At 63.1% G+C, this 91560-nt stretch carries 81 protein-coding genes and 2 pseudogenes (1 of these 83 running past the window's edge); 34 read left to right on the top strand and 49 right to left on the bottom strand.

Going from position 1 to position 91560, the window contains the following annotated elements; genetic code table 11:
* From JQ574_RS08120 to JQ574_RS08180, 13 genes are all read right to left on the bottom strand, one after another.
* Positions 1-730 carry the 5' portion of an ABC transporter substrate-binding protein gene (locus tag JQ574_RS08120; RefSeq protein ID WP_212207961.1) on the bottom strand. The gene continues 497 nt to the left of window position 1, outside the view, so 730 of the gene's 1227 nt are visible here — the first part of the coding sequence; the start codon lies at positions 728-730; its stop codon lies off the left edge, out of view.
* Positions 731-832: 102 nt separating this feature from the next.
* Positions 833-1909, bottom strand: coding sequence for a hypothetical protein (locus JQ574_RS08125; RefSeq protein WP_409363386.1), 1077 nt, complete (start codon positions 1907-1909; stop codon positions 833-835).
* A gap of 260 nt (positions 1910-2169) precedes the next feature.
* A complete protein-coding gene (locus tag JQ574_RS08130) occupies positions 2170-2910 on the bottom strand; it encodes an SDR family NAD(P)-dependent oxidoreductase (protein ID WP_212207963.1) in 741 nt (246 codons plus the stop codon).
* Between the two features lie 171 nt (positions 2911-3081).
* Positions 3082-4590 carry an amidophosphoribosyltransferase gene (gene purF, locus JQ574_RS08135; protein ID WP_212208037.1) on the bottom strand — a complete coding sequence of 503 codons (1509 nt, stop codon included), beginning with the start codon at positions 4588-4590 and terminating at the stop codon, positions 3082-3084.
* A gap of 30 nt (positions 4591-4620) precedes the next feature.
* Entirely contained in the window at positions 4621-5250 is a 630-nt protein-coding gene (locus JQ574_RS08140; RefSeq protein WP_192740670.1) for a CvpA family protein, read from the bottom strand.
* Between the two features lie 167 nt (positions 5251-5417).
* Positions 5418-6893 (bottom strand): DNA repair protein RadA, encoded by a 1476-nt coding sequence (radA, locus tag JQ574_RS08145; RefSeq protein ID WP_212207964.1) that lies wholly within the window; start codon positions 6891-6893, stop codon positions 5418-5420.
* Positions 6894-6977: 84 nt separating this feature from the next.
* Positions 6978-8123, bottom strand: coding sequence for a threonine synthase (locus JQ574_RS08150; protein WP_212207965.1), 1146 nt, complete (start codon positions 8121-8123; stop codon positions 6978-6980).
* Between the two features lie 61 nt (positions 8124-8184).
* Entirely contained in the window at positions 8185-9609 is a 1425-nt protein-coding gene (locus JQ574_RS08155; RefSeq protein WP_212207966.1) for an adenylate/guanylate cyclase domain-containing protein, read from the bottom strand.
* A 118-nt stretch (positions 9610-9727) separates the two neighbouring features.
* Complete coding sequence (locus tag JQ574_RS08160; protein ID WP_212207967.1) at positions 9728-10132, bottom strand: hypothetical protein; 405 nt, start codon at positions 10130-10132, stop codon at positions 9728-9730.
* A 71-nt stretch (positions 10133-10203) separates the two neighbouring features.
* Entirely contained in the window at positions 10204-11088 is an 885-nt protein-coding gene (locus JQ574_RS08165; RefSeq protein WP_212207968.1) for a prohibitin family protein, read from the bottom strand.
* Between the two features lie 132 nt (positions 11089-11220).
* Positions 11221-11946, bottom strand: coding sequence for a sulfite exporter TauE/SafE family protein (locus tag JQ574_RS08170; protein ID WP_212207969.1), 726 nt, complete (start codon positions 11944-11946; stop codon positions 11221-11223).
* Between the two features lie 90 nt (positions 11947-12036).
* On the bottom strand, positions 12037-12888 hold the full coding sequence (locus tag JQ574_RS08175) for an alpha/beta fold hydrolase (protein ID WP_212207970.1): 852 nt from the start codon (positions 12886-12888) through the stop codon (positions 12037-12039).
* 79 nt (positions 12889-12967) lie between these two features.
* Positions 12968-13189, bottom strand: a complete 222-nt coding sequence (locus JQ574_RS08180; RefSeq protein ID WP_212207971.1) for a hypothetical protein — start codon at positions 13187-13189, stop codon at positions 12968-12970.
* Positions 13190-13433: 244 nt separating this feature from the next.
* Between JQ574_RS08180 and JQ574_RS08185 the strand changes: the two are divergent.
* A pseudogene (locus JQ574_RS08185) lies at positions 13434-13800 on the top strand (GFA family protein).
* Positions 13801-13830: 30 nt separating this feature from the next.
* Here JQ574_RS08185 and JQ574_RS08190 read toward each other — a convergent pair.
* The gene (locus tag JQ574_RS08190; RefSeq protein ID WP_212208038.1) at positions 13831-14559 is read right to left on the bottom strand and encodes an adenylate/guanylate cyclase domain-containing protein; all 729 of its coding nucleotides are present in this window, start codon (positions 14557-14559) and stop codon (positions 13831-13833) included.
* Between the two features lie 270 nt (positions 14560-14829).
* Between JQ574_RS08190 and JQ574_RS08195 the strand changes: the two genes are divergently transcribed.
* Positions 14830-15279: a cupin domain-containing protein gene (locus JQ574_RS08195; RefSeq protein ID WP_212207972.1), complete on the top strand. Its 450-nt coding sequence runs from the start codon at positions 14830-14832 to the stop codon at positions 15277-15279.
* Between the two features lie 655 nt (positions 15280-15934).
* Complete coding sequence (locus JQ574_RS08200; protein ID WP_212207973.1) at positions 15935-18199, top strand: fused MFS/spermidine synthase; 2265 nt, start codon at positions 15935-15937, stop codon at positions 18197-18199.
* A gap of 441 nt (positions 18200-18640) precedes the next feature.
* Here the strand turns inward: JQ574_RS08200 and JQ574_RS08205 are convergent, their stop codons facing one another.
* On the bottom strand, positions 18641-20281 hold the full coding sequence (locus JQ574_RS08205; protein WP_212383442.1) for a serine hydrolase: 1641 nt from the start codon (positions 20279-20281) through the stop codon (positions 18641-18643).
* A gap of 261 nt (positions 20282-20542) precedes the next feature.
* Between JQ574_RS08205 and JQ574_RS08210 the strand changes: the two genes are divergently transcribed.
* Positions 20543-21517 carry an ABC transporter substrate-binding protein gene (locus JQ574_RS08210; RefSeq protein WP_212207975.1) on the top strand — a complete coding sequence of 325 codons (975 nt, stop codon included), beginning with the start codon at positions 20543-20545 and terminating at the stop codon, positions 21515-21517.
* A 585-nt stretch (positions 21518-22102) separates the two neighbouring features.
* Here the strand turns inward: JQ574_RS08210 and JQ574_RS08215 are convergent.
* The 7 genes from JQ574_RS08215 to JQ574_RS35840 all read right to left on the bottom strand — a co-directional run bounded on the left by JQ574_RS08215 (position 22103) and on the right by JQ574_RS35840 (position 30549).
* Positions 22103-23464, bottom strand: a complete 1362-nt coding sequence (locus tag JQ574_RS08215; RefSeq protein WP_212383443.1) for an IS1182 family transposase — start codon at positions 23462-23464, stop codon at positions 22103-22105.
* Positions 23465-23876: 412 nt separating this feature from the next.
* A complete protein-coding gene (locus JQ574_RS08220; protein WP_212207976.1) occupies positions 23877-24647 on the bottom strand; it encodes an exodeoxyribonuclease III in 771 nt (256 codons plus the stop codon).
* A 15-nt stretch (positions 24648-24662) separates the two neighbouring features.
* The gene (alr, locus tag JQ574_RS08225; protein WP_212207977.1) at positions 24663-25958 is read right to left on the bottom strand and encodes an alanine racemase; all 1296 of its coding nucleotides are present in this window, start codon (positions 25956-25958) and stop codon (positions 24663-24665) included.
* 175 nt (positions 25959-26133) lie between these two features.
* On the bottom strand, positions 26134-27636 hold the full coding sequence (locus JQ574_RS08230; RefSeq protein WP_212207978.1) for a replicative DNA helicase: 1503 nt from the start codon (positions 27634-27636) through the stop codon (positions 26134-26136).
* Positions 27637-27949: 313 nt separating this feature from the next.
* On the bottom strand, positions 27950-28072 hold the full coding sequence (locus tag JQ574_RS35465) for a hypothetical protein (protein ID WP_283813416.1): 123 nt from the start codon (positions 28070-28072) through the stop codon (positions 27950-27952).
* 372 nt (positions 28073-28444) lie between these two features.
* Positions 28445-29695 carry a cyclopropane-fatty-acyl-phospholipid synthase family protein gene (locus tag JQ574_RS08235; RefSeq protein WP_212207979.1) on the bottom strand — a complete coding sequence of 417 codons (1251 nt, stop codon included), beginning with the start codon at positions 29693-29695 and terminating at the stop codon, positions 28445-28447.
* A gap of 359 nt (positions 29696-30054) precedes the next feature.
* Positions 30055-30549: a hypothetical protein gene (locus tag JQ574_RS35840; protein ID WP_212207980.1), complete on the bottom strand. Its 495-nt coding sequence runs from the start codon at positions 30547-30549 to the stop codon at positions 30055-30057.
* A 16-nt stretch (positions 30550-30565) separates the two neighbouring features.
* Here JQ574_RS35840 and JQ574_RS35845 point away from each other — a divergent pair, with 16 nt between their 5' ends.
* The 3 genes from JQ574_RS35845 to JQ574_RS08255 all read left to right on the top strand — a co-directional run bounded on the left by JQ574_RS35845 (position 30566) and on the right by JQ574_RS08255 (position 32159).
* Positions 30566-30928 (top strand): pentapeptide repeat-containing protein, encoded by a 363-nt coding sequence (locus JQ574_RS35845; RefSeq protein WP_212207981.1) that lies wholly within the window; start codon positions 30566-30568, stop codon positions 30926-30928.
* Between the two features lie 164 nt (positions 30929-31092).
* Positions 31093-31698 (top strand): TetR/AcrR family transcriptional regulator, encoded by a 606-nt coding sequence (locus JQ574_RS08250; RefSeq protein WP_212207982.1) that lies wholly within the window; start codon positions 31093-31095, stop codon positions 31696-31698.
* Positions 31695-32159 (top strand): PaaI family thioesterase, encoded by a 465-nt coding sequence (locus JQ574_RS08255; RefSeq protein ID WP_212207983.1) that lies wholly within the window; start codon positions 31695-31697, stop codon positions 32157-32159. The genes JQ574_RS08250 and JQ574_RS08255 overlap by 4 nt, the downstream gene beginning before the upstream one ends.
* A gap of 53 nt (positions 32160-32212) precedes the next feature.
* On the opposite strand, the gene rplI is transcribed toward JQ574_RS08255, so the two are convergent.
* The 4 genes from rplI to rpsF all read right to left on the bottom strand — a co-directional run bounded on the left by rplI (position 32213) and on the right by rpsF (position 34672).
* On the bottom strand, positions 32213-32812 hold the full coding sequence (rplI, locus tag JQ574_RS08260; protein WP_212207984.1) for a 50S ribosomal protein L9: 600 nt from the start codon (positions 32810-32812) through the stop codon (positions 32213-32215).
* A gap of 55 nt (positions 32813-32867) precedes the next feature.
* The gene (locus tag JQ574_RS08265; RefSeq protein WP_212207985.1) at positions 32868-33839 is read right to left on the bottom strand and encodes a hypothetical protein; all 972 of its coding nucleotides are present in this window, start codon (positions 33837-33839) and stop codon (positions 32868-32870) included.
* A 123-nt stretch (positions 33840-33962) separates the two neighbouring features.
* Entirely contained in the window at positions 33963-34202 is a 240-nt protein-coding gene (rpsR, locus tag JQ574_RS08270; protein WP_002711478.1) for a 30S ribosomal protein S18, read from the bottom strand.
* A gap of 5 nt (positions 34203-34207) precedes the next feature.
* Positions 34208-34672: a 30S ribosomal protein S6 gene (rpsF, locus tag JQ574_RS08275; protein WP_212207986.1), complete on the bottom strand. Its 465-nt coding sequence runs from the start codon at positions 34670-34672 to the stop codon at positions 34208-34210.
* A 329-nt stretch (positions 34673-35001) separates the two neighbouring features.
* On the opposite strand from rpsF, the gene JQ574_RS08280 reads away from it, so the two are divergent.
* The 9 genes from JQ574_RS08280 (at position 35002) to gmk (ending at position 43528) form a co-directional block, all read left to right on the top strand.
* Positions 35002-35733, top strand: a complete 732-nt coding sequence (locus tag JQ574_RS08280; protein WP_212207987.1) for a TetR/AcrR family transcriptional regulator C-terminal domain-containing protein — start codon at positions 35002-35004, stop codon at positions 35731-35733.
* Positions 35730-36755: a fatty acid desaturase family protein gene (locus JQ574_RS08285; RefSeq protein ID WP_212207988.1), complete on the top strand. Its 1026-nt coding sequence runs from the start codon at positions 35730-35732 to the stop codon at positions 36753-36755. Before JQ574_RS08280 ends, JQ574_RS08285 begins: the two co-directional genes overlap by 4 nt.
* Before the next feature lie 107 nt (positions 36756-36862).
* Positions 36863-37816, top strand: a complete 954-nt coding sequence (gene fabD, locus JQ574_RS08290) for an ACP S-malonyltransferase (protein WP_212207989.1) — start codon at positions 36863-36865, stop codon at positions 37814-37816.
* Positions 37817-37840: 24 nt separating this feature from the next.
* Positions 37841-38578 carry a 3-oxoacyl-[acyl-carrier-protein] reductase gene (gene fabG / locus JQ574_RS08295; protein WP_212207990.1) on the top strand — a complete coding sequence of 246 codons (738 nt, stop codon included), beginning with the start codon at positions 37841-37843 and terminating at the stop codon, positions 38576-38578.
* Positions 38579-38883: 305 nt separating this feature from the next.
* The gene (locus tag JQ574_RS08300) at positions 38884-39123 is read left to right on the top strand and encodes an acyl carrier protein (protein WP_006020277.1); all 240 of its coding nucleotides are present in this window, start codon (positions 38884-38886) and stop codon (positions 39121-39123) included.
* Between the two features lie 97 nt (positions 39124-39220).
* Complete coding sequence (gene fabF, locus JQ574_RS08305) at positions 39221-40486, top strand: beta-ketoacyl-ACP synthase II (RefSeq protein ID WP_212207991.1); 1266 nt, start codon at positions 39221-39223, stop codon at positions 40484-40486.
* A gap of 126 nt (positions 40487-40612) precedes the next feature.
* The gene (mltG, locus tag JQ574_RS08310; protein WP_212207992.1) at positions 40613-41899 is read left to right on the top strand and encodes an endolytic transglycosylase MltG; all 1287 of its coding nucleotides are present in this window, start codon (positions 40613-40615) and stop codon (positions 41897-41899) included.
* A gap of 84 nt (positions 41900-41983) precedes the next feature.
* Positions 41984-42871, top strand: a complete 888-nt coding sequence (locus tag JQ574_RS08315) for a YicC/YloC family endoribonuclease (RefSeq protein WP_212207993.1) — start codon at positions 41984-41986, stop codon at positions 42869-42871.
* A gap of 3 nt (positions 42872-42874) precedes the next feature.
* Positions 42875-43528 carry a guanylate kinase gene (gene gmk, locus JQ574_RS08320; RefSeq protein ID WP_192740726.1) on the top strand — a complete coding sequence of 218 codons (654 nt, stop codon included), beginning with the start codon at positions 42875-42877 and terminating at the stop codon, positions 43526-43528.
* Between the two features lie 38 nt (positions 43529-43566).
* Here the strand turns inward: gmk and JQ574_RS08325 are convergent, their stop codons facing one another.
* On the bottom strand, positions 43567-44631 hold the full coding sequence (locus tag JQ574_RS08325) for a hypothetical protein (RefSeq protein WP_212207994.1): 1065 nt from the start codon (positions 44629-44631) through the stop codon (positions 43567-43569).
* A 264-nt stretch (positions 44632-44895) separates the two neighbouring features.
* Between JQ574_RS08325 and JQ574_RS35655 the strand changes: the two genes are divergently transcribed.
* Entirely contained in the window at positions 44896-45288 is a 393-nt protein-coding gene (locus tag JQ574_RS35655; protein WP_212207995.1) for a hypothetical protein, read from the top strand.
* Between the two features lie 627 nt (positions 45289-45915).
* On the opposite strand, the gene JQ574_RS08335 is transcribed toward JQ574_RS35655, so the two are convergent.
* Positions 45916-47211, bottom strand: coding sequence for a caspase family protein (locus tag JQ574_RS08335; RefSeq protein ID WP_249119203.1), 1296 nt, complete (start codon positions 47209-47211; stop codon positions 45916-45918).
* Between the two features lie 273 nt (positions 47212-47484).
* On the opposite strand from JQ574_RS08335, the gene JQ574_RS08340 reads away from it, so the two are divergent.
* The gene (locus tag JQ574_RS08340; RefSeq protein ID WP_212207998.1) at positions 47485-49161 is read left to right on the top strand and encodes a tannase/feruloyl esterase family alpha/beta hydrolase; all 1677 of its coding nucleotides are present in this window, start codon (positions 47485-47487) and stop codon (positions 49159-49161) included.
* 36 nt (positions 49162-49197) lie between these two features.
* On the opposite strand, the gene JQ574_RS08345 is transcribed toward JQ574_RS08340, so the two are convergent.
* Positions 49198-49752 (bottom strand): alpha/beta hydrolase, encoded by a 555-nt coding sequence (locus JQ574_RS08345; RefSeq protein WP_212207999.1) that lies wholly within the window; start codon positions 49750-49752, stop codon positions 49198-49200.
* Positions 49753-49863: 111 nt separating this feature from the next.
* On the opposite strand from JQ574_RS08345, the gene JQ574_RS08350 reads away from it, so the two are divergent.
* Positions 49864-50346: an Lrp/AsnC family transcriptional regulator gene (locus JQ574_RS08350; protein ID WP_212208000.1), complete on the top strand. Its 483-nt coding sequence runs from the start codon at positions 49864-49866 to the stop codon at positions 50344-50346.
* Positions 50347-50445: 99 nt separating this feature from the next.
* Here the strand turns inward: JQ574_RS08350 and JQ574_RS08355 are convergent, their stop codons facing one another.
* The 8 genes and pseudogenes from JQ574_RS08355 to lptF form a co-directional block, all read right to left on the bottom strand.
* Positions 50446-50670 (bottom strand): hypothetical protein, encoded by a 225-nt coding sequence (locus JQ574_RS08355; RefSeq protein WP_192740718.1) that lies wholly within the window; start codon positions 50668-50670, stop codon positions 50446-50448.
* 456 nt (positions 50671-51126) lie between these two features.
* Positions 51127-52185 carry an alcohol dehydrogenase gene (locus JQ574_RS08360; RefSeq protein ID WP_212208001.1) on the bottom strand — a complete coding sequence of 353 codons (1059 nt, stop codon included), beginning with the start codon at positions 52183-52185 and terminating at the stop codon, positions 51127-51129.
* A gap of 12 nt (positions 52186-52197) precedes the next feature.
* Positions 52198-53064 (bottom strand): 16S rRNA (adenine(1518)-N(6)/adenine(1519)-N(6))-dimethyltransferase RsmA, encoded by an 867-nt coding sequence (rsmA, locus tag JQ574_RS08365; protein WP_212208002.1) that lies wholly within the window; start codon positions 53062-53064, stop codon positions 52198-52200.
* A 71-nt stretch (positions 53065-53135) separates the two neighbouring features.
* Positions 53136-54131 (bottom strand): annotated as a pseudogene (gene pdxA / locus JQ574_RS08370) (4-hydroxythreonine-4-phosphate dehydrogenase PdxA); the annotation flags it as partial.
* A 3-nt stretch (positions 54132-54134) separates the two neighbouring features.
* Positions 54135-55082 (bottom strand): SurA N-terminal domain-containing protein, encoded by a 948-nt coding sequence (locus JQ574_RS08375; protein ID WP_409363385.1) that lies wholly within the window; start codon positions 55080-55082, stop codon positions 54135-54137.
* A gap of 65 nt (positions 55083-55147) precedes the next feature.
* Positions 55148-57547 (bottom strand): LPS-assembly protein LptD, encoded by a 2400-nt coding sequence (locus tag JQ574_RS08380; protein ID WP_212208040.1) that lies wholly within the window; start codon positions 57545-57547, stop codon positions 55148-55150.
* 98 nt (positions 57548-57645) lie between these two features.
* Entirely contained in the window at positions 57646-58743 is a 1098-nt protein-coding gene (lptG, locus tag JQ574_RS08385) for an LPS export ABC transporter permease LptG (protein ID WP_212208004.1), read from the bottom strand.
* Positions 58740-59906, bottom strand: coding sequence for an LPS export ABC transporter permease LptF (lptF, locus tag JQ574_RS08390; protein ID WP_212208005.1), 1167 nt, complete (start codon positions 59904-59906; stop codon positions 58740-58742). The genes lptG and lptF overlap by 4 nt, the downstream gene beginning before the upstream one ends.
* A 364-nt stretch (positions 59907-60270) precedes the next feature.
* Between lptF and JQ574_RS08395 the strand changes: the two genes are divergently transcribed.
* The 3 genes from JQ574_RS08395 to JQ574_RS08405 all read left to right on the top strand — a co-directional run bounded on the left by JQ574_RS08395 (position 60271) and on the right by JQ574_RS08405 (position 62913).
* Positions 60271-61770, top strand: coding sequence for a leucyl aminopeptidase (locus JQ574_RS08395; RefSeq protein ID WP_212208006.1), 1500 nt, complete (start codon positions 60271-60273; stop codon positions 61768-61770).
* Positions 61771-61803: 33 nt separating this feature from the next.
* A complete protein-coding gene (locus tag JQ574_RS08400; protein ID WP_212208007.1) occupies positions 61804-62256 on the top strand; it encodes a DNA polymerase III subunit chi in 453 nt (150 codons plus the stop codon).
* Between the two features lie 165 nt (positions 62257-62421).
* Positions 62422-62913, top strand: coding sequence for a hypothetical protein (locus JQ574_RS08405; RefSeq protein WP_409363387.1), 492 nt, complete (start codon positions 62422-62424; stop codon positions 62911-62913).
* Positions 62914-62966: 53 nt separating this feature from the next.
* Here the strand turns inward: JQ574_RS08405 and JQ574_RS08410 are convergent, their stop codons facing one another.
* The 3 genes from JQ574_RS08410 to JQ574_RS08420 form a co-directional block, all read right to left on the bottom strand.
* Positions 62967-63695 (bottom strand): class I SAM-dependent methyltransferase, encoded by a 729-nt coding sequence (locus JQ574_RS08410; protein ID WP_212208008.1) that lies wholly within the window; start codon positions 63693-63695, stop codon positions 62967-62969.
* Between the two features lie 43 nt (positions 63696-63738).
* Positions 63739-65613 (bottom strand): ABC-F family ATP-binding cassette domain-containing protein, encoded by a 1875-nt coding sequence (locus JQ574_RS08415; protein WP_212208009.1) that lies wholly within the window; start codon positions 65611-65613, stop codon positions 63739-63741.
* Positions 65614-65709: 96 nt separating this feature from the next.
* Entirely contained in the window at positions 65710-66195 is a 486-nt protein-coding gene (locus tag JQ574_RS08420; RefSeq protein WP_212208044.1) for a hypothetical protein, read from the bottom strand.
* 231 nt (positions 66196-66426) lie between these two features.
* Here JQ574_RS08420 and ndk point away from each other — a divergent pair, with 231 nt between their 5' ends.
* Positions 66427-66849 carry a nucleoside-diphosphate kinase gene (ndk, locus tag JQ574_RS08425; RefSeq protein WP_211994617.1) on the top strand — a complete coding sequence of 141 codons (423 nt, stop codon included), beginning with the start codon at positions 66427-66429 and terminating at the stop codon, positions 66847-66849.
* A gap of 60 nt (positions 66850-66909) precedes the next feature.
* Positions 66910-67749: a TerC family protein gene (locus JQ574_RS08430; RefSeq protein ID WP_212208010.1), complete on the top strand. Its 840-nt coding sequence runs from the start codon at positions 66910-66912 to the stop codon at positions 67747-67749.
* A gap of 160 nt (positions 67750-67909) precedes the next feature.
* Here the strand turns inward: JQ574_RS08430 and ppx are convergent, their stop codons facing one another.
* The 4 genes from ppx to JQ574_RS08450 form a co-directional block, all read right to left on the bottom strand.
* Positions 67910-69412 carry an exopolyphosphatase gene (gene ppx / locus JQ574_RS08435; RefSeq protein ID WP_212208011.1) on the bottom strand — a complete coding sequence of 501 codons (1503 nt, stop codon included), beginning with the start codon at positions 69410-69412 and terminating at the stop codon, positions 67910-67912.
* A gap of 27 nt (positions 69413-69439) precedes the next feature.
* Positions 69440-71638, bottom strand: a complete 2199-nt coding sequence (locus tag JQ574_RS08440; RefSeq protein WP_212208012.1) for an RNA degradosome polyphosphate kinase — start codon at positions 71636-71638, stop codon at positions 69440-69442.
* A gap of 161 nt (positions 71639-71799) precedes the next feature.
* The gene (locus tag JQ574_RS08445) at positions 71800-72477 is read right to left on the bottom strand and encodes a chromosomal replication initiator DnaA (RefSeq protein WP_212208013.1); all 678 of its coding nucleotides are present in this window, start codon (positions 72475-72477) and stop codon (positions 71800-71802) included.
* Between the two features lie 77 nt (positions 72478-72554).
* Entirely contained in the window at positions 72555-73097 is a 543-nt protein-coding gene (locus JQ574_RS08450; RefSeq protein ID WP_192740702.1) for a CDP-alcohol phosphatidyltransferase family protein, read from the bottom strand.
* Positions 73098-73265: 168 nt separating this feature from the next.
* Here JQ574_RS08450 and purM point away from each other — a divergent pair, with 168 nt between their 5' ends.
* Both purM and purN read left to right on the top strand, forming a co-directional pair.
* On the top strand, positions 73266-74339 hold the full coding sequence (purM, locus tag JQ574_RS08455) for a phosphoribosylformylglycinamidine cyclo-ligase (protein ID WP_212208014.1): 1074 nt from the start codon (positions 73266-73268) through the stop codon (positions 74337-74339).
* Between the two features lie 4 nt (positions 74340-74343).
* Positions 74344-74997: a phosphoribosylglycinamide formyltransferase gene (purN, locus tag JQ574_RS08460; protein WP_212208015.1), complete on the top strand. Its 654-nt coding sequence runs from the start codon at positions 74344-74346 to the stop codon at positions 74995-74997.
* Between the two features lie 65 nt (positions 74998-75062).
* Here purN and JQ574_RS35660 read toward each other — a convergent pair whose 3' ends face one another.
* Complete coding sequence (locus JQ574_RS35660; protein WP_312014579.1) at positions 75063-75398, bottom strand: hypothetical protein; 336 nt, start codon at positions 75396-75398, stop codon at positions 75063-75065.
* On the opposite strand from JQ574_RS35660, the gene JQ574_RS08465 reads away from it, so the two are divergent.
* A complete protein-coding gene (locus tag JQ574_RS08465; protein ID WP_312014578.1) occupies positions 75379-76317 on the top strand; it encodes an autotransporter outer membrane beta-barrel domain-containing protein in 939 nt (312 codons plus the stop codon). The two genes, JQ574_RS35660 and JQ574_RS08465, sit on opposite strands and share 20 nt — an antisense overlap.
* Before the next feature lie 192 nt (positions 76318-76509).
* On the opposite strand, the gene rnd is transcribed toward JQ574_RS08465, so the two are convergent.
* Together rnd and JQ574_RS35470 are read right to left on the bottom strand one after the other, a co-directional pair.
* Positions 76510-77667 carry a ribonuclease D gene (gene rnd / locus JQ574_RS08470; RefSeq protein ID WP_212208017.1) on the bottom strand — a complete coding sequence of 386 codons (1158 nt, stop codon included), beginning with the start codon at positions 77665-77667 and terminating at the stop codon, positions 76510-76512.
* A 210-nt stretch (positions 77668-77877) separates the two neighbouring features.
* Positions 77878-78003: a hypothetical protein gene (locus tag JQ574_RS35470; protein WP_283813701.1), complete on the bottom strand. Its 126-nt coding sequence runs from the start codon at positions 78001-78003 to the stop codon at positions 77878-77880.
* A 234-nt stretch (positions 78004-78237) separates the two neighbouring features.
* Between JQ574_RS35470 and JQ574_RS08475 the strand changes: the two genes are divergently transcribed.
* On the top strand, positions 78238-78963 hold the full coding sequence (locus tag JQ574_RS08475; protein ID WP_212208018.1) for a hypothetical protein: 726 nt from the start codon (positions 78238-78240) through the stop codon (positions 78961-78963).
* 167 nt (positions 78964-79130) lie between these two features.
* Here the strand turns inward: JQ574_RS08475 and JQ574_RS08480 are convergent, their stop codons facing one another.
* Entirely contained in the window at positions 79131-81326 is a 2196-nt protein-coding gene (locus tag JQ574_RS08480; RefSeq protein WP_212208019.1) for a PAS domain S-box protein, read from the bottom strand.
* Positions 81327-81534: 208 nt separating this feature from the next.
* On the opposite strand from JQ574_RS08480, the gene JQ574_RS08485 reads away from it, so the two are divergent.
* Together JQ574_RS08485 and JQ574_RS08490 are read left to right on the top strand one after the other, a co-directional pair.
* Complete coding sequence (locus JQ574_RS08485) at positions 81535-82926, top strand: ABC transporter substrate-binding protein (protein ID WP_249119186.1); 1392 nt, start codon at positions 81535-81537, stop codon at positions 82924-82926.
* A gap of 132 nt (positions 82927-83058) precedes the next feature.
* On the top strand, positions 83059-83343 hold the full coding sequence (locus JQ574_RS08490) for a hypothetical protein (protein WP_212208020.1): 285 nt from the start codon (positions 83059-83061) through the stop codon (positions 83341-83343).
* A 73-nt stretch (positions 83344-83416) separates the two neighbouring features.
* Here JQ574_RS08490 and JQ574_RS08495 read toward each other — a convergent pair whose 3' ends face one another.
* Positions 83417-86359, bottom strand: a complete 2943-nt coding sequence (locus tag JQ574_RS08495) for a VCBS domain-containing protein (protein ID WP_212208021.1) — start codon at positions 86357-86359, stop codon at positions 83417-83419.
* Positions 86360-86609: 250 nt separating this feature from the next.
* Between JQ574_RS08495 and JQ574_RS08500 the strand changes: the two genes are divergently transcribed.
* The 4 genes from JQ574_RS08500 (at position 86610) to JQ574_RS08515 (ending at position 91194) form a co-directional block, all read left to right on the top strand.
* A complete protein-coding gene (locus JQ574_RS08500) occupies positions 86610-87305 on the top strand; it encodes a FecR domain-containing protein (RefSeq protein WP_312014577.1) in 696 nt (231 codons plus the stop codon).
* 99 nt (positions 87306-87404) lie between these two features.
* Positions 87405-88211 (top strand): tetratricopeptide repeat protein, encoded by an 807-nt coding sequence (locus tag JQ574_RS08505; protein ID WP_249119187.1) that lies wholly within the window; start codon positions 87405-87407, stop codon positions 88209-88211.
* 141 nt (positions 88212-88352) lie between these two features.
* The gene (locus JQ574_RS08510) at positions 88353-89324 is read left to right on the top strand and encodes an ABC transporter substrate-binding protein (RefSeq protein ID WP_212208023.1); all 972 of its coding nucleotides are present in this window, start codon (positions 88353-88355) and stop codon (positions 89322-89324) included.
* A gap of 52 nt (positions 89325-89376) precedes the next feature.
* A complete protein-coding gene (locus tag JQ574_RS08515) occupies positions 89377-91194 on the top strand; it encodes an adenylate/guanylate cyclase domain-containing protein (protein ID WP_212208024.1) in 1818 nt (605 codons plus the stop codon).
* Positions 91195-91560 lie beyond the last annotated feature (366 nt).

The following is a 91560-nucleotide window of genomic DNA, read 5'->3' on the forward strand; positions in this document are numbered from 1 at the left end:
ATTCGGAAGCCTGCTTGATCGCGTTGGTGGTATCGCCGCCGGCATTGGCGAGGCCCACGACCTTGGCCTTGGAAGCCTGCGCCTGCAGCAGGAACGAGGAGAAATCCGAGGTGTTGATCGGATGCTTGACGCCGCCGAGCACCTTGCCGCCATTGGCGGTGACAACAGCGGACGTATCGCGCTCCAGCGCGTGGCCAAACGCATAGTCGGCGGTCAGGAAGTACCAGGTGTCGCCGCCGGATTTGGTGAGCGCCTTGCCGGTGCCGTTGGCCAGCATGTAGGTGTCATAGGTGAAGGAGATCGTGTTCGGTGTGCAGGCCTTGCCGGTGAGATCGGCCGTCGCGGCGCCCGAATTGAGCAGCGCGATGTTCTTCTCCTTGACGAGGTTGCTGACGGCGAGAGCCACGCCGGAGTTCGGCGTATCGGCGATCGCATCGACTTTGTCGTTGTCGATCCACTGCCTGGCGATGTTGACGCCGACGTCGGGCTTGTTCTGGTGATCGCCACTGACGACGTCGATCTTCCATCCTTTCTTGAGCAGCCCGGAATCCTCGATCGCCATCTTGACCGCGACCACCGAATTGGGGCCGCCGATATCGGCGTAAAGGCTCGACATGTCGTTCAACACGCCGATCTTGACGGTCTTGTCCTGGGCGTAGGCGGGCGCGGCAAGGCTGACGCCGGCAACGGTGATCAACGCGGCAAGGCGCCGCGCGCGAAGTGCAGTCATGTATTTCCTCCATCTATGTCGCCGGGCGGCCTTCTTTGGGAGGTCCAACCCCGCATATGACTGAGATGGTGGTAGTGGTTCCGGAAGCTCCCGGCAATCCACCTATCGTAGCGCGTCCGATGTCAGCTTGAATTTCTGGATGCGCTTTCCGGTGTCGACTTCGGCGGTATAGACGTTGCCCTTGGAATCGACCGCCATGGCGTGAATCCAGTGGAACTGCCCGGCATTGCGGCCGCTGCGTCCAAAACTCCCGACCACGGTACCGTCGTCGCGCTTCAGCACCCGAATTTCGTTGTTTTCGCCATCAGCGCTCAACAAATAGGTCTGTTTCGGATCGGGCCAAACGGCGATGTCCCACACCGCGCCATTGCCGAGCGTGTTCTTCTCGAAGAACCACTCCTTCACGAAAGTTCCGTCCTTCTTGAACACCTGGATGCGGTTGTTGATGCGGTCGCAGACATAAACCATCCCGTCGGTGGTGAGCTTCACGCAATGCACGGGATTTGCGAATTGCTGGGCAGGCGGCGCCTTGGGATCGTAGGGCGGCTGCTTGTCGTCGTTCGGCGGCTTGCCATAGGCGCCCCAGTGCCGCTTGTAGGCGCCTGATGTGGCGTCGAACACGATGACGCGGCGGTTGCCGTAGCCGTCGGCGATGTAGATCTCGTTGGCATCCTTGTCGACCGCGGTCTCGGCGGGCTTGCCGAGTTGCGTGGTGTCATTAGAACCCTTGCTCGGCGCGATCTTGCCGATCTGCATCACGAACTTGCCGTCGAGGGTGAATTTCAGAACCGCGTTGTCATTGTCGGCGTTGCCGCCGACCCAGACAAAACCCTTTTCGTCGACTTCGATGCCGTGTTCGCGGCCGACCCATTCATAGCCTTCGCCCGCACCGCCCCAGGAGCGCAGCAGATTGCCCTCGGCATCGAACTCCAGCACCGGCGGCGCCGAGACGCAGCACTTCGATCGGGGCGGGGTCAGCGTTGCGCCCTTTTCGTCGTCGGTCAGCGAGCGCGGACGGTGAATGACCCAGATGTGGTCCTTCGAGTCGACGGCGATGCCGCCGACCTGGCCGAGGATCCAGTTGTTCGGCAGCGGCTTTGGCCAGGACGCATCGACGGCGAAGGTCGGAACATCGCCGGCGAGCGCGGGAAGTGGCATCGCGGTGACTGACATCAGCATGGCGGCGGTGACACCGGCGAGGATGGATTTGCTGAGATGTTGGATGGCCGGTATCGAGCGCGCGCGATGCATCGCCATGATGCTTCCTTCCCTGATATTCTTGGCGGGTTGCTCCCGCTTGCGCGGGCAGTCAATCGTGGGGGAAGGGAGGAGTCAACGGTATGACACCCACCGTCATTGCGAGCGCAGCGAAGCAATCCATGGCCCCCGCAAAGGAAGAATGGATTGCTTCGCTTCGCTCGCAATGACGTGGAGAGAACTCAAGCAGGCGCGCGAAAGTCCATCAGCGTGCGGGTCTTGTAATCATAGAGCTTGCCGGTCTCGGACCAATCCGGCGAACACATCGGCACGATGAATTCCGCGACCTGTTCCGGCGTATCCAGCGTCTCCGGGTCTTCGCCGGGAAATACTATGGCGCGCATCTTGGTGCGGACCGGGCCGGGGCTGAAAAGATTGACGCGCAGGTTCGTGCTTGCGGTCTCCTGCGCCCAGGCGCGCGCCAGCGCTTCGAGGGCGGCTTTCGAGGCGGCATACGGGCCGACATAGGCGCTGGCCTTGTTGGCGGCGCCTGATGTGACGAACACGGCGCGGCCGGCGTCGGACTGCCTCAGCAGTGGTTCCATGCAGCGGATCAATTGAAAGTTCGCGGTGACGTTGACCGCCATCACGTCGTTCCAAGGCTTCAGTTCTATATGGCCGAGCGGCGAGGAGGGGCCGGCGACGCCGGCATTGCCGACGAGAATGTCAATCTTGCCGTGACGCTCGTGCAGTGCCGCGCCGAGGCGGGCGATGCCGTCGGAGTCGGTGAGGTTGAGCGGCACCAGCGTGGCGCTGCCGCCGTCCTTGCGGATCTCGTCGTCGAGCTCTTCCAGCCCGCCTTGCGTGCGCGCCACCGCCACGACATGCGCGCCGGCCTTGGCAAGCGCGCGCGCGGTGGCATAGCCGATGCCGCGCGAGGCGCCGGTGACGAGAGCGATACGGGAGGCGAGGGGAGATGTCATGGAAGTGGCTCTATCATCGTCGTCCCTGCGAACGCAGGGACCCATACGCCGTGACGGTTATGATGCGAAAGGTGGTTGTGTCTAGAGGCGTCCGTAAAACGACGGCCGGTGGCTATGGGGCCCGGCCTTCGCCGGGACGACAAACCAATGGGGTCTACTAACTCGGGTCTACTAACTCGCCTCCGCCAGCAACGACAATTGCCGGGGCGACGGCTCGGTTTCGGTCTGGTCGGTGAGGTGGGTCGGGTAGGCGCCCGTAAAGCAGTGGTCCGAGAATTTTGGGTTGGCGGGATCGCGGCCGGGTTCACCCATCGCGCGGTACATGCCGTCGATCGACAGGAACGCCAGTGAATCGGCGCCGATGATCTCGCGCATCTCCTCAAGGGAATGCGTGGCGGCAAGGAGCCCGCCGCGGTCCGGCAGGTCGATGCCGTAATAGTCGGGGTAGAGGATCGGCGGCGAGGCGAGGCGGAAATGCACTTCGCGGGCGCCGGCGTCGCGCATCATGCGCACGATCTTCTTCGAGGTGGTGCCGCGCACCAGCGAGTCGTCGATCAGGATGATGCGCTTGCCCTCGATCGCGGCGCGGTTGGCCGAATGCTTCATGCGCACGCCGAGTTCGCGCACGCTCTGGGTCGGCTGAATGAAGGTGCGGCCGACATAGTGGTTGCGGATGATGCCGAGCTCGAACGGCACGCCGGAATGCTGGGCGTAACCGATCGCGGCGGGCACGCCGGAATCCGGCACCGGCACCACGACATCGACCTCGACTTGGCTTTCGCGCGCGAGCTGTGCGCCGAAGGCTTTTCGAACTTCATAGACCGAACGGCCGCCGACGATGGAATCCGGCCGAGAGAAATAGATGTATTCGAAGATGCAGGGCCGCGGCGGTTTTGGCGGAAACGGCTTGTGGCTGTGCGCGCCCTTGTCGTCGAACACGACGATTTCGCCGGGTTCGATGTCGCGGACATATTTGGCGCCGATCATGTCGAGCGCGCAGGTCTCCGAGGTCAGGATCGGGTGACCGTCGAGGTCGCCGAGTACCAGGGGACGGATGCCGAGCGGATCACGCGCGCCGATCAGTTTCTTGTTGGTCAAGGCCGTCAGCGAATAGGCACCCTCGATCGTGCGCAGCGCCTCGATAAACCGGTCGATGAAGCGGGTGCGCTTCGACTGTGCGACGAGATGCAGGATCACTTCGGTGTCGGTGGTCGACTGCATCATGGCGCCGTGGAGCACGAGTTCGCGGCGCAGCGTCAGACCGTTGGTGAGGTTGCCGTTATGGCCGACCGCGAAACCGCCGGCATTGAGCTCGGCGAACAGCGGCTGCACGTTGCGCAGGATGGTGGCGCCGGTGGTGGCATAGCGGACATGGCCGACGGCGGCATTGCCGGGCAGGCGCTCGATCACCTCGCGGCGGGAGAAGGTATCACCGACAAGACCGAGCCGGCGTTCGCTGTGAAAGCGGCTGCCGTCGAAGGAGACGATGCCGGCGGCTTCCTGGCCGCGGTGTTGAAGGGCGTGTAGTCCGAGCGCGGTGATGGCGGCGGCCTCGGGGTGGCCGAAGATGCCGAACACGCCGCATTCCTCGCGTAGCGTGTCGCCTTCGAGATCGTCCTGCAAATCGATCGGACCGGAGTTTCGGTCAAGTTGCTCGGCGGGATCGGAAGGGTTTTGCATCGCGTCCATCGCCTCTCTTTTGGCCAAGAGTTACTTGCTCGCAGGTTTCTCGATCAGCTTTTTAAGGCCGTCGCGGGCAGGTTTGCTGTAGCCATCACCGGACGCCGGGGCTGCCGGCTCGGCGTCAGTTGAATCGTCGTCGGGTTTATTCTTCTTGAATCTCTTTAAGATGGTGTTCTCAGGGTCGTCCGGCAAGAGCGCCATTAACCAATCTCCGGTTCCCTGCAGCACCATCCGGGACTTCGCCCCGGTGATCCAGTCGGGCCGCTGCTTGTCCGGAACCAGCCAGCTGAAGAACAGGAAGGCGACGACCACGATCAGCAGGCCGCGGGCGAGACCGAACAGGAACCCGAGCGTGCGATCCAGCGCGCCGATTCGGGAATCCAGGATCATGTCCGAAATTCGCACTGTAATGATCGACACCACGACCAGCGTCGCGATGAAGGTGCCGGCCACCACCACGACGGCCGCCACCGTGTCGTTATTGAAATAAGTTTTGGCGGTCGGCAGCAGTTTCGAGAAAGCATACAGCGTGACCAGGGCCGCCGCGCCCCAGGCCGCGATCGACAGAATCTCGCGCATGAAGCCGCGCACCATGGCGAGCAGCCCCGAAATCAGCATCACACCAAGCAGGACGAGATCGAGTATCGTTATCGGCATCGGCTGGTCAGGTCCGCTCGTAAATTCCTAAAGTTCTGCGAATCGGCGTGTCGTGAAAGTTCTAGGTGACGGTCATATGGCGTGTCCCGCAAGGCCGGATATCACGCCATCCCACGCGCCTTTCGCGCGCGTTGTATAGCGGCGAGGGCGGGTGACGTCACGCCGCTTTAGCCGTTCTCGCGACGGAATCGCGCCGGTGTGGCATTTTTCTCCGCTGGGCCCTCGCGATTGGCCTCCCGGTTACCCTCTCGATTGGCTCTGGGCGTGCCTCGCGCGGCAATTTCAGCGACCAGGCTGGTCAATCCGCCAACGCTGTTCAGCACCAGACCCGCGTCGCCGCCGGCCTCGCCACGCGCCGATTCGGGCAGTATTGCGCGGCCAAAGCCGAGTTTTGCCGCCTCCTTCAGCCGCGCCGAGGTTTGCGCCACCGGCCGGACGGCGCCAGACAGCGAAATCTCGCCGAAATAGACCGCATCCGTCGGCAGCGGCGCGTTGACCAGCGACGAGACCAGGGCGGCGGCGGCCGCGACGTCGGCCGCGGGCTCCTGGATCCGCAGCCCGCCGGCCACGTTCAGATAGACGTCGTAGCCGGACAGTTTGACCCCGCAATGGGCCTCCAGCACCGCCAGCACCATCGAGAGCCGGCTCGGGTCCCAGCCGACCACAGCGCGCCGGGGCGTGCCGAGGGTGGTCGGCGCCACCAGCGCCTGCAATTCCACCAGCACCGGGCGGGTGCCCTCGATGCCGGCGAACACAGCGGTGCCGGGACTGCCGAGGTCGCGCTCCGACAGGAACAATTCCGAAGGGTTGGAAACCTCGCGCAGGCCGAGGCCGGTCATCTCGAACACGCCGATTTCATCGGTCGGGCCGAAGCGGTTCTTCGCCGCGCGCAAGATGCGGAATTGCTGCGAGCCTTCGCCCTCGAACGACAGCACCGCATCGACCATGTGCTCGACCACGCGGGGGCCGGCGATCTGGCCGTCCTTGGTCACGTGCCCGACCAGGATTATCGTGGCCCCGGATTTCTTCGCAAACCTGATCAGCGCCTGCGCCGAGGCGCGGACCTGGGTCACCGTTCCCGGTGCTGATTCCACTGTATCGGTCCACATGGTCTGGATCGAATCGATCACGATCAGGCGTGGCACCGCGCCCTCGGACAGCGTCGAGACGATGTCTTCGACGGAAGTCTCGGCCGCAAGCTGCACCGGCGCGTCGGCAAGGCCGAGCCGTTCGGCACGCAGCCGCACCTGAGCGACGGCTTCTTCGCCTGAAATGTAGACCGCGCGATGCCCCGCACGCGCCATCATGCTGGTGGCCTGCGTCAGCAGCGTCGATTTGCCGATGCCGGGATCGCCGCCAACCAGCAACACCGAGCCGCGGACGAAGCCGCCGCCGGTGACGCGATCGAGTTCGACCATGCCGGAGGAGAGTCGGGGCGCGTCCTGGCTCTTGCCGGTGAGCGATTCCAGCGCAAAAGTTCTCCCCCTGCGTTTGGAGCGGATCGAGACCGGCATCGAGGTCGCGCCCGTCGTGTCTTCCTCGGACAGCGTGTTCCACTCGCCGCAGGCCTCGCACTTGCCCTGCCAGCGATTAAACGCCGCGCCGCAGTTCTGGCAGACAAAGGAGAGGGTGGATTTGGCCATGAAGTTCCGGTGAGGCGCTCGTTCTTATTTTGTTCTATAGCGGTTCCAGAGCCAAGTCAAAGGCTAGGAGGGCCCAAGTCGGAATCAAAACAGCTCGGCAATCGTGGACGCCGTCTTGATGCCGGTGCCTGAAATCAACAGCACCGTGTTTTCGCGCTCCTTGATGACGCCTCGCGCCGTAAGCTTTGCGAACGCCGCTGCGACGCTGGCCGATGTCGGCTCCACGAACAGGCCGAGCCGCGCGAGCCTCTTCAAGGCCGTGACGATCTCGTCCTCGGAAACGGCCACCGATTCCCCGCCGCTGTCTTTCAAGGCGTGGATCATTTCCTTGAGCCGCAGCGGATGTGCGATCGCGGTGCCTTCCGCGATCGTCTTGTGGACGGCGCGATCGATCGGCGTGTCGACGCCGGCCTGGAAGCTGGCGTCCACCGGCGAGCAATTGAGCGGTTGCGCGGCAAACAGTCTTGGCAGCTTGCGGATCTGGCCGGCGGCGAGCAGTTCGGAGAAGCCGATGTGGCAGCCGAGCAGATTGCTGCCCGCGCCGACCGGGATGATGATGTTGTCGGGCGCCGTGAAGTTGAAATCTTCCCAGATCTCATAGGCGACCGATTTGGTCCCCTGCAGGAAGAACGGCTGCCAGTTGTGGCTGGAGTAGAAGATCTCGCTGGACTGGCGGATCGCCTCGGCTTGCGACTCTTCGCGCGGACCTTCGACTAGTTGCACCTCGGCGCCATAGGCGCGAACCTGCGCGACCTTGGCGGGCGACGTATAGGCCGGAGCGAGGATTTTCACGCGCATGCCGCCGGCCGCGCCATAGGCCGCAACCGACGCGCCGCCATTGCCGGAGGAGTCTTCCAGCACTGCATCGACGCCGAGCTGGCGCACATAGGACAGCATGACCGTGGTGCCGCGGTCCTTGAAGCTGCAGGTCGGGTTGAACCATTCCAGCTTGAAGAACGGCCGGAAGCAGTCCCATTCCTTTTGCACCAGCGGGGTGCAGCCTTCGCCGAGCGAAATCGGTTTTGCAATCTCGACCGGCAGCGAGGCCCGATAGCGCCACAGCGATCGCGTGCCGCGATCGATCTCGTCTCTGGTGATGCCGGGCTGCGGGCTGATCAGCAGCGGCTTTTGCCCGTCGCCGCACCAGCGCGGCACATCCAGCGGATAACGCTCGCCGCTGCGCGGTTCGACGTAGAAGGAGTCATTTGGATATTGTTTGGATCGGGGCATTGGGTCAGCCATACGCGGGTTCAATTCTGCCGTGGCCTATGCGCCCTGACACCGTGCAAGGTCAACCTCGAACCGTGCCCTCAGCTTCGACTTCGTAACGCCGCGTCCAGATCCCGACTGGTTGCTCGAGACCGCGAATGGTCCGGGGTGGCTTTCTGACAAGGTGCAAGAAGTCGGCATCCGAGCTGCCGGTCTCTGCCCGCGCGCGCTGCACCAGTTCGTCGCTGGCCACCAGGGCGCAGCCGTAATCGCGGGTCAGCGCTTCAAGGCGGCTGGCGGCGTTCACTGCCGTGCCGATGACGGCAAATTCGAGCCGGTTCAATCCGATATCGCCCAGCACGACCTGACCGTAATGCAATCCGATGCTCACCCGAATCGGAGGTTCGTTGCGGGTTTTTCGTTCGCGGTTGAGCTCAGCGATCGATCCGATCATGGCCTGCGCGCAGCGCAGCGCGTTGCCGGCGTCGGACTCGCTGGTGAAGGGCGTGCCGAACGTCGCCATCAGTCCGTCGCCGAGATATTTGTCCAGCGTGCCGGCGTGCCGGAATACGTCCCGTTCCATCCGCTCGTGGAACTGGCGCAGCGTCCCGATCACTTCCATCGGGCTGCGGCCGTCCGCATAGGCGGTGAAATCAACGATGTCGGCGAACAGCACCGCGACATTTTGCGTTCGCACCTGTTTGAGCGGATCGTCGTTCTTGGACAGCTGTTCGACGACATTGGGCGAAAAATAGCGCGCCAAATTGGTGCGTTCGCGTTCGATGCCGGCGTGGCTGATCAAGAGGGCATTCGAGCGGCGTGCCGCCAGCGCCAGCGTCATGGCGACGATCAGGAAGACGGTGATCTGCTGGAACCTTGCGCCAAAGCCGATTGAGGAGGGGTCGATGATATCGAACAGCCTGACGTCGGTGCCGACGGCGGCCCGCACCCGTTCCGACAATGCTGCGTGGGTTTGCGGCTGCAGGTAGACCCAGCCGACGCCGATCGCCCACAGCGCCGAAGTCCAGAACCCCATCGCCACAACGGTGCGCCATGAATAGGCCAGCGTCGCGGTCGCTAGGAAAACAAAGAAGTAAATGAAGCTGTCGAACCGGTACTGCATCGCAAGTGGCCAATCGACCGTGCTCCAGGGATTGGGTACGACGGTCAGGAAGGTCATCAGCAGCAGGTCGCAAAATATCAGAATAAGCTCCTGCCACGACCGCTCAGCCTTGCCGACCTTGAGCTGCGCCCATCCGATCAGGGCAAACAGGCCGAGCATCAGGACGTAATAGAGAACTTCCCATTCCGGATTGATGATCGGCAGGGTGGCGGCCGTCACCGCCAGCGCGACCCAGCGGGCGCGAACGGCGAGCAGCAAGCCCTCGCGCTTGCTGTCGGTAAGCGCGGCCTCCGCGAATTTCAGGGTGTCTTGCTGAACGTCGGTTTTCCCCGCCACCCGCTTGCCGGGATCGGTGATAGCAGCCACATCAGCTATTGCGCTCAAGACATCGTCCCCAAGGCCGATTGATCGGATCATGCATTATGCCACGGTAACGGGCATACTTGGCGTCAGCATGATGTCATCGGCCGCATTTTTCAGATGCGGGTCGCGATGCCCGGGTTCAGCGGCCGCTCCCGGCCTTGCAGCGCAGATACGGCTTGCCGTCGATCTTGATGGTGCCGTTCGGGCCGGGCGCGAGCTTGACGGTCGCTTTCCGTGGCTCGACGCCCTTGTTGAAATAATCCCAGAATTCAAAACAGGTGACCGAGAGATTGATGCCGTCTCCGACCACGGTCTTGCGGTCGATCCGGCAGTGATTTTCATATTGGTCGACCATCGGCGCGGGCTTGCCGCCGATCGGCTTGCTCATGTCGATGAGCGTCTTGCTGTCCGGGCCTTCCTTGTTGCGGCAATCCTTTGCCGTCTTGGCCCAGAGCCCGTCAAAATTACTTTCTGCGGCGTGCGAGGCCGGCGCGGCGAGGGCGGCAGCGAGCGCGACGCCCGCCATGGTGATGACATTTCGCATGGGACCTTCCTGAGACGATGATCCCTGAGATCGCGATCCCAGGCATCACCGCTTCCGGATGTTTTCGAAGATTATTTGACCGAGACGAACGGCACCGCGGAGCCGGGTACCATGGTGGTCGGCAGCACGCCGTTCCAGCGCTCGGCCTGCACCAGGGTCACGAGGTTCGGGTTGGTGCCGAGCGCCTTGGCGCGGGCTTCGATCGCGGCGGCTTCGGCTTCGCCGGTCAGCTTGATGTTGGTGGCGCGGGCTTCGCCGTTCAGCCGCAGCGCGTCGGCGGAGGCCTGCGCTTCGGCGCGGACGGCGTTGGCCTTGGCGTTGGCTTGCGTGACTGTGATCTGAGCCTGAACCTTCTCGCGCTCGGCGTTCTGCTGCAGCTTCTGCACCTCGACCTCGGCCAGCATGCGCTGTTCGATCGAATGCAGATAGGTCGAGCTGAACTCGATGTTCTCGAGCTGCACGCTCTCGACGATGATCATCGGATCATCCTTGAGCGAAGCGGTAATGGCGTCCCGGATCGCGTTGTTGAGGGCGCCGCGCTCCTGAATGGCTTTCACCGCGGTATAGCGGCCGAACACGATCTTGACCTGCTGGTTGACGGCAGGGCTGACCACCTGATTGACCGCTGCCTGCAGCCGGCCGAATTTGGCGTAGAGATCCGTTACTTTTTCCGGCGATGCCCGCAACGTGACACTGATCTTGAGATCGGCGGGCTGCTGGTCGTAGGAATAGGAATTCATCTTGTCCCAGGAGAAGGTCGTGGTCTTGACGCTCACCTTCTCGACGCTGTCGATCAGCGGGATCTTGAAGCCGAGGCCCGGCTGTGCGGTACCGATAACAGCGCCATAGCGCAGCAGCACGCCGCGCTCGGTCTGATCGACGGTGTACCAGCTTCCGGCTGCAATGAGGCCGATGACAATGACGGCCGCGACGGCGCCGATAATGCCCCTGTTCATTTCAAAATCTCCTGTGGCTGAAAATCACTGTTCAAGCCACGCAACGTCTAAGGCCTCACCCGGAATTGGATGTGATGCACGTCACTTCGTCTCCTGGACCGCGAGGTTGGTTCAGGTCGGAAGGAACGGATTTCAGGCTGATAGAGCCGACCAAAGCAGGGAAAGCCCGGCCACCAGCATGATGCCGTCCATCAGCAGGCGAAACATCTGGGGTTGAAGGTGCAGCACGAAGCGCTTGGCGATGAAGGCCCCGAACATCAGGGAGGAGCCCGCGATCAGGCCCTTCAGCGCAACATCCGGCGTCAGTGCGCCGAAGCGTTCGAAGGTGACTGATTTGCTCAAGTAAAGCCCGAGCGAGCTTGCGGCCTCGGTGGCGAGGAACGCGCCCTTGTTCAGCCCGTAAAACAGAAACAGCGGTACGCTGAGCGGCCCGGTCGACACCACGATGCCGGTGAGATAGCCGATAACAGCGCCACCGACGGCGAGATGCCAGAGGCGCGCTTTAAGCTGGTGGCGGTCAAGCCAATGCCGCACCGGCACCATCGCGATCAGAAACAGCCCGATCGCGATATCGACGGCGTGCGACGGCAAGGCCAGCAGCGTCCGTGCGCCGAGTGCCGCAGCCGGAATTCCGGTGACCGAGTAGGCGAGGCAGGCGCGCCAGTCGACCTCACGCCACCAGGCCAGGATACGCGACAGGTTCGCCATCACGGCGGCGACCGCCATGATCGGCACGGCCTCCTTTGGCCCGTATTGATAGACCAGCACCGGCATCAGCATGATCGAGGAACCGGTGCCCACGATGCCGCTGATGGTGCCGGCGAGAAGCCCGACGGTGAGGACGAAGAGGAAACCCAAGCTCTGCTGTCTCCGCGATTCGTGGCGGCGGGAACAGCAAGCCTAGCAATTTTTGGATCACACCGGCAGCGGATCCGGACGGAAGCGGTTTCAGCGCGGCACGGACGCCGTCACCATCGCAAACGGATCGTTCGGGGAATCCTCGGGCTTGATCAGTCCCGGTTTCAACGAGCCGTCGTCATCGAGGAATTTGTGGACCAGCGCCTGAATCGTTGACTTGACGCGGTCGGAACCGCGATCGCTCAGTTCGTTGTGCTGAAACGCCGTGTTCACCACGGTGATACCGGCCTTCCGGCACATCTCGTCATCCGGGATGACGCCCGGGTCGGGTTTGAAATGCGGATCGGTGGATCGGAATGACAGGATCTTGATGTTGCCGTCGGTAATGAACGGCACCCGCAGATTGTCCAACGTCACCACTTTCTTGACCAGTTCGGGACGCCGGCTGGCGAAGTACATCGAGATATCGCCGCCATTGGAATGACCGACCAGGGTCAGGCGTCGGTAATCCGCATTCGGATACGCCTTCTTCATTTCCTCGATCGCGAACATGATGTTGAAAATGCCGCGATTATATTGCGGCCGGCGGCCGACATACTCCTCGCCGATCCTGGTCACCATCGGCTCGTCGGTTTCGATGTCGTGCTGGATGCTGCCGACCAGGTAGCCGCGGGCGGCAAAGGTGTTGGCGAGGAACGAATATTCCGTGTGCTTGACCGTGTTGCCGTGGCTGATGATCACGACCGGCAGTTCGATCATTTCGGCGGCTGCCTGCATGGCCCGGTCGCGCCGCACCGCGACGTCGACGGCAACCCGCCGGCTGTCGCGCAGGATGTCGTGCGACATCAGCGTCTCGTGGCGAATGAGCCATTTGCTGGCGGTGAAGTAGGCGACGATCGCCAGCGTGCAAAGTGAGAGAACGATCGCAACGCGGCGTTTCATTTTCTTCCCCCTCGATCGCCTGGCCGGTGAGGCCGACCGTCGCTTGCAATGCAATCACCGGACCCAGGCGTCGTCCGACTCAAGCGGCCTTGTTCGGAAGCCGCTCGGCGGTTGAAATCAGTTTCTGAAAGGCGGACGCCTTCAATCGTTCCAGGTCGCGCTCGCCGACAGCCGCCAGGGCCAAAAGATGTTCGGCAACCTCGAGGGCCGAGTGCGACTTCCGCTGACGGAAGCGGTTGTCCTTGATGACCTCGTCGAGCGCGCGCCGAAGCGTTGCGATGGTGGCGGGTTCGTAGCTCATGCCGGAGCTTTAGGCGGCCTCCTTGACAGCCACATGACCGCGGCTTGAAGGCCTGCGGATAACCAAGCCGCGCCAACGCCGTCGCGCGTTGCCAAACGATTGAAATACGCAGCATTGGTTCGTCCGAAGGTTGCGGCGAGGTCCCGGCGCGGCCAATGACATTCGCGTGAAGGGGGTGGGGTTGCCGGATGCTGACAGCATGCTGGCAGCAGGTACCGGTTATGAACGCTGCCGCCGTGTCGGAATGCCGATCAAGGGAAGCTGCCATTGCGGCCAGACGCAATTCGAGGTGGACGAGATGCCGGCCGACGTGACCCGCTTGCACCTGTTCGCTATGTTCGAAGCGCGGCGCACTATGGGCCTATTACACGCCGGCGCAATTTCGCCTGACTTCGCCGCCGGAAAACGTCGCCACTTACGAGTGGGGCAGCCGAACCATCAAACATCATTTCTGCGCCAATTGCGGCTGCGGGAGCTATGGGGAATCGCCTGATTGGTCGACCGGCAAGCCGGACTTTGAAAATCCCAAGGTTGGCGTCAATGCCCGGCTGTTCGACGACGTCGATCTCGACGCCGTGCCGGTGACGGTTATCGACGGCAAGAACCTCTGATGAGCAAGGAGCTCTGGAAGAGAGGCAGGGCTATGCCGCGTAAAGCTCGATCGGGGCATCGAATCCCTTGAGCTGGAAGGTCTTCGAATGACTGTCCTTCAAATCCGGCCGGGCGCGCTGATAGACCTCCTGCGTCACGAGAATCTGGTCGGCTTCGGCGACCGACTGCGCGCGGGAGGCGGTGTTGACGACGGTGCCGATGGCGGTGAGGTCGCGATGCGACCGGCCGAACTCGCCAAAACTGAGTTCGCCGGCGTGAATGCCGATACCAATCCCAAGGTCGCCGGCGTTCAGGCCGAGCGCGGCCGCAAGACCGTCGCGCCGTTCGCGCCAGTTGTTCTGAATATCGCGCGCCGCAAGCAGGGCATTGCGGACATGGTCGTCGCGCCGCAACGGAAAATTGAACACGGCCATGACGGCGTCGCCGATCGTCTTGTTGAGGAGGCCCTCATGCGCCCAGATCGCGCCCGCACATTCATCGTAGAACGCGTCGAGCAGGCCCGAGACGGCCTCCGGTGATTTCGACTCGGACAGGCTGGTATAGCCGCGCAGATCGGCAAACATCACGGTCGCGTCGATGGTGATCTTGCGCGCTCGCATCACCTTCGTGAACATCAGCTCGCAGATCGTGCAGGTGTTGGGGTTCATTCGGCTCGGGCGAACGCCAAATGCCCGGAACGGCACCGAGATGATCCCGCGGAGCGGCACGGGCATGTGCATCTGCTCCCAGCAGCCCTTGCAGAAACGCGAATGTTGCAGCGCCGCCATCGTTCACCATGCGTCGCAGGAGTGGCAGGTCTGTTGATCCTACAATTGGGGGCGGACGCCAGCAAGGCAGGATGCGGGTTTCCTGCGTGCCGCACCCGGCTGGCGGTTGCGGGCAAAGCTGGCAGAGCGTTTTCCAGCGAAGTGGGCAACCGGTTCGCGTCAAGAAAACGCGTCAAATCGAGAATCTAGAGCCCCGTTCCGATTTCATCGGAACGGAAAAGGCTCTAGGATCATCTCAAATCAACAAGACGGAGGATCGCCATGGACGCCGTTGCGCCGAAAGGCCCAGAGACCGCAGACACGCATTCGCATCTCGTTCGGCCGGCCGACATGGAGTGGCAGAAGACCCGTTTCCCCGGTTGCGAAGCCAAGACGCTGCTGTTCGATCGCAAGACCGGCCTCATGACCGCGCTGATGCGGTTTCAACCCGGCGCGGTGCTGCCCGACCACGAGCATGTCAACATCGAGCAGACCTACGTGCTCGAAGGCAGCCTGGTCGACAAGGAGGGGCCGGCAAAGGGCATCGAATGCAAGGCCGGCGAATACATCTGGCGCGAGCAGGGCAGCCGTCACGTCGCCTGGTGCCCAGAGGGCGGGCTGATGCTCGCGATCTTCCAGATTCCGAACAAGTTCTTCGAGGCCGACGGCCGAGTCGTCGACGCCGCGGGCGAGGACTGGGACCAGATCTGGGGTCACACGAAAAAGGGCTGACGCAGAACTTAGAACCTGATCGAAAGAGCAGCCCGCATTTTCGGACCCTTCTTCCTACCTGTCTGAAAGAGATTCTTTATTTCGTCATGGCCAGGCATAGCCGTCTGTAGGACGGCGTCGCTTCCGCTCGCCTATGCCCGGCCACCCACGTCTTTCTTGCTTGATGGAAGGCAAGACGTGGATGCCCGGCACCCGTCTCCGCCAAGGCTCCGACGAGGCCACGAATGGTCGGCTCGCCGAAGCTTTAGCGGAGGCGGCAAGGCCGGGCACGACGATGTTCCGTACATGGCGTTGTTTTATTGATCGCATTTTGAGTCAGACACTCAGGGTCCGGCGGCACGAAATCATTTCAGCTCTTGCAGCATCTTGCGTGCAGCGGCCAAAGGGCCTCAATCCGCTTGCGCTCGGCAGTTGCGACTTTTGTGAAGAGGCCGTGCTTGCGCGCGTTCTCGGAGCCCCCACCCCGACGATCACCGGCTACTTTGCATGGGGTTGTTTTCGATATTTTAGTTGGGAGCGAGGGTTCCGCCGCGGCGTCCGTCAAGGCGGCCTTTACCATGGCGCAGGTTAGCGATTCCCGGCTGCCGGGTTAAGACTTTGCTCAGGACTGATTGGCTACCGTGCAACCACAAATTGCCGGTGTGCCAGGGGGACTATGTCGCTTTTCAATGCTTCCGATCGGATTGCGCCCGACTGCGATCGGCAGGCGATGGTGGTCCGGCTGACGCCGCTGCTGTATGTCGCGACGCTGTTCGTCTCGGCGCTGCTGTTGTTCTCGATCCAGCCGATGTTCGCCAAGATGGTGTTGCCGAAACTCGGCGGCGCTCCCGCGGTGTGGTCGGTGGCGATGGTGTTTTTCCAGACCGTGCTGCTCAGCGGCTATGCCTACGCGCATCTGCTGAACCACGTGCTTGCGCCGCGTTGGGCTGCAATGTTCCACCTTGCGCTGCTCGGCGCAACCGCGACGATGCTGCCGATCGCGATCGCCCCTGGATGGGGTGTTCCGCCATCGGATGGGACGGCGCTCTGGCTGTTCGGCCTGTTCGCGGTCTCGATCGGCCTGCCATTCTTCACGCTGTCGGCCAGCGCGCCGCTGCTGCAAAGCTGGTTCGCAGGCAGCGGGCACAGCCGGGCCGGCAATCCCTACGTTCTCTACGCCGCGTCCAACCTCGGTTCGTTCGCGGCACTGTTCGCCTATCCCGTTGTCATCGAACCGTTTCTCACGTTGAAGACGCAGGCGGCGGCGTGGTCGATCGGATTTGCGCTGCTCGCCATGCTCCTGAGCCTGGTCGCGGTATTGACGTCGCGCGCGAAGCCTGTCGCCGCAAAGGTCGAGGTTTCCGACGATATCGGCGCCAGTACCGGCGAACGGATGCGGTGGATCGCTCTCGCCGCCGTGCCATCGGGGCTCGTCATCGCGGTCACTGCCTATCTGACGACCGATATCGCCGCCGCACCATTCCTGTGGGTGGTGCCGCTTGCGATCTACCTGCTGACTTTCGTCGCCGTGTTCCGCGAGCGGCCATGGATCGCCCACGCCAATGTGGTGCGCTTCGTTCCGTTCGCGGTGGCGCCGCTCGCGGTCAGCCTGATCGGCGGTGAGAAGGTGTTCTGGCTGACGACCATCGCCCTCAACCTCGTCGTCTTCGCGCTGCTGACGCTGTTGTGCCACGGCGAACTTTACGCGCGGCGGCCGAGCCCGCGGCGGTTGACGGAGTTCTATCTCTGCACGTCCCTTGGCGGGGTGATCGGTGGCGTCTTTGCGGGGCTCGTCGCGCCGCAGATCTTCAATGGCAATTACGAATATCCGATCCTGATCGCGCTCGCGCTGTTGTGCACGCCTGGCATTTTTACCGGCGGCGTCCGCAAGGTGCTGACCGGAGCGTTGCCATGGCTTGCGATCAGCGGAGCGCTGGCGCTGGTCTGGTACGTCACGCGCTATCAGCCGCCGGCAACATTTGAACTGGCCTTCCAGGTCCTGCTGGCGCTGCTGGCAGCGGCGATGCTGTTTCAGCGGCAATGGCCGATGCGCTTCGTCGGGCTCGTGGTCCTGAGTTTTGCGGTGACCGCCCTGTGGCGGCCCGGCATTGCGCCGATCGAAACCGCGCGCAGTTTCTTCGGCGTCCACAAGGTCGCGGAGATCAACGGCGGCAGTGCCCGCTTGCTCTACCACGGCACCACCATTCACGGCGCGCAGCGGTTGCGCAACGATGATGGCACGCCGGTCACCGGCCCGCTCTTGCCGCAGACCTATTACTATCCGGGCGGTCCGTACGCACAAGCCATTGACGCTGCGCGTGCCGCGCGGGGCAGCCTCGACCATGTAGCCGTCGTGGGCCTCGGTACCGGCACGCTGGCCTGTCATCGCAAGGGCAGGGAGCGCTGGACCTTCTTCGAGATCGATCCCGAAGTGATCCGGATCGCGCGCGATCCGCGTCGCTTCGAGTTCCTGTCGAAATGCGCCCCCGATGCGCCGATTGTCGCCGGCGACGCGCGCCTGACGCTGGAGGCATCAACCGACCGCTATGATCTGATCGTGCTCGATGCATTCTCGTCGGATGCGATTCCGGTGCATCTGCTGACGCGCGAAGCGGTTGCGGGTTATCTTTCAAAGCTCACGCCGCATGGTGTGATCGTGGTGCATATCTCGAACCGGTACTTCGATCTCGCGCCCGTTGTGGGTAACGTCGCGCACTCCCTTGGGCTTGTCGCCTATCTGCGGGAAGATACCAGCGCCGGCGATCTGCTGACCACGATGAAAGCCAATGCACGCCTCGTCGTCCTGGCGCGCGATGCGGCCGCCACCGGCAGCATTGCCGAAAGCTGGACGCCGTTGCAGCCGGACCGGTCGAGCGCGCTGTGGACCGACGATTACTCCAATATTCTCGGCGTCATGCTGCACAAGAAATTCGGCGGCTAGATGGCTCTCCTATCCAACCAGCGCGGCTGATCAGACAATTTCCGTTCACGATGTTAGACCGGACATCTCCATTGCGAGTGCCGAGTTCTGAAAGTGACCCGGAGCGGACTTGGCGAATACATCCTACTGGCACAAACGCTATGACTAGCGCTTACCCACAAGTGTGCCTTTTTGCTCCCAAGGACCAGGATTGAGCGTTGCGGTTGCCGTTTTTCCGGTAGAGTCTTTAGCGAAGGCAATCCGAGTGTGATCAGGCCCATCAACGAAGAATTCGCTACCCGATACCGGCTTCAAGGCCACGGCCTTACCTTTCGTGAAATCTAGAATGGGCCAGGGGCCGGTCGCCTCAGCGACAAGGCCTCCACCGTCCATCCGGATCTCTAGCTCGACATTGGGGACATAGATCGGCGCTCGCGTGACGGCGACTTCCGACGGTCCGCTCTAAGCACGAGTGAGCTTGAGCTTGACTTGGACATTCACCGGACCGCGCAGTCTGGCGATGACCTGGTTCACCGTCAGGCCGGTTACGGGGGCACCGTCAATCTCTGTAATGACATCACCTGACTTCAGCCCCGCGTTTGCCGACGGCGAATTGTCGAGCGCGCGGCGAATCCGCACCCCGCCGCCAGTCAATTCGATCTCAGCGCCAATGCCGGGTGCGCTGCTGCTCGAATTCATTTTGTCGCGCGCGCTGGACGACTGTCCGAAATCATACTTTCCGACATAGTCGTCGAGCGCGGCAGCGCCGAGCGCAATCGGCCTAGCCGGCGGCGCAAAGCCGGCGGGTTCGGGCACGCGCAACGCGCCGTAGGTCAGATTGCGAAGGGCTGCCCGGTAGAGGTTGGCTTTGCTCGGGACGACCTGAATCATCAATACCGCGGCCAGATGTTCGGCTGGATCTGCCCAGAAGAAATTGCCCCACAAACCGTTCCAGCTATAGCTGCCGCTTGATCCGGGCACATTGCTGAAGTCCGGGTTGGTGCGAACCGCGAGGCCAAGCCCCCAGGTGGATCCGACCGATGGGCCCACGAAGTTCATCGCAAACCGGACATCCGACGGCAGGGAGTTCGTCGTCATCGACCGGACCGTTTCCGCTTTCAGGATCCGCGTTCCCTCCAGTTCGCCGCCATTGAGGAGCATCTGGCTGAACCGCAGATAGTCAGCGGCCGTAGAGACCAGTCCTCCGCCGCCAGAAAGCAGTTTGCGCGGCCTCGTTACGTCGAATTGCGGATTGCGTGGCTCCGGGGCGTCGACAAGGCGATCGATCTTGTCTGGCGGCACGTAGAAGCCGGTATCGAGCATGCGCAACGGTTTGAAGATCCTGTTCTCGAGAAAGGCGTCAAACGGCTGTCCCGAGATCACTTCGATGACTCGGGCCAGTACGTCGGTGCTCCAGCTGTACTCCCCCCACACTTTGCCGGGCTGATGCGCGAGAGGGAGATTGCGAAGGCTTTTCACGAAATCATCGAGGGTTTTGTCGCGTGCGAAGACTGCGTTGGCGTAGAGCTGGTTGATCGGCGAGCCCAAAAATTGCGGCGGGTAGACCAGACCGGACGTATGTCGCAACAAATCACGCACAGTCATCGGGTGATGCTGGGCCTCAAGCGCGACGCTGGTCTTGCCGGTCGCCGCGTCAGATGTGGCGATGCCGACCTGCATGTTCGCCAATTCGGGCAAGTATGTCGTGACGGGCGCATCGAGCTCGAGCTTGCCTTCATCAACTAGAATTAGGACGGCAGCGCTGGTGACCGGCTTGGTCATGGACGCGATCCAGAAGATCGAATCTGATTTCATCGGCACGGACTTGGTGCGATCCTGAAAGCCGACGGCTTTCAGATAAGCGAGCTTGCCGCCTTTGGCGATTCCGACGACGGCGCCCGATAGATCGCCGGTATCCTTGCTGAGGAGGTCTGTCGCATCGACCCGGGCCTGATACCAGGCGCCAATGCGCTCAAGCCGCTCGGACGCGAAACCAACACTTTCGGGGTCATTTTCAGTCGTTAGCTCGGCAGCAAACGACGCAGTGGAAAGGACGGATCCTGTTGCAACGGCAATCGCGATGGCGAAGGTTTTGGACCTCATCAGGATCGGACCTCATCTCGTCTCCAAGGCGCCTATGCTCGCACGGTCCTTCGACAGAGTCATGTCTCCTTGTGGCACTTTTGAGACATACGGACCGACCGTGACGATGTCCGCTCACCGGGGAAGACCGGAAGTAAGAGAGGCGGTCAGAACGACGCGCATGACCCATCTCGGACTGACGGTTATTTCGCCACTCACCCATTCAAAATTCCGAGTTACGGGTTCATAATGTGGCGGTAGCGCGCGCCGCGAGGTAACGAAATGAATCGCCGCGATTTTGCCACGCTTCTCGGCGGCTCGGTGGTAGCGTGGCCACTCGCAACCCGCGCGCAGCAACTAGCGGTGCCACGCGTCGGCTACGTCTGGAGCGGCGCCCGCGGGACGGACGTGTACAACCAGACCGGATTCCGTCAGGGACTTGCGGACCGGGGGTACGTCGTCGGGCGCAACCTCGTTTTAGACGAACGCTACGCCGACGGAAAGCCGGAGCACGTGCCTGCGCTGATCGCCGAACTTCTCACGCTCAATGTCGATGTTCTCGTGACTCCAGGCACCCCCACTTCGCTGGCTGCGCAACGTGCAACATCCACGGTACCGATCGTCTGCATGAGTGGAGATCCCGTGAGAACGGGTCTTGTGGCAAGTCTTGCTCGACCGGGCGGCAACATCACCGGGCTGTCGCCGCTCTCCGGCGAATATGGCGTCAAGTGGCTGGAACTGCTGAAGGAGGCGGCACCGAAGGTGCATCGTGTCGCCGTGTTGTGGAATCCTGACAATCCGACGAATGCTAACCAAGTCGAACTCGTGCAGAAAGCGGCACCCGCGCTCGGTCTCGAGCTGATAGCGCTCCCGGTGCGGCCGGCGGACATCGAGAGCAGCTTCGCCGCTCTGGCAGACCCGGGCCTCGACGGCCTCATCGTCACCGACGATCCGTCTCTGATACCCCTCATCCCCCGGCTGATCGCGCTCACCGCAGAGCGGCGCTTGCCGGCGATCTATCCATTCAGCGACTCGGTCCGGCGAGGGGGGCTAATGTCATACTCGACCAACCTTTTCAAGCTATGGCAACGCGCCGCGGGCTATGTTGATCGCATACTCAAAGGGGCGCGCCCGGCGGAGCTTCCCGTCGAGCAAGCGACGGACATTACCCTGAATATCAACCTCAAGACCGCTAAGGCGCTCGGCCTCGACATTCCAAATACGCTGCTCGGCCGCGCCGACGAGGTGATCGAATAGCGATGACAATGCTGAGGTGCCTGAGTCCGTTCCTGGCACGAAACGGACCTGCCGAACCTCCCGATCCATGTCGGCTTTCGGGAGTCAAGCGGACGTAACGCTGACATCGCCAAACCGACGCGAATGACCCGCAACGGACATCATTCTACTTGCTTGTTTGCTGGGCAATCCGGATTGGATTAGAAAGGCACGGCGTAAGTGATTTTTGAGGCTGGCCAAAAAAAAATGGAAAAGCAAACTATCTGGAGAACTGCCGCCGAGTTCGCGAGATACGCGTTGGCGATCTTGTTCTTCGCGGCCGGAATTTATTTTTTGCTCGCTATGCTCCAGAGTGCCTCGTATTCGGTGCCTGCTCCGCCTCTGATGTCTGAGATTTATAAGACGCGCGCCATACTTGCTTGGCCGATCGCTCTATTGTTCTTTTCTGTTGGGGTGCTGTTCTTCATCTGTCTTAAGCCAAGGCAGAAGTAGCCAAACCTGCTGCGGTGCATGCGTCCGCTGTTGGCCGATTGTGTTGAAGAAGTCGGCGACCCAAACGATTTGGGATGTTGCAAGGAATCAGAGCGCGCGTGAGTTTGTTTGCTGTCAGGTCGGCATTGGGGCAGGCAGCGGGATCAACTTTGCCAGCTTTCGGAGGTTCTGGGCGGTGGCAGCGAGGAGGAACTCGTCTTGAGCGCCAAATGGACCTCTCAGCCTGAGTCGGTCGAGGCGCAGGATGCGCTTGAGATGTGCAAACAGCATCTCGATCTTCTTACGTTGACGCCGCGACGTCACGTAGGCCTCAGTCTTGGCGATATCGCGCGCGACGTCTCGGGCGTTCTCGTAGATTGAACGTGGGACCTTGCGGGCGGGCATCTTCGGACAGCAACGAGACTTAAGCTCGCAGGCGTCGCAGTCATATTTGCTGGCGCGATAGAGCAGTGTTGCCCCATCGTTCACCAGAGTTCCGGTTGAGGTCAGCGCGTTGCCGCCTGGACAGACGTAGATATCGGCTTCCTGATTGTAGGCGAAGTCTCCACGCGAGAACGTCCCATCGTCGCGGGCCGACTTGTCGAACACCGGAATGTGCGGCTCGATCGCGCGCTCGTTGACCAGCCACCCCAGCATCTCGGCTGAGCCGTAAGCACTGTCGGCGGCCAGGCGCTCGGGACACAGCCCGAGGCAATTTTCGGTGCGCTCAATCATTGTGCGGGCCGCACCGACCTCCGCCTGCCGGATAGCTCGCGTCGCCTCGACATCGACAATAATCGCCGCCTTTAGGTCGATCAGGTAGTTGTCGGCGTAGGCAAAGAAGGCATGCCCTTTGTGAGCGCCGGTCCATTGGGCAGCCGGATCCGACCTAGAGATGAACTTCGGTACCGTCTCGCTGGCTGCGCCCCAGGCAGCCTCATCCAGGGTATCGAGATATTCCCGGACGGATCGGCGCGTCCTGGCGACGGCCTCCCAGTCGACATCATCAGACCCGGCAGAAGAGCGCTGCTTGTTGGCATCGGCAGCAATCAGGCTGGCGTCGACAGCAAAGGCCGTCCCATCAACCAGCCCTTCTGCCATGCAGCGTCGGACCACGGTCTCGAACAGCTTGCGCAGCAGATCGCAATCGCGGAAGCGGCCATGCCTATTCTTGGAGAAGGTCGAGTGGTCCGGCACCTCGCCATCGAGGCCGAGCCGGCAGAACCAGCGGTAGGCGAGGTTCAGGTGCACCTCCTCGCACAACCGCCGTTCGGAGCGAACGCCATAACAGTAGCCGACCAGCAGCATCCGGACGAGCAGTTCGGGATCAATCGAAGGCCGGCCGGTCGAGCTATAAAATGGCGCAAGATGGCCCCGAACCTCTGACAAATCGACGAACCGGTCGATTGCCCTCAGCAAGTGAGCGGCCGGAACATGTCGCTCAAGCGAGAACTCGTAAAACAGTGCCGCCTGATCGACCAGCCGAGGACCCATCATCGATTCAAGTCTCCACCCACCAAGGGGAAATGAATCAGCGATCTCCTTCGGCTTCAACAGTCGAGTTTTTCAACACAATCGGCCCAAAGCTGACATGACGGCAGCGTCGCGAAAGGTCCGCTGTTGAGGGAATAGCGGACATTGCGAGCGATCCGCGGGCGATCGTCTGCCGCGCGCAAGCTAGCGCAATCGCGCCGGACAAGGCTGGCCGGATAAGCCAAAGGGCGTTTTGCAGAATGGGGGATGATGGATCTGTGCCGGTGATTTGCCCGACGTGTCAAAAGGTTTTCGCGGCCATGCCGGCGACCGCGGGCTGCTTTCGGGCGGCCTCGGCGTCATGCTGCGCAGAAAATTCAGCAGCGACTGCAAGAGGTTCCTTTCTTTGCATGGGGTTATTTTCGCGGTTCGCCGTCTACTTCAACACGATCCACGCTGGCGCATGATCGCTGGCGCCGTCTTCGCCGCGGATCTTGCGGTCGACGCCGGCTTTCATCAAGCGCGGCGCCAGCACCGGGCTCAGCAGCAGATGATCTAGCCGCAGCCCGGCGTCGCGCGGCCAGCGGTTGCGCTTGTAGTCCCAGAACGTGAACATCTGACTTGACGGGTGCAGGGTGCGGATTGCGTCGGTCCAGCCTTGCGCCGTCAGCGCCTTGAACGCGGCGCGGCTTTTCGGCTGGATCAGCGCGTCCTTGTCCCACGATTTGGTCGGATAGATATCCAGTTCGGTCGGCGCGACATTGTAGTCGCCGGCCAGCACCACGGGGATATCCTGCCTGATGAATTTCGCGGCGTGCGAGCGCAACCGTTTGAACCAGTCGAGCTTGTAGTCGAATTTCGGCCCGGGCTGCGGATTGCCGTTCGGCAGATAGAGACTGGTGACGATGATGCCGCTCACGGCCGCTTCGATGTAGCGCGCCTCGTCATCCCTGGGGTCGCCGGGCAGGGCGGTCCGCGTCAGCACCGGCTCGGCGTTGTGCGCCAGGATGGCGACGCCGTTCCAGGTCTTCTGGCCGCGCCACACCGCGCCATAGCCGGCCTTCTCGATTGCAGCAGCCGGAAAATCGGCGTCGGTCGATTTCAACTCCTGCAACGCCACGACATCGGGTTTTGCCGAACGCAGCCAACGCAGCAAGTTGGGCAGGCGGCGATTGACGTTGTTGATGTTGAAGGTCGCGATCTTCATGCCTGACAGGAATTGTCAGGTCGGCAGAGGAGGCGGGGCCTGGGCTGGCGCGGCGGCGGTTTCAGCGGTCGCGGGCACTGGTTCGATTGCCGGTGGTGTTGGCGCCGTTACCGACAGCGGCTCGGCCTTTGCGTCGCCGCCCTTGTAAATCCGCGCGTAACGCTTGCCGAGGCTGGTCAGCACTTCATAGCCGATGGTGCCGAAATGATGGGCGAGTTCATCGACCGTGATGCTTTCGCCAATCAGAGTCACCATGTGGCCACGGCGTACGGCGTTCTTTTCCAGATCGGTGACATCGACCGCCATCAGGTCCATCGACACGCGACCTGCGATCGGGCAGCGCTTGCCGGCGACCACCACCTCGGCGCCGCGGCTGCCGTCATTCGAGCTGGCGGCGCGGAAATAGCCGTCGGCATAGCCTGCGGAGACGATCGCGACCCGCGTCGGCCGTCGCGCGGTCCAGGTGCCGCCATAACCGACGGTCTCGCCCTTTTCCAGATTGCGGATCTGCACGATGCGCGCTTTCAATTCGACGACCGGCTGCATCGGATTGTCGGCTTCCGGTGTCGGGTTGATGCCGTAGACGGCGGCACCCGGCCGCACCAGTTCGAACTGGAACTGGGGACCTAGGAACACGCCGGAAGAATTCGCCAGCGACGCCGGCACACCGGCAAAAAGGCTCGCGATTTCGCGGAAGGTCGTGAGCTGCTTGGCGTTGAGCGGGTTGTTGAGGAGTTCGGCGGAGGCGAGGTGGCTCATCACAAGCGTGATGCCGTGATCGCCGGCATTGATGCGCGGAATGATACCTTGCGCCTCGGTCACGGTCAGGCCGAGGCGGTTCATGCCGGTGTCGATGTGAATGGCCGCTCCACCCGACCAGCCGGAGCGGCGGCAGAACACGTCCCATTCGGCGAGCTCGTTGAGATCGCCGATCACGGGCTTGCAATCGAGCTTGGCGTAGGCGTCGCCGGTGTTCTGGAAGAAGCCGTCGAGCGTATAGATCGTTGCCGTCGGCAGCGCCGCACGGAGCGCGCGCGCTTCATCGAGGGTTGCGACGAAGAAGGTCTTGCAGCCGGCGTTGGCCAGCGCTCGGCCGACCTGTTCGGCGCCGCAGCCATAGGCGTCCGCTTTCACCACGCCGGCGCATTCGGCCGGCACCGCGGTCTTTTCGAGCTTGCGCCAGTTGGCGACGATGGCGTCGAGATCGACGGTCAGCACGCCTGTGGCGCTCGCCAGCGCGGCGGCCTGGTTTGCCTCGGGCGAGAGCAGGGTGCTCGTAGGGATGGATTTGGGGTCGGATGCGATGTTCATGCCGCATTTTACGCGGGCGAACGCCATGGTTCAACCGCGCAGAAGGCGGGACTGGGGCACTGGTCGGTCCTGATTGATCAGAACCGATCGCTCCAGATTCTTGTTTTGACGTGTTTTCTTCACGCGACCCCAGCAGCACCCCGGATCAGGTCCGATGCTTCGCTGGAAACCGCGCTTAGGGCCCGCGGTAGGGTAGATTATCCCCTTCGGCGAAATCGCTAAACCGCGTGAACTGCCCTTCGAATTGCAGTTGGACCGTACCCGTCGGGCCGTGGCGCTGCTTGGCGATGATGACCTCGGCCTTGCCGTGCGCAAGCTCCATGTCGAGCTTCCATTTCTCGTGCTCGGGTGTGCCGATTTTGGGTTCTTTGTTCTGCAAATAGTATTCTTCGCGGTACACGAAAATCACGACGTCGGCGTCCTGTTCGATCGAACCGGATTCGCGCAAGTCGGCCAGTTGCGGGTGCTTGTCGTCGCGGCTTTCGACCTGGCGCGAGAGCTGCGACAGCGCGATCACGGGGATATTGAGCTCCTTGGCGAGCGCCTTCAGGCTGGTGGTGATTTCCGTGACTTCCTGGACGCGGTTGTCATTGCCTTTCTTGCCGGAGCCCTGCAGCAGCTGGATGTAGTCGACCACGATGATGTCGAGGCCCTTCTGCCGCTTCAGCCGCCGCGCGCGCGCCGTCAATTGCGAGATCGAAAGGCCGCCCGTTTCGTCGACGAACAGCGGCAAGTGCTCGAGCTTGATGGTGTAGTCGCGGATCCTGTCGAATTCGTCCTGTTTGATCCCGCCGCGGCGGATCATGCTGGACGCAATGCCGGTTTGTTCGGCCAGAATACGGGTGGCGAGCTGTTCGGCGGACATTTCGCAGGAGAAGAAGCCGACAACTCCGCCATTGACCGCCTTCATGGTGCCGTCGGCCTGGACTTCCGGCTGGTACGCCTCGGCAATGTTATAGGCGATGTTGGTCGCAAGCGCGGTCTTGCCCATGCCGGGACGTCCGGCGACGATGATCAAGTCCGACCGCTGCAGGCCGCCCATCTTGGAGTCGAGATCGCGGAGGCCAGTTGAAATGCCGGACAATTTTCCGTCGCGCTGATAGGCGTTGGCCGCCATATCGAGCGCGGTCTTCATCGCCTGCGCGAAACGCTGGAAGCCGCCGTCGTAACGGCCGGACTCCGCCAGCTCGTAGAGCTGGCGTTCGGCGTCCTCGATCTGCGCGCGCGGGGCAAAATCCACCGGCGCGTCGAACGCGACGTTGACCATGTCCTCGCCGATCCGAATCAGATCGCGGCGCAGAGACATGTCATAGATCGTTCGGCCGTAGTCCTGCGCGTTGATGATGGTGGTGGCCTCGGCCGCGACACGGGCGAGGTATTGCCCAACCGTCATGCCGCCAATGTCGGTCTCGGCAGGCAGGAAGGTTTTCAAGGTTACGGGCGTCGCAACCTTTCCCATCCGGATCAGGCTGCTGGCGGTCTCGTAAATCGCCTGATGGATCGGTTCGAAGAAATGCTTCGGCTCAAGGAAGTCCGAAACCCGGTAGAACGCGTCGTTGTTCACCAGGATCGCGCCCAGCAGACTCTGTTCGGCTTCGATATTGTGCGGCGCACTCCGATAGGCCGGAGTTCCCGCGTCGGGGGCGAGTTTCAGAATGTTCGAATCAGTCAGCGCCATGCTCGGAATTGTTCTTCGGATTTGGGTCGGTATTTGGGATGCCGGATTGGGGTGGCGATAAAGCGCTCCCCTCGTGCCGAGCGGAAGTACCTACATGCCTTATGCCCGATTCACACAAGCGAGATGTGAATCCCCGTCGGTCGTAGCGGCATTGCACTTGACGGATTTTGGCCAAAGCCGTGCGACGGCCGCTCGGTACCGCCGCATTCACGAAAATGTTTGGAAAGCTGTTAGGGTCGCCTGAACCTTGTCGCCAGTTGGACAGACCTAACCAGGCTGCGGAGGTCATCCGGGCCGCGATTTTAGCGATTGATCAAGCCAGGATGAGAAAGATCAACGCGATCAGCGCCGAGCCTATGCCAGTCGCGATCAAGGCGTAATCGACGATGAGATCGGCGCGAGGGACGAGCGAGGTTGAGTAGGTTTTCTGGGCCATTCAGTAGTTTTACGGCAACCGGCCGGCGAACTCTGTGAACCAGATCACATCCGCGGGACTTTCTGGCCGGCATCCTGGTCGAGGAATTCGGGAACGGGTTTTAGGCTTTCGGGTTGGTTAAGACACGGGATCAAGGACAAGACGATGGGTCAACAGCTCGGTACATGGCGATCAGGAGGCGACCAGCGCGCTTGGTTGTCGATGCTGATCGACACCATGGAACTTGTCTCGCGCCCGGAATCGCGTGCTGTGCCCTGCGATATCGACGTATTGGACGCTTTGCGTGCGCAACTCGCGCGCCCGGCAACTGCCGGAATAGCCTACGGCTCGGGCTACAGCCTCCGAAACTAAGACATTCAGCTCAAAATCGGCCTACTCGCCTGCGATTTGCAGCCGCGGCTGCTTTCCCGTTTCGATCCCGCGCAGCCGCGCCTCTTCACGCGCGATGTAGTCGCGCGTCATCGGGACGATGCCCTGGCGCTTGGTGAGCTGGATCTGGAAATTCATCAGGTTCTGCTTGCGGAACGACATCTCCGACGCGGCCAGGTAGAATTCCCACATTCGGGCGAAGCGTTCGTCGTAAAGCCGTACAGCCTCTTCGCGCCGCGCCATGAAGCGCTCGCGCCAGGCTTTCAGCGTCTCCGCATAGTGCAGCCGAAGGATTTCGATATCACAGACCAGAAGCCCGGCGCTCTCGATCGCCGGCATCACTTCGGACATCGCGGGGATGTAGCCACCCGGGAAAATATACTTGGTGATCCAGGGGCTGGTCACGTCGGGGCCGGTCGAGCGGCCGATCGAGTGCAGCACGATGATCCCGTCGTCGCTGAGCAACTCGGCGCATCGCTTGAAGAAGGTTTCATAAAACCCGACGCCGACATGCTCGAACATCCCGACCGACACGATCCGGTCGAACGGACCGGGAATGTCGCGGTAGTCGCTGAGCAGGAATTTCGCCTGATGGCCCAGCTTTTTCTCCCCGGCGCGGGCGTTCGCGACCTGCAATTGCTCGGTCGAGAGCGTGATGCCGGTAACATCGGCGCCGGTCATCTCGGCCAGATAGAGCCCAAGGCCGCCCCAGCCCGAGCCGATGTCGAGCACGCGGTCGCCGCGCCCGATTCGGAGCTTGGCGGCGAGGTGGCGCTTCTTGGCCAACTGGGCATCATCCAGCATGGCATCCGGCGTCTCGAAGTAGGCGCAGCTATATTGTTTGTCGGCGTCCAGGAAGAGCGAGTAGAGCCGCCCGTCGAGATCATAATGATGCGCGACATTGTTTCGTGACCTGCCGCGCCAGTTGAACTGACTGATGTGCCGGGCGAGATAGCGCATCCACCATTGCAGCCGTGCCCATTGCGGCACCATGGCCGGCTGATCGAGCAGGATCGCCAGCGCGTCTGCGATCGAGCCATTTTCGACCACGAACGTGCCGTCCATATAGGCTTCGCCCAGCGCCAGTTCGGGATTGAGGAGGATCCGCCGTTCGGTGCGCCGGCTCAGAAACCGGGCCGATACCGGCCACCCGGTGCCGTCGCCGCAGGTAAATGTGGTCCCGCTCGCGGCCGTGAATGTCATCGTGCCGCGGCGGATGAACTGTCCCAGGAAATAACGCAACAAACGATCCATCAAAGCACCAATGGAACGACCGGCCCGTTACAACCGACGCACGGCGGGAACAAAGGTTCCAATGTGCGTCATCAGATCATAGTTGTGATCAGCCCGACGCGCTAGGGCCTTGGAGTCAAAGCGGATATTCCCAAATGTGGAGATCACGCAGTTGCGTCACAAGTGAGCTTCCATTCGTAGGATAATCGGCTAAAAGGTGGACCGCCGCCGGCGGTGTGCGACGCTGGAAGCGATTCCAATTGGAGAAGCAGGGAATGTTGAGCCGAGCGCTCAGTCTGGCGACGGTGACGCTTCTGGTCGGCTGTCTCACGGCGGGGGCTGAAAACCTGGACTCCGGCAAGACCCCTTCCCAGCTCTTCTCAGGCACCTGCGCCGCCTGCCACAAGAGCCCTCGCGGCCTGTTGAAGAACGTGTCGCCGTCGTCGCTGCCCGGCTTCCTGCGCCAGCACTACACCACCAGCGGCGAGATGGCCGGGGTGCTCGCTTCGTTCCTGATATCGAATGGCGCGGCCGACGCGCGCTTTCAGAGCAAGGATCAGCCGAAGACCGATGCGGCAAAGGGCGCCAAGCAAGAGGCTGCCAGGCCGGATCAGCCCGGCCGTCGGCAACATCCCGCCGCGACGCAAGAGGCATCCCGGCCCGACGCCGATGGCCTCACGCCGCAAGGCCCCGGACGCGACGGCAAGCGACGGCCGGGCCAGCAGCCGCCCGATGCCGCAAGGCCTGCCGATGGCCAGACGCCGCAGGCCGCGACCGACAGCAAAACGGGCGCCAAGCAGAAGCTCGGCAAGCGTGGCAAACCTGCCGAAGAGCAGCCGAAACCGGACGAGGCGGCCAAGGAAGAAGCCAAGCACGAAACCGCCAAGGTGGATGCCGGCGAAAAGCCTGAAGCCGCCAAGCCGGTGGGCGAGGGCATCTCTGACCCGAGCAAGTCTGAAACGGGCAAACCTGAAACAGGCAAATCTGAAGCAGAAGCAAGCAAGTCTGAAGCGAGCAAGCCTGAATCAGCCAAGTCCGAGACCGCCAAGGTCGATGCGCCCAGGGAAACCGGCGGCAGCGAATCAACGCCGCTGCGGCCTGATCCAGTCCCGCCGGTCACGCCCGCGCCAGCGGCCGCCGCACCGACCCCGAGCGGTACATCAGAACCAGCCGCGATCCCGAAAGAGCCAGCCGCGATCCCAAGCCCATCGGCGCCTGCCGCAGCAACTGCGCCGGCCACTCCGTCCGAAGTGACGGCATCTGCGCCGCCGCCTCCACCGCCGATTGCGCCGGCCGGGCCGCCCGCACCACCCATTTCTCAATAGTCTACCGACCCAACTTTCCTCGCTGATCTTGCTCGATCAATTCTAGAGTAATACTCTAGAGTATTGGTCTACTCGGAATGCGGGGTTGGCGTAGTGACCACGGCGCGCGAGGATCTGCTGGCGGCGGGATTGGCGGTGTTCGACCGCGACGGCTTTGAGGGCGCAACCGTGGCCGCCATTCGAACCCGTGCGCGCGCGTCCAACGGCAGCTTCTTCCATTTCTTCGGATCGAAGAAGGAACTGGCCGGCACGCTGTTCCTGGAAATCCTCGGCCGCTATCACGCCGCGGTACTCGCTGGGATCGACGAATCTTGCGGTGCCAGGCAAGGCGTGGCGCGGCTGATTCATGCGCATCTTGACTGGGTCGTGAACAACCGGCGCGAGGCGCGTTATCTGTTCGAGATTTCGCGCAGCGAATGGACCGAAGAAATCCGTGGTGCGCAGCGCGCGCAGAATTCGCGTCTCGCCGAGGCCGTCGAGCGCTGGCGCGCGCCGCTGATCGCGCGCGGCGAATTGCTGCCGATGACGGCGACCTTGTTCTTCAGTCAGATCATCGGTCCTGCGCAGATCTTCTGTCGCGCCTGGTTGTCGGGCCGCGACCGCGCCGATCCCAGGGACCACGCCGACACTCTGATCGCCTGCGCCACCCGTGCGGTGGTCGCCATTGATGCCGGCCACAGGACAGGAGAGACCCCATGATCGCCAATACCGATCCGGAGTTCGCGCCGATCGCCACACGCATCCGCGATAATGTCGGCCGCCAGGGTTTTATGACCCATGTCGGCGCCGAACTGTCCGAACTGACGCGCGGTTCCTGCACGCTCGAGGTCGACCGGCGGCCCGAGCTGTTGCAGCAGCACGGCCTGTTTCATGGCGGCGTCACCGCCTTTCTGGTCGACAATGCGACCACCATCGCGGCTGCAACCTCACGCGGCCAGGCGGCGCTCACAGCGGAGTATAAATTGAATCTGTTGTCGCCGGCGGTGGGCGAGCGGCTGATCTGCCGGGCGCGGGTGATCAAGCCCGGACGTCAGGTCGCGGTGGTCGCGGCCGATGTCTATTGCCTCACCCACGGCGTCGAAAAGCACACCGCAACGGCGCTGGCCTCGATCGCGATGCTCGACGAGAAAGCGGCGGCACGAATCCAAAGCCCGGCCTGATCGGCCGGGCTTGGTTCTCACATAAACAGACGCGCGATAAAGAAAGCCGCGCGTTACTTCTCGGTCGCAGCCGGGGCCGGCGCTTCGTCGTCGTGCTGGGCTTCCGGATCGAAGAACTCGCCGGCGGCGGCCAGCGCCTCGGCGGCGGCGTCCTGATCTTCCTGACGGCTCGAGATGTCCTCGCCGCGGTTGATGCGCTCGGCTTCATCGGCGCTGCGTGCAACCGTGACGCTGACGCTGACTTCGACTTCGGGGTGCACGGCAATGGCGATCGAGTGCTTGCCGATGGTCTTGATCGGCGCGTCCAGCATGACCTGGCTGCGGCTGATGATGACGCCGTCGGCCTCGAAGGAGGCGATGATGTCGCGCACGCTGACCGAACCGAACAACTGGCCGGTTTCGGAGGCCTGGCGCAGCACGACCACGTTGCGGTCGTTGATCTTCTCCGCGACCTTGGTGGCTTCGCCCTTGGCCTTGAGGTTGTTGGCCTCGAGCTCGGCCTTCATGCCGTCGAACTTGGCGCGATTGTCCGACGTGGCGCGCAGCGCCTTGCCGCGCTTGAGCAGAAAGTTGCGGGCAAATCCGTCCCTGACTTTGACGACTTCGCCCATCTGACCAAGCTTGGCGACGCGTTCCAGCAAAATGACTTCCATATTCGTTCTCCTTTTGAAGTGGTGATGATCCGGTTTGAGTGGATGGGTGGAATGGTTAGGCTGCAGGCACCGGCGGCGGTCTGCCGCGCATGAAGCGTTGGCGAAATCCGAATACCGCGTCGGCGAGGCCAAGCACGACCAACGCCAGTACCGGCCAGCCGAACACCACGACGACGGCATAGGCGCAGGACAGCCAGAACGCGCGGCCATTCAGCGCCAGTGTCAGCGTGTGCAGCACGGCAAAGCCGATGATGGCGTAAGCCATCAACAAGGCGGTGGCCGTGATCTGCGCGAACAACGCTAGGAGTCCGCCGACGAAACAGAACGCCAGTGCGACCGACAGCGCGACCAGCGTCATTGGCGGCAACTCCGCGCTCTTCAGGTCCGGCCACGGCCGGTGCAGGCGGCCGGAGGTCGCGGTGATCTTGCCGGCGAGCCAGAGATTGAGCGTCAGCGTCATCATGGCAACGATGGCGGCTGCCGGCGGCGCGATGATTGCGAGCGCACTAACCCACCGCTCGGTGTCACCTGATGGCGCGGCATTGCGGGGCGTCAGAATTCGCATCAGGCCGCGTTTCAGTGACGCCGTGATCGCCTCGGCGTCGCTGCCGAGCGTCAGCATGGCGGTGATCGTGGTCAGCATCGCAAAGCCTGCAATCCACAGCAGGATGCGGCCGACCGGATACCATTCCATCGCAGGCGCGGCAGGCGGGGCGTCATTGCCGGCTTCCTCGGCGGGCAGCGGCCGTCCGAGCAGCGCGAGATGGCCGAGCCACCAGGCGGGCAGGGCGACGGTGATGACAAAGGCGATGCAATAGGGCAGGCCGAACATCAGACCGAGGCCCGAGGCCGCGGCGATGCCGCCGATCGTGGCCGCAAGCGGTCCCCATCCAAGCGCTGCTACCATCAGCGGCAGCGGGGCCAGATAGAACAACAGCAATGAGATCAGCGCGCCCGAGATGATCGAAGCGAACATCAGCGCCGACGCAGAGCCGGCCGCAAGCGCAATGAGTATGATCACGATCATCAGCTGTCCCGCTCCTTTCGAGCGGTTAGAGGTCTTTGGACCCCAACCATCGGCGACCGGACGACCCGGAAGCCTTATGAAAAGTCGCGATCGGCGGCACAGATGCCGCCGATCGAAATCGTCTTAGCGAATAACGTAAGGCAGCAAGCCGAGGAACCGCGAGCGCTTGATGGCGCGGGCGAGTTCACGCTGCTTCTTGGCGGAGACGGCCGTGATGCGGCTCGGCACGATCTTGCCGCGCTCGGAAACGTAACGCATCAGCAGCTTGGAATCCTTGTAGTCGATCTTCGGCGCATTCGGACCCGTGAACGGGCAGGTCTTGCGGCGGCGGAAAAACGGACGGCGTGCACCAGCTTCAGCCATGATTCTTACTCCTCTACCGCTGCGTCTTCATCGCGCGGACGGCGCGGCCCGCGGTCGCCCCGGAAGCCACCGCCTTCGCGATCGCCACGGAAGCCTTCGCGGTCACCACGGAAACCACCGCCACGATCGTCGCGCTCGCGGTCACGATCGGCCTTGCGCATCATGGCTGACGGACCTTCCTCGTGCTCTTCGACGCGGACGGTGAGATAGCGGATGACGTCTTCGCTGATCCGCTCCTGCCGCTCGATCTCGGTGACCGCAGCGGAGGGCGCATCGATGTTCATCAGCACGAAATGTGCCTTGCGATTCTTGTTCATGCGATAGGTGAGGGAGCGCACGCCCCAGTTCTCGGTCTTGGTGATCTTGCCGCCGAGCCCTTCGACGATGCCCGTCATCTGGGTAGTCAGCTCTTCGACCTGCTGGGTGCTCGCATCCTGACGCGCGAGAAAAACATGCTCATAAAGAGGCATGGGTGTCCTTTCCTGTGTTGGCGCGGTTCCCGGCGGCAAGCCCTTCGAGACCTTCGGAAAGGACTCGATAATGCTCAGAAGGCGGAAGCACGGGACGACGGGCCAACTGGCCCTGCCACATCAACATCGCCGAAAGGTGAGATTGCTGAGACCGTCCGTTCAGCTCCCGGCCGGGATCCACGGATGCGCGGTTTATAGAGATTTTGAGCCCGCTGGCAAGCGTTGATGCGGGGATTTGGCCGGGTTGACGCCCTGGCCGACCGCCGCCTCCAAGGGCCTCATTGACATATTTGTTTGTATATCATACAAATAACGGACAAGAGGGCAAAATGGCTCCCAAAATGGTTTCCGATCCCGTCGAAACCGCTCAGGCACTGGCCGGCGATCCCAAGCACGCCGTCCGCGCTACGCGTTCGGCCGGACGCCAGATGCGTTCCCGCCTGCTGGACGGCGCCAGCCGCTTGTTCAAGGAACGGGGCCTGTCAGGCACCTCGATCTCGGACATTGCCGCCGCTGCCGACGCGTTTCCAAGCCAGATCACCTACTACTTCCGCACCAAGGAAGCGCTGTTCGTCGAGGCCGCCTGCCGCGACATGCTCTATGTCGCCCGTGCGGCCGAGCAGGCGGCGCTGTCGGCGCACACGCCGCGCGACTACACGCGCGCGCTGGTCGAGAGCGTGACGTCAACGGATTCGGTCGCCTTCTTTGCCGAGGCGCTGACGCTGACGCGCCGCCGCCAGGATCTCGCGCCGCTGGTCGAGCGCACCATCGAACGGCTGCACGGAGAGGGGCTCCGGGCCTATTCGAACCAGATCGAACGGCACGGCTGGAGCACGCTGCGCGATCCCGACGCGACCTCGCGGCGATTCTGGGCGGTCGCGATCGGCGTGATGGTCGAGGGCTATGCCATGGGCCGTTCGGCCGACGAATTATCCGCCGAGATGCTGCGCGTGCTGGGCGAGCAGGCGACCACGAAATCGGCCGGCGACGGCGGCCGCCTGCGCCTCGTCGGCAATCCCACATCAGCTTCAGATTCACCCGAAGGGGAGACACCGTCATGACAGCGCTTCGCATGCGTGCCCGTGATTTCCTAAGCGAAGATGAATTGATCGCCGTGCGCCGGCGCTCGACATGGAAAGGTGTCGCCCTGATCGCGCATGCCTGGGCATTGATCATCGGCTCGATCGCGCTGGTGGCCTGGTGGCCCAATCCGCTGACCTTTCTGCTGGCGGTCGGCATCATCGGCTCGCGCCAGCTCGGGCTTGCGATCCTGATGCATGACGGCGCGCATGGCTGTCTGTCGGCCGACGAGAAAGCCAATCTGACCCTGAGCCAGTGGTTCTGCGCCTATCCGGTCTTTGCCGAGACCCGCGCCTATCGCCGCTATCATCTGCAGCATCATGCGCGCACCCAGCAGGAGGACGATCCCGATCTCATTCTGTCGGCGCCGTTTCCGATCACGAAGATGAGTTATCGCCGCAAATTCCTGCGCGATATCACCGGCCAGACCGGTTATCAGCAGCGCAAGGCGCAATTGCTCAACGCGCTCGGCCCGGCGGAATGGCCGCTGTCGCAGCGCGCGGCGCATTTCTGGGAAAAGCTCGGCCCGCAATGCGCGGTCAATGCGGCGATGTTCGCAGGGCTCGCCGTCGCCGGCGTGTGGTGGGCCTATCCGCTGTTATGGCTCCTGCCGCTCTTGACCTGGCAGATGGTGATCACCCGCATCCGCAATATCGCCGAGCATGCCGTGGTGCCCGACAGCAGCGATCCCTTGCGCAACACCCGCACCACCCATGCAGGTTTCCTCGAGCGGCTGTTCATCGCGCCCTATTACGTGAACTATCACCTTGAGCATCATCTGCTGTTCTACGTGCCCTGCTACAACCTGCCGCGCGTCCACCGCATTCTCAGCCAAAGCCGGCATGCCGATCGCATGGAGGTGCAGCCGAACTATGCTGCGGTGCTGCGCCTTGCGACCGCGAAGCCGAACCAGCAGGATCGCCCGGGCCAGCTGGTGAGCAGCGCACGCCGCGCGCGGGCCGGAGCCGAGGTCGGCGGCGATCAGAAGGCCGGCGGCTTCTAGCCCAAAGCGTCTGAAAGGCCGTTGAAGGGCCTTGCGATTCCGCAACGCGGCTTGACATCCCGGGCTCGGTCAGTGTCTTACGGCCCCATCTTGATGAGGGAGTGCCGATGACGGCTGCATTTACATTTCCGGGGCAGGGTTCCCAAGCGGTCGGCATGGGCAAGGCCCTGGCGGAAGCCTTTCCGGCCGCGCGGGCGGTATTCGACGAGGTCGATGCGGCGCTTGGCGAAAAGCTGACCGCGATCATCTGGGAGGGGCCTGCCGAAACCCTTCAGCTCACCGAAAATGCCCAGCCGGCGCTGATGGCGGTCTCGATCGCGACCTTGCGGGTGCTGGAGAGCGAGGCCGGATTCTCGGTCGGGCGGGACGCTGCCTTCGTGGCCGGTCACTCGCTCGGCGAATATTCGGCGCTGGCCGCGGCCGGCAGCCTCAGTATCAGCGATACCGCGCGTCTGCTCCGCACCCGCGGCCTTGCGATGCAAAAGGCCGTGCCGGTCGGCGTCGGCGCCATGGCGGCATTGCTCGGCCTCGATTATGAGGCGGCGGTGGCTGTAGCGGCTGAAGCTGGGCAAGGTCAGGTCTGCCAGGCCGCCAATGACAATGGCGGCGGGCAGGTGGTGGTCTCCGGCGACAAGGCCGCGGTCGAACGCGCGCTTGAAATCGCAAAGACAAAGGGCGCCAAGCGCGCGATGCTGCTGCCGGTGTCCGCGCCGTTCCATTGCAAGCTGATGCAGCCCGCGGCCGACGCCATGGCGAAGGCGCTGGTCGATGTGACGATCAAGGCGCCGGCTTCGCCGCTGGTGTCGAACGTGCTGGCCGCGCCGATCACCGATCCCGACGAGATCAGGCGCCGCCTGATCGAGCAGGTCACCGGCACCGTGCGGTGGCGCGAGTCGGTCGCCTACATGGCGGGTCACGGTGTCACGCGGTTTTTCGAGATCGGCGCCGGCAAGGTGCTGAGCGGGCTGGTCAAGCGCATCGCCGACGGTGCCGTTGGCGTATCCGTCGGTGGGCCCGGCGACATTGCCGCCGCCAAGGATGCATTGGCGGCTTCGAAGTAAGCTTGCCGAACCAAGGAGATTTCGATGTTCGATTTGACGGGCAGAACGGCGCTGGTGACCGGCGCGACCGGCGGTATTGGCAACGCCATCGCGCAGGCACTGCATGCGCAGGGCGCGACGGTGGCGATCTCGGGCACGCGCCGCGAAGTGCTGGATGCCTTCGCCGCCAAGCTCGGCGAGCGCGTCCACGTGCTGCCGTGCAATCTTTCCGACAGCGCGGAAGTCGAGGCCCTGGTGCCCGCGGGGGAAGCGGCGATGGGGCAGGTCGATATCCTGATCGCCAATGCCGGCATCACCCGCGACAATCTGTTCGTGCAATTGCGCGACGAGGATTGGGACGACGTCATCAACGTCAACCTGACGGCGACCTTCCGCCTGGCGCGCGCCGCGACCAAATTGATGATGCGCAAGCGCTTCGGCCGCATCATTGCCATCACCTCGATCGTCGGTGTGACCGGTAATCCCGGACAGGCCAATTACACCGCGTCGAAGGCGGGAATCATCGGCCTGATCAAGACGCTGGGCGGCGAATACGCCAAGCGCAACGTGACCGCTAATTGCATCGCGCCCGGATTCATCAAGACGCCGATGACGGATGCGCTCAACGACAAGCAGCGCGAGACCATCCTGTCGAAGGTTCCTGCAGCACGGCTGGGAACGCCCGAGGACATCGCCGCGGCGGCGGTTTATCTCAGTTCGAACGAGGCGGCTTACGTCACCGGGCAAACCATCCACGTCAACGGCGGAATGGCCATGATTTGAGCCGCTTAACGGCCCGATCGATGCGGCCAAGGGCCGTTTCGGGCGGCCGGCCGAGGGCTTGTAGTCAACGGTAGGGAAGTATGATAACCGAACCACCGACGGATGGGCAAACAAGGCCATTGCAGGATTTTGAAACCCTGTATATTGGCGTGGCGACGCCTGCCGTTCGCCGGGCCTTTATCGGCTACCACCGTGCCGAATCAAGACTATGCGCGATTGCGAAGGAAGTTTAACGACCACGATGGCTCGTATCGTCTTGCGGTATCTTGGGGTCGGGTCCAATGGAACAAGCACGAGGTTGAACGATGAGTGAGATTGGCGAGCGGGTTAAGAAGATTGTGGTCGAGCACCTCGGTGTTGAACCCGAGAAGGTGGTCGATGCGGCAAGTTTCATCGATGACCTTGGCGCTGACAGCCTCGACACCGTCGAGCTTGTGATGGCATTTGAAGAAGAGTTCGGTTGCGAGATTCCTGATGACGCCGCGGAGACGATCTTGACCGTCGGCGACGCGACAAAATTTCTCGAAAAGAACGCGAAAAGCTGACGCCCCCGCGCGGTGCGCATAGAGCCGGACGGGCCGTTGTCGAACGGTCCCCCGGTTTCTTGTTATGGACCGCCAGTTTCGGGCCGGAGTTTTTGATATGAGGCGGGTTGTCGTCACGGGGCTGGGCATGGTTACGCCACTCGGCTGCGGCGTTGACGCAACGTGGACGCGTATCCTCGCCGGCCGGAGCGGCGCCAGGCGAATCGAGACCTTCGAGGTTGCCGATCTCTCCAGCCAGATCGCCTGCGTGATTCCACGCGGCGACGGCAGCGGCGGCACCTTCAATCCGGACCAGTGGATGGAGCCAAAGGACCAGCGCAAGGTCGATGATTTCATCATCTTTGCGATGGCCGCCGCGCGCCAGGCGCTCGACGACGCCGATTGGCATCCCGAGAGCGAAGCAGACAAATGCGCGACCGGCACCCTGATCGGGTCCGGAATCGGCGGCCTGTCCGGCATCGCCGATACCGCGCTGCTGCTTAAGGAGCGCGGCCCGCGCAAGGTCTCGCCGTTCTTCATTCCAGGGCGGCTGATCAATCTCGCTTCCGGCTACGTCTCGATCGAGCACGGCCTCAAGGGACCCAACCATTCCGTCGTCACCGCGTGTTCGACCGGTGCGCACGCGATCGGCGACGCCAGCCGCCTGATCGCGCTCGGCGATGCCGAGGTGATGGTGGCGGGCGGAACCGAATCGCCGATCTGCCGGCTGGCGATGGCGGGCTTCTGCGCGGCGCGTGCGCTGTCGACCGCCTTCAACGACACGCCGGAACGGGCTTCGCGTCCCTACGACAAGGATCGCGACGGCTTCGTGATGGGCGAGGGCGCCGGCATCGTGGTGCTCGAGGAATATGAGCACGCCAAAAAGCGCGGCGCGAAAATCTACGCCGAGGTGATCGGCTACGGCCTGTCCGGTGACGCCTATCACATCACCTCGCCGGCGCCGGACGGCGATGGTGCCTTCCGCAGCATGAGTGCGGCGTTGAAGCGCGCTGGGATCAGCGCTTCCGATATCGACTACATCAACGCGCACGGCACCTCGACGCAGATCGGCGACGAGATCGAACTCGGTGCGGTGGAGCGGTTGCTCGGCAATGCAACGTCCAAGGTGTCGATGTCGTCGACCAAGTCGTCGACCGGGCATCTGCTCGGCGCGGCCGGCGCGATCGAGGCGATTTTCAGCATCCTTGCGATTCGCGACAACGTCGCCCCGCCCACCATCAATCTGGAAAATCCGTCGGTGGAGACGGCGATCGATCTCGTGCCTCAAGCGGCGCGCCAACGCGAGATCAACGTCGCGCTGTCGAATTCTTTCGGTTTCGGAGGTACCAACGCCTCCGTCATCGTTCGGCGCGTAGTTAGTTAGCAAGTGTTTAGAGCGACTCCACCGTTTTGCCGTATTCGGCGATGACTCCTAGACGTGGGCGTATGCTATTGGCCGGGCAGGGGTTTGTCAGGCCACGATTGAACCGGCAGGATTCAGGTTGCATCGATGAGTGAAAGGCCGCCCATTTCCCCCCGGAGCCCGCGCGCTGCGCTGGAGCCCGAGCAGGTACCGCCGCCGCCGAAGCGGTCCGAGCGTGCCCGCAATCCGTTTGTCGTGATCGGCAATGCCATCATCACCATTCTGATCATTTTGATGATCGGCGCGGGGACCGCGTATTATTACGGCCGCCAGCTTTTGGAGACGCCGGGTCCGCTGCTGGAAGACAAGATCGTCAACATTCCGGCGCGCGCCGGCAAAAGGGACATCGCCGACGCGCTCCAGCGCGAGGGCGTGATCAACGTCAATCCGTGGCTGTTCATCGGCAGCGTGTTTGCGCTGAAGGCGAGTTCCGATCTCAAGCCCGGCGAATATTCGTTCCAGAAGCGCGCCAGCCTGCGCGATGTCATCGCCACCATCGTCGAAGGCAAGGTGGTGCAGCACAGCGTCACCATTCCCGAAGGCCTGACTTCCGAGCAGATCGTGGCGCGCCTCACCGACAACGATCTGTTCTCGGGCTCGCTGAAGGAAATGCCGCGCGAGGGCACACTGCTGCCGGAAACCTATAAATTCCCGCGCGGCACCAGCCGCGACCAGGTGGTCCAGCGCATGCAGCAGACGCAGAAGCGGATGCTTGCGGAAATCTGGGAACGCCGCAATCCGGACATTCCGGTCAAGTCGCCGGAGGCATTGATCACGCTTGCCTCGATCGTCGAGAAGGAAACCGGCCGCGCCGACGAGCGCAGCCGGGTCGCCGCCGTCTTCACCAACCGGCTGCGACAGAAGATGAAGCTGCAGTCCGATCCGACCATCATCTACGGGCTGGTGGGCGGCAAGGGTACGCTCGGCCGGCCGATCAAACGCTCCGAGATCACCCAGCCGTCGCCCTACAACACCTATGTGATCGAGGGCTTGCCGCCGGGCCCGATCGCCAATCCCGGCCGCGCCTCGCTCGAGGCGGTCGCCAACCCGGCGCGGACCCGCGACCTGTTCTTCGTCGCCGATGGCAGCGGCGGACACACCTTTACCGAGACCTACGACCAGCACCAGAAGAACGTCGCCAAGCTGCGGGTGCTGGAAAAGCAGATCCAGAACGACACCGTCGAACCGGCCGAAGAGGCCGCACCGCCTGCGGCGGCTGGTGCGCCGGCGGCCGACACCAACCCGACGGCGACGACACCGAAGCCCACGGGAACGAAGCGGCAGCCCGCACGTCCGGCGGCGCCTGCGGCCGCCCCCGGCGCCCGCCAGGGCGCGGCGCAATCGCCCACCACGGCGCCGGTGGTTCAGCGCTAACGCAATTCCATCAGGCGTGAATTCGTTTTAAGCTCGCGCCGCACCCCGAGTCTCGCATCTCCCTGTTTCGGAAAGTTTTACGCGATGGCGCTATCGAGCATGACCGGTTTTGCCCGGAGCAACGGCGCCAGCGGGCCGTACACGTTCGAGTGGGAACTGAAGTCGGTCAATGCCAAGGGCTTTGACCTGCGGTTGCGGCTGCCGCCCGGATGGGACGAACTCGAGGCTTTCGCCAAGAAGCGCGCCGGCGAGGTGCTGTCGCGGGGCACGGTCTACGCCAATCTCAACGTCAAGCGGGCCAATGCGGTCTCGACCATCCGCATCAATGAGGACGTGCTCAACTCGATCGTAAAGGTGGCCGGTGTGCTCGCCGGCAAGATCGACGCGGTGGCGCCCAGCATCGATGGTCTGCTCGGCATCAAGGGCGTCATCGAGGTGGTTGAACCCGAAAGCGATGAGGCCGAAGACAAGGCGGCGAAAGACGCCGCGGCTTTAGCCTTCGAGCAGGCACTGGCCAATCTGGTCGAGATGCGCCGCCGCGAGGGCGTCACGCTCGGGCACATTCTCAACCAGCGCATGGATGAGATCGAGAAGCTCGCGAAGAGGGCCGAGGCCGCGCCCGGCCGCAAGCCCGAGGCGATCAGGGCGCGGTTGGCCGAACAGGTCGCAGCGCTGCTGGAGACGTCAGATCGTTTCGATCCTGACCGGCTCAATCAGGAGGCGATCATGATCGCGGCCAGGGCCGACATCCGCGAGGAGCTCGACCGCATCGCCTCCCACGTTGCCCAGGCCCGCGAGATGATCGGTAAGGGCGGCCCGGTGGGGCGCCGGCTGGATTTTCTCGCCCAGGAGTTCAACCGCGAGGTCAACACCTGCTGCTCGAAATCCAACGATCTGGAGTTGACCAATACCGGGCTCGAGATGAAAAACGTGGTGGAGCAGTTCCGCGAGCAAGTCCAGAATCTGGAGTGAGTGATGACGGCTGGTGGTTTCGACGGGGTTGAGCGGCGCGGACTGATGTTCGTGCTGTCCTCGCCATCCGGCGCGGGCAAGACCACGCTGTCGCGGATGCTGATCGACAAGATGCCTGGTCTAAAGATGTCGGTGTCGGCGACCACGCGGCCGATGCGGCCGGGAGAGGTCGACGGGCGCGACTATTTCTTCGTCGACAAACCGAAATTCGAAGCAATGGCCAAGAAGGGCGAGTTGCTCGAATGGGCCACCGTGTTCGACAATCGCTATGGAACGCCGCGCGCGCCGGTCGAGGCCGCGCTGTCGGCCGGGCAGGACGTACTGTTCGATATCGACTGGCAGGGCACGCAACAATTGCGCGAGAAAGCCCGCGCCGACGTGGTCAGCGTGTTCATCCTGCCGCCGTCGGCTGCCGACCTCGAAAAGCGCCTGCACACCCGCGCCCAGGATTCAGACGAGGTCATTCGCGGAAGGATGGACCGTGCCACCCACGAACTGAGCCATTGGGCGGAATACGACTACATCGTCATCAACCAGGACGTCGACCATGCCTTCGCCGAGGTGCAGTCGATCCTCAAGGCCGAGCGGCTCAAGCGCGAGCGCCGCACCGGACTGACGGAATTCGTTCGCGGCCTGCAGCGCCAGCTCGAAAAATAGCAGGCCGAGTCCGTATCCGGATGACGCTGCGCCCGGCGTTACGTGTGCGCGCTGCGCGCCAATCGCGCCAGCATCTCGGTCACCCGCCGCTCCGGATCGTCCGGTGCGCGCGGATCGCGGGGAAGGTCTTGGGGGGCAACGTTGCGGGTAGTATTGCTGCGCCAGACCGGCGTCTCGTCCGGGAACATCGATGGCGAGGTCCGTTCGGTCGGGACCGAATCCCAGATCGCTCGGCGATCACTGCGCGCTTCCAGCGGGATCGCCTGCGCGCGGCCGAACCGGTAAACCAGACTTGCTGTAATTCCTGCCAGCGCGAGTGCACCAGCCATTACCAGCAGCAGCATCTGCATCGATGCCGACCGTCTTTCCTGCGATGCGTCAGCGACAGCGAGCGCAACCGGGGCGACGGCGGGCGGCGGCGCCGTTGCGGGATTGGTTTGAAGGCTTTGGGTTTGAACGTCCTGGGTTTGCAGGCTCTGGGTTTGGAGGCTCTGGGTCTGCGGGGGTTGAGCCTGCTGGCTTTGCGCTGGCTCGGCCGCGGCAAGGCGCGGACCGCTCGAAGAGGTGACGCCCGAGGATTCCGGCCAGCGCGATGCGATGGATGATGGCGGCGCGTCCGGTGCGGTTGGTGTGGCCGCAAGTTGGCTATTTGCGATGCTGGCAACGGGCACGGCGCCCGTGCTCTTTGGTTCGATCAGATCCTCGACGCGTGCTTGCGGCGCGGTCAGTTCGGCGCGCGCGTTGGCGATCGATTTGCGCGCATTGATGCTCTGCTGCGGCGAAACGGCATCGGCCGTTTCCGCCGGTGCGGAGTCCGATGCTGCAGGCGCGGATGAAGATTCCTTCGGCGCGGCGCGCGCAGTCTTGTTCTTCGCTTCGCCGATGTACCAGCAATTGCGTTTGGTGGCGTGATCGGTCCGGTAATACCAATGACCGCCTGCCGGCAAAGCCCCTTTTGGACGCGTCAGGCAGGTGTCCGCCGTTTTCGCGCTGTTCTCCTTGCTGTTATCTTTGGCGGCGTCCTGAGCAACGGCAGCGAAACTGGTTCCCGCCAGAATACTGGCGAAGAACGCCGAGATGAATTTCGCTGAACGCTTTGACATGGCCATCCCCGATAATGATACGCGACGCTTACGCGACACTTACGTCTCAAGTTTTCGTTAAAGACTTGGGTCGTAATGGGCCGCAATTTCGGAGCGGGTAGGGCATAATTGGGGCTCGCCAGCCCAATATGCGAAGCGGGCGGAAGCCTAGAAAACAGGCGCGAACGCTACTGTTTGCTGGCCGTCCACGTTCCACCGCAACCGGTCGATTGCCGGAACGTTCCGGAACCACTGCGGCCGGAGAGACGGCCGGAACTGGTGACCGTGAGGCCGTTGAAATTGCCGACCGTGCGGGCGGAACCGTTGCCGCTGACGCTGCCACTGACGCCTTGGGCGATGATCCTGCCGCTGGTCACGACCACCGCGCTAGTCGTAGTGCCGCCGCAGCCGACCGATGTAACCATCCACGCGCCGTCGAAATTGCCGCCGCTACCGCCACCACTGCGCGAGGCGCGGCGTGGGCTCTCGGCTTCGGGCTTGCTGCGCCGTGCGGGCTTCTCCGTCTCAATCGCGCGCGGCGTGGCGCGAGATCCGGACAGTGATTTCTCGTCATTGCCGATGCTGCCGCCGGCGCTGCCGGATTGCGCCAGGCTGACGCTTGCTCCGAATGCGGCTGACATCAACAGGGAGAACAAAGCAATCCTGACCGAGCGTTGACCGGCGGCGTTTTGCATAAGCAGGTGCCTTCAATTCTTCGAATGTAATGCCGACCTTAACTGAGACGAGCGCGAGCCAAGTGCGATGTTACTGTTTCGACGCTGTCCACGTTCCGGAACAGCCGTCCGATCGCCTGAACGTTCCGGAGCCGCTGCGGCCCGAGAAACGGCCGGAGCTGCGCCAACTCAAACCCGAGACGGATCCGCCTGACGTCGTCGAGCCACTTGAACTGACCTGACCGGAACTCAATTCACCCGAGATCCTGCCGCCGCTGATCACGAACCGCTCGGTGCTGTTGCCGCAGCCTTGGGATTGGGCAACCCATGTGCCGTCGAAATTGCCACCACCACCGCCACCGCTCTTCCGCGAAGCGCGACGCGATTCCTCGGGTTCGGGCCTCGGTTTGCTGCGTCGTGCAGGTTTTTCGGTCTCAACCGCCCGCGGCGTCGTGCGCGATCCCGACAGCGATTTCTCGTCATTGCCGATGCTGCCGCCGGCACTGCCGGATTGCGCGAAGCTGGTCGTTCCGAACCCAACCGACATCAAAAGGCAGAGCACACCAACCTTGATCGAACGTTGAACAGCGTTTTGCATGAACCGGTGCTTTCAATGTCTCGAATGTAAAATCTAGCGGCCGGATCCATCGGCGCAGACCGCACCGATGACGCGGCAAGACTTGCCAGCCTTGTTGCACTCGCCAAGCGCGGCCTCCTTGGCGCGCTGGACCGTGTCGCGCTGAACCAGCGAGTAAGAATTCCCCGAAATCGCAAACGCGCCGCAGCGCGATCCATAGAAGCTGAGCTCGAGCGGACATTTGCTCGATCCGCAATTCTTGAGTGCATCGTCGACCGCCGCGCGCCGCGACGCGTGATTCCAGGAGATGCCCCATTTGTTGCTGTCAGGGCCGTAGACGATCGAGCCCCAGGGCTTGAGATCGTCCATCTTGCGCAGCCGCGTCAGCACGCCCTCGGTGGCCTCACCGGTCGGCGTCATGCTGCTCTTGGCCTGAAACTGGCTGATCGCCAGCCGCATGCCGTTCTTGCTGTCGAGCGGCTCCGGATCGAAATTGAGCTCGTAGAGCCGGTCGCTCAATTCCCTGAGCAGCGCCACGTCCTTGATCGGGATCCGGTCGGGATCGGGGCGTAGCGTGCTGGAGAGCTGCGGCGCCGGTTGCGGTGCGACTGCGACTTGCGGCGAGGCGGGCGAACTCGGCGCGACAAAGTAAAACGTGCCGTCGATCGGCGAAGACGACACCCAGGGCTGCTGCGCGCCGCCGGTCTCGCGCTTCACCGCGAGGCCGACCTGGTTGAAGGTCTGGAAAATATCGAGGCCCGATTGCTTGATCGTCGCCGCCAGCGCCTTGGTGTAGGGGCTGTTGCCGCCGGTGCCGTCCTGCGCGACGTTGCCGGGCTGCGTCGCGTAGGAAATCAGCGTGCCTTCCGGCGCGCGCATCTGGGCGAGCCCGCCGTCGGAGGCGCGCAGGCCGCGCGCGCCGAACGGATTGTTACGGCAGGCATCGAGGATCACCATGTTGAGCCGCGTGCCCGAGCCCTGCATCTGGCGCAGCACGAGGTTGACGTCCACCATCTGGAAATCGACATCGGCCTCGCGCGTCGGATTGGCGCCGACTGGAACCAGATAGTTCGAACCCGCCACCTGAACGCCGTGGCCGGCGTAGTAGAACAGCGCGACATCGGCGCCCTGGACCTGGCGGCCGAAATTCTGCACGGCAGTGTCCATGGCCGATTTGTCGAGATCGAGCTGGGCGCGGCCGCCGACCAGGGTAAAACCGAGACCGGCGAGCGTGTTTGCCATCAGCGCCGCGTCGTTGCGGGGATTGTCGAGCCGGGGAACGTTTTGATAGGCGGAGTTGCCCACGACCAGCGCGATACGTTTCTCGGCAGCGGCGGGCGCGGTTGACATCAGCGACAGCAGAATCGCCAACGCTGCAAACGCCCAGACTTTGCCGTCGAAAGCCCCGCGCATTTCCAATAATTCCCCGCAATATGCCGGCAGGATACCAGCCTGCGTGGCCCGGGAAAAGCGGGCCGGATGTCCGATCGGTGCGGCGTAATGTTTCGACAGCGTCGCTGCGCGGTGCGGTGCGTCGCTGCAGGGCCGAGGCGTGACGCCGGTCAGGCTTTGTGGCAGTTTCGCCTGACAGGACCCAAAAAGTGAAGTCCGCGGGGGGGTCGCATGATCACGAAGTTCGCCGCATCGCGCGCAATCACGACGACGGTATTTCTATCCGGCCTCATCGCACTGCCAGCCTTGGCCGCTGCGGCCGAGCGGCCTCTCGGCGCCGACCCGGTCGCGGCATGCGCCGCATTGTCGGGTGCGGGCAGCGGTGCGATCAAGGTCGACGCGGCCGCGCTGACCGAGCCGAAGCCGCTGACCGTCGCGCCGGGCGGACCAACCCCCGCCGCCCGCATCAGTCCCGCGACCCCGCAATTCTGCCGCGTGCTGGGTCATATCGATCCGACCGATCCGAAGGCGCCGCCGATCCGCTTTCAGCTCAATCTGCCGCTGCAATGGAACGGCCGCTCGGTGCAGTATGGCGGCGGCGGATTCAACGGCGTGTTGATCACCGCCCTCAGCCTGCCGCCGGCCGCCCCGTTCGACAGCGCCTCGCCGCTGGCGCGGGGGTTTGCGACCTACGGCACTGACTCCGGTCACGAGACCAAGCCGGGCGAACCGCCTCAGCTGTTTGCTGCGAACGACGAGGCCTTCGTCAATTTTGCACATGCCTCCTACAAGAAAGTGCGCGACGCTGCCGCCATGCTGATGGAGCGGGCCTACGGCGCGAAGCCCGAGCGGATGTATTTCGTCGGCAGTTCGGAAGGCGGACGCGAGGGCCTCACGATGGCGCAGCGTTATCCCGCAGATTTCGACGGCATCTTCGCCCGCGTTCCCGTAATTAACTGGGTCGGGCTGCAGCATGCCGGCACCCGCGCCGGCCTTGCGACGATGGGCGAGGGCTGGATTCGCCCGGCGCAGGTCAAGCTTGTGCACGACGCGGTGCTCGCGGCCTGCGATGCGCAGGACGGCGTCGCCGACGCCCTGGTGGGAGATGCGGTCGGCTGCAAGGCGCGCTTCGACCCGGCGAAACTGCTCTGCGCCAGCGGGGCTGGCGGCGACACGTGCCTCAGCGAAGCGCAGGTCAACGCCATTCGCACGCTGCTTGCACCCTATAAATTCCCGTTCGCGCTCGCCAACGGCATCACCGAATATCCGGGCTGGGGCGTTTCCGGCGAAGCGACGAAATCCTACGGCCCGACCGGCGGATGGAGTGCGTGGTGGCTGGGCTCCGCGCCTCCGGCGTTGCCACCGGTGCCCGCCAACGGCATCGCCTGGGTCTACGGTGCAGGCGGCATCGCGCACATCTTCGCGCGCGATCCGAATTTCGATGTCCGCAAATACCGGGTGGAGGATTTCGCCGAGCGGGTGCGCGAGGTTTCCGCGCTGATGGATTCGACCAATCCTGACCTCAGCGCGTTCAAGACCCGTGGCGGCAAGCTCATCATGCTCGAATACATGGCCGACTACGCGCAGAGCCCCTACGCGGGGATCGGCTATTTCGAACAGGTGCAGAAGCGGATGGGTGAGGCGGCGACCGCCGAATTCGTCCGCCTCTATGCCGCGCCCGGTGTCGATCACGTCGGCAGCGGCGCACCGTCGAGCGTCGACATGCTGTCGGTTCTCGTCGATTGGGTGGAGCAGGGCCGCGCGCCTGGCGATCTCGTCGTCGTCGAACAGCAGCCCGCGCTGCCGATCACCGTCGATCGCTCACTGCCGCTGTGCCAATGGCCGGCCTGGCCGCAATACAAGGCGGGCGATTCCAAGAGCGCAGCCAGCTTCGTCTGCGCGCGGTGATGCGGGCGGTCTCGATCCGATCTGGAGGCGGGTGCTCTAACTGTCTCGCCGTCGGTTCGCGGTGCCGGCGGCGAAAGCTGCGAGCAACGCCTTTCCCTGCGGCCAGTTCTCAAGCTTGCTGGTCTCGTTGATGTGTCCGAGTTGTCCGACCTCAACGATACCGCATCCCCACTGGTTCGCTCTCTCTCGGGCATATTCGACCGGGCCATACGGGTCGTCCGCGCTCGCGACGATGAGTGAGGGAAACCTGAATTCCGTCCGCGGCGGATTGGCAAAACTGGCGGCCTCGACGGGGAAGGCCTGCGCTTCCGGGTTCGGAACCGCCACGAGGAAAGCGCCAGCTACAGGCGTCGTTGAAACTTGCTGCCAATGCGCCACCAAGAGGCACCCCAGGCTGTGAGCGATGAGAAGCGGCGCCTGCCGGGCTGCACCCACCGCGCGATCAAGCGCCGCGATCCAGTCATCGAGTTCAGGCTGATTCCAGTCCGAGGGTTGAAGGCGGTGCCATCGCGGGTTTGCGTCTTCCCAGCGGGTTTGCCAGTGCAACTCACCCGATCCTCCGATTCCCGGCACCATAATGATCTCAACCATGTCCGCTCCGTTATCCCTTGTGACGGGACAAAGTTGACGTCTTCCGTTGCGATCGGGAATGGGAAATGATCGGAAAAGAAGCGTGCGCACCGATGGATTTAAGGTTCACCCATGTCATCCCGAGAAAACAACGTCGTAGCCCTCGATCCCACAGACATCGCGATCATCGAAGCCATGCAGGAGGATGGACGTATCGCGATGTCAGAGCTTGGCCGGAGGGTCGGACTTTCTCAGCCCGCGACGTCCGAACGGGTCAAGCGACTGGAGGAGCGCGGCGTCATTACCGGCTATGGCGCTCGAATTAACCCTGCCGCGCTGGGCCTCCGAATGATGGCCGTAATCCGCGTGCGCACGACCCACGAACATATTCAATCCTGCCTGAAGCAGTTCTCCGAAATGCCTCACGTCCTGGAGGTGCTGCGACTGACCGGAGAGGATTGTTTCATCCTCAAGGTTTTCGTGCCGTCCCCGCAACAACTGGAAACGATCGTGGACGCTGTGGCCAGGCACGGCGCTGTGACGACGTCGCTGGTGTTGCGCAGCGAGCAGCCCAAGCCGATCGGTCGCAAGTTGATTCAGCTCGCCGGTGCGTGACGACTTGTCTTTCAGTCGTCATGTCTACGGTGACAGTGCACTCGGACGCATCGCAGCAATTCGCAAGATCATGCGCTCATGGTGCACGACCGGACGATTTCATCCGCGGCCGATAGTCTCGAGCGGAGTGCGGTAGAGCTCGTTGCTGTCCCCGTCAGTAACGCGCACGGCACATCCTGTCGAACACAGCTCGGGACGAACGATGCAAAGCTCGTTCGCGAGGCTATCTGCTTTATCGATCGCGTAATCTGTGTTCTCGAGGATCATGCCGCCCTGGTTTTTAAACTCAGCACCGACGACGAGATCAAAATTGAAGTATGGCATTAGAGCCCCCTGCCAAATTCCAACTGCATGGAATCTAACCTGAGTCCGCTTGGTTCCATCATTACAATTCCGCGCGCGACATCTGATTGCGGTCGTCTGTTGCGTTTCGGTATCGCGACCGCATCATCGCGTGCACATCGACGAGGCACCTGCGGGTCGCTCGGCTGCAGCATGCTGCCCATGAAGATCGATCTCGATTCGAAAACGCGCAGCACCTTCAAGCGATGGCAAGCGCAAGCGGCCTAGGATACCTTGCTTGACCTCAAGCCTGTTATTCAACGACCGGACAAGATTCGCTTTGGCTGGTTGAATAGAGGAAGAAAGATCAGGAGTAACACCGCCAACGATTCCGTGGAACTACGGTGACGGTGCAACTAACTTACCGGTAATGCCTCGGAAGACGCGACAGCGTCGCTGTTGCCGCAATTCATGGCAACGCTGCGCGCCTGCATCGCCTCAGTTCTTCAGAACGATACGCCCGACCACCTTGCCGGCGCGCAACTCGTCGATCCATTTCTGGACGTCGGTCATCGGTTCTTCCTTCATCGGCGTCGGCTTGATCTTGCCGGCGCGCGCCAGCGCCATCAATTCCTTGCCCTCGGCCAGGGTGCCCACCATGAATCCTTCGATGGTCATGCGCTTGTAGACCCATTGCACCATCGGCAGGCTGAAATTTCCGCCCATCAGGCCGGAGACCACGATCTTGCCGCCGCGCGCCACGACCGAGACCGCAAAGGCCATCGATTTTTCATTGCCGGCAAAGTCGACGATCTCGTCGAAGCCGCCCTCGGTCTCCTTGATCATGCGCTTGACCACGTCGGGCTCTGCCGGGTCGTAAGCGACAGCGGCGCCATTTTTCAAGGCGCTCTCGCGCGCAGCCGAGCTTAAATCCGCTACCGCGATCTTCTGCGTGAACATCGCCTGCGCGAATGACAGTCCCATCATGCCGACGCCGCCGAGCCCGATCAGCAGCAGATTGCGCTGCCGCGGACGATCGACCAGGCGCTTGAGCGCGCCATAGGCGGTGACGCCGGAGCACATCAGCGTCGCGGCCTGGTTGACCGGCAGCGGATCGTAATCCAGCAAATATTTCGCGTCGGGCACCAGCACGTGGCTGGCAAAGCCGCCGTCGATGGAGACGCCGAGGAAACGCTGCTTGACGCAGAGGTTCTCGTCGCCGTTCGCGCAGTCGCGGCACTGGCCGCAACCGATCCAGGGAAATACCGCCTGCTTCTTTCCGATCAGGGCCTTCGGCGCATCGGGGCCGACTTCCTCGACGACGCCGGCAATCTCATGGCCGAGCGTGAACGGCAGCGTCATGCCGCGCGTGGTATCGAGCCTCTTGCCGCCGCCGAGATCGGCGTAGCCGTCCTGGATATGCAGGTCCGAGTGGCACAGCCCGCAACGTTCGATGCGGACCAGGACTTCGTTGCCTTGAGGCTTGGGCGTGTCGACGATGGTTTCGCACAGGGGCGCATCGAATTTGACCAGCGATTGGCGACGCATCAGCGCCATGGCATTTTCTCCTCAGGGAACGTTTGATTTGGTGGTTCGTATATTGGTCAATTCACGGGCCATGGCAACAAAGCCGGATACCGGGATCGTCTCGGCGCGCCGGGTCGCATCGACGCCGGCGGCGGCGGCCAGCCGGGCCGGATCGACCGAGAGCGATTTGAGGCTCTGGCGCAGCATTTTCCGGCGCTGGCCGAAGGCTGCAGCTGCCACCTGCTCGAGCGCGCGGCGGTCGCACGGCTCCGGCGCGCCGCGCGGCACCAGCCGCACCACCGACGACGTAACCTTGGGCTGCGGCACGAAGGCGGCCGGCGATATGTCGAACAGGATCTTGGTCTCGGCGCGCCAGTTGGCCAGCACGGCGAGCCGTCCATAGGCCTCGTCGTCTTCTTTCGCGACGATCCGCTCGGCGACCTCGCGCTGAAACATCAGCACCATCATGTCATACCAGGGCGGCCACGGTTCAATCGAGAGCCAGTCCACCAATAATTGCGTGGCGATGTTGTAGGGCAGGTTGGCGACGATCTTGGCTGGCTCGCCGCCGAGCAGGGGGCGGGGATCGAAATGCTGCGCGTCGGCATGCACGATCTCCAGCCGTCCCGGGTAGCGCCTGGCGATATAGTCGAGCGGAGCAAGCGCGCGTTCGTCGCGCTCGACCGCGATGACGCGCCGCGCGCCCAGTGCCAGCAACGCGCGCGTCAGCCCGCCGGGGCCGGGGCCTACCTCGATGATGGTGGCGCCCTCGAGCGGACCCGCGGCGCGCGCGATCCGTGCTGTGAGGTTGAGGTCGAGCAGAAAATTCTGGCCGAGCGATTTGCGGGCCGACAGGGAGTGTTCGCGGATGACGTCGCGCAGCGGCGGCAGATCGTCGATCGCGCTCATTCAGGGGTGGAGCCTTTTTGATTTGACGCGTTTTCTTGACGCGAACCGGTATCCACTTCGCTGGAAAACGCTCTGGCCGCCGCCATGCGTGCGGCGAGCCGCAACGCCGCGACGAGGCTCGACGGATTGGCGCGGCCGGTGCCGGCGATGTCGAACGCGGTGCCGTGATCGGGCGAGGTGCGGATAAACGGCAATCCCAGCGTGACGTTGACGGCGTCCTCGAACGCGATGGTCTTGATCGGGATCAGCGCCTGATCGTGATACATGCAGATCGCGCAGTCGTAGGTTTTCCGCGCGGCTTCGTGAAACATGGTGTCGGCGGGCAACGGCCCCCGGACCTCGATGCCGTCGCGCCGCAGGATGTCGATGGCCGGCGCCACCACCTCGATGTCTTCCATGCCGAGCGAGCCGTCTTCGCCGGCATGCGGATTGAGGCCTGATACGGCCAGACGCGGGCTGGCGAGGCCAAAGCGGGCTTTCAGGTCGGCCACCGCGATGCGGGCCGTCGTCACGATCAGATCGGTCGAAAGCTGCGCGAGCGCGTCGCGCACCGATAGATGGATCGTCACCGGCACCACCGCGAGCGCCGGCGACCACAGCATCATTACCGGCTGCGGTGCCGCCCCGCCATTGGCGGCAAGCTCGGCGAGAAATTCGGTATGGCCGGGATGACGGAAGCCGGCGCGGTACAGCACGCTCTTGGCGATCGGGTTGGTGACAACGGCGCTGGCCCGTCCGGCCCGGACATGGTCGACGGCCTGACGGATGGAAGCGAGTGCGGCGCTTGCGCTGGTGCTGTCCGGCCGGCCCGGCGCCGCGGTTGCGACTTCGCCCGTCGCCACGACAGGCAATGCGCTGCCAAAAGCTGTGGCCGCATCCTCCGGACTGGTGTCCGCAAGTTCGATTTTCAATCCGAGAATCTTCGCCCGCTCGGCGAAGCAGTTGCGATCGCCGAGCAGATAGAACGGCGGCAGGCCGAGTTCGTTACGCCGGAGCCACGCTGCAATGGCGATGTCGGGACCGATGCCCGCAGGCTCGCCGGATGTCAGCGCGAGGGGCTTTGCCATGCATCAACGACATTCGATCATTGCGGCTTTGCGGATCTCGGCCAGATAGGCTTTCTGCTTCGCCTCGAACTTCTCGGTATACATCTTTTCGCGGATTTCCCGCTTCTTCGGCGAATCGACGGTGGTGGGCTTCCTGCTGCACAGGGCAACCATTTCCACGCCCTGCTTGGTGATCTCGGGCGGGGTCAGATGGCCGATCGGAGTCTTGTCGAGCAGCTCACGCAACGGGGGAGCAAGCTCGGTCGATGTTTTCGTGACGGAATCGCGGATCGTGCCGTTCTGCATCGCCTTGAAATAGGAGTTGGCCGCCTCGCAGCTCTGGACGCGCTCGCGCAGGACTTCGGCTTCCTTCTTCCGCGCTTCGATCGCGCTCGGCGGGGAGCCCCGCGGCACCAGCAGCACGATCGGCTGCATCTTGTATTCGAAGGCTTCGACCTTCGTCGCTTCGCCGCCTTCCTGGGCGGCGGCGTTGACTTCCTTTTCGCCGACCTGGAGGCTCTCCTTGTAGCGGCCGCGCACCAGGCTGGTCCAAACCATCTCGGCCTTCAGGCGCGCCTTCAGGGTCTCCGGCCGGATGCCCTGACTTTCCAGTGATTTTGTCAGCTGCTCAGTCGAGATTCGCATCCGCGAACCCATCTGGGCGTAGGACTGATCGACATCGCTCGCCGTGGGGTCGACGCCGAATTTCTTGGCTTCCCGGATCTTCACCTTTTCGTCGATCAGCTGGTCGATCACTTCCTGGCGGGGCATCTGCTTGCGGGTCGTCAGGAAGTTCAGCTTGGTGCGCTGCTCGATATCGAGATTGGTGATGGGCTCGCCAGTGACCATACAGGCGATCGATTGCGCGTGCAGGTGAGTGCCGCTGCTGGTGAGCATGGCGAGCGCAACCGAGCAGCCTGCGATCCGGGACCGGAGGCGATGATGTCGAGGCTTGATAGTCGTCATGCTCATGTCAGGCGCATCAACCAATTCGATCCGCAATACGCCGGGAACTGTTCGACAAGGCTTCGCCCACGCTACTGAAGGCCGCCGGCGCCGGTGGCCGACGTGGACGAATTCGCGATGGTCCGCAGTCCGATCTGAAGCATGAACCCGTGACTGAGGACCGGCGGCGTGGTGCCGGCGGAATAGGTGTAGGACGTCACATAATTGGCAGCGAGTACGAAGCAGTCGTCCACATAGCCTGCGCCGATGATGTACTGATTGAGCTTGTTGGCTTCAAGATCCCACCGCGCGGAACCCGACACCACCCAGTTCGTCGCCAGCTTGACCGATGCGCTGCCGAGCAGGCCCTCGCGCCGGGTCAGGTACCCAAGGGCCGGCTGCTCCGCATAATTGCCGTACAGCAGGCTGACCGACCAGCGGTCGAACGACGCGCGGCCCTCGGCCTCGAAACGGTTGAGGTTGAGCGTCGCTTCGTCCATGCGCCCGCGCACGCTGAACGTATAGGTCCGGTTGGGCGAATAATTAACGCGGGCGACATAGTCGGAGCGCGTGTTCTGCAGGCCGGAATCGACCCCGGTATTGGTCAGGTCGGCGACCGCGAACGAGTTCATGCCGAACAGCTGATAGGATTGACCGAACAGCACGTTGATGCTGCCGCCGCGGTCGAACTGCGTGGTCGCCTGCACGCCGACATTGGCGCGGCCGCCGCCTTCGATGCGGTCGTAGCCCGAGAACTTGTCCACCGCGAACAAATTGCTGGCGTCGAACACCATGCTCTGCGCGTCTTCGTTGGGCAGCCTGCCGGCAAAGGTCTCGTTGGGGCGGATGATGACCTGCGCGATCGGCTCGATCGTGGTGGTACCCCAGGGCTGAACGTTGATGAAGGGATAGCGATATTCGAGGCCGACGGTCGGCATCACGCGCAGCGCGGTGGTATCGCCGACAGGCAGGAAATTCGAGACGCCCGGCTGATTCGAAATCGAGGCATCGACCGCGTCGACGCGGGCGATCGCGAACGGCGTCCAGATTTGGCCGTAGGGGTCGGTGTACGACCGCCGCCACTGCGCTTCCGCGGTGAACCTTGTGTAGGTGCCGGGGATGCCGCGCAGCAGACACTGCGAGGGGACCCGCGCGAGCGGATCGGCGGACGCGGTGGTGCAGAGCCCGGTGGTGTTTGCGAGCGTCGTGATCGGGTCGAACGCCGCGGTCGAGCGCGACAAGCTGGTGAAGTTGGTCTTGTAGCTGACCTCACCGCCGAAGATCGGACTGTTGATCACGTTGGAATAGTCGATCACCGGATGGATGACCGGAACCTTCTCCTGGCTGCCGGAGAAGCTGAGGTAGTAAATCGTGCGCGCGTCGAAGAAGCTGCGATTGCCGACGCCGGTCAGATAGAGCTGCGAGATCGCTTCGGTCGGCAGGCTCAGGAACGATCCCAGCGCATCCCTGTACTGGGCCAGCCGGTAGTCGGACATGAAGAAGTAGTCGGACAGCAGCACGCCGTCCCAACCCCAGGTCCATTTGTCGTTGATGGCGAACTGGCCCTTGGTTTCGACGCCGCCGCGGAGGTCGCGGTCGCCGGGCTGGCCGGCGAAGGCGCTGCGATCGAGCTGGTTGATGCCATAGGCGCGGATCGCATACGAGCCGTTGATCAGGCGCTGGCGGAATTCGCCCTGAAACAGCACGCCTTGCCGGGTCGTGATACGCGGATTGAAGGTCGCGTCGTAGTCCGGCGCAATCGCCCAATAGAACGGCGTTTCCACGCCGTAGCCGTAGGGCGTGTACGAGCTGAGGAACGGCATCAGGAAGCCGGTCTTGCGCTTCACGGTAGGATCGGGCGTCGAAAAATAGGGCAGATACGCCATCGGCACACCGAAGAATTCGAGCTGGGCGTTCTCGAAATACAGCATCTTCTCGGTCTGGTCGTGGATGATGCGCGCACCCTTGACCTGCCACAAAGGCGGCTTCTTCGGATCGTCCTTGCAGGGCGCGCAGGCGGTATACACGCCGTTTTCGAACACGGTATAATTGCCGCTGGTCCGGTCGGCACGGGTTGCCGCCATCCGCGTCGCATCCTCGGTGTCGACGCGCAGCGAATCGACGAAACCGTCACGGTAGTCGTCGCTCAGATCCATGATGTTGGCGTAGGTGACTTTGCCTTCGGCGTCCGTCAGGCGGATGTTGCCCTCGGCATGCAGGCGCTTGGTCTTCTGGTCGTAGATGACCTTGTCGGCCTCGACGCTGGTGCCGTTGTAAAACATCTGCACGTTGCCGACCGCCGACACACGCTGGTTGTTGTAGTCGTAATCGACCTCGACGGCCTGCACGAGCATTTGCCCGTTGTTGTTGACGGGCCGTGGCGTCGCTTTGGGCGGCCGCGGATTGTAGGTGAAGCCTTGCGCGGAGGCGGGTGCCGTCGAGGCAAGCCCGATCACGCCTGCGAGGGCAAAGCCGGCGAGCAGGGCGATCATCGGGACGCTAACGGTGGCCAAGCGGTTCCGATAGCGGCGCAGCGGGCTGCACCGCCTGAACGCAGGCGACCTCAACTGGCGGGCGGCGACAACGGCCACTACCCGTCCTCCTGGTACAGCAAGGCCAAAAAACCGGTGAGGCCGCCCACGCATACGGGCAACCACGCCGCAGCGATGGGATGCATCAACTCAGCCTTGCTCAAATCCTCAGTTACTTTCGACAGAACGTAGAGCAGAAAGCCCGCACCCACGCCACTCAAAACCATCTTTTGCACGCCGCCCATCCGGAAGAAGCGAAGGCTGACCGACGCCGCCAACATCACCATTGCAGCCAGCAAAAACGGCTGTGCGATGAGCTTGTGATACTGCAAACGGTAGCCGGCGGTCGCAAATCCCGAGCTCTCCGAAGATCGGATATAGCCGGGGAGTTGCCAAAAAGACACAGTTTCCGGGGTCGAGAAACTGTTGCGAATCTGGGCCGGCGTCAGGGTGGTTGTGATGTACAGGTTTTCCTGCTCGATCGGCGGCTTGTCGAGGGAGTATCGGCGCACCGATTTGAACACCCAGCGGCCTTCTTCCAGCGACGCCTCGCGGGCCTCGATTCGTTCCTTGAACTGCAGGTCTGTATCGAATCGGAACACCGTGAGACCGGTCAGCCGCACGCCCTGCCGCTCGCTGCGGGCGGCGTTGATGATGGTCTGACCCTCGCTGTTGATCTGGTTGAGCCAGAATCCGGACGCGTCCTGGATGCCGCCGCCAGGTGCCGAGCCGAACAGTTCGGCCTCCATCCGCTTGGAAAGTTCGCGCAGGTTGGCCGACATCGGGTTGTAGGCGACCGTGGCGATGGTCCCGAGGATGATCGCGCTGGCCAGCGCCGGCGAGATGAACTGCCAGGCCGATACGCCGGCGGCGCGCGCGACCACGAGTTCGAGCCGCCGCGACAGCGCAAGGTAGCAGGTCATCGCGCCGATCAGGACGCAGAACGGCATCAGCTTTTCGAGCAGCTGCGGCACGCGGTACAGCGAAGTCTGCGCGACCGTGATCGCCGACGCCGACGCCAGCCCCGAGGTCTTGCGCACCATTTCGATGTAGTCGACCAGCACCAGCAGCACGAAGATGCTCGCAAACACGCCCACTGCCGCGACCAGGAAGCGGCCGGCGAAGTATCGCCCGAGCGTATTGGTCAACATGCTCATGCTGTGGCCGGCCGTCCAAAGAGCCGCGCGAGGCGCGCATTCGATTTGTTGATCGCCTCGATCAGGCCGGCCGGCGGTTCCACCACCACGCCGCCGACGATCATCCACAGGCCGACGCCGATCGATGCGAACAGCATCACATACTGGACCAGCGCGGCGGTGGGATTCTTCACCGCCATGACGGAGCAGGCGAATCCGGCCATGCGCAGGCCGAACACCGCGATAATCGAACCGCCGATCGAAAAATTGCGGCTCTGCCGCGTGGTGCGCGGCGTGCCCAGGAACGCGAACGTCAGGACCGCGAACGCGAACGGATACACCGGCGCCATCAAGCGGTCGTGCAATTCGGCGTAAAATTGCCCGCCCAGTTTCTTGAACACCGGGTCGTTTTCATCCGGCGAAGCCAGTTCCCAGAGGTAGCGTTCGCGAATCCCCAGTATCGTGTCGCGCTGATTGGAGAATTTGGACATGTCGAATGCGTAGCGCCCGAACGCCACCAGTGCGGGGTCGCGCTTGCCCGCTTCGAATCGCTCGAGGTTGCCGTCTTCCAGCACGAGATACGAGCCATTCTCGTTCTTCAGCACCGTGCCGTGATCCGCGATGATGGTGACGCGCTCCTTCGGATCGCGGCGATCGTCGACGAAGATGCCGGCGAGCACGCCGCCCGGCAGGCGTTCGCGGATGCGAATCGTCAGGTTCTGGTCGAGCTGGGCGAAACGACCGGGCTGCAGGATGTTGGTCAGCACGTCGGCGGTGATCTCGGCGTCCCATTGCTTGATCCGGCGCATGCCGTCGGGAGCGAGGTAGGCGCCGATGAAGGCGACCATCAGCGCCACCACGCAGGTGGCGTAGAAGAAGGGACGGAACAGCCGGAACGGCGAAAAGCCGGCGGCGTTCATCACGATGATTTCCGAATCGGTGGCGAGCTTGTTCAGCGTGTGGGAGACCGCGATCATCAGCGCGATCGGTGCGATGATCAGAACCAGCGCGGGAATCACCAGGCTGGTGATGCCGAGGAAGGTGATGATGGTCTGACCCTGGCTGGTCATCAGGTCGATGCCGCGCAACGCCTGCGTAATCCAGATCACGCCCGTCAGGCTGACCAGGACCAGCGCAAACGACGCAAGCGTCGTGCGGAAGATATACTTGTCGATCGACCCCATCGTTTACCGCACGATCCCACCTAGCGTGCCAAAAGAGCGGCTTGCGACCAATCCCGAAAACCGGGATCCCCAAGGTCGCGCCGCCAGCCTTTCAGCCATCTACGCTCTCACTACCATCCCTTTGATCCGTCAACAAAATGGCCGGGCCGTGGCACCCCTAGGATATGGTTAATTATTCGGCCCCTGTGGCCTTGCGGCCACGCAGGCGCTTGGCAGCGCCGCGGCTGACAGGCCATAGTGTGGCAAACCAAGGTCCCGGCCGATCGGGACCGCCACCGACGAGACCATTCTGAATACCGCTCCGCGTATCCTTGGGACCGCTTCCGGTCCCGAAATCAGCCCCTGAATTCTGGAGGAATTGCCTATGTCCGACGCCGTCAAGGTCGGCTTTATCCCGTTTTCCGCGGCGGTTCGCGGCATTCTGGTGGTGTTTTGCGACGATGCGCTGAAGTTCGGCGCGGCGACCCGCAAGGCGCTGGGATCAGCGGCCGACACCGTCAAGCGGGCGGCGGCGGCCAACCAGTTCAAGGGCAAAAGCGGCGCGGCGCTGGACATCCTGGCGCCGGAGGGAATCAAGGCGCCGCGGCTGATCGTCGTCGGTCTCGGGAAATCGTCGGCGCTGAAGGAGAAGGATTTTCTCAAATTCGGCGGCGTCACCGCCGGCAAGCTCAATGCCGCCAGCGACGCCGTTACCATCATCGCCGAACTGCCGGATGGCGCGATGCAGCCCGATCAGGCCGCCGCCATCGCGGCGGGCGTCCGGCTGCGCGCCTATAAATTCGACCGCTACAAGACCAAGAAAAAGGACGAAAACGGCGCCTTGCGATCAGATGTTTCGATTGCAGTGGCCGACGTTAATGCTGCGCGAAAAGCCTTCGCGCCGGAATCCCACGTCGTCGACGGCGTGATCATCGCGCGCGAGCTCGTCAACGAGCCGCCGAACGTGCTTTTCCCGATCGAGTTCGCACGCCGCGCCAGTCAGCTCAAGAAGGTCGGCGTCAATGTCGAGGTGCTCGACGTCAAGGCGATGACCAGGCTCGGCATGGGTGCGCTGCTCGGCGTCGGCCAGGGCTCGACCCGGCCCAGCCGCACCGTGATCATGCGCTGGAACGGCGGCAAGAAGGGCGAGCAGCCGGTTGCCTTCATCGGCAAGGGCGTTTGCTTCGACACCGGCGGCATTTCCATCAAGGGCGCCGCCAGCATGGAAGACATGAAAGGCGACATGGGGGGAGCCGCCTGCGTCGTCGGCCTGATGCATGCGCTGGCGGCGCGCAAGGCCAGGATCAACGTGGTCGGCGCCATCGGCCTCGTCGAGAACATGCCTGACGGCAACGCCCAGCGTCCCGGCGACATCGTGACCTCGATGTCGGGGCAGACCATCGAAATCATCAACACCGATGCCGAAGGCCGGCTCGTGCTGGCCGACGTGCTCTGGCACGTCAACAAGAAGTTCAAGCCGAAATTCATGGTCGATCTGGCCACGCTGACCGGCGCGATCATGGTCGCGCTCGGCACCGAACATGCCGGCCTGTTCTCCAACAATGACGAGTTATCGGAACGGCTGAGCAAGGTCGGCCTCGACACTGGCGAGAAAGTCTGGCGACTGCCGCTCGGTCCGGAATACGACAAGCTGATGGATTCGCAATTTGCCGACATGAAGAATGCCGGTGCACGGTACGGCGGCTCGATCACCGCCGCCCAGTTCCTGCAGCGTTTCGTCGACGATACGCCGTGGGCGCATCTCGACATCGCGGGAACCGCGATGGGCGCGCCGAAAACCGACATCAATCAAAGTTGGGGCTCCGGCTACGGCGTGCGATTGCTCGACCGGCTGGTCTCGGAATATTACGAAGCCAAGAAATAGCAGCGCAATATTAGCGGAAGAGCAGAAACCTGCATGACGGAAGTCCTGTTCTACCATTTGCAGAACATGTCGCTCGAAAGCGTCCTGCCGCCGCTGTTGGAAAAGTCGCTGGAGCGGGGCTGGCGCGTGGTCGTGCAATCGACCTCGCAGGAACGCACCGATGCGCTCGATGCGCATCTGTGGACCTACAGCGACGATTCGTTCCTGCCGCACGCCACCTGGCGCGCCGCAGATGCGCCGGATCAGCCCATCATCCTTTCGACTGAGGAGGGCAATCCGAATCGCGCCAATGTCAGGTTCCTGATCGACAATGCCGCACTCCCTGCGGATTCCGACAGCTACGAGCGCCTGGTGCTGGTGTTCAACGGCGACGATGCCGACGCGCTGACCGCGGCGCGTGGCGTCTGGACCGATTGCAAGGCCCGCGGCTTCGAGGTGACCTATTGGCAGGCCGACGAGAGGGGCCGCTGGCAGCGCCGGCAATAGCGATATAAGACAATTAATGATAATTTGAAGTTTCTTCCGGCAGACTTGTGGGTAGCCATGGTCGTGCCGCAAAGTGATGTTGGGACAAGTAGTTACATATCAAGGGCGGGGGAGCCTGGGTCCAGCGTGCGAGACGGAACGTTCAATCGAAAGCCATTGGTGGCGTTGCTTCTGCTCGGTCCCGTGATCGCGGGCTGCAGCAGCGCGCCTGACCTGCTTTCGAAGGATGCCGATTGGTTCTCGCGTCCCGGCCGCGTTTTCATCAAGAGCATTTCGATCGAGACGCCGCCGCTGACGCCGGACAAGCCGGTCACGGCAGAAGAGCTCGTCTCCGCCGACGGCGCCTGTCCGGGAATGGCGCCGCCATCAGGCGCTGCCGACGCCAATGCGCAGGCTGGTACGCCGCCCTCGACGACCGGTAGCGTCGCGCTTGGCCATACCGAATGCGATGTGGTGCGCGGCATCGGCGCGCCCGACAGCGTCAACTTCTCGAATAATCCCCGCGGCGATCGCGTTGCGATCGTCACCTATTCGCGCGGCCAGCGCGCCGGCATCTACACCTTCACCGCTGGACGTCTGTCGTCGATCGAGCGCGGGCCCGAGCCGGTGCAACAGCCGAGGGGCGCCAAGCCGAAGCGAAAGCCGGCGGCGACGTAAGCCGGAATGGTGGAAGTTCGGATCATCAACCCGCTCGGGGAGGTGGCATCCGCTCAGCGTTGAGCGACCACCAACAACATCATCGGCCGCTCCAGTTCTTCAGCCAGATCAGGGTTGCTGGCAACCTCATCGTCTGCGGGACTCCACTCCTGAACATGTCGGATAGTGAAGTTGGCACCGATCAGGATGTTTAGCGTTGTTCCGATCGTCCGGTGATATTTCAGCACGTCTTTCGCGAGCCAATCTGTCCTTCGGGGACCCTCGACGGAATATTGATTGACCGGCCACGTCCTGCGGCCATCACCATCAACCGACCAGCCCGGACGGGTCGGCGCCATGTAGATTGGATGCTCGATCGTGAAGACGAGGTGCGCGCCTGACGTGAGCGAGCGATGCACCGTCCGAACCAGTCTTTCGAAATCCTGCACGTAGTGAAACGCAAGCGAACTATAAGCCAGATCGAAAGAGGCTTCGGGTAGATCGAGATGATCGAGGTCAGCGATCGCATATTCGATGTCCGGATCGCTTGTATCGGCGGTGGCTCGAGCAATCATGTTCTCGGAAATATCCAGCGCGAGGATATGCGCTGCGCCATGCATCTTTGCCCACCGGGCGAACCAGCCGAAGCCGCAGCCGAGATCGACGATCCGCTTGCCGTTGAGATTCGGAAGCAGCGCGCGTATCGCGGGCCATTCCGGAGCGCCGTCGAGCCCGTGCACTGAGCGGCGCAACTTGCCGTAACCGGCAAAAAACTCGGGATTGTCGTAGATGTTCTGCGCCATTCTCGGCTCCGCAGGTACGGGGGCGGTTTGCCCAAGATCGCTTTCAGCCCGTCGCCTCGTCATATTGCGAACTTGCTTCCAGCCAGTTTTCTTCCGCGCGCTGTAGTGCGCTTGCGGCACCGGCGCGGGCCTTGCTGAGCTGGGCGGCCTGCTTCGGATCGCGCGTGAACAGGTCCGGCAGCGCCAGCGCGGTGTCGATCTTGGCGATGATGCCGTTGATGCGCGCGATCTCGGCCTCGGCCTCGGCGATTTTTTGCCGCAGCGGCGTGCGCTTTTCGCCTCGAGAGCGTTCGGGCTTTGCGTTTTCCTTCGCACGCTCATTGCCACGGTCGCGCGAAGCGGGTCTGACGTCGCGGATCGACAGCACCATTTTGCGGTACTCGTCGAGATCGCCGTCATACGTCGTCACGGTCTGGTTGGCGACCACCCACAATTGATCGGCGCAGGCTTCGATCAGATAGCGGTCATGCGAGACCATGATGACGGCGCCGGGAAATTCATTGATCGCTTCGGCGAGGGCGGCGCGGCTGTCGATGTCCAGATGGTTGGTCGGCTCGTCCAGGATGACCATGTTGGGGCCGTAGAACGTCGCGAGGCCGAGCAGCAGCCGCGCCTTTTCGCCGCCCGACAGGCTTTTCACCAGGGTGTCGCCGGCCTTGCCGGAAAATCCGATGGCGCCGACCCGCGCCCGCACCTTGCTCTCGGGCGTCTCGGGCATCAGCTTGCGGACATGGTCGTAGGGCGAGCCATCGAGGTTGAGTTCGTCGACCTGATGCTGCGCGAAATAGCCGACCGACAGTTTTTCCGCGCGCGTGATCCGCCCCGAGAATGGCGGCAGCTTGTTCGCCAGCAGTTTTACAAGTGTCGATTTGCCGTTGCCGTTCGATCCCAGGAGTGCGATGCGGTCCTCGGTGTCGATCCGCAGCGTGACGCGGTTGAGCACGGGCTTTTTGGGATCATAGCCGACCGAGACGTCATCGACCGCGATGATCGGCGGCGACAGCATCTTTTCAGGCGTCGGGAATGAAATCTCGCGCACGTCCTGCGTCACCAGCGCCGTGACCGGCTTCATCCGCTCCAGCATTTTCACGCGCGACTGGGCCTGGCGCGCCTTGGATGCTTTCGCCTTGAAACGGTCGACGAAGGCCTGCAGCCGCTTGCGCTCGTCCATCTGCCGCTTGGCATGCTTGGCGTCGAGCATCTCGCGCGTGGCGCGCTGCTCCTCGAACGACGAATAGGTGCCCTTGTAGAGCGTCAGCTTGCCGCGATCGAGATGCAGGATCTGGTCGACCGACGTGTCCAGGAGATCGCGATCATGGCTGATCACGATCACCGTGCGCGGATAATTTGCCAGATGGTCTTCCAGCCAGAGCGTGCCTTCGAGGTCGAGATAGTTGGTGGGCTCGTCGAGCAGCAGCAAATCGGGCGCCGCGAACAGCGTCGCGGCGAGTGCGACGCGCATGCGCCAGCCGCCGGAGAATTCCGAACAGGGGCGGGCCTGATCCGCGGTCGAGAAGCCGAGGCCCGAGAGGATCGCAGCAGCCCGGGCGGGTGCCGAATGCGCATCGATATCGACCAGCCGGGTCTGGATCTCGGCGATCCGGTGCGGATCGTCGGCGGTCTCAGCTTCCTGCAACAATGCGTCGCGTTCCAGGTCGGCCTTCAGCACGACGTTGATGAGGCTTTCCGGCCCGTCGGGGGCTTCCTGAGCAAGGCTGCCGATGCGCCAGCGCGGAGGTATCGAGATGCTGCCGGATTCGGTCGGAAGATCACCGCGAATCGCGTGAAACAGCGTCGATTTCCCGACGCCGTTGCGGCCGACGAAGCCGACGCGCGCGCCGGGCACGATTTGCACGGAGCTGTCGTCGATCAAAAGCCGTCCGGCGATCCGGATCGAGATGTCGGTGATTGAAAGCATGCGGCCTTGTCACCGGACCCGCCGCCAAACGCAACCGATTTATCTGGCGAATGGGCGCTCCCAAGGCTTAGGCGCTCCAAAGGCTCCCGATACAGGTTAACGCATCTCGTTCTCACGCCGGCGGAGCTCATTGATCAATTGCTGCAAGCGGGGCGAGAGTTCGGTTTCCGGACGCATATACTGCTGCAACCGTTCGCCGACGGCATCGCAGATCGATCGCGAAGTCCGGTGATCGATCTGCTCGAAAACGGGATTGATTTGGCTATCCATGGCGAGTTCCAGCATCGCTTTTGAGTAAATCTGAGCAAGTTGCTGCAGGATAAAGTCATGAGACTGCAATTTGTTTCGGGGTTGCAGAGCTCGTATGCGCGCATCAGAAGCGAGCCGGGGAAACGCTGTCCGCCGGTTCCCTGCATCGACGGGGGCAATAGCGAGGCCGACGAAGAGGGCTCGGCCAATTTCGGAGAAGCCGCGGCAATGCCAAGCGATCGATTGCGAAACACGATCGTCCGATTGCGAAGCGTGATCGAGGGTTCGGCGCGGATGGCGCCATCCGCGAGCTCGCTTCGGATCGGTCCACAACGCCCGATTGCCTGAAAGGCTAACGTGCTGAACGCCCTCGGGCCGGCGTGAAATGGCTGCAGTAAAGGGCTCGAAGCGCTTTCGGCCGAAGGCCCGGCCCGGATGACGATCCGGGGCGGCAGGGGCTGACCAGCGAAATCGCGTCAAAAACGCGGCTTGGTCGCTTGCCGTCGCAGGACTGCGCCGATATAAGCCCCCAACTCTCAATCAGCGTTTTGTAAGGACGTAATCATGGCGATGGAACGCACTTTCTCGATCATCAAACCCGACGCGACCGAGCGCAATCTCACTGGCGCCGTCAACGCGTTGATCGAGAAGGCGGGTCTTCGGATCGTGGCCCAGAAGCGCATTCGCATGACGCGCGAACAGGCCGAAACCTTCTACGCGGTCCACAAGGCGCGTCCGTTCTTCGGCGAACTGGTCGACTTCATGACGTCGGGCCCGGTGGTGGTGCAGGTGTTGCAGGGCGAGGGCGCGGTGCTGAAGTATCGCGACGTGATGGGCGCGACCGATCCATCGAAGGCGGCCGAGGGCACGATCCGCAAGGTTCACGCCAAGTCGATCGGCGAGAACTCGGTGCATGGTTCGGACGCGACGGAAACGGCCGCGATCGAAATCGCGCAGTTCTTCTCCGGCAACGAAATCGTCGGCTAATTCAAAACGCGCGGCGCGCGAGCGCCGTCCAAGGACGGCCACGCGCCGGGGGGAAATGCTGTGAACTGGGTGCTGCAAATTTTCGATCCGGCGACGATCTCGACCTTCTTCACGCAGTTCCAGGCCGAGATGCAGCAGCCCGCCTTCTGGGTCGCGCTCGGCAAGATCATGTGGATCAACATCCTGCTGTCGGGCGACAATGCGCTCGTCATCGCGATGGCGTGCCGCGGGCTGCCGCCGCGCCAGCGGTTCTGGGGCATGATCCTCGGCGCCGGCGTCGCCGTTGGGCTGCGCATCATCTTCACCGGCATCGTCGTGTCGCTGATGGCGCTGCCGTTCCTCAAGCTGGTCGGCGGCCTGGCGCTGCTCTACATCGCGGCCAAGCTGCTCGTGCCCGAACATGAAGGCGAGGGCGACGTTCACGCGGCGGCGCATCTGTGGGCCGCCGTGCGGATCGTGGCGATCGCCGATATCGTGATGAGCCTCGACAACGTGATTGCGGTTGCGGCCGCCGCCAATGGCAGCATTCCGCTGCTGGTGATCGGCCTTGCGATCAGCGTTCCCCTGATCGTTGCCGGTGCGGCGCTGATCATGGCGCTGCTGACGCGCATGCCCGCTCTGGTGTGGGCCGGTGCAGGCCTGCTCGGCTGGGTCGCCGGCGAGGTCATGGCCACCGATCCTGCCGTCGTTCCCTATTTGCGTACGCTTTCCGATGGCCCGGTCGGCGTTTCGCTCGACCGCGTTTTCGGCCCGATCGGCTTGCACTTCGCCAATGGCGGTCATGGTGCAGAGGTGGTGTGCGGCCTGATCGGCATCGCGATCGTGCTGATGATAGGATCGACGTGGCGCAGACGCGCCCAGGAAAAACACGCCGCCGAGCACGCCGCCAAGGCGGCGTAGGGGTTCACACAGCGGAACGCGTAGTGAACTGCTCGCATCGCGACACGGAAACGCCCGGGAATCTCCCGGGCGTTTTTTTGATGTGAGCTCTCGGCGATCCATCGCATCCAAGCTTGGGGCCGTTGTGCAATGAGACAGGGACTCTAGACTAGTTCTGTCTTTACCGCCGCACGATCGATCCGGAGCGTCCGACCAGCCGGGCCAGTTGCTTGAAACGGCTGCCGACCCGGTCGGCGACGAGATCGACCATCCGGTGCTCGAACACCAGCATCAGCTTGCGGCCTTGGCTGCGGAAGTGCGTCGCGGGCAGCACACCGGTTCGCGCCGCCGAGATCAGATGCGCAACGCGGAACGCGGCGCCGAGCATTCTGGCGCGCTCGTCCATGGCGGGTGGCACCAACTCGCGGATCCGCGCCGGCGGTTCGTTTTCCTCGCTGAGACCCGCGTAGCGGTAAAACACCGACAGCGCGACAAAGGCGCGGCCCTGGTGACTGATCGAGCCGAAATTGCCGTTGGTGATCAGGCTTAGCGTCTCTTCGCCGCGATGGTCCGGATGCACCCGCCAGCCGATGTCGGACAGCAGGCATGCGGCGTGGCGCAGCCGGCGTTCCTCCGGCGTTTCGCGCAGCTTGACGACCCTGACCAGACGATCGGTCCACGAGACCAGTTCTTCGGCATGGCGGGCGGAGCGCGACAACAGCTGGTTCAGCGTCTGCGCGGCGCAGATGAATCCATCGAGGGTGCGCTCGGATGGCGGCAGCTTTTCGTACAATAGCCCCTCGCGCACGCCGAAGGTCGAGAACACGATGGTCTTGGGCTTGGCAACGCGAATGATGTGTTCGAGCACCAGCGCCGCGTAGGTCAGCAGCGGCCGCCGCGCGTCGGAGATCATCTCGATATTGGCCAGCATGTTGGCCGCAACCAGTCGCCGCAGCCGCTGCGCGAAGTCGAGCGCGTCCGCCGCCGGGATCGAATAGCCGTGCATCACCCGCAGCGGATAGTCGCTCTGGATGATGTGGATGCGCGCCAGAGCACGCCAGGTGCCGCCGACCGCATAGAAAGTGCGGCCGCGGCCGGCCGTGAGCTGGGCGACGTCGGACAGTTCGTCGGAGACGATTCGCTCGGCTCGCTTCAGCGATTTGTCCGACAGATCCTGCAACGCCAGGCTGCCGAGCGGCAGCGTGACGCCGCTGCGGACGCGGTTGCGGTGCACGTCGATCAGTTCGAGCGAACCGCCGCCGAGATCGCCGACGATGCCGTCGGGATTGTGCACGCCGGAGACGACGCCGAGCGCCGACAATTTGGCCTCGCGCGGTCCCGACAGGATCTGAATGGTGGCGCCGCAGATGCGCTCGGCCTTGGCGATGAAATCGGGGCCGTTGGAGGCGTCGCGGCAGGCCGCCGTGGCGATCGCATAGACGCGGCCGACCTTCTGGATTTTGCACAACGCGCGAAACCGCCGCAGCGCGGTCAGCGCCTTGGCGACGGCGTCGGTCGCCAGCAGCCCCGTGGTCTGGACCTCGCGGCCGAGCCCGCACAGCGCTTTCTCGTTGAAGATCGTGACGAGGCTGCGCGCCATCGTTTCATAGACGACGAGACGAACCGAGTTCGAACCGATATCGATGACGGCGACGCTGCTAGCGCGCTTGCGCGGCCGCTTCACCGCCAGTCCCCCATGTGACGCAACCCGCTAGGACGAATGCTGACGCTCATTCCGGCGCGTGAGGCGGCGCGGCGAAGATTCCTTGAGAGACTTTCCACGGCCTGACAGACTCGGATTCGTCATGAAGTAGTTGTGCAGATTGAACGGCTCTTCGCCTTTCGCGGCCTTCATACGCGTTGAAGACCCATCGGGCAACAATTGCCAGCTTTGCTCGGTATCCTTCAGGTTCGCGACCATGATCTGTTCGAGAACCTGCTGATGCACCGTAGGATTTTGCAGCGGACAGAGCACCTCGACGCGGCGGTCCAGGTTCCGCGGCATCATGTCGGCGGACGAGATATACACAGCAGCTTTTGTGCTCGGCAGGCCTTGACCCATGCCGAAGCAGTAGATTCGGCCGTGTTCGAGGAACCGGCCGATGATGGATTTGACGCGGATGTTCTCCGAAAGTCCGGGCAGCCCGGGCCGCAGACAGCAGATGCCGCGCACCACGAGCTCGATCGAAACGCCGGCCTGCGAGGCCTCATACAGCGCATCGATGATATCAGGATCGACCAGCGAGTTCATCTTCATCCAGATCGCGCCGGACTTGCCGTGGCGGGCGTAATTGGATTCGCCCTTGATGTGTTCGATGATGCGGTTGCGCAGTGTCAGCGGCGACACCGCCATGCGCTCGATGTCGCTGGGTTCGGCGTAGCCGGTGATGTAGTTGAACACCCGCGCCGCGTCGCGCCCGATGATCGGGTCCGAGGTGAAGTAGGACAGATCGGTATAGATGCGCGCGGTGACGGGGTGATAATTGCCGGTACCGGTGTGCACATAGGTGGTGAGGTTGCCGCCCTCGCGGCGCACCACCATCGACAATTTGGCGTGGGTCTTCAGTTCAATGAAGCCGTACACCACCTGCACGCCGGCGCGTTCGAGGTCGCGCGCCCAGCGGATATTGGCTTCCTCGTCGAACCGCGCCTTCAGTTCGATCAAGGCGGTCACCGACTTGCCGGCTTCGGCGGCTTCGGCCAGCGCGCGCACGATCGGCGAGTTGTTCGAGGTGCGGTAGAGCGTCTGCTTGATGGCGACCACATCGGGGTCGCGCGCGGCCTGTTGCAGGAATTGCACGACGACGTCGAAGGATTCGTAGGGGTGATGGACCACCAGATCCTTCTGCCGGATCGCAGCGAAGATATCGCCGCCATGGTCGCGCACGCGCTCGGGATGGCGCGGCACGTAAGGCACGAATTCGAGGTCGGGCCGGTCGAGCCGCGTCAGCTGCGACAGTTCGTTCATCGCCAGCACGCCGTCGACCAGGAAAATCTCGTCGTCGGCGGTGGACAGCGCCTGCTGCACGAAGGCACGAAGCTCCTCCGGCATCTTGGCTTCGATCTCGAGACGGATCACCGAGCCGCGCCGCCGCCGCTTCAGCGCGGTCTCGAACAGACGGACCAGATCCTCGGCCTCTTCCTCGATTTCCAGTTCGGAATCACGGATGATGCGGAAGGCACCCTGGCCCTTGACGGTGTAGCCGGGGAACAGGCGGCCGATGAACAGGCCGGTGGCCTGTTCCAGCGTGATCAGGCGTACCGCGCCGTCCTTGCCCGCGGGCATGCGGATGAAGCGGTCGATCTTGCCGGGCATGCGGATCAGCGCGTTCATCGGCTTGCCGTCGGCGACCCGCGACAAATGCAGCGCGATGGTGAAACCAAGGCTCGGGATGAATGGGAAGGGGTGCGCCGGATCGATGGCGAGCGGCGTCAGCAGCGGGAAGATGTTGTGGAGGAAGTGATCCTCGATCCAGCTCCGCTCGGTCTTGGTGACGTCGTGGCTGTCGACCAGAATGATGCCCGTCTGGGACAGTATGGTGCGCAGATCGCTCCAGATCGCCTGCTGGTCGGAGGCGAGTTCCGAAACCGTCTGGTTGATGCGGACGAGCTGCTCGGAGGGGGTCAGGCCATCCGGGCTGCGTTCGGCAATACCTTCACGGACCTGCGCCTTGATACCGGCGACACGGACCATGAAGAATTCATCAAGGTTATTGGCTGAAATCGACAGGAACCGGACCCGCTCCAGCACCGGATGGCCGGGATTGACGGCTTCCTCGAGCACCCGGCGATTGAAATGCAGCCAGGACAGCTCGCGATTGATGAACCGCTCCGGGCTAGTGGCGATCGCCAGCGGCGCTTCGGCAATTGCGTCTTTTTCTTTTATTTCAACAACTTGCGCCGAGTCCATGAAGTTTCGATCCATCTCAGTTGGAGCGCCGCGCCAATCTAGGCGGATGCCATGCGCACCATGTGATAGTTGGATGACGTTTCGATGACATTGATGTTCCGCCGGCCGCCGCCGTCAAGGCGGCGGGGGCGTGACATGGCGCGCAGCGGCAGTAGCGCCCGTCAGGCGTTGCGGAGCAGTTCGGCCGCCAGCGCCCGGGTCACCGGCCGGCCGAGCCGCAGCGCCTCGCTATCCAAGAGGTCGATGGCCTGGCGCGCGGCCGCATAGGACCGCTCGATCCGGCTGGCGAGATAGCTCACGACAGTCTCGTCGATGCTCAGCTGGCGGTCGGCGCAGAATTTGACGATCAGGCCGCGGAACAGCAAATCGTCGGGCGGCAATAGCGGCACCGTCGGCACTGCGCGCAGCCGAGAGCGCAGATCGCGCAGCTCGACCTCGAAGGCCGATGGCGCAATCCGCGCCGTCATCAGAATGGAGGCTTCGTCTTCCCGCCCCAGATTCATCAGGTGGAACATCGCGCGCTCGTCGAAATCCCCCGGTTTCAGGTCCTCGACCACCAGCGCCCCCGTCGCAAGCGCGCCGGGTACTGCAGTTGGCGTCAAGGCATGGGCTGAGATCGAGCGGGCGCCGGCTTGCTCGGCCCAGATCGCGGCGAGATGGCTCTTGCCGGAGCCTTCCGGGCCCACCAGCAGCATGATGCGGTTGGGCCAGTCGGGCCAGCGTTCGATCAGCGCCAGGCCCGCTTCATTGGCCGGCCCTTCCAGAAAATTGTCGCGGGTCAGGCTTTCGGCGTGCGGCAGCGCAAAGGCAAGCTGACGGGGTTGAACGCGAACTGCCACGCAAGTCTCCGGAACCATGGCGTTTTCAAGCGAAGTGGGTACCGGTTCGCGTGAGGACAACGCTTCGAACAAAACGCCTATTTGGCCTCGATCGTACTCATGTGCCGCACCCACTCCACGAGATAGAGGGAGACGGAAACCAAAGTAAAGACCGTAACAAAACCCATCAGGATCAGGTCGTACGGCGTCGGCTTGAAGTTGAAGCCGAGCGACGCCAGCACCAGGGCGGCGAACGCCACCTGCGCCACTGTGTTGAGCTTCGAGACCATCAAGGGTTTCATCGGGATAGGCTTGTCGAACAACCATGACACGATCACGGCGGTGACGATCATGATGTCGCGCGACACCACCAGGATCACGATCCACAGCGGCACCGCGCCCCAGATTCCGAGCGAGACGTAGATCGAGACCAGAAGTGCCTTGTCGGCGAGGGGGTCGAGCAGGGCGCCGAGCTCGCTGGTCATATTGAAGCGCTTGGCGAGGAAACCGTCGACGGCGTCGCTGACGCCGGCAATCACGAAGATCGCAAATGCGATCTCCATCTGCCTCGAGGCGATCGCCCAGACGATAATGGGCACCAGGATGATGCGACCCAGCGTAATGATATTCGGAATATTCAACTCGGTCGCTTCCCGGCTACCTGGCCACCGGCCCTGATTACGTAACAGATCCGGCCCTTTGCGGGGCAGGCCGGTTGTTATCTACATAGTATATGCATCCGGTCCTTGCGAGCCATTGCAGGATCGCGGAAATCCTCGTAACCAGCCGTCTTCTGACGGGAATTGAGCATGATCGACCGCAAAAACGGGCTCACTTACGCCGATTCGGGCGTCGATATCGATGCGGGCAATCGCCTCGTCGATCTCATCAAGCCGATGGTGCGCGCCACCGCCCGCGCCGGCGCCGACGCCGAAATCGGCGGTTTTGGCGGGCTGTTCGACCTCAAGGCAGCCGGCTTCACGGACCCGGTGCTGGTGGCCGCGACCGACGGCGTCGGCACCAAGGTCAAGATCGCGATCGAGACCGGCCTGCATGGCGGAATCGGCATCGACCTGGTGGCGATGTCGGTCAATGACCTCGTGGTGCAGGGCGCCGAACCGCTGTTCTTCCTCGACTATTTCGCCTGCGGCAAGCTCGATCCGGAAGCTGCGGCGGCCATCGTGGCCGGCGTCGCCGAGGGCTGCCGGGAGTCCGGCTGCGCCCTGATCGGCGGCGAGACCGCGGAAATGCCCGGCCTCTACAAGGACGGGGATTACGACCTCGCAGGTTTTGCGGTGGGCGCGGCCGAACGCGGCACGCTGCTGCCCCGTCCGGATATTGCGATCGGCGACGCTGTGATCGGCTTGGCGTCCTCGGGCGTGCATTCCAACGGCTTCTCGCTGGTTCGGAAAATCGTCGAAACCGCCGGCCTCGGCTTTGACGCGCCGGCACCGTTCTCGCCCGTCATGACGCTCGGCGGCGCGCTGCTGGCGCCGACGCGGCTCTATGTGAAGTCGTGCCTGCGCGCGATCCGCGAAACCGGCGCCATCAAGGGCCTCGCCCACATCACCGGCGGCGGCTTCACCGACAACATTCCGCGCGTGCTGCCGAAGCATCTCGGGGTCGGCATCGATCTGGCCCGGCTTCCGGTGTTGCCGGTCTTCAAATGGCTGGCCGAGCAGGGCGGCATCGCCGAGCTCGAATTGCTGCGCACCTTCAACTGCGGCATCGGCATGGTCGCGATCGTCAAGCCGGATGCGGTCGACAGGGTCACCGAGATCCTCACCGAGGGCGGCGAGACCGTTGCCCTGCTCGGCGAAGTGATCGCGGCGGAAGGCGAGCACCGCGTGGTCTATAACGGTCATCTGGACCTGTCGCGGTGACGCCGTGAAGCGCCGCGTCGCCATTCTGATCTCCGGGCGTGGATCCAACATGGCCGCGCTGATCGACGCGGCGAAGCTTGCGGATTTCCCGGCGGAAATCGTCACCGTGATTTCCAACCGCGCCGATGCCGGTGGCCTGGAAAAGGCTGCTGCGAGCGGCATTCCCACGACCGTCATCGAGAGCAAGCCGTTCGGCAAGGACCGCGCCGGCTTCGAGGCGGTGCTGCAGCGGGCGCTGGACGAAAAGAATGTCGAGCTGATTTGCCTTGGCGGGTTCATGCGGCTGTTCACCGCCGAATTCGTCCAGCGCTGGTACGGCAAGATGCTCAACATCCACCCCTCGCTGCTGCCATCCTTTCCCGGCCTCGATCCGCACGGCCAGGCGCTCACGTCCGGCGTGAAGATTTCAGGCGCCACTGTGCATTTCGTGATCCCGGAAACCGACGCGGGGCCGATTGTGATGCAGGGCGCGGTTGCGGTGGCCGATGGCGACACCGCCGAGACCCTGTCGCAGCGCATCCTCGGCATCGAGCACCGAATCTATCCCGCGGCGCTGCGGCTGCTCGCCAGCGGCAAGGTCCGCCTCGAAGGCGATATCTGCAGGATTTCCGGACAGGCCGCGCCGGACGGAACCCTGATCTGGCCCGCGCAGGACTAGGCCAGTGCCACCCGGTGCAAAGCACTGTGGCCGGCGAACAACAACGGCTTCCATTCAATCCTGTGTCAGGCCCGTAAGCGATTGACGCTCTGCGCGAACTGGGCGCAAATCCGGGCATGCTGACCGGCTTGTCGCGCATTTTTTGAGCGGGCGCTTTTTTCGGGAATGGAATAGATGCGCTGCGCATCGCGAGCGGTGAGGATCGGGGGCGGTCGCGCTTTGGCGCGACTGGCGGCGATCGCGTTCGTGCTCGCGCTCAGTGTGTCTTCCGCGCAGGCACAGCTGACGCCGACACCGACCCCCACGCCAACACCGACGGCCTCGCCGACGCCAACGCCCACACCATCGCCGTCCCCGACGCCACAGATGATCAACTCAGCGGTGTCGTCGACAGCAACCATCACCAATCTCGGCAGCAATTTCCTGGAACGGTTCGGCACCACCAGCGGCTTCAGCCGCATGATGCGGACCAATCCCGGCGGCGGCGGCGCCTCCGAGGCTGCGGAAACACCGCGCTACCGGACCTGGTTCGAGGGCTATGGCATTTCGGCCAACAACGGTCCGCTCGGGTTTTTCGTCGGCGACACCCGCAAGACCTGGGGCGGCGTCGCCGGCATCGGCGCGCGCATCGCAACCGGCGTCAATGTCGGCATCTCCGTCGACCAGAGCCGGACCGACATCGACGTGCCGCTGGCGTTGCAGTCGGCCAGGATCGACCTGACCCAGTTCGGCTTCAACGCCTCCGTCGATGCCGGGCCGTGGACCTGGGCCAGCGTGATCGTGCACGGTTTTGGCAACATCAATTCGCGCCGCGATACCGGTTTGGGTTTCGCGACCGCCGGCTACAACGCCAGGCTCGACGGCGTGCTGAGCGAAATCAGCTATTACTGGTCCAAGGACCAGTACCGCATCGTGCCCAAGGGCGCGGTCGAATATGTCCGCGCGCAGACCGGAGCGTTCCAGGAGTTCGGTGGCCTCGATCCGGTGACGGCAACGGGCGCGAGCGTGCAGCGCTTCCGCGTGCTTGTTGGTGCCGAGGTCGGGCATTACTGGATCTTCGACCAGAAGATTTTGGACCTGTCGGCCTACGGCAAGTTCGTCAACAACGTCGTGCAGAATTTCTCCGACACGACGGTCAGCCTCGGCGCCCAGAGCGTGACCTTCCAGGGCATCGGCGAAAGCCAGTACGGCGCGGATGCCGGCGCCTCGGCCTCGCTCAGCCTGACCAACACCGCGCGCCTCTACATCAACTACGACGCCAAATTCCGCGCCGCGATGCAGTCGCACCAGGGCACGTTCGGCGTCGAGTTCAAGTGGTAGTTTCGTAGACGCGCTCTATCCGTCATGCCCGGCCTTGTGCCGGGCATCCACGTCTTTTCTTCGGCTGGACTGGAAAGGAAAGACGTGGATGGCCGGGACAAGCCCGGCCATGACGGGGCTGGATTATCCCTCAGCCCCTCATGGTGAGGAGCGCGAAGCGCGTCTCGGACCATAAGGCCCCGCTGCCGCGTCTCAAACCGCCTTATCCCGATCGACCCTGACCACGCGGCCTTTTTCGATCGCGAGCGCCAGCCTGCCGTGCTTCAGCGATAGCGCCGCCTCGCCGAATAATTCGCGGCGCCAGCCATGCAACGCGGCGACGTCGGCCTGGTCGTCGGCCGCGATCTGCTCGAGGTCGTCGACGGTTGCGATCACCTTGCTGGCCACGGCATGACGCTCCGAGGTCATTCGCAGCAGCACCTTCAGGAGCTCGACGATCGCAGCGCCATTCGAATTGCCGCGCGGCTTTTCGAGCTTCGGCAAGGTCGCAGGATCGCGCGCGATGCCGCGCTGTACGGCGGCGACGATGTCGCTGCCCCATTTGGAGCGGTCGAAACCCTTCGGCAGCGAGCGCAAATTGGCGAGACGCTCCAGCGAGGTCGGCGCATGGGTGGCGATGTCGCCGACCGCGTCGTCCTTCATCACGCGGCTGCGCGGCACGTCGCGGCTTTGCGCTTCCTGTTCGCGCCAGGCTGCGACTTCCATCAGCACGGCCAATTCCTTGGGCTTGCGCACCCGCGTCTTCAGCCGCTCCCAGGCGCGCTCGGGATGGAAATCATAGGTCTTCGGCGAGGTCAGGACTTCCATCTCCTCGCTGACCCATTCGCTGCGGCCGCGCTTTTTCAAATCGGCGTCCAGCGCCGCGAACACGTCGCGCAAATGGGTGACGTCGGAGACCGCGTAATGCATCTGGTCTGATGTCAGCGGCCGGCGCGACCAGTCGGTGAAGCGATGCGTCTTGTCCGGGCGGTGGCCGGTGATGCGCTCGACCAGCGCGTCATAGGCGATGCTGTCGCCATAGCCGAGCACCATCGCTGCGACCTGGGTGTCGAAGATCGGGTGCGGAATGGTGCCGGACTGGTGCCAGACGATCTCGATATCCTGGCGCGCGGCGTGGAACACCTTTAGCACCGCCTCATTGCCCATCAATTCGAAGAACGGCTTGAGGTCGATGCCCTCCGCCAGCGTGTCGATCACGACGGCTTCGTCCGCGCTCGCCATTTGCACGACGCAGAGCAGGGGATAGTAGGTCGTCTCCCGGAGGAACTCCGTGTCGACGGTGATGACCGGGTGCTTGGAGAGGCGATCGCAGGCAGCCGCAAGGTCGGAAGTGGTGGTAATCAGATCCATGAACAGTCCATGACGCTTTCGACAGGCGTTCCGCCGAAAGCGCTGGTATGTCAAGGGTCTTTGGGCAAAATTTGGCCCTGGAGTGGAGGCAAAGCACCGCTTTCTGCGTGCGCTTTGCGGCAGGACGCGCTTGGGGCGAGCCCTGCAAACGGTGGTTCCGGCCAAGGAGGCCTAGGCGCAACAGGGCGAAGCCCGGCCGGCCGGAAAGAATTACTCGTATCGGGCGTGCTTCGACGGCCGGCGCCCCGAGGGCAGCGCAAGCACGACGAGGCAGAGCGCTACCATCATCAGCCCGATGAACTCGATGGCAAAGACGTTCAATGAAAAGCCGTCCACGGCAATCTCTCCCCGCTACGATCGCTAGAATTGTCGGGAGTGGATTGAGGGGATGTTAATCGGAATGGTTAAGCGCCGGCTCCGTCCGGCAATGGTGGATGGGCGCTTAAGAAGTGGGGTTAACGGGGCGGGCACATATGCAACCGTGGGGCGAAGCGATTTGTCAATGAAGCTGCGCCATGTATCTCAAGCTGGAACGGCGGCGCACCCGCCAAGTTTATTGAGGTCGTCTGAATGAAATGGCTCGGCGTTGCGACCTTGCTGATCGCCGGCGCGGCGGTGTTCTGCGTGACGGCCTATCCGAGCGTGACCGTGCGATATCGCCTGACTCTTGAGGCGCAGGTAGACGGCGTGACCAAGACGGGGGCGGGTGTAATCGAAGTTACCTATAGCAAGCAATCACGCTTTGCCGGGCAGTCGCCGGGTACTGTGGGCTATCGGGGAGAAGCGGTTGTGCTCGATCTGGGCTTCCGCGGTACCTTGTTTGCGCTCCTCAAGGAGGGCGCTGATCTCCGATCGACGCCCGAAACCATCATCCTTCGTGCGTTCAATTTTCCAGGCGGGGCACTTCCGGAACCGATCGATGAGGGCTTGAAACAGCTACGGCGTATATCGGGCTCGCGCGAATTGCCGCTTACTAGCCTGCCGCTGCTCGTTCGCTTTCGCGACATGAACGATCCGAAGACAGTAGAGAAAGTGGATCCCATCGACATCGGAAGGAGCTTTGGTGATGGGACCAAACTGGTGCGGGCGACGGTCGAAATCGTCCCCGTCGGAATCTGGCCGTTGAACTCTGTCGGCATTACGGGCGAGCCGCTAACGACGGGCATTGACAAAAGACTGAGCTGGCTGCCCAAACATTACAACGTCAAACTCGATGGTCAGCGATATGAAACAGTTTCAGCGTCGCTGCGGCTCGCAAACTCACTCGCTTCCGGATTTTTCAAGGCAGGATTCTAATTGTGGTTATCTCGATCGAGCAAGGAAGGTGGCTCGCACGAGCGCAGCGGCATGAGGAATGATATCTCGGTAGGGAAGTAGACGAGAGAAAACGCGCTGTTGGACTTCCGCGAACACCCTATCGCAGCAGGCGGATTCGCCGCTACGGGCAGCTCCCCGACCAGCACTCATACCGCCGGCATTGGGCCGGCGTGCTCGGCAGCAGCGGTCTCTTCTTTTTCCAAGGGCAGGGTGAAATGAAAGGCGGCGCCGCAAGGTTTATTGGCGTCGGCCCAAATCCGTCCGCCTTGCGCTTCGATGATCGAACGGCAGATGCTTAGTCCCATGCCGAGGCCGCTGGACTTGGTGGTGTAGAACGCGTCGAAGAGGTGCTCGAGGCTCGCCGGATCCAGTCCCGGACCGGTATCCCGCAAGCTGACGAGCACGCCGTTCGAGGCATCTGCGGCAGTGCTGATCAGCAACTCCCGCGTCCCCTCGCTGGCGCCGTTCATTGCTTCGATGGCGTTGATGATCAAGTTGAGGATCACCTGTTGCAGCTGGACCCGATCCGCTTGAATGCGCGGCAAGCCCTCTGCGAGTTGCGTCCGCACCCAGACGCCGTTCTGCACCGCTTCGCCGCGGGTCAGGGCTATGACCTCGAGGATCGCCTGGTTGATCTCCAGGCTCTCCTTTCTCGGGGGAGCTTTCTTGATGAGGGCCCGGATCCAGCCGATGACGTCGCCGGCACGCTTGCCGTCATCCGTGATCTGACCGAGGATCTGCCGAACCTCGCCGAGGTTCGGCGGCTGAGCGCCTAGCCAGCGCACCGCGGCCTGGGCGTTGAGCACGGTTGCGGCGATCGGCTGGCTGACTTCATGGGCGACCGAGGCCGTCAGCTGCCCCAGCGTGGCGACGCGATTGGCGTGGGCGAGCTCCGCCTGCGCGGAGCGCAAGGCCTCTTCGGCCCGCTTGCGTTCGGTGATGTGCCGCCCGACGCCGCGGTAGCCGACGAAGCGCCCCCTCTCGTCGAACATCGGCAGCCCCGAGACGGATACGTAACGCTTGCTGCCGTCGGGGGCAGGGCGCGCGAGCTCAAAATCACGGAAAGGCAGGTGGGCATCGAGCGTCTCCCGGTGCTTGCGCCAGGCCTCTGCGTCGGGCTCCAGGTAGGGCACCTCCCAGCGCGTCCTCCCGATCTCGGCGCCCCATGCCGGCGCGTCGGCAAGGCTCTCGGCGAACTCCTGGTGAACAAAGCGATGCTGCGCGTCGGTCTCCCAGTACACGTCGAAGGAGAATTGCACGAGGGTGCGAAAGCGCTCCTCGCTTTGCCGCAACGCCTCTTCCGCCCGCTTGCGCTCGGTCAGATCGAGGACAAAGCCAACACCTTGATTTGTACCTTCTTCGAACATCGCCCCGCCGATCAGCACGGGGACGCGGCTACCGTCTTTCCGCAAATACTCTTTCTCGAACGGTTGGGCCGTCCCGATCCGCTTCAGCTCTGCCACGGTACGCGCGTCGCGCTCGCGCCAGTCCGGCGGCGTCAGCTGTGTCCGGTGCAGGCGACCCGCGGTGAGATCCTCCCGGTCGTATCCCACCATGCGGAGAAACTCGTCATTGGCCTCAAGAATGCGCCCATCGACCTCCCAGATGATGATCCCGATGATGTTGGCGTCGACCAGGCGCCGGATCTTCCTGTCACGCGCTTCGATATCGCTCTGGAGCTGGACGTTCTCCTCGGTCGCTTTTCGCCGGCGCCTCGCTTCGAACCGTGCGAGCGCCAGTGCTGCCCCTGCCAGGACCGCGACAACGACGACAGCCGTAGCGATCAGCCAGGCTTTGCGGCGTTCGAGTGCCTCGGCGCGCCTCTCCTGATCCACGCGCAGGAAGCGCTCGTGGTCCACCATCTGGTCGATTTGCGACCGGATCTCGTCCAGGCTGCGGATCATCGCCAGCGCTGCCGGCCCGGAGCTGGTTCGGGCAGTATTGACGATGTCGTCGATCTCGCGGAGCTTTGCTGCAACGGTCAGCGCCAGATGTCCGGCACGATGGTTCTGCAATGGATCGCTCGCTACCAGAGCCTGGAGCGCCTGGGCGTCTCGGCGCACGCTTTCGTCGGAGACGCCATAGGCCTTGAGATATGAGGGGTCCAGAGTCAGCAGATACCCGCGCCTTTGGGCCTCCACGTCGGCGATGACCGTCCGCAGCCGATCAAGCGTCTCGAGCACCTGGCGACCACGCTCGAACAAAAGATCTGCCGCTTGTCGCTCCTGCCAATATCTGAAGCCGAGAAACCCGGTCGCGACAACCACAGTTAGAAGAACCGCGACCACCAGCGCGAGTGGACGAGCAAACCACCGAGAGGACTGGCTCAGAGTGACTGACATTGGCCTGGTCTTCGATGCTCGCGTGAGCGATTATTTTCTGATGCCGACGCAGAACATTGCTATTATAATGAAAATATAGCCGCGGTCCGCGGGATGCGACGGGAACCGGCAAGCTCCACCGTGCAGATTACACGCAAGGGGCCAGAACGTCACGGGTAAGGCCCCGCCCGCTTGTTGTGAAGGCCGATCCCCCGGCAGGAGCAACCACATGGCTCCAAACCACATGGGTCCAGGCGAAAAGTTTCCGAGCAGTCCAAGCTCGGCCAGCCGGCGGAGCTTCGTCAAGGGATTGGGCACGGCGGGCGTCACCTTGCCGGCGCTCGCCATGCTGCCGCGGTGGGGTTTTGCAGAGGATGCCGCCGCGAGCTACGCCAAGGCCGCGATAGACTGGAAGCAATTTGCGGGGCAGACGATTTCGCTCGCGGGCGCAATCCATCCCTGGTCGAACGCGATCACTCCGTTGTTGTGGGACTTCACCAAGCTTACCGGTATCATCGTCACTACCGACTTCCGGTTGGAGACCGCCTATCTGGGCGCGCTGCCGATACAGCTCAACCGTGGCAGCAGCACGCCCGATGTCTTCATGTGGACGACGTATGGCCAGGGCATCTCGGCAGGATGGCTCGAGCCGCTGAACGCCTATTATTCCGACAAGTCGCTGACCGATCTTGGATGGTACGACGAGAACGACCTTCTCAAGACGGCCCGCGCCTTTCCACTGTGGTCGGACCGCGAGCGCTACGCCATCCCGATCACCTCCGAGGCGGTGACCTTGTTTGTCAACAGCGATGCGCGAACGGCCAGGAACCTGCCGATTCCCCAGACTTTCGAAGCGCTGCTTGCCACCGCCAAGGCGGTCAAGACCAGCGCGATGTCCGGGATTGCCATGCGCGCGCAGGCCGGCGGCAATTCGTCCGTGCCGGCCATGAGCTTCGTGTTCTCGTATGGAGGACACATGGTCAAGGACAACAAGGCTGCTTTCGCGAGCCCCGAGGCCATCGCGGCCGTCGAGATGTTCGGACAGCTGCTCAGCCAGGCCGGGCCGGTCGGCGTGGGCAGCTATGAATGGTACCACGTGCTGGACGACTTCCTTCAGGGAAGGACGGCCATGGCCATCGACAGCAGCAACTTCGCGACCGACATCTCCAATCCCGCCAAGAGCCGCGTGACGAAGCAGGCCGAATTTGCGGCCTTTCCGCATGCCCCCGGGCAGGCATCCGTCCCCTTCATGTCGCACTGGCAGGCGTGCATTAATTCCAAATCGCGAAACAAGCGGGCCGCTTTCCTTTTTCTGCTGTGGGCGACAAGCAGGGCGACCTCGCTGCAGACCGCCGCGGCGGGGCTTGCGACGACACGCCTGTCGGCCTGGTCGAGCGAGGAATTCAAGAAGGCGTTCGGCCCGCAGGCCGCCGCAGCGGCACTGACCAACTTGCAAAATGCCGACGTCGACCGCGCGAAGGCGATCCTTTTCCATCCGCAATCCCGGCCCATCATGGACGCCTTCATGATCGGCGTGAATGAAGTGGTCTCGGGAGCAAAATCGGCGAAGATTGCCATGACCGCCGCCGCCGAGAAGGCCAATGCGGTGATGCGCGGATAGTTGTGCCGCTCGGCGTCAATCCGTTCCGCCGTGAAAGCTGTCCATCCAATACCGCGTCTGTGCGTCGGTCCAACCGGGAACGGCATAGCCCCTGGTGGCAGCAACAGGTTGGGCCGGGCGTGACTGGCCCGCATGCGGTTTGGCGTGCTGCACCTTTGCGGCATTGGCAGAAGCACAGAGGGCGATCAAAAGGCCCAAGGCCAGAACAGCGCGCATTATATTCGCTCCCGGCAAAACCGTATTGCGCGAGGTAATGCCCAGGCCGCACCGCCGCAATCCGCAGCGGCTTCACGATTCTGTGGCGTTTGCGCCGCGCGCTACACCCGTTCCACGCACCGGGTTGAGTGTGACGTCCGACACAGCGGCACCGCGATCCGCATGGGCATCGATGCGGTGGTCGACAAGGTCACCAAGTAAAAGTCCTGGTGCGCCTTTCGGAGGCCTGGTTTTTTCAAAAGGCGCGCGCAGCAAGCAGCCTGCATCAGCGCCGTCACACCATGAGGTCGTGCGGCGCATGAAAAGCGGCAGCGCTCGCCAACGGTTCCAGAACAAAGCTGAAATTGTCATCAGCGGGATTTCCTGACAATGGCGCAAGCGTTTGTGCTCCCGCTGACGTCGCCAGTTGTCCTTCGCTTGGGCTGATTGCCGCTTGGGAGAAATCCACATCAAGGGGATCGATGGCGTTTGAAGCGTCAAAGCCCATCATCTCGTCGTTGAACTGGAATGACTCGCCGGCAGCCGACGCCTTGAAATCGAATCCGTCGCTGGTGCCGTAGATCGTGATCTTCACTTCCTGGGCGGTGCCGTCGATGGTTGTGACCGTGAAGCTGTCGCAAAGAGTGTCGCAGTCATTGAGCGCCTGCACGGTGCAGTTGGCGTTGTCGAGCGTGTAGGTCCACACGCCGGCCGCCGTCATGGTGAAGGTGCCGTAGCCGCCCGCGCTCGCCTCCGGCCAGCAGACCGGGGTGAAGGTATTGGGCGTGTTGTCGACGTCGGTGTTGGTGAGCGTGCCGCACGCGACCGGGTTACCTTGATCATCGCAACCAGCCTCCACCACACATCCGGCTGTGGTGCCGGAGATGACGGCCGGGTCGTTGGCGCCCTGGATGGTGACTTTCACCACCTGGGCGGTGCCGTCGATGGTGGTGACCGTGAAGCTGTCGCAAAGGGTGTCGCAGCTATTGAGCGCCTGCACGGTGCAGTTGTTGTTGTCGAGCGTGTAGGTCCACACCCCCGCCGCCGTCATGGTGAAGGTGCCGTAACCGCCCGCGCTCGCCTCCGGCCAGCACACCGGTGTGAAGGTATCGGGCGCATTGTCGACGTCGGTGTTGGTGAGCGTGCCGCACGCAATCGGCTGGCCGTATTCATGGCAAGCAGCCTCGATCACGCTTCCGGTTGTGGCGCCGGAAATGACGGCCGGGTCGTTGGCGCCCTGGATGGTGACCTTCACCACCTGGGCGGTGCCGTCGATGGTTGTGACCGTGAAGCTGTCGCAGAGCGTGTCGCAGCTATTGAGCGCCTGCACCGCGCCGTTGTTGTCGTCGACCGTGTAGGTCCACTTGCCATCCGCCGTCATGGTGAAGGTGCCGTAGCCGCCCGCGCTCACCGTCGGCGTGCTGACGGCCGTAAAGGTATTGGGCGTATTGTCGATGTCGGTGTTGGTGAGTGTGCCGCACGCGGTCGGCTTGCCGGGTTCATGGTGCCCAGCCTCGGTCACCGACCCGGTGGTGGTGCCGTAGATGATGGCCGCGTCGTTCGTTCCCTGGATCGTGACCGTCACCACCTGCGGCGTGCCATCGATGGTGGTCACGGTGAAGGTGTCGATCAGCGTGTCCCCGATGTTGAGCGCCTGCACCGCGTGGTCGCAATCGTCGAGTGCGTAGGTCCATACGCCGTCCGCCGTCAACGTGTAGGTGCCATGGCCGCCCGCGCTCGCGGTCGGCGAGTCAACCGGCGTGAAGCTGTTCGGCGTGTTGTCGACATCGGTGTCCGTCAGCGTGCCGGTCGCGCTCGGCGTGCCGTACCCGGCGCTGCCTGCCTCGATCACCGCGCCGGCCGTGGCGCCGGAAATGACGGCCGCGTCGTTGGCGCCCTGGATGGTGACCGTGACCAATTTGGCGGTGCCGTCGACGGTGGTCACGGTGAAGGTGTCGGTCAGTGTGCCGCCGACATTGAGCGCCTGCACCGCGGCGTTGGTCTCGTCGAGCGTGTAGGTCCACACGCCATTCGCCGTTATGGCGAAAGAGCCGTAGCCGCCCGCGCTCGCAATGGGCGTCTCGATCGCCGTGAAGGTATCGTGTGGATTGTCGACGTCGGTGTTGGTGAGCGTGCCGGTCACGGTCGGAGCGCCCAGCGCGCGGTTGGCGACGCCACTGGCCTCGACCGTTGAGCCGGTCGCGGCACCGGAGATGACGGCCGCGTCGTTGGTGCCGTTGATGGCGATCGTGAAGGTCTGGCTGGCTGCGAGCGCGCCGTCAGACACCGTGACGGTGAAGCTCGTGGTCGTGGGCTCGGTCAGCGCATTGATCGCGTGACTGTCCGGAACGAAAGTGTAATCGCCGGTCGTGCTGTCGACGTAAAGCGTGCCGTAGGGGCCGGTCTGCGAGACATCGAATGTCTCCCCATCCAGTACCGTGCTGCCGGCGGTCCCGCCGCTGATGCCGTAAGTCAGTGTGGTGCTGTTGGTGCTGCTGGCAACAAAAGTTCCGCTCGTCGCGGTGAAGGTGTCAAACGCCGAGGTGTCGATTTCGGTCGGCCCTGTCACGGCATTCAGCGTCGGCGGGACAGGCGGCAGTGCGATAATAACTTGGGTAGAAGGGAAGTTGGGCACCGGCAGCGGCAGGAGCGAACCCCCCGTTGGGGTGGGGACGTCAGTCTCGATAAAATTGATCGGTTGCACCGGCAGCCGATCGACCAAAGGAGGTGTGCTCGATCCGGATGATTCCATGCCTTTCGCAAGGGTGGCGAGCGCTTCCTGCTGGGCTGCCTGCAACTCCGCCATTCGCGAGGAGGAATTTGTGACCCGGCTGATATTGATCGAGGATCCTTCGACGCGCAGGACGATCGTTTCGCCGGGATCCTCAACGACGAAGTGCCGCGGGATAGGCTCCTTGGTCACAAGCTCGAAGCTTCCGTGCTCCAGATCCTTGTAGGTTATGCTGCCATCATCAAGGAAAACGACATTCGGGTCCGCAGCTCCGGCTTCCTTCATCATGGAGAAGGTCAGCGCTGTGAGCCACAATATGCCGAACCGGGCGTGCGTGCGGCCCGAAATGCCGGGAAATGGCCTGTCGGCGTGCGGGCAATCGTTCTTTGCCCCCTGGCCGAGGGGGCGGCTACCGGCTTCCGTCTGAACATTGCCGATGACGCGGGGAAGCCGCTCCGCTGCCGCGTTACGATCGTCCCCGGTTTCGGCGTGGGACCCTGTGAACATGAGTTCCGTCCCGGCCTGCCGCTACCTGTTGCGCATTCAGGTCAAAACATTTGGCGCGGTCAGCCAACGACTGACCGTGGAAATCGTCTGTGCCAAAATAGCGCAATCCGGTGGAAGGGATTAGGAAAGTCTGCACGAGGCCCGCGGCGCAAAAGGGGTACTCCTTTTGGGGGAGGTGGCGCGGAGCAGCCGGTCCGGCATAATATCCAATCGCATCCATTATTGCCCTGGCCGGCGGTTCAAGGAACCGGTGTGGCCGCACGAACGAGATTTGCTCGGGAAGGGGCCGTTCATGTGCAACCATAAGATTGCCGTTTTGCTGACAGGCTTCGCTCTGGCGATCGCCGGATTCTTCTCCGGCCCGGCTCAGGCGCAACGCGGTTCTGCGGTGCCCGCGGTTCAGGATGTCGCATCCAAGCCGATTGGAAAAGTCGTTGTCGCGACAGGTTCGGTCACCATCGAACGCGCCGGTGCAAGCGTCATTCAGGTTAGCGCCGACGCTCAAGCCGGTCAGGCGAAGGTTGGTGATGTCGTCTATGAGGGCGACGTGGTCGCGACCGGCGCCGACGGCCGGGTCGGCATTAGTTTTACGGATGGCACCGCGTTCAATCTGTCGAGCAACGCGCGCATGGCCTTGAGCGAGTTCGTGTACGACCCAAACGGAAAGTCCAACAAGACCTTGCTCAGCCTGACCAAAGGAACTTTCACGTTTGTTGCCGGCCACGTCGCGAAGACCGGCGACATGAAGGTCGATACCCCCGTCGCGACAATGGGGATTCGAGGCACCACGCCGCACGTCGAAATTTCGGACGATGGGACATTCAAGTTTTCCACCCTGATTGAAGAAGGCAAGAGCAAGGTCATGCGAAAGCCCGGGAGACCGGCGGCGGCGCCATCCGAACCAACGCCTCCCGGGTCAAATCTGAAAATCTGTCGGGGGTGCTAGGCGGTCGACCGCACATCCCCTTATTCCAGGACCCGGAAGCCTGACATGGAATCCAGCGCAAGCGGGCGCATTGTCCTCGGCCTGGCGCCGATCCTCGCCTTGCTGCTGTTCGGATCACCGGCGGCGGCACAGAACCCGAAGAACAGCACCTATCTCGGGAATCTCGAGCTGTGCAACGGTTCGCATCGCGCATCGCTCGAGCATCGGATCAATGCTTGCACGGCGCTTATCGGATCGGGTCAACTCACGACGGCCTCCCTGGCTGTCGCCCACAACAATCGTGGCAATGCCTATGCCTCAAGGGGCGACTACGACCGCGCCATCCCTAATTTCGATCAAGCGATCAAGCTCAATCCAGGCGATGCCCGGCCGTACAACAACCGGGGTGTAATTCACCTGAAAAAGGGCGAATACGACCTCGCCATCCAGTCTCTCGATCAGGCGATCAAGCTCAATCCCAACTACGGCCGAGCCTTCGCCAACCGTGCGGGAATCTACCTGAAGAAGCACGAGTACGATCGCGCGGCGCGGGACTATGACGAGGCGGTTCGCGTCCAGCCCGATCTGGCCGCCGGATGGAGCGGGCGGTGCTGGACACGTGCTGTCCTCGGGCCGTTGGAAACCGCGCTGGTGGACTGCAACAGGGCGCTTCAGTCGGGACCCAACAATGCCGAAACGTACGACTCGCGTGGGCTGGTTCATCTGAAGATGGGCCAGCTCGACGCGGCGATCGATGACTATGATTCTGCGCTGCGAACCGAGCCGAAGCTGGCGAGCGCGCTCTATGGGCGCGGGCTTGCCAAGCTCAGGAAGGGCGACAAGGCCGGCAGCGATAGCGACATCTCGGCGGCCAGGACAATCCAGGCCGGCATCGGCGATCACTTCACGCGCTATGGGGTGGAGTAGGGACGCCGCGGCTTGGAAGATCGCCGCGAACGCGTCCCGGTACCCCGATCCGCCCAAAAAAGGGAAAAATCAAGATTATCTGCAGCTCATCTGAATGCCGGCTCGAAGCTTGGAAAGCCGGTCTGGGCCATGGTGGCCAGCATGAAACGAAGAGATTTCATAACGCTTGTCGGTGCTGCGATGGCTTGGCCGGTCGCCGCACTGGCGCATGATCCGACAAGGGTCTATCGCATTTTCTGGGTTTCCACCGGGTCCCAGCCCGACCCGTTCCTCGACGGGTTCCGCGAAGGATTACGCGCGCGGGGCTATGTCGAGGGCAAGAACGTTGCCCTGGAATTGCACTATGCGCCCGGCAACCCGCAGGCGCTGCGCGAGGTGGTATCGAACGTCCGGCGCGGCAACGTCGACCTTGCCGTGTCGAGCGGCCCTGCGACCCGCGCGCTGACGGAGGTAACGGATGTTCCGGTCCTGTTTGCGCTGAGCGGCGATCCGGTGGAGCTCGGCCTCGTCAAGAGTCTCGGGGAACCGGGCGGCAATTTCACCGGCTCGACCTTCCTGTCGCTCGATGTGGCGGGGAAACGGGTTGAACTGCTCAAGGAAATCTTTCCGAGCCTGCGCACCCTGGCGGTCCTCTCGAACAGTCTTCATCCGGGAGAACAATCGGAGTGGCGCGCGACGCAGGACGCCGCCCGGCAGCTCGGCATCGCGCTGCGCTATGTTCCCTTTGCAGGGGCAAGCGAGCTGGACCACGCACTTGGAGCGGTGGGCGACGCGCATCCGGATGGGTTGCTCGTCTTTCCGGATGTTCTCACGCTGGTGCATTGCGAAAAAATCGCCCAGCTCGCCATCAAGCATCGGCTGCCTTCGATGTTCGGATGGAGCGAGTATTGCGACGCAGGCGGGCTGATCAGCTATGGCGCCAACCAGCGCGCGACCTATTTCGCGCTGGCGACCTACGCCGACCGGATCCTGCGCGGCGAAAACCCCGCCACGCTTCCTGTTGTGCAACCCACCAAATTCGAGCTGGTCGTCAATCTCAGGACGGCTGAACTGCTCGGCATCGACCTGGACAAATCCTCCATCCTGTTTCGCGCCAACAAGGTGATCGAATGAGGCCGGCACATCTCATCGTGACGTGCAGCTCCAGTTGCCGGGCGCAGCCAGCATGACCCGGCCGCGGCGCTCCCTGTTCGTCAAGTACTTCGTCACACTGTTTGTCGCAGTGGTGGTGCCGCTCACACTTGGCTCCGTGATCGAGGCCTGGTTCGCCTTTCGCGACCATCGCCTTCATCTCAATGAAGTGCTTCAGATCGAGGCCCGCGCTGCAGCCGACCGGATCCAGACCTTTACCGATGGCATCCGCGATCAGCTCGGCTGGCTCGTGCAGTTTCCCTGGACCCAGGGCGAGGACGACCGGCGCAGGGTCGACGGGCTGCGGCTGCTGCAGCAGGTGCCGGCGATCGTTTCGGTGTCGCTGGTTGACCCGACCGGCACCGAACGCGTGTTCGTATCCAGGATGAGTCTGAACCGGACCGGTCGAGGTACGGACATGTCTGATGATCCCGCGGTGGCGGGGGCGCGTGCGAACCGGGTCTGGTACGGTCCGGTGCGATATCAGCGCGATTCAGAGCCCTACATGCGGATCGCCGTCGCGGGAAACCGCGCGGCCGCTGGAGTCGTCGTTGCCGACATCAACCTGAAGCTGATCTGGGATGTCATCGCGGCGATCAAGATCGGCGACACCGGCCACGCCCTTGTCGTTGATGAGTCAGGACGCCTGATTGCCCACCCGGACATCAGCCGGGTGCTGCGCAGCGGTGCCGGGGCAGGCGATTTTAGCCGGCTCAAATCGGTTGTGTCAGCGGCAAACGGATCGGCGGTCGTCACCACGGATGACGATGGGAGAGACGTCGTCGCGCTCTCGGTACCCGCCGCCAATGTGGGTTGGACCGTAATTGCCGAGCAGCCGATCGTAGAGGCGTTTGAATCCATGCGCGCGACGCTGTGGCGTTCGCTGATACTCATCGCCAGCGGAACCGTTTTTGCGCTTGCGCTCGCCTATTGGCGTGCATCGCGCATGTGGGTGCCGATCCGCAAGCTCGAGGAGGGCGCGGAGCGGATCGGGATGGGACAGCTCGATCATCGCATCGCGATCGAAAGCCGCGACGAGCTGGAGCAATTGGCAGTCCGGTTCAACCAGATGGCGGAGGAACTCGGGGCATCGCAGCAGAAATCCGAGCGCATCAATCGCCTGAAGCAATTCCTGGCCCCGCAGGTCGCCGAACTGGTGGAACACTCCGATCCGCGGCTGCTGGATGGACAGCGGCGTGACGTGGTTGCGATTTTCGGCGATCTGCGCGGCTTCACCGCGTTTTCCGCCCGCGCCGAGCCCGAGGCCATTCTGGCCGTGCTGAGAGAATATTACGAAGCCATCGGCGCGGTCACGGCACGCCATGCCGCCACCCTGATCCGCTTCGCCGGTGACGGCGTGATGGTTCTCGTCAACGCGCCGGTCAGGTGCGAGGACCCGGCGCATTGCGGCATCAGGCTTGCGATCGACATGCAGGCCGCCGTGCAATCCCTTGCCAACAACTGGTCCGCCGGCGGCTGCACCGTGGGCTTCGGCGTGGGCATCGCGATGGGCCCCGCGACCGTCGGCACCCTCGGCTATCAAGGGCGCCTCGACTACACGGCGATCGGAAACGTCATCAATCTGGCATCACGGCTTTGCAGTCTGGCCGACGACGCCGAGATACTGGTCGACCCTGTCGTCACCGAACAGGTCAGGGATCGCATCCCGCTGGCCTCGATCGGAAGGCAGCCCATCAAGGGTTACGACCATGCGCTCGAGGTGTTTGCCGTCGTTCGCAGCGATCCATCCGTCCGGCGTCTTGTTGGTCAACGCGAGCCTGCTTGCGTTCCATCCGTCGCGGCGGGATTTGGCAGAACCGTACCGGAGTTTTCTTCGGCGGATGGGAGATGAATTCGATATTGTGCCTGCGTCAGCGATATGCGGGAACGGCGCGCGGGTTTTGCGGATTCGTTGATCAGCTGACGTTGCGTCCAGCCGTTGGTTCATCCGGGCAAGCTTGCTAACATCTCGCCACCATGTCTTCGAATCCCACCCAACTCAGCAAATTCCTGAGCTTCGTTCTCCGGCCCAAGCGAGTAGTCCGTTAGCCGCGAGAATCACGGCTGGCCAGCACAGGCGCGAGGATCGTCGGCGTCAGCATGGCTGCGATCTCCGGCAGAGCGCGGCGGTCCAACTGGGCCGCCGCAACCGGATCGCCGCTCCACCGCGCGGCGGGGGATCGTCGTCCTGGCCGTCAAGGCGGCGCAAGGCGGCGAG

It is taken from the genome of Bradyrhizobium sp. AUGA SZCCT0158 (assembly GCF_018130065.1).
Taxonomy (GTDB): domain Bacteria; phylum Pseudomonadota; class Alphaproteobacteria; order Rhizobiales; family Xanthobacteraceae; genus Bradyrhizobium.

Coding starts and splice junctions, on each gene's coding strand:
- JQ574_RS08180 (WP_212207971.1), bottom strand. CDS start 13,189: ATGAGCTACGAACCCGCCACCATCGCAACGCTTCGGCGCGCGCTCGAC.
- JQ574_RS08415 (WP_212208009.1), bottom strand. CDS start 65,613: ATGCTTTCAATCACCGACATCTCGATCCGGATCGCCGGACGGCTTTTG.
- JQ574_RS08410 (WP_212208008.1), bottom strand. CDS start 63,695: ATGGCGCAGAACATCTACGACAATCCCGAGTTTTTTGCCGGTTACGGC.
- rnd (WP_212208017.1), bottom strand. CDS start 77,667: ATGGATCTGATTACCACCACTTCCGACCTTGCGGCTGCCTGCGATCGC.
- JQ574_RS08475 (WP_212208018.1), top strand. CDS start 78,238: ATGAAATGGCTCGGCGTTGCGACCTTGCTGATCGCCGGCGCGGCGGTG.
- JQ574_RS08400 (WP_212208007.1), top strand. CDS start 61,804: ATGACGGAAGTCCTGTTCTACCATTTGCAGAACATGTCGCTCGAAAGC.
- rpsR (WP_002711478.1), bottom strand. CDS start 34,202: ATGGCTGAAGCTGGTGCACGCCGTCCGTTTTTCCGCCGCCGCAAGACC.
- JQ574_RS08495 (WP_212208021.1), bottom strand. CDS start 86,359: ATGTTCACAGGGTCCCACGCCGAAACCGGGGACGATCGTAACGCGGCA.
- JQ574_RS08255 (WP_212207983.1), top strand. CDS start 31,695: ATGATCGCCAATACCGATCCGGAGTTCGCGCCGATCGCCACACGCATC.
- JQ574_RS08220 (WP_212207976.1), bottom strand. CDS start 24,647: ATGAAGATCGCGACCTTCAACATCAACAACGTCAATCGCCGCCTGCCC.
- JQ574_RS35465 (WP_283813416.1), bottom strand. CDS start 28,072: ATGGCCCAGAAAACCTACTCAACCTCGCTCGTCCCTCGCGCCGATCTC.
- JQ574_RS08210 (WP_212207975.1), top strand. CDS start 20,543: ATGAATCGCCGCGATTTTGCCACGCTTCTCGGCGGCTCGGTGGTAGCG.
- JQ574_RS08300 (WP_006020277.1), top strand. CDS start 38,884: ATGAGTGAGATTGGCGAGCGGGTTAAGAAGATTGTGGTCGAGCACCTC.
- lptG (WP_212208004.1), bottom strand. CDS start 58,743: ATGAGCATGTTGACCAATACGCTCGGGCGATACTTCGCCGGCCGCTTC.
- JQ574_RS08195 (WP_212207972.1), top strand. CDS start 14,830: ATGGACGCCGTTGCGCCGAAAGGCCCAGAGACCGCAGACACGCATTCG.
- JQ574_RS08235 (WP_212207979.1), bottom strand. CDS start 29,695: ATGGATCGTTTGTTGCGTTATTTCCTGGGACAGTTCATCCGCCGCGGC.
- alr (WP_212207977.1), bottom strand. CDS start 25,958: ATGAACATCGCATCCGACCCCAAATCCATCCCTACGAGCACCCTGCTC.
- JQ574_RS08380 (WP_212208040.1), bottom strand. CDS start 57,547: ATGATCGCCCTGCTCGCCGGCTTTGCCCTCGCAGGCGTGATCGGGCTT.
- rpsF (WP_212207986.1), bottom strand. CDS start 34,672: ATGCCTCTTTATGAGCATGTTTTTCTCGCGCGTCAGGATGCGAGCACC.
- JQ574_RS08350 (WP_212208000.1), top strand. CDS start 49,864: ATGTCATCCCGAGAAAACAACGTCGTAGCCCTCGATCCCACAGACATC.
- rsmA (WP_212208002.1), bottom strand. CDS start 53,064: ATGAGCGCGATCGACGATCTGCCGCCGCTGCGCGACGTCATCCGCGAA.
- JQ574_RS08285 (WP_212207988.1), top strand. CDS start 35,730: ATGACAGCGCTTCGCATGCGTGCCCGTGATTTCCTAAGCGAAGATGAA.
- JQ574_RS35845 (WP_212207981.1), top strand. CDS start 30,566: ATGCCGGCGAAAAGCCTGAAGCCGCCAAGCCGGTGGGCGAGGGCATCT.
- fabD (WP_212207989.1), top strand. CDS start 36,863: ATGACGGCTGCATTTACATTTCCGGGGCAGGGTTCCCAAGCGGTCGGC.
- radA (WP_212207964.1), bottom strand. CDS start 6,893: ATGGCCAAATCCACCCTCTCCTTTGTCTGCCAGAACTGCGGCGCGGCG.
- JQ574_RS08160 (WP_212207967.1), bottom strand. CDS start 10,132: ATGCGAAATGTCATCACCATGGCGGGCGTCGCGCTCGCTGCCGCCCTC.
- JQ574_RS08515 (WP_212208024.1), top strand. CDS start 89,377: ATGACCCGGCCGCGGCGCTCCCTGTTCGTCAAGTACTTCGTCACACTG.
- JQ574_RS08165 (WP_212207968.1), bottom strand. CDS start 11,088: ATGAACAGGGGCATTATCGGCGCCGTCGCGGCCGTCATTGTCATCGGC.
- JQ574_RS08375 (WP_409363385.1), bottom strand. CDS start 55,082: ATGAGCATGACGACTATCAAGCCTCGACATCATCGCCTCCGGTCCCGG.
- fabF (WP_212207991.1), top strand. CDS start 39,221: ATGAGGCGGGTTGTCGTCACGGGGCTGGGCATGGTTACGCCACTCGGC.
- JQ574_RS08130 (WP_212207963.1), bottom strand. CDS start 2,910: ATGACATCTCCCCTCGCCTCCCGTATCGCTCTCGTCACCGGCGCCTCG.
- JQ574_RS08360 (WP_212208001.1), bottom strand. CDS start 52,185: ATGGCGCTGATGCGTCGCCAATCGCTGGTCAAATTCGATGCGCCCCTG.
- JQ574_RS08280 (WP_212207987.1), top strand. CDS start 35,002: ATGGCTCCCAAAATGGTTTCCGATCCCGTCGAAACCGCTCAGGCACTG.
- JQ574_RS08230 (WP_212207978.1), bottom strand. CDS start 27,636: ATGGCGCTGACTGATTCGAACATTCTGAAACTCGCCCCCGACGCGGGA.
- JQ574_RS08150 (WP_212207965.1), bottom strand. CDS start 8,123: ATGCCCCGATCCAAACAATATCCAAATGACTCCTTCTACGTCGAACCG.
- JQ574_RS08175 (WP_212207970.1), bottom strand. CDS start 12,888: ATGAAACGCCGCGTTGCGATCGTTCTCTCACTTTGCACGCTGGCGATC.
- JQ574_RS08315 (WP_212207993.1), top strand. CDS start 41,984: ATGGCGCTATCGAGCATGACCGGTTTTGCCCGGAGCAACGGCGCCAGC.
- JQ574_RS08485 (WP_249119186.1), top strand. CDS start 81,535: ATGGCTCCAAACCACATGGGTCCAGGCGAAAAGTTTCCGAGCAGTCCA.
- JQ574_RS08140 (WP_192740670.1), bottom strand. CDS start 5,250: ATGCCGATAACGATACTCGATCTCGTCCTGCTTGGTGTGATGCTGATT.
- JQ574_RS08125 (WP_409363386.1), bottom strand. CDS start 1,909: ATGCTGATGTCAGTCACCGCGATGCCACTTCCCGCGCTCGCCGGCGAT.
- JQ574_RS08340 (WP_212207998.1), top strand. CDS start 47,485: ATGATCACGAAGTTCGCCGCATCGCGCGCAATCACGACGACGGTATTT.
- JQ574_RS08440 (WP_212208012.1), bottom strand. CDS start 71,638: ATGGACTCGGCGCAAGTTGTTGAAATAAAAGAAAAAGACGCAATTGCC.
- JQ574_RS08205 (WP_212383442.1), bottom strand. CDS start 20,281: ATGAGGTCCAAAACCTTCGCCATCGCGATTGCCGTTGCAACAGGATCC.
- rplI (WP_212207984.1), bottom strand. CDS start 32,812: ATGGAAGTCATTTTGCTGGAACGCGTCGCCAAGCTTGGTCAGATGGGC.
- JQ574_RS08200 (WP_212207973.1), top strand. CDS start 15,935: ATGTCGCTTTTCAATGCTTCCGATCGGATTGCGCCCGACTGCGATCGG.
- JQ574_RS08510 (WP_212208023.1), top strand. CDS start 88,353: ATGAAACGAAGAGATTTCATAACGCTTGTCGGTGCTGCGATGGCTTGG.
- gmk (WP_192740726.1), top strand. CDS start 42,875: ATGACGGCTGGTGGTTTCGACGGGGTTGAGCGGCGCGGACTGATGTTC.
- JQ574_RS08215 (WP_212383443.1), bottom strand. CDS start 23,464: ATGATGGGTCCTCGGCTGGTCGATCAGGCGGCACTGTTTTACGAGTTC.
- JQ574_RS08480 (WP_212208019.1), bottom strand. CDS start 81,326: ATGTCAGTCACTCTGAGCCAGTCCTCTCGGTGGTTTGCTCGTCCACTC.
- ndk (WP_211994617.1), top strand. CDS start 66,427: ATGGCGATGGAACGCACTTTCTCGATCATCAAACCCGACGCGACCGAG.
- lptF (WP_212208005.1), bottom strand. CDS start 59,906: ATGGGGTCGATCGACAAGTATATCTTCCGCACGACGCTTGCGTCGTTT.
- JQ574_RS35660 (WP_312014579.1), bottom strand. CDS start 75,398: ATGGTTGCTGTCGACGACACCGCTGAGTTGATCATCTGTGGCGTCGGG.
- fabG (WP_212207990.1), top strand. CDS start 37,841: ATGTTCGATTTGACGGGCAGAACGGCGCTGGTGACCGGCGCGACCGGC.
- mltG (WP_212207992.1), top strand. CDS start 40,613: ATGAGTGAAAGGCCGCCCATTTCCCCCCGGAGCCCGCGCGCTGCGCTG.
- JQ574_RS08345 (WP_212207999.1), bottom strand. CDS start 49,752: ATGGTTGAGATCATTATGGTGCCGGGAATCGGAGGATCGGGTGAGTTG.
- purM (WP_212208014.1), top strand. CDS start 73,266: ATGATCGACCGCAAAAACGGGCTCACTTACGCCGATTCGGGCGTCGAT.
- JQ574_RS08355 (WP_192740718.1), bottom strand. CDS start 50,670: ATGCCATACTTCAATTTTGATCTCGTCGTCGGTGCTGAGTTTAAAAAC.
- JQ574_RS08325 (WP_212207994.1), bottom strand. CDS start 44,631: ATGTCAAAGCGTTCAGCGAAATTCATCTCGGCGTTCTTCGCCAGTATT.
- JQ574_RS08265 (WP_212207985.1), bottom strand. CDS start 33,839: ATGATCGTGATCATACTCATTGCGCTTGCGGCCGGCTCTGCGTCGGCG.
- JQ574_RS08395 (WP_212208006.1), top strand. CDS start 60,271: ATGTCCGACGCCGTCAAGGTCGGCTTTATCCCGTTTTCCGCGGCGGTT.
- JQ574_RS08335 (WP_249119203.1), bottom strand. CDS start 47,211: ATGTCAACCGCGCCCGCCGCTGCCGAGAAACGTATCGCGCTGGTCGTG.
- purF (WP_212208037.1), bottom strand. CDS start 4,590: ATGCAAAACCCTTCCGATCCCGCCGAGCAACTTGACCGAAACTCCGGT.
- JQ574_RS08490 (WP_212208020.1), top strand. CDS start 83,059: ATGCGGTTTGGCGTGCTGCACCTTTGCGGCATTGGCAGAAGCACAGAG.